The organism is Dehalococcoidia bacterium (assembly GCA_025054935.1).
Taxonomy (GTDB): Bacteria; Chloroflexota; Dehalococcoidia; order SpSt-223; family SpSt-223; genus JANWZD01.
Genome location: JANWZD010000015.1, coordinates 1 through 95,879, shown reverse-complemented (window position 1 = coordinate 95,879; position 95,879 = coordinate 1). Strand labels below are relative to the sequence as shown.

At 67.1% G+C, this 95,879-nt stretch carries 82 protein-coding genes and 4 tRNA genes; 55 read left to right on the top strand and 31 right to left on the bottom strand.

Features of this window, described 5'->3' with window-relative positions; translation table 11 throughout:
* Positions 1 to 182: 182 nt before the first annotated feature.
* Entirely contained in the window at positions 183 to 1,157 is a 975-nt protein-coding gene (locus tag NZ773_14395) for a hypothetical protein (GenBank protein MCS6803113.1), read from the bottom strand.
* Between the two features lie 234 nt (positions 1,158 to 1,391).
* Between NZ773_14395 and NZ773_14390 the strand changes: the two genes are divergently transcribed.
* Together NZ773_14390 and NZ773_14385 are read left to right on the top strand one after the other, a co-directional pair.
* A complete protein-coding gene (locus NZ773_14390; protein ID MCS6803112.1) occupies positions 1,392 to 1,835 on the top strand; it encodes a peptidylprolyl isomerase in 444 nt (147 codons plus the stop codon).
* A gap of 42 nt (positions 1,836 to 1,877) precedes the next feature.
* Complete coding sequence (locus NZ773_14385; GenBank protein MCS6803111.1) at positions 1,878 to 2,744, top strand: nuclear transport factor 2 family protein; 867 nt, start codon at positions 1,878 to 1,880, stop codon at positions 2,742 to 2,744.
* Positions 2,745 to 2,757: 13 nt separating this feature from the next.
* On the opposite strand, the gene NZ773_14380 is transcribed toward NZ773_14385, so the two are convergent.
* Positions 2,758 to 3,249, bottom strand: a complete 492-nt coding sequence (locus NZ773_14380; GenBank protein ID MCS6803110.1) for a universal stress protein — start codon at positions 3,247 to 3,249, stop codon at positions 2,758 to 2,760.
* A 282-nt stretch (positions 3,250 to 3,531) separates the two neighbouring features.
* Between NZ773_14380 and NZ773_14375 the strand changes: the two genes are divergently transcribed.
* From NZ773_14375 to NZ773_14355, 5 genes are all read left to right on the top strand, one after another.
* Positions 3,532 to 6,303, top strand: coding sequence for an HAD-IC family P-type ATPase (locus NZ773_14375; GenBank protein MCS6803109.1), 2,772 nt, complete (start codon positions 3,532 to 3,534; stop codon positions 6,301 to 6,303).
* A 144-nt stretch (positions 6,304 to 6,447) separates the two neighbouring features.
* Positions 6,448 to 8,016 (top strand): DUF1800 domain-containing protein, encoded by a 1,569-nt coding sequence (locus NZ773_14370; protein ID MCS6803108.1) that lies wholly within the window; start codon positions 6,448 to 6,450, stop codon positions 8,014 to 8,016.
* A gap of 11 nt (positions 8,017 to 8,027) precedes the next feature.
* A complete protein-coding gene (locus NZ773_14365; protein ID MCS6803107.1) occupies positions 8,028 to 9,350 on the top strand; it encodes a DUF1501 domain-containing protein in 1,323 nt (440 codons plus the stop codon).
* 187 nt (positions 9,351 to 9,537) lie between these two features.
* A complete protein-coding gene (locus tag NZ773_14360; protein ID MCS6803106.1) occupies positions 9,538 to 11,076 on the top strand; it encodes a DUF1800 domain-containing protein in 1,539 nt (512 codons plus the stop codon).
* Positions 11,073 to 12,419 (top strand): DUF1501 domain-containing protein, encoded by a 1,347-nt coding sequence (locus NZ773_14355; protein ID MCS6803105.1) that lies wholly within the window; start codon positions 11,073 to 11,075, stop codon positions 12,417 to 12,419. The genes NZ773_14360 and NZ773_14355 overlap by 4 nt, the downstream gene beginning before the upstream one ends.
* 156 nt (positions 12,420 to 12,575) lie before the next feature.
* Here NZ773_14355 and NZ773_14350 read toward each other — a convergent pair whose 3' ends face one another.
* From NZ773_14350 to NZ773_14300, 11 genes are all read right to left on the bottom strand, one after another.
* Complete coding sequence (locus NZ773_14350; GenBank protein ID MCS6803104.1) at positions 12,576 to 13,556, bottom strand: MBL fold metallo-hydrolase; 981 nt, start codon at positions 13,554 to 13,556, stop codon at positions 12,576 to 12,578.
* A gap of 42 nt (positions 13,557 to 13,598) precedes the next feature.
* Positions 13,599 to 15,083 (bottom strand): glutamate--tRNA ligase, encoded by a 1,485-nt coding sequence (gene gltX / locus NZ773_14345; protein ID MCS6803103.1) that lies wholly within the window; start codon positions 15,081 to 15,083, stop codon positions 13,599 to 13,601.
* 42 nt (positions 15,084 to 15,125) lie between these two features.
* Positions 15,126 to 15,665 (bottom strand): hypothetical protein, encoded by a 540-nt coding sequence (locus NZ773_14340; GenBank protein ID MCS6803102.1) that lies wholly within the window; start codon positions 15,663 to 15,665, stop codon positions 15,126 to 15,128.
* A gap of 319 nt (positions 15,666 to 15,984) precedes the next feature.
* Complete coding sequence (locus NZ773_14335; protein ID MCS6803101.1) at positions 15,985 to 17,121, bottom strand: acyl-CoA/acyl-ACP dehydrogenase; 1,137 nt, start codon at positions 17,119 to 17,121, stop codon at positions 15,985 to 15,987.
* Positions 17,122 to 17,130: 9 nt separating this feature from the next.
* The gene (locus NZ773_14330) at positions 17,131 to 18,303 is read right to left on the bottom strand and encodes an acyl-CoA dehydrogenase family protein (protein MCS6803100.1); all 1,173 of its coding nucleotides are present in this window, start codon (positions 18,301 to 18,303) and stop codon (positions 17,131 to 17,133) included.
* 2,892 nt (positions 18,304 to 21,195) lie between these two features.
* Complete coding sequence (locus NZ773_14325) at positions 21,196 to 22,482, bottom strand: lamin tail domain-containing protein (protein MCS6803099.1); 1,287 nt, start codon at positions 22,480 to 22,482, stop codon at positions 21,196 to 21,198.
* Positions 22,483 to 22,488: 6 nt separating this feature from the next.
* A complete protein-coding gene (locus NZ773_14320) occupies positions 22,489 to 22,977 on the bottom strand; it encodes an HIT domain-containing protein (GenBank protein MCS6803098.1) in 489 nt (162 codons plus the stop codon).
* On the bottom strand, positions 22,978 to 23,805 hold the full coding sequence (gene pgeF / locus NZ773_14315) for a peptidoglycan editing factor PgeF (protein ID MCS6803097.1): 828 nt from the start codon (positions 23,803 to 23,805) through the stop codon (positions 22,978 to 22,980).
* 104 nt (positions 23,806 to 23,909) lie between these two features.
* On the bottom strand, positions 23,910 to 25,409 hold the full coding sequence (locus NZ773_14310) for an ABC transporter substrate-binding protein (GenBank protein ID MCS6803096.1): 1,500 nt from the start codon (positions 25,407 to 25,409) through the stop codon (positions 23,910 to 23,912).
* 80 nt (positions 25,410 to 25,489) lie between these two features.
* Positions 25,490 to 26,305: an alpha/beta hydrolase gene (locus NZ773_14305; protein ID MCS6803095.1), complete on the bottom strand. Its 816-nt coding sequence runs from the start codon at positions 26,303 to 26,305 to the stop codon at positions 25,490 to 25,492.
* A 65-nt stretch (positions 26,306 to 26,370) separates the two neighbouring features.
* The gene (locus tag NZ773_14300) at positions 26,371 to 26,988 is read right to left on the bottom strand and encodes a superoxide dismutase (protein ID MCS6803094.1); all 618 of its coding nucleotides are present in this window, start codon (positions 26,986 to 26,988) and stop codon (positions 26,371 to 26,373) included.
* Positions 26,989 to 27,169: 181 nt separating this feature from the next.
* Between NZ773_14300 and NZ773_14295 the strand changes: the two genes are divergently transcribed.
* On the top strand, positions 27,170 to 27,610 hold the full coding sequence (locus NZ773_14295) for a hypothetical protein (GenBank protein MCS6803093.1): 441 nt from the start codon (positions 27,170 to 27,172) through the stop codon (positions 27,608 to 27,610).
* 5 nt (positions 27,611 to 27,615) lie between these two features.
* Here NZ773_14295 and NZ773_14290 read toward each other — a convergent pair whose 3' ends face one another.
* Positions 27,616 to 30,855 carry a hypothetical protein gene (locus NZ773_14290; GenBank protein ID MCS6803092.1) on the bottom strand — a complete coding sequence of 1,080 codons (3,240 nt, stop codon included), beginning with the start codon at positions 30,853 to 30,855 and terminating at the stop codon, positions 27,616 to 27,618.
* 378 nt (positions 30,856 to 31,233) lie between these two features.
* On the opposite strand from NZ773_14290, the gene NZ773_14285 reads away from it, so the two are divergent.
* The 7 genes from NZ773_14285 to NZ773_14255 all read left to right on the top strand — a co-directional run bounded on the left by NZ773_14285 (position 31,234) and on the right by NZ773_14255 (position 35,450).
* Positions 31,234 to 31,428 (top strand): hypothetical protein, encoded by a 195-nt coding sequence (locus NZ773_14285; GenBank protein MCS6803091.1) that lies wholly within the window; start codon positions 31,234 to 31,236, stop codon positions 31,426 to 31,428.
* Positions 31,429 to 31,625: 197 nt separating this feature from the next.
* Positions 31,626 to 32,345 (top strand): serine O-acetyltransferase, encoded by a 720-nt coding sequence (cysE, locus tag NZ773_14280; GenBank protein ID MCS6803090.1) that lies wholly within the window; start codon positions 31,626 to 31,628, stop codon positions 32,343 to 32,345.
* Positions 32,345 to 33,709, top strand: a complete 1,365-nt coding sequence (gene cysS / locus NZ773_14275) for a cysteine--tRNA ligase (protein MCS6803089.1) — start codon at positions 32,345 to 32,347, stop codon at positions 33,707 to 33,709. The genes cysE and cysS overlap by 1 nt, the downstream gene beginning before the upstream one ends.
* 3 nt (positions 33,710 to 33,712) lie before the next feature.
* On the top strand, positions 33,713 to 34,270 hold the full coding sequence (locus tag NZ773_14270) for a Uma2 family endonuclease (protein ID MCS6803088.1): 558 nt from the start codon (positions 33,713 to 33,715) through the stop codon (positions 34,268 to 34,270).
* On the top strand, positions 34,267 to 34,863 hold the full coding sequence (locus NZ773_14265; protein ID MCS6803087.1) for a Uma2 family endonuclease: 597 nt from the start codon (positions 34,267 to 34,269) through the stop codon (positions 34,861 to 34,863). Before NZ773_14270 ends, NZ773_14265 begins: the two co-directional genes overlap by 4 nt.
* A complete protein-coding gene (locus tag NZ773_14260; protein MCS6803086.1) occupies positions 34,860 to 35,027 on the top strand; it encodes a hypothetical protein in 168 nt (55 codons plus the stop codon). Before NZ773_14265 ends, NZ773_14260 begins: the two co-directional genes overlap by 4 nt.
* Entirely contained in the window at positions 35,028 to 35,450 is a 423-nt protein-coding gene (locus tag NZ773_14255) for a Uma2 family endonuclease (GenBank protein ID MCS6803085.1), read from the top strand.
* Between the two features lie 97 nt (positions 35,451 to 35,547).
* On the opposite strand, the gene NZ773_14250 is transcribed toward NZ773_14255, so the two are convergent.
* The gene (locus NZ773_14250) at positions 35,548 to 37,128 is read right to left on the bottom strand and encodes an ABC transporter substrate-binding protein (protein MCS6803084.1); all 1,581 of its coding nucleotides are present in this window, start codon (positions 37,126 to 37,128) and stop codon (positions 35,548 to 35,550) included.
* Between the two features lie 645 nt (positions 37,129 to 37,773).
* Between NZ773_14250 and NZ773_14245 the strand changes: the two genes are divergently transcribed.
* On the top strand, positions 37,774 to 38,214 hold the full coding sequence (locus NZ773_14245) for a hypothetical protein (GenBank protein ID MCS6803083.1): 441 nt from the start codon (positions 37,774 to 37,776) through the stop codon (positions 38,212 to 38,214).
* A gap of 11 nt (positions 38,215 to 38,225) precedes the next feature.
* Here the strand turns inward: NZ773_14245 and NZ773_14240 are convergent, their stop codons facing one another.
* The 4 genes from NZ773_14240 to NZ773_14225 all read right to left on the bottom strand — a co-directional run bounded on the left by NZ773_14240 (position 38,226) and on the right by NZ773_14225 (position 41,782).
* A complete protein-coding gene (locus NZ773_14240; protein ID MCS6803082.1) occupies positions 38,226 to 39,110 on the bottom strand; it encodes an LLM class flavin-dependent oxidoreductase in 885 nt (294 codons plus the stop codon).
* Positions 39,111 to 39,124: 14 nt separating this feature from the next.
* Positions 39,125 to 40,345, bottom strand: a complete 1,221-nt coding sequence (locus tag NZ773_14235; GenBank protein ID MCS6803081.1) for an FAD-dependent oxidoreductase — start codon at positions 40,343 to 40,345, stop codon at positions 39,125 to 39,127.
* A 3-nt stretch (positions 40,346 to 40,348) separates the two neighbouring features.
* Positions 40,349 to 40,891 carry a Rieske 2Fe-2S domain-containing protein gene (locus NZ773_14230; GenBank protein ID MCS6803080.1) on the bottom strand — a complete coding sequence of 181 codons (543 nt, stop codon included), beginning with the start codon at positions 40,889 to 40,891 and terminating at the stop codon, positions 40,349 to 40,351.
* A 75-nt stretch (positions 40,892 to 40,966) separates the two neighbouring features.
* A complete protein-coding gene (locus NZ773_14225) occupies positions 40,967 to 41,782 on the bottom strand; it encodes an MBL fold metallo-hydrolase (GenBank protein MCS6803079.1) in 816 nt (271 codons plus the stop codon).
* Positions 41,783 to 41,880: 98 nt separating this feature from the next.
* Here NZ773_14225 and selD point away from each other — a divergent pair, with 98 nt between their 5' ends.
* Positions 41,881 to 42,927 carry a selenide, water dikinase SelD gene (gene selD / locus NZ773_14220; GenBank protein ID MCS6803078.1) on the top strand — a complete coding sequence of 349 codons (1,047 nt, stop codon included), beginning with the start codon at positions 41,881 to 41,883 and terminating at the stop codon, positions 42,925 to 42,927.
* Positions 42,928 to 42,943: 16 nt separating this feature from the next.
* Here the strand turns inward: selD and NZ773_14215 are convergent, their stop codons facing one another.
* Complete coding sequence (locus NZ773_14215; GenBank protein MCS6803077.1) at positions 42,944 to 44,014, bottom strand: glycosyl hydrolase; 1,071 nt, start codon at positions 44,012 to 44,014, stop codon at positions 42,944 to 42,946.
* A 146-nt stretch (positions 44,015 to 44,160) separates the two neighbouring features.
* Here NZ773_14215 and pdhA point away from each other — a divergent pair, with 146 nt between their 5' ends.
* The 3 genes from pdhA to NZ773_14200 are packed head-to-tail and all read left to right on the top strand — an operon-like array spanning position 44,161 to position 47,515.
* Complete coding sequence (gene pdhA, locus NZ773_14210; protein ID MCS6803076.1) at positions 44,161 to 45,177, top strand: pyruvate dehydrogenase (acetyl-transferring) E1 component subunit alpha; 1,017 nt, start codon at positions 44,161 to 44,163, stop codon at positions 45,175 to 45,177.
* Positions 45,165 to 46,145: an alpha-ketoacid dehydrogenase subunit beta gene (locus NZ773_14205; protein MCS6803075.1), complete on the top strand. Its 981-nt coding sequence runs from the start codon at positions 45,165 to 45,167 to the stop codon at positions 46,143 to 46,145. Before pdhA ends, NZ773_14205 begins: the two co-directional genes overlap by 13 nt.
* A 23-nt stretch (positions 46,146 to 46,168) precedes the next feature.
* Positions 46,169 to 47,515 carry a 2-oxo acid dehydrogenase subunit E2 gene (locus tag NZ773_14200; protein MCS6803074.1) on the top strand — a complete coding sequence of 449 codons (1,347 nt, stop codon included), beginning with the start codon at positions 46,169 to 46,171 and terminating at the stop codon, positions 47,513 to 47,515.
* On the opposite strand, the gene NZ773_14195 is transcribed toward NZ773_14200, so the two are convergent.
* From NZ773_14195 to NZ773_14185, 3 genes are all read right to left on the bottom strand, one after another.
* Complete coding sequence (locus NZ773_14195) at positions 47,497 to 49,110, bottom strand: MFS transporter (GenBank protein MCS6803073.1); 1,614 nt, start codon at positions 49,108 to 49,110, stop codon at positions 47,497 to 47,499. The two genes, NZ773_14200 and NZ773_14195, sit on opposite strands and share 19 nt — an antisense overlap.
* A gap of 169 nt (positions 49,111 to 49,279) precedes the next feature.
* Positions 49,280 to 49,690: a hypothetical protein gene (locus tag NZ773_14190; GenBank protein MCS6803072.1), complete on the bottom strand. Its 411-nt coding sequence runs from the start codon at positions 49,688 to 49,690 to the stop codon at positions 49,280 to 49,282.
* A 43-nt stretch (positions 49,691 to 49,733) separates the two neighbouring features.
* Positions 49,734 to 50,804: a class I SAM-dependent methyltransferase gene (locus tag NZ773_14185; protein MCS6803071.1), complete on the bottom strand. Its 1,071-nt coding sequence runs from the start codon at positions 50,802 to 50,804 to the stop codon at positions 49,734 to 49,736.
* Between the two features lie 103 nt (positions 50,805 to 50,907).
* Here NZ773_14185 and NZ773_14180 point away from each other — a divergent pair.
* The 10 genes from NZ773_14180 (at position 50,908) to NZ773_14135 (ending at position 60,813) form a co-directional block, all read left to right on the top strand.
* Positions 50,908 to 50,979 (top strand) — tRNA-Gly (locus NZ773_14180).
* A 14-nt stretch (positions 50,980 to 50,993) separates the two neighbouring features.
* Positions 50,994 to 51,077, top strand: a tRNA-Leu gene (locus NZ773_14175).
* A 27-nt stretch (positions 51,078 to 51,104) separates the two neighbouring features.
* Positions 51,105 to 51,175 (top strand) — tRNA-Gln (locus NZ773_14170).
* Between the two features lie 12 nt (positions 51,176 to 51,187).
* Positions 51,188 to 51,262, top strand: a tRNA-Asn gene (locus NZ773_14165).
* 450 nt (positions 51,263 to 51,712) lie between these two features.
* Positions 51,713 to 52,033 carry a DUF4258 domain-containing protein gene (locus tag NZ773_14160; protein MCS6803070.1) on the top strand — a complete coding sequence of 107 codons (321 nt, stop codon included), beginning with the start codon at positions 51,713 to 51,715 and terminating at the stop codon, positions 52,031 to 52,033.
* Positions 52,034 to 52,187: 154 nt separating this feature from the next.
* Positions 52,188 to 53,150, top strand: a complete 963-nt coding sequence (locus NZ773_14155) for a hypothetical protein (protein MCS6803069.1) — start codon at positions 52,188 to 52,190, stop codon at positions 53,148 to 53,150.
* A 1,065-nt stretch (positions 53,151 to 54,215) separates the two neighbouring features.
* Positions 54,216 to 56,996, top strand: a complete 2,781-nt coding sequence (gene ppdK / locus NZ773_14150; protein MCS6803068.1) for a pyruvate, phosphate dikinase — start codon at positions 54,216 to 54,218, stop codon at positions 56,994 to 56,996.
* A gap of 34 nt (positions 56,997 to 57,030) precedes the next feature.
* Positions 57,031 to 58,788: a DNA primase gene (dnaG, locus tag NZ773_14145; GenBank protein ID MCS6803067.1), complete on the top strand. Its 1,758-nt coding sequence runs from the start codon at positions 57,031 to 57,033 to the stop codon at positions 58,786 to 58,788.
* Entirely contained in the window at positions 58,788 to 60,233 is a 1,446-nt protein-coding gene (rpoD, locus tag NZ773_14140; protein MCS6803066.1) for an RNA polymerase sigma factor RpoD, read from the top strand. The genes dnaG and rpoD overlap by 1 nt, the downstream gene beginning before the upstream one ends.
* A complete protein-coding gene (locus tag NZ773_14135; GenBank protein ID MCS6803065.1) occupies positions 60,217 to 60,813 on the top strand; it encodes a CoA pyrophosphatase in 597 nt (198 codons plus the stop codon). The genes rpoD and NZ773_14135 overlap by 17 nt, the downstream gene beginning before the upstream one ends.
* A 111-nt stretch (positions 60,814 to 60,924) precedes the next feature.
* On the opposite strand, the gene NZ773_14130 is transcribed toward NZ773_14135, so the two are convergent.
* Entirely contained in the window at positions 60,925 to 62,493 is a 1,569-nt protein-coding gene (locus NZ773_14130) for an ABC transporter substrate-binding protein (protein MCS6803064.1), read from the bottom strand.
* Between the two features lie 593 nt (positions 62,494 to 63,086).
* On the opposite strand from NZ773_14130, the gene NZ773_14125 reads away from it, so the two are divergent.
* The 10 genes from NZ773_14125 (at position 63,087) to NZ773_14080 (ending at position 72,333) form a co-directional block, all read left to right on the top strand.
* Positions 63,087 to 63,686 carry an SIS domain-containing protein gene (locus NZ773_14125; protein ID MCS6803063.1) on the top strand — a complete coding sequence of 200 codons (600 nt, stop codon included), beginning with the start codon at positions 63,087 to 63,089 and terminating at the stop codon, positions 63,684 to 63,686.
* A 79-nt stretch (positions 63,687 to 63,765) separates the two neighbouring features.
* The gene (locus NZ773_14120) at positions 63,766 to 64,857 is read left to right on the top strand and encodes an LLM class flavin-dependent oxidoreductase (protein ID MCS6803062.1); all 1,092 of its coding nucleotides are present in this window, start codon (positions 63,766 to 63,768) and stop codon (positions 64,855 to 64,857) included.
* Positions 64,858 to 65,063: 206 nt separating this feature from the next.
* Positions 65,064 to 66,218, top strand: coding sequence for an OpgC domain-containing protein (locus NZ773_14115; protein MCS6803061.1), 1,155 nt, complete (start codon positions 65,064 to 65,066; stop codon positions 66,216 to 66,218).
* A gap of 200 nt (positions 66,219 to 66,418) precedes the next feature.
* Entirely contained in the window at positions 66,419 to 66,712 is a 294-nt protein-coding gene (locus NZ773_14110; GenBank protein MCS6803060.1) for a hypothetical protein, read from the top strand.
* Positions 66,713 to 66,746: 34 nt separating this feature from the next.
* Positions 66,747 to 67,562 (top strand): CbbQ/NirQ/NorQ/GpvN family protein, encoded by an 816-nt coding sequence (locus NZ773_14105; GenBank protein MCS6803059.1) that lies wholly within the window; start codon positions 66,747 to 66,749, stop codon positions 67,560 to 67,562.
* 6 nt (positions 67,563 to 67,568) lie between these two features.
* On the top strand, positions 67,569 to 69,488 hold the full coding sequence (locus NZ773_14100) for a VWA domain-containing protein (protein ID MCS6803058.1): 1,920 nt from the start codon (positions 67,569 to 67,571) through the stop codon (positions 69,486 to 69,488).
* Positions 69,485 to 70,009, top strand: a complete 525-nt coding sequence (locus tag NZ773_14095; GenBank protein MCS6803057.1) for an NUDIX hydrolase — start codon at positions 69,485 to 69,487, stop codon at positions 70,007 to 70,009. The genes NZ773_14100 and NZ773_14095 overlap by 4 nt, the downstream gene beginning before the upstream one ends.
* A 406-nt stretch (positions 70,010 to 70,415) precedes the next feature.
* Complete coding sequence (locus tag NZ773_14090) at positions 70,416 to 71,297, top strand: VOC family protein (protein ID MCS6803056.1); 882 nt, start codon at positions 70,416 to 70,418, stop codon at positions 71,295 to 71,297.
* 131 nt (positions 71,298 to 71,428) lie between these two features.
* Positions 71,429 to 71,980 carry a hypothetical protein gene (locus NZ773_14085; GenBank protein ID MCS6803055.1) on the top strand — a complete coding sequence of 184 codons (552 nt, stop codon included), beginning with the start codon at positions 71,429 to 71,431 and terminating at the stop codon, positions 71,978 to 71,980.
* Entirely contained in the window at positions 71,977 to 72,333 is a 357-nt protein-coding gene (locus tag NZ773_14080) for an EthD domain-containing protein (GenBank protein MCS6803054.1), read from the top strand. The genes NZ773_14085 and NZ773_14080 overlap by 4 nt, the downstream gene beginning before the upstream one ends.
* 17 nt (positions 72,334 to 72,350) lie before the next feature.
* Here NZ773_14080 and NZ773_14075 read toward each other — a convergent pair whose 3' ends face one another.
* A complete protein-coding gene (locus NZ773_14075; protein ID MCS6803053.1) occupies positions 72,351 to 73,316 on the bottom strand; it encodes an NAD(P)-dependent oxidoreductase in 966 nt (321 codons plus the stop codon).
* Between the two features lie 69 nt (positions 73,317 to 73,385).
* Between NZ773_14075 and zwf the strand changes: the two genes are divergently transcribed.
* From zwf to NZ773_14030, 9 genes are all read left to right on the top strand, one after another.
* Positions 73,386 to 74,930, top strand: coding sequence for a glucose-6-phosphate dehydrogenase (zwf, locus tag NZ773_14070; GenBank protein MCS6803052.1), 1,545 nt, complete (start codon positions 73,386 to 73,388; stop codon positions 74,928 to 74,930).
* Positions 74,931 to 74,940: 10 nt separating this feature from the next.
* Positions 74,941 to 76,014: a glucose-6-phosphate dehydrogenase assembly protein OpcA gene (locus NZ773_14065; protein ID MCS6803051.1), complete on the top strand. Its 1,074-nt coding sequence runs from the start codon at positions 74,941 to 74,943 to the stop codon at positions 76,012 to 76,014.
* Positions 76,011 to 76,790 (top strand): 6-phosphogluconolactonase, encoded by a 780-nt coding sequence (pgl, locus tag NZ773_14060; protein ID MCS6803050.1) that lies wholly within the window; start codon positions 76,011 to 76,013, stop codon positions 76,788 to 76,790. The genes NZ773_14065 and pgl overlap by 4 nt, the downstream gene beginning before the upstream one ends.
* Positions 76,791 to 76,800: 10 nt before the next feature.
* A complete protein-coding gene (locus NZ773_14055; protein ID MCS6803049.1) occupies positions 76,801 to 77,541 on the top strand; it encodes a CPBP family intramembrane metalloprotease in 741 nt (246 codons plus the stop codon).
* Positions 77,542 to 77,624: 83 nt separating this feature from the next.
* Entirely contained in the window at positions 77,625 to 78,311 is a 687-nt protein-coding gene (locus NZ773_14050) for an isochorismatase family protein (GenBank protein ID MCS6803048.1), read from the top strand.
* A gap of 15 nt (positions 78,312 to 78,326) precedes the next feature.
* Positions 78,327 to 79,553: a CoA transferase gene (locus NZ773_14045; GenBank protein MCS6803047.1), complete on the top strand. Its 1,227-nt coding sequence runs from the start codon at positions 78,327 to 78,329 to the stop codon at positions 79,551 to 79,553.
* A complete protein-coding gene (locus NZ773_14040; protein ID MCS6803046.1) occupies positions 79,550 to 80,494 on the top strand; it encodes a hydroxymethylglutaryl-CoA lyase in 945 nt (314 codons plus the stop codon). Before NZ773_14045 ends, NZ773_14040 begins: the two co-directional genes overlap by 4 nt.
* Positions 80,491 to 81,168, top strand: a complete 678-nt coding sequence (locus tag NZ773_14035) for a 4-hydroxy-4-methyl-2-oxoglutarate aldolase (protein ID MCS6803045.1) — start codon at positions 80,491 to 80,493, stop codon at positions 81,166 to 81,168. Before NZ773_14040 ends, NZ773_14035 begins: the two co-directional genes overlap by 4 nt.
* A gap of 95 nt (positions 81,169 to 81,263) precedes the next feature.
* Complete coding sequence (locus tag NZ773_14030) at positions 81,264 to 83,258, top strand: glycosyltransferase family 39 protein (GenBank protein MCS6803044.1); 1,995 nt, start codon at positions 81,264 to 81,266, stop codon at positions 83,256 to 83,258.
* Between the two features lie 20 nt (positions 83,259 to 83,278).
* Here NZ773_14030 and NZ773_14025 read toward each other — a convergent pair whose 3' ends face one another.
* Positions 83,279 to 83,731, bottom strand: a complete 453-nt coding sequence (locus NZ773_14025; protein ID MCS6803043.1) for a hypothetical protein — start codon at positions 83,729 to 83,731, stop codon at positions 83,279 to 83,281.
* Between the two features lie 158 nt (positions 83,732 to 83,889).
* A complete protein-coding gene (gene corA / locus NZ773_14020; protein ID MCS6803042.1) occupies positions 83,890 to 84,843 on the bottom strand; it encodes a magnesium/cobalt transporter CorA in 954 nt (317 codons plus the stop codon).
* Between the two features lie 179 nt (positions 84,844 to 85,022).
* Between corA and NZ773_14015 the strand changes: the two genes are divergently transcribed.
* Entirely contained in the window at positions 85,023 to 85,970 is a 948-nt protein-coding gene (locus NZ773_14015) for a hypothetical protein (protein ID MCS6803041.1), read from the top strand.
* Positions 85,971 to 86,050: 80 nt separating this feature from the next.
* Here NZ773_14015 and NZ773_14010 read toward each other — a convergent pair whose 3' ends face one another.
* Complete coding sequence (locus NZ773_14010) at positions 86,051 to 86,278, bottom strand: hypothetical protein (GenBank protein MCS6803040.1); 228 nt, start codon at positions 86,276 to 86,278, stop codon at positions 86,051 to 86,053.
* Positions 86,279 to 86,472: 194 nt separating this feature from the next.
* Here NZ773_14010 and NZ773_14005 point away from each other — a divergent pair, with 194 nt between their 5' ends.
* Positions 86,473 to 86,964, top strand: coding sequence for a Gmad2 immunoglobulin-like domain-containing protein (locus NZ773_14005; protein ID MCS6803039.1), 492 nt, complete (start codon positions 86,473 to 86,475; stop codon positions 86,962 to 86,964).
* Between the two features lie 62 nt (positions 86,965 to 87,026).
* On the opposite strand, the gene NZ773_14000 is transcribed toward NZ773_14005, so the two are convergent.
* Positions 87,027 to 88,430, bottom strand: a complete 1,404-nt coding sequence (locus NZ773_14000) for an FAD-dependent oxidoreductase (protein ID MCS6803038.1) — start codon at positions 88,428 to 88,430, stop codon at positions 87,027 to 87,029.
* 64 nt (positions 88,431 to 88,494) lie between these two features.
* On the opposite strand from NZ773_14000, the gene NZ773_13995 reads away from it, so the two are divergent.
* Positions 88,495 to 89,667, top strand: coding sequence for an AI-2E family transporter (locus tag NZ773_13995; protein MCS6803037.1), 1,173 nt, complete (start codon positions 88,495 to 88,497; stop codon positions 89,665 to 89,667).
* On the opposite strand, the gene NZ773_13990 is transcribed toward NZ773_13995, so the two are convergent.
* Positions 89,652 to 91,856, bottom strand: a complete 2,205-nt coding sequence (locus NZ773_13990) for a PQQ-binding-like beta-propeller repeat protein (protein ID MCS6803036.1) — start codon at positions 91,854 to 91,856, stop codon at positions 89,652 to 89,654. The genes NZ773_13995 and NZ773_13990 overlap by 16 nt on opposite strands.
* A 159-nt stretch (positions 91,857 to 92,015) precedes the next feature.
* On the opposite strand from NZ773_13990, the gene NZ773_13985 reads away from it, so the two are divergent.
* A complete protein-coding gene (locus NZ773_13985) occupies positions 92,016 to 92,729 on the top strand; it encodes an SDR family oxidoreductase (protein ID MCS6803035.1) in 714 nt (237 codons plus the stop codon).
* Between the two features lie 85 nt (positions 92,730 to 92,814).
* On the opposite strand, the gene NZ773_13980 is transcribed toward NZ773_13985, so the two are convergent.
* On the bottom strand, positions 92,815 to 94,044 hold the full coding sequence (locus tag NZ773_13980; GenBank protein ID MCS6803034.1) for a hypothetical protein: 1,230 nt from the start codon (positions 94,042 to 94,044) through the stop codon (positions 92,815 to 92,817).
* Positions 94,045 to 94,759: 715 nt separating this feature from the next.
* Here NZ773_13980 and NZ773_13975 point away from each other — a divergent pair.
* On the top strand, positions 94,760 to 95,539 hold the full coding sequence (locus NZ773_13975; protein ID MCS6803033.1) for an enoyl-CoA hydratase-related protein: 780 nt from the start codon (positions 94,760 to 94,762) through the stop codon (positions 95,537 to 95,539).
* A 105-nt stretch (positions 95,540 to 95,644) separates the two neighbouring features.
* Positions 95,645 to 95,879, top strand: a 235-nt coding sequence (locus NZ773_13970; protein MCS6803032.1) for a hypothetical protein, incomplete at its 3' end; no start/stop codon positions are given.

The window sequence follows — 95,879 nt, the reverse complement described above, 5'->3', positions numbered from 1 at the left end:
CCGTATTGGCGGGGCCGCCGCGGGCGCCCGCGGCAATCCCGCCGAAATGCGGGACCACGCCTTCCTCGCCCTTCTCCCTCCGAAAACAGCTGTCTGGCGGCGGGATTGCCGCGGCGGCTTCGCCGCCTCGCAACGACGCCGGCCGTGAGCGTCTCTCTCGCGCTGAGAAGCACGGCACGGCGTTAGGCGAGGATCGTCCAGAACACGCCGTCCGGCGCAATGAAGCTGAAGCTCTCCTCGCCGAACTCGTTCCGCACAATGGGGGTGACGGCGGTGGCCGCGCTCGCCTGCACTCTGGCGTGATAGTCGGCGATGTCATCGACGCGGAAGGTCGAGAGCGTCAGCCCGCGCGAGCCGGGCCGCGAGCGAGCAGAGAGATCCGGGGTCTTCCAGCGAGGCATGTAGAACTGGAACATCCCGCAGGACGCTCCCGGCGCCATGTAGCCCTGAATGGTGAACGCTTGGTCGGGGTCGATCATCAGGGTCTCCGCATTGCCGGGATTGCGGCCCGTGCTCTCGTGGAGCGGGTTCGTGTTCACCATCCCAAGAACATCGACATAGAAGCGGCCGTGCGAGTCATCGCTGACGATGAACGATGAGTGCGTCGCTTCGCTTGTCTTCAGCGGCGCAGCCATGTTGATTGTGCCGTAGCCTTCGCGGACATAGCCGTAGCGCTGGAAGAACGCTTGCCGCACCTCTTCGCCTAGCACCATCAGCTCGCGCACGCCGATCCGGCGGTTGACGATCGAGGGCCGCGTGTTGGCTGGATCGGGAAAGCGCATCTGCGCGCGCGCAGGCGTCGTAACGGTGTACGGCTCGCCCCAGTGAGCGAGATCATCGAACGCATCCTTGATCAGCCAGATATCGGCGCAGTTTTGAATGAACCAGCGCCCTCCCACGGTCAGCGGCGGGACGCGCCCCAGCCCGTCATCCCGCAGTTCATCCCAGACAAACAGCCGCAGCAGCCCGTGGGTTGTCACGCCGCCGTTTTGGAGCCGCACGGAGCGCAGCCCGCTGGCATGGCCGTAGAGCGTTCCGGCCGCCTCGGCTGAGATCGCCCCTTCTGCGATTGGCTCGTAGCCGAACTCGTGCCAGTAGCGCAGCGCTTCTGCGAGGTTCGTCGTCGCGATGCAGTTCTCATAGATCCCGCTGATCATGGCGTCCCCCCGGGCATCGGTTGCTTCTCGCTTCGGGCGACACTCTACCATTCTGCGCACAGTCGCGGCGCCTCACTGCCGTGTCAGGAGATCTCTATGGCTGCGCCTCGTGTCGTCATTATCGCGGCAACCGCCCTCCTCGCCCTCGCGTGCCAGCCGGCAGCCACAACCGGCAGCGCCCCTGCCCCGTCCCAATCGACCAGCGGCCGGAAAACGTATACCGCGCCGCCGCCGATGACGATCGACCAGAACAAGATCTACCGCGCCACGCTCGAAACGACAAAGGGGCGGATCGTGCTCGAACTGTATCCGAAGGACGCGCCGAAGACGGTGAACAACTTTGTGACTCTCGCCCGCGACGGCTTTTACGACGGCCTCACCTTCCATCGCGTCGAGTCGTGGGTGATCCAAGGGGGCGACCCGCTCGGCAATGGGACCGGAGGACCCGGCTATCGCTTCGAGGATGAGCCAGTGAGAGGCGAATATCTCCGCGGCGTGGTGGCGATGGCAAACGCCGGCCCCAACACGAACGGCAGCCAGTTCTTCATCCTGAAGCGCGACACGCCGCTGCCGAAGCAGTACAACCTCTTTGGGAAGGTCGTCGAAGGAATGGACGTTGTCGACCGGATCGTACCGGGCGACCGGATGACAAAGGTGACGATCAGCGAGCGATCGTAGTCCCGCGTACAATGGGAGCACCTTCTCTCAGGAGCTAGGCCGATGCTCGCTGCGCCTACCGACAACCCGACCCTCGCCGCTGCCCGCGCTGCCTTTGCCACCTTCCAAGCGGGGCTCGCCGGCGACCGCGCCGCCCTCGACCGCTTTATCGCGGAGATGCATCCCGAGATGGTGCTCTACTTTCCGCAGGGACCAAATCTCAGCAAAGGGGCCTATCGCGGCGACGAGATTAGGGAGCTGTTCTCCTTCGTCCGGACGGTCTACAACACCGGCTTATTCATCACGCTCGATAACGAATTCGTTGCCGGCGACACGGTCGCCTTCCAGTTCCACGACGAAGCGGTGACCCGCGACGGGGCGCACTATCGCGGCTGCGTGGTCATCAGTTTCAAGATGCGTGACGGCAAGCTGTTCCGCTACCGCGAGCACTTTGGGCTGCGCTGGGACACGATCCCGCCCGCCGATGAGCCGCCGCCCTCCCAAGCACCGCCGACTACGCTGGACGATGTCCGCGCCGTCGCCGAACGCTATCTGGGCGCGCTCGGCGCCCAGCCAGGAGCGCTCGAGGCGTTTCTCGACCGGCTTGCGGATGACGCCGTGCTCTATTTCCCCGCTCGCGAGGAGATTGCCGGCGGCGCCTATACCGGCAAAGAGGCCATTCGCGACCTCATCCTTCGCCGCGCCGCGCGCACCGAAAACGGGATCGCGATCCAGCTCGATCGGGCAGCGGTCGGGGGCGACAGCGGCGGCTTTGCCTGCCACACCCGATCGGTCGCCGCAGGCAGTGTCGACCAAAGCACCCTCTTCCTCGTCATCAAGATGAAAGACGGACGCGCCTGGCGCATCCGCGAGTATTACGGGCCGAAATGGGGAGACGTTGTCCCTCCTCACGATGAGGACATCCCTTAACCCCGTTCAGCCGTTAGGGACGCTCGACAACTTGCGTTGCAAGATGCGCATACCGTGCCGGCAGGGGCTGACCAGGCCGAACCACCATCACTGGTACGGGCGACTCCCGCAGCAGCCGGTCGGCAACGCTGCCGAAGAAGGCGCGCTGGAGCCCGCTTCGACCGTGCGTCGTCATAACCACAAAGGCGACGCCGCGCTCCCGGATCACGTCGCTGATTGCCGATACTGGCTCGCCGACGCGGACGACCCCCTCCGCACCGACCCCGATCTCGGCCAGCTTGCGCTGCTGCTCGGCGAGATACGCGCGCGCTACCGCGCCGTCCTCTTCCGCGAGCCGCCGCATCGTGTAGGGGTCGAGGCCGCCGCCAATCTCCGGATTCACCCGCAGCAGCAGGAGCCGGCTCGGCAGCCGCTTTGCCAAGAGGGCAGCGTGCGGAAGCGCCAGTTCCGCAAGGGGAGAGCCGTCGAGCGGGACCAGCACTAGGAGCGGGGCGCGCGGCATCATCCACTCCTCTGCCAGCGCGCCGCAGCCCTGTCAGACAGGAGCCTGCGCGACGTTGCGCAGATGCTGCGGCGCCGGCATACTTTTCGCATGACCCAAAGAAACGGTGGAGGGGCCATGTGGACGAGGCGGAGGAAGCGAACGGCTCGTCTTGCGCGCGGTTGATGCGGCCGAATGGCCACTCGCGAACTGCCCAGATGGCCCTCCCACTGCTGCACCTTCTTCGGAGAATGAATTCTATGCCCTCGCGCTCGTCACTGCCCCTGCGCCACCTGCGAGCATGCCGTGGCTGAACGATCGGCCATTGCCCAGGACTATCCCGCGGCAGACTGGCACGCCCTCCCGTCCGAAGCAGTCGCCGAGCTCCTGAGCACCAGCGAGCATGGGCTCTCGCCCGAGAGCGTTGCGGCTCGCCTGGCGCGGTATGGGCCAAACCAGCTGCCAGAAGCGCCGCCGCCGAGCGATCTCGAACTCATCCTCCATCAGTTCCGCAGCCCGCTCGTTCTCATCCTGATGGCGGCCGGCGTCGCGACCATTGTGCTCGGCAAATACGTCGATACCGCCGTGATCGCGGCAGTCCTCGTCATTAACGCCACGGTCGGCTTCATCCAAGAGCGCCGTGCCGAGCGCGCCGCGCGGGCGCTGATGCGCCTGCTGACGCCTCACGCTCGGGTGGTCCGGAACGGTCAGGAACGCGATATCGAAAGCGTCGACCTCGTTCCCGGGGACGTCGTGCTGCTGGAGTCGGGCATGCGCGTTCCGGCCGATCTGCGCCTCACCTCGACAACCGCCCTCCAGATTGACGAATCGCTCCTGACCGGAGAGTCGATCCCGGTCGCCAAGCAGGCGGGGGTCTTGGCGGCGGAGGTGCCGGCGACCGACCGCACTAATCTTGCTTATCTGGGCACGATCGTTGTCTCGGGACGCGGGCGCGGCTATGTCGTCGCGACTGGCGAGCGGACCCAGCTCGGCGCGATTGCGGCGAGCCTGCGCGATACCGGCACAACAGCCAACCCGCTCGAGATCCGCCTGAAGCGGTTCAGTCGCGTCATCGGCATTGCGGTCGGCATTGCTGCAGCGATCGCGTTTGTCATCGGCGTTCTGCTTGGCGAGTCGCCGACCGACATGTTCCTCGTCGCCGTCGCGCTGGCGGTCGCTTCGATCCCCGAGGGGCTGCCGATCGCCTTTACCATCACCCTTGCTCTCGGGGTGCAGCGGATGGCGCGCCGGAACGCCATTATTCGTCGGCTGCCTGCGGTGGAGACCCTCGGCAGCACCACGGTCATCGGCTCCGACAAGACCGGCACTCTCACCGAGAACCGGATGACGGTCCAGCAGATTTGGGCGAACGGGCGGCACTTCCAAGTGGCCGCCGGCGAGAACCTGACGGGCGAACTGCTGGCAGACGGCATTCCAACTCCCCTCGTCGAGCAGCCGACGGTAGCGCAACTGCTGATAACCGCGATCCTGACCAACGAAGCAGAGGTCTATCGCACCCACGACGGCTTCGCGACCCAAGGGGACCCCACCGAAGCGGCGCTGCTCGTCGCCGCCGCTCGGCTCGGGCTCGAACCCGAGCAAGTGCGCGATCGCTATGACCTGCTGACCGACTTGCCGTTCGAGCCCGAGCGCCAGTATTCGGCGAGCGTGCGACTGCACGACGGCGCAGCATGGCTGTTTGTCAAAGGAGCGCCCGAGCGCATCCTCGCGATGTGCGACGCGCAAGCGCGCGACGACGGCCTTGCGCCGCTCGACCTTGGTGAAGTCCATGCCGCGCTCGATGCAATGGCCGCCGACGGGCTGCGCGTGCTCGGCTTCGCCTCGGTTCGGCTCCCTCACCCCCCGCCGACCGAGATGCCCCTGCCCGAGTTGCGCGGTCTGCACTTCCTCGGGCTCGCCGGGATGATGGACCCTCCACGCCCTGGCGTCCGCGAGGCGATCGCCAACTGCCGCGACGCCGGCATCCGCGTCATCATGATTACAGGCGACCACGCTGTCACTGCGCGCGCCATCGGCGCTCAGCTTGGGCTCGCTGGCCGCGACGCGCTGGTCGTCACCGGCACTCAGCTTGCGGCGATGAGCGACGCGGAGCTCGACGAAGTCGTCCGCCGCGCCTCCATCTTTGCGCGGGTCTCACCGGACCAGAAGCTGCGCATCGTGCAGGCGCTGCGCCGCCGCGGCGAGGTCGTGGCGGTCACCGGCGACGGCGTCAACGACGCCCCAGCCCTGCGCGCTGCCGACATCGGCATCGCGATGGGCAAAAGCGGCACCGATGTCGCCCGCGAGGCATCGAGCATGATCCTCGCCGACGACAACTTCGTCAGCATCGTCGCGGCCGTCGAAGAGGGCCGGATCACGTTCGACAACCTTCGCAATGTCACCTTCTTCCTCGTCTCCACCGGCGCCGCAACTGTCCTCGCCATTCTGACCGCGCTGACGCTGCGCTGGCCGATCCCCTTCCTGCCAACCCAACTGATCTGGCTGAACGTCGTCACAAACGGTCTGCAAGACGTGGCGCTCGCTTTCGAGCCGGGAGAGCGCGGAGTGCTCAGGCGGCGGCCGCGCCCGCGCACCGAAGGCCTGCTCTCGCGAACTCTTTGGGAGCGGACCATCGTGGCAGGGATCGTGATGGGCATCGGAACGCTGGCCATGTTTTGGTGGGAACTGAACCAGAGCGGCTCTCTCACCCAAGCCCAGACGGTCGCCTTGACAACGATGGTGATCTTCCAGATGTTCCAAGTCGGCAACTCGCGCTCGGAACGGCTCTCTGTCTTTCAGAAAAGCCCCTTCTCTAATCCGTTCCTGTTCATCGCCACAACCGCAGCGCTGCTCATCCACATCGCTGCGCTCTACTTCCCCCCTACCCAGTTCGTGCTGCGGGTTGAGCCGATCTCGCTCGACGCTTGGCTCCGCATCATCCCGGTGGCTGCGACGATCATTGTGGCGATGGAGATCCACAAGCTGATCCGGCGCCCCCGGCCGGACCGCCCCGGCTCGGGCGGACGCCGCTTCGTCCCCGCCGCCGTCGGGAGCCCCGGGCCAGCCCAAACGGGCTAACGACTGTCAGCGCTACATCTGCTACCGTAGGGGGGCGACGCGAGGCTCGCCCGCATCGCTTCCGCCGAGCGGAGCGCGCCGGCCGGGACGACGCGCTCCGCTCGGACGGAGCGGAATCTCTCCTTGGCGTTGATTGAGGTAAGCGTGTCACGCAGCAACAATCGCGCTCCGCTCCCCCTTCTGCCCGAAGACCGCCCTCCCCGCCGTGAGGGATATCAGAAACTCGGGCAGGCGCCCGCGCCGGCGAAGCCGCCCGTTGAGGTAATCGTCCTCAACCGCATCGCTTTCGGGCCGCGCCCCGGCGATGTCGAGCGCGTGCGAGCGATGGGAATTGCTGCCTACATCGAGGAGCAGCTGCATCCCGAGACAATCGACGAGAGCCTCTATCGGCAGAAAGCCGCCGCTTTCGATCTCAGCCTGCTGGACGCGCCGGTCGAAACGCTGTGGGCCCGCCGCTCACTGCAGAACTACACTGCCCAGCAAGCGGCCTTTCGGCAGGTGCGGCTGAACACCTTTCTGCGCGCGATCTACGCGCGGGCCCAGCTGCAGGAAGTACTCGTCGACCACTGGCACAACCATTTCAATGTCTACGGCCCGCACTATCCGGGACATTTTCTCTGGCCGGACCACGACCGTCGAATCCGGCGGAATGTTTTCGGCAATTTCCGCCAGTTTCTCGAAGAGATGGCGCTCAGCGGGCCGATGCTCTACTACCTCGACAACCAGTACAACCGCAAGAGCGGCACCAACGAGAACTACGCGCGCGAGTTGTTCGAACTGCACACGATGGGGGTCGCCGCCTATATCCCGGGCATCGCGCCCTCTGACCCCAAGATCGTCTATCCCGGCTACCGCGACGCCGACGTGTACGATGCCGCCCGCTGTTTCACCGGCTGGATGGTGGCCGACAACCCCTGGAACCCCCAGATTGGCGACACCGGTCGGTCGATCGTCTACGAAGGCGAGCATGACATCGGCCAGAAATACGTCCTGAACGCGTTCATTCAGCAGAACCAGAGCGCCCTCACCGACGGGCGAACCGTGCTCGACCGGCTGGCCGAGCATCCGGCGACGGCGCGGAATGTCGTCACTCGCCTCGCCCGCCGTCTCGTCTCCGACCGCCCCTCGAAGCGCCTGATCGAGGCCGGCGTAGCCGCCTTCACGGCCCACCGCAACGCCGACGACCAGCTCCGCCGCACCTATCGGGCCCTTCTCACCCACCCCGACTTCACCGAGATTTGGGGCGAGAAAGTGAAGCGGCCGTTCGAATCGATCGTCGCCGTGCTGCGCGCCACGGAGGCGGACTGGCGGTGGACCGACAGCTTCGATTGGAACTACGGCTTGACCGGCCAGCGCCTCTTCGAGTGGGGACCGCCCGACGGCTATCCCGACACCCGAGAGGCGTGGACGAGCAGCGCCCAGCTGATTCGCCGGTGGAACCTGATCAACGCCCTCTGCTGCGGGAGCATAGAGGGGACGACGATGGACCTCCTCGCCGTCACGCCGCGCGACACGCGGCCGACCGCGCTCGTCGCGTTCTGGACCAACCGCCTGCTCGGCTACACACCCCCCGCCGCCGAGCTGCAGCCGATCATTGATTTCCTCGCTCGCGGCCGGAACCCGAACTTCCCTCTTCCTGCCGAGGATGTTGCTGACCGAACGAGCGCCCTTGTCGCGCTCATTTTCCAGATGCCCGCAGCACAGCTGCGATGAAGGGAGCCCCGATGTCGTCGCTTTCCCGACGCACCTTCTTGGCCGGCTGCAGCGCGGCGATCGCGGCAATGAGCGGGGCGCGGCTGACCGACCTCGTCTTCGCCGCCCCAAGCAGCGCCTCTGCGGGGGCAGATGTGCTCGTTTCGATCTTTCTGCGCGGCGGGCTCGACGGTCTTAACCTGTGCATTCCCTATTTCGAAGACCGCTACTACCAGTATCGCCCCGACATTCGGGTGCGTCCGCCCGGCCGTCCGAACGGGGCGCTCGACCTCGATGGCCGCTTCGGTCTGCACCCTGCCGCCAACGAGCTGCACACCCTCTACCAAGCCGGCAAGCTCGCAATCGTCCACGCCACCGGGCTGACCGACCCGACCCGCTCGCATTTCGACGCCATGGCGATGATGGAGCGCGGCACCCCGGGCAACAAGACGCTCGGCACCGGCTGGCTCACGCGGCATCTCCGCTCCACCGCTGGGACCGCCGGCGAGATCCGTGCTCTGGCCGCCAGCAACCTCGTGCCGACGTCGCTGCTCGGCGCGCTCCATGTCGCCGCCGTCCCCCGAACGGGCGGCCTCGACTACTGGGGCGAGTGGAGTCAAGTCGAAGCGCAGCGGCTGGCCTTGCGCCGGATGTACGACGGCTCGACCTGGATCCAGCAGTCCGGAACGCAGGCGCTCGACATCATCGACCAGATCGCCTTCGCCGGCGCGAGCTACACCCCGCAGTTCGGGGCGGTCTATCCCGGCAACGGGTTCGGCGACGCCCTCCAAGCCGTCGCCCAGCTGATCAAACTGCAGATCGGCCTTCAGGTGGCCGCCGTCGACCTCGGCGGCTGGGACACCCACGAACATCAGGGCAACGACGGCCAAGGCCAATTTGCGGCGCTGGTCGACACCTTGTCTCAAGGACTGACCGCCTTCTACACCGACCTGACGAATTACGTCAACTCCTTGACGATCGTCGTGATGAGCGAGTTCGGCCGGCGCGTTCGCGAAAACGGCAGCGAAGGCACCGACCACGGCCACGGCAACGTCATGCTCGTCCTCGGCGGCGGGATTAATGGCGGCAAGGTCTATGGCACCTGGCCGGGGTTAGCAGAAGACCAGCTCGATGAGCGCCAAGATTTGCGGATCACCACCGACTATCGTCAAGTGCTGGGCGAGATCATCATGCGCCGGCTGAAGAACCCGCGCCTCGCCGACGTCTTCCCGGGCATGCCTCCCTATGCCCCGCTCGGTCTAGCGCAGGGCACGGACCTTCCCATTCCGCCCCCCTCGCTCAGCCTTCCGCCGACTGCGGCGGAGAGTGTGTTCATCCCTGTCGCCTCGCGATAGGAGCGCCCCTGCGCTTCTCGCTCCCTTCTGACGAAGTGAAGTCTGGACGGACTGTCACGGTCGGGGAACCCAGCAACGCCGCAGCCAGTATCCGGGCAGCGCCGACCGTCGCCGGTCCGCCGCCACTCGGTCCTGCTTTGCAAGGGAGCGTATGGCGTCACGCCAACAGTGGGCTTCATCCGCTCGAATGGCTGGCCGCGCCGCGGTCATCCCATTGCCGCCGGGCGAGGCCGAGCCGGCGGCGCTTGCCGCTCCAAGCGTCTTGGCGCGCCCGCCCGCTGAGGTAATCATCCTCCATCGCGCTGGGTTTGGCCCCCGGCCCGGCGATGTCGAGCGGGTGCGGGCAATGGGGGTCGCTGCCTACATCGAGGAGCAGCTCTATCCCGAGCGGATCGATGACTCTGCCTGCGAGGCGCGGATCGCGGAACTGGCGCCACAGTATCAGCACCTCTCGATCCCCGCGTTATGGGCGCGCCGCACGCTCCCTAACCCCGCCGACACGTGGAAACCGCGGGAGGAAGCGCGCACCCTCGCCTGGCTGCGCGCCATCTACTCGCGCCGCCAGTTGTATGAGCTGCTCGTCGACTACTGGCACAACCACTTCAATGTCTACAGCGCCGCCTACCCGATCTATCTCTTCTGGCCCGACCACGACCGCCGGATCCGGCGCAACGTTTTCGGCAACTTTCGCGCCTTTCTCGAGGAGATGGCCACCAGCCCCGCCATGCTCTACTACTTGGATAACGCGAGCAACCAGGCGGCGGGGCCGAACGAAAACTTTGCCCGCGAGCTGCTCGAACTGCACACCCTCGGCGCCGCCGCCTACCGTCCGGGAAGAGGCCCAAGCACGCCGGACGTCTTCACCGATGCCGACGTTCGGGAGGTCGCCCGCTGCTTCACCGGCTGGACGCTGCGCAATCGGAGTTGGGACCCCGCCTTCGGCGATACGGGCGAATTTTTCTACTATGCGCCGTGGCACGACACCGGCGCGAAGACAGTCCTCGGCACAACGCTCCCCGCCAACCAGCCGCCGCTGAAAGACGGGCGCGATGTGCTCGATCTCCTCGCGCGCCACCCCGCGACCGCGCGCAACATCGCGACACGGCTCGCGCGCCGGCTGATCGCCGACACCCCCTCCGCCAGCCTTGTCGACGCCGGCGCGCGCGCCTATCTCGACCACCTCATCGCGCCGGATCAGCTGCGCCATGTCGTCCGGGCGCTGCTCACCCATCCCGACGCGACGACCGTCTGGGGCGAGAAGATTCGCCGGCCGTTCGAGGCGATGGTCGCCTTCCTCCGCGCCATCGAGGCCGAATGGCGCTGGACTGGCGAATTTGGCTGGTATATCTCGCGCGTCGGGCAGCCCCTCTGGGAATGGCCCGCCCCGAACGGCTATCCCGACGAGCGAACCGCTTGGCTGGGGAGCACCCAGCTGACAGCCCGGTGGAGCGTTTTCAACGCGCTCGCCGAAAACTTCGTCGCGGGCACGACAACGACGTTGCCAGCGCGCCACCCTGCGCGCCTCACCACGCCGCGCGACGTGGCGCGCTATTGGGTCGAGCGCCTGCTCGGCTACCTCCCGCCCGAGGCGGAATGGTGGCCGCTTGTCAGGTTCGTCGCGCGCGGGCGTCATCCCGACGTCCCGCTCTCTCCAGAAACGGTGGAGGCGCGCGTCAACTCGCTGGCGGCGCTCGTCTTCCATCTTCCGGCGGCGCAGCTGCGATGACGCTCTCGCGACGACGCTTCCTCGCGGGCTGCAGCGGCGCGATCGCCGCCCTGAGCGGCGCCTGGGTGTCGCATCTTGCCTTCGCCGAGCCGGCGCCGGCCAACGCGGGCGATATTCTTGTGTCGATCTTCCTGCGGGGCGGCATCGATGGGCTGAACCTCGTTGTCCCGCACGGCGACCCGCACTACGCGGTCAATCGGCCAACCCTCCGCGTTGCCCCGCCGGGCCGAACGCGCGGCGCGCTTGACCTGAACGGCTTCTTCGGTCTCCACCCCGCTGCCGCACCGCTGCTGACCGTTTGGAACGCCAAGCACCTCGCTATCATCGTTGCCACCGGGCTGACCAACCCGACCCGCTCGCATTTCGACGCCATGGCGATGATGGAGCGCGGCACCCCCGGCCACAAATCGCTCGCCACCGGCTGGATCACGCGGCATCTCACCACGGCCGGCACGACCGCCTCGAACGGCGGGGCCCCACCCCTCACCGCGCTGACCACCAGCGCCACCCTTCCCGACGCGGTGCTCGGCCTTCACGAGACCGCAGCCGTGCCGAGCTTTCAGGCGCTCGACTACACAGGCCGCTGGGACCAGATCGATTTTCAGCGGATCGCCGTCCGCGAGCTGTATGGCGGCGATCACTGGATCCAGCGTGCGGGCATTCAGGCCCTCGACGTAGTCGACCGGGTAGTCGCGCGCCTGCCGGACCGCTACACCCCCGCGAACGGGGCGCGCTACCCGAGCGGCGCCTTCGGCCAGTCGCTGCAAGTGGTCGCCCAAGCGATCAAGCTGGACCTTGGACTGCGCGTCGCCTGCGTCGACTTTGGCGGCTGGGATACGCACGAAGAGCAGGGAGGAGACGGCGAAGGCCTGTTCGCCGCCCTAGTCGGAGCGCTCGCCGGCGGGCTGAGCGCGTTCCTCACCGACCTCGCCGACTGGTCAGAGCGGCTGACTGTCGTTGTGATGAGCGAGTTCGGCCGGCAGCTGCGCGAAAATCAAAGCAGAGGCACCGACCACGGGCACGGCAACGTCATGCTTGTCCTTGGCGGCGGCATCATCGGCGGGATCTACGGCCGTTGGCCCGGCCTCGAACGGGAGGCGCTCTTCGAGCAGCAAGACCTCGCCATCACGACAGATTATCGGCACGTGTTAGGCGAAATCGTGGTGCGCCGGCTGAAGAACCCGCGCCTCACCGACGTCTTCCCCGGCATGCCTCCCTATGCCCCGCTCGGCTTCGCTCGCGGCACCGACTCTCCCAATTCTCCTCCTGCGACCGCAGCCCCCTCTCCTGCCGCGCCGGCACTCAACGCACCCCGCGTCTACATTCCGATTGCCGGGCGCTAGCAGCAGGCGCGCCACGACGCTTGCCCAGCGCATGAGGCAACGCGAGGCCGCCTGCTGCGACGAGCTGCCTTCAGCGCCAGAAGCCCTTCTGTTCTTGCTGTCGACGGGGGACGAGCGCCCGCTCCCCCCGGGGAGAAGCAGCGGCGAGACCGCGCCCTACCGCTTCCGGTAGTGGAACACGCCGTCGATCAAGATCTTCTCGACCAAGCCTTGACGGCGCAGATATTCGAGATGCGCGAGCGTCTCCATCATCGCGGCGCGGCGAGTATGGGCGTCGAAGGTCGCGAAGTCGCCGACATTCCAACGCACGGCGGCGGCAACCGCGTAGCCGGTCTTCGGCTGGTCGGTGAGCGTCGCCAGCATCTGGCTCAGCCGCTCCTCATGATGCGCCTCGATCTCGCGGATGCGCCGCGCGAGGCCGGAAAAGGCGTGTTCGTGCGCCGGCAGCACTGTCGTCACCGGCAAGTCTTGGAGCTTGCGGAGCGAGGCGATATAGTCGCCGAGCGGGTTCTCACTTGACTCTGGATGGAGGCTGACGTTCGGCGTGATGCCCGGCAGGATGTGATCGCCGGAGATGAGGGTCTTCGTCGACCGGTTGTAGAGAACGATGTGGCCGCGCGTGTGGCCCGGGGTGTGGATCACTTCCCAGTCTTGCCCGCCCAGCTTCACGATCTCGCCGCCAAAGACCACTTCGTCAGGATCGACCTCGCTGACGAAGCGCCGCGCCGGGATGCTTGCCGTCTGCAGTTCGGGCATCTCCTCTTCCGGCACGCCGTACGAGAGGAGCCAGTCGGCAAGCGAGTCGAGCAGCTTGCTGTAGGAGCGATAGCGCGTCTCAACGAACGGCTTTTCAAGTTCGTGGAACACGATCCGGGCATCGGTTTGGCGCTTCACTTGGCCGGCAAGGCCGAAATGGTCAGGGTGCAGGTGCGTGATGACGACGGTCGAGATCCGATCGAGCGACGCGCCCGCCTGCTCGACCTGCTGTCTCAGTTCGTCGAAAGCGCCTGGGGTCGCCCAGCCGGCATCGACCAGGCCGCACTCTCCCGCCCCAACGACCAAATAGGCAAACACCCAGAACTTGGGATTGTTCGGCGCGTTGAAGCGAATTTGATGGACGCCGGGCGCTACTTCCATCGCATTGTCCTCTGTGGCGAGTGTCAGCGACACGGCGACGCTCTAGGCGACCGCCTCGCGCTGGAGCTGATCAGCAGCGGCACGCAGCCGTTCGAGCGTGACCTCACGTCCGAGTGCGGCGACGGTCTGGTGGAGCGGGGGGGAGTCTTTCTTCCCCGTCACCGCAACCCGGATGGCCCCGAACAGCTGGCCGACCTTCAGCCCAAGCGCAGCGGCAAGCGCTCGCAGTTCGGTTTCGATCGGCTCAGGCGCGAAGTCAGGCAGCGCGGCAAGCCGCTCCGCCGCCGCAAGAAGGCCCGCGCAGAGCAGGTCACGCTCGACCCCCTTGGCAGCAAGCGCATAGAGCGCCGGGTCGACAGCGGGACGCTCGACGAAGGCGAAATCGAGCAGCGCCGGGGCATCGCCGAGCGTCACCAGCCGCTCCTGAATGAGAGGAACGAACTGGCGTACGCGGGCGCGGTCGAGCGGCCGGGGGACATCTGGAGGCAAGTCCCGCTCGAGGAAGGGGATCAGCCGGTCGGTCAGGTCGTCGACACTAAGCGCGCGGATATAGACCCCATTGAACCAGTCGAGCTTTTCGCGGTTGAACACCGCCCCGTGCTTGCTCAGCTTGTCAAGCGTGAAATGCTCGATCAGAAAGGCGCGATCCATGATCTCGGTGCGGTCGTCGTACGCCCAGCCGAGGAGCGCCAGGTAGTTGACCATCGCCTCCGGCAAGTAGCCGGCATCGCGATACTCAAGGATCGCCGTTGCGCCATGCCGCTTTGACAGCTTCTTCTTGTCATGCCCGAGCACATCGGGCAGGTGCACGTAGACCGGGAGGTCCCAGCCGAGTGCCCAATAGAGCTGGACAAACTTCGGCGTGCTCGGCACAAACTCTTCCGCGCGCATCACGTGCGTGATCGCCATGTCGTGGTCGTCCACCACGTGGGCGAAGTTGTAGGTGGGATAGCCGTCCGACTTGATCATCACGAAGTCGTCGAGCGTGCTGTTGTCGACGGTGATCTCGCCGCGCAGCACGTCGTGCCAAGTGGTCTTCCCCTCGAGCGGCATCGCAAAGCGGATCACGGGACGCCGCCCGCCGAGCGCCGCCGCGCGCGCAGCGCGTTCTTCCGACGTGAGGGCACGGCAGCGGCGATCGTAGCCGGGGGGACGGCCTTCGGCCCGCTGGCGCTCTCGCATTGCCGCAAGCTCTTCGGTCGAGCAGAAGCAGGGATAGGCCTTGCCAGCCTCGACGAGCGCCTGAGCGACTTCGTGATAGCGGTCGAGCCGCTCCGACTGGACATACGGTCCGTAGGGCCCGCCGACGCCCGGCCCTTCGTCCGGGTCGAGCCCAAGCCAAGCGAGCGACTCGAGGATGTTGTCCACCGCGCCGGGCACTTCGCGCTCTTTATCGGTGTCCTCAATCCGAAGGACAAACGCGCCGCCGCAATGGCGGGCAAAGAGCCAGTTGAACAGCACCGTCCGCGCGGTGCCGATGTGAAGATAGCCGGTTGGGCTGGGGGCAAAACGCACTCTCACCGTCATAGCGGCAAGAGTATACAGGGCGGGCGCAGGCGCAGGAGCGCGCTAGCGGGCCGGCGGCTCCGCGACCGGCTGAGGCTGGGGCTGCAGAGGGGTGAGGCCGAGGGCGAGCGAGGCGTGGGCAGCAAGCCGCTGCGCCTCACGCGAGAGAGACGCTTTCGAGATGCCGAGACGGCGGGCGATCTCGCTGTCTGCCAGCCCGCTCAGGCGGCCGGCGACGATGGTGCGCCAGCGGCTGCGTCGCTCCTCGCCCGCCCCATCCTCAATCGTGCGCCACGTTTCGGAGGCCTCGGGCTCGCTGAGATCGTCCTCAAACGGCTCATCAAGCAGGGTCAAGTCGGTAACGTACGTTTCGTGCGACCGCGGACGCAGGAGGCGGCGCAGGGCATCGACCATGGCGTTGCGGGCCAAGCGCGAGGCAAAGGTGCGTTCGCTCGCAAGATCGGCACGATACGCCGCCTGCCCGCGCCAGATGCCGATCGCGCCCTCCTGAACGAGGTCGTCGCCATACAAGGGAGCGACCGTGGCGAAGCTTTTCGCATAGACCGCCCGACTAATCCGATAGCACTCTTCCGGGGTGAGCATCCCGATCCTCCGCGGCAGCCTCACTCTCTGTACGGTTGCGCGTCTCTTGCCGATGTATCGGCAAAATCTAAACCTATAGTAGAGCATAAGACTTTCGCGCGCAACTGCTTTTCCTCGCGCCGCCGCCCTCAGGTTCGCGAGCGCCGCTGCGGGAGGACGAAGCAGCGCTCCCTCTACCGGCCGCACGGATGCCGGCGCGCCCTGCCCGGTCGCAGCGGGAGAGGACAGCTGCCGTCGGAGCGGACCATGTCCCATCTCGGCGCTGCCTGCTCTTCGGACGGAGCAGAACAGCGAGGAAGCAGCCTCGCCGCGCTGACGCTTACGGCAGGCTGCCCGCTTCGATCGCTGCCGCGATTGTCTCGAGGTGATCGTCGGTCGTGCCGAGCAGCAGTTCGTCAACGAAGCGCCGACGCAGATAGAGCTGCAGGTCATATTCGACCGACCAGCCGATCCCGCCGTGCGTTTCGTGGCCCTCGACCGTGACCAGGCGATAGGCGCGGTTGCATTTCGCCTTCGCCATCGCCACATCGGTGTCGGCCGCACGGCCGTGCTGAAGCAGCCAGGCGGCGCGGTAGGTGAGGAAGCGGGCTCCGGCAGTCTCGATCGCCATCGCCACCGCCTTGTGCTGGATCGCTTGGAAGGCCCCAATCGGCCGCCCAAACTGGACCCGCTTCTTGGCATACTCGACGCTCATCTCGAGCACTGCCTGCATTCCCCCCACCATTTCCGCGCACAGCATCACTGTCGCCACGTCGTTCGCGCGCTTCAGTGCACTCCACCCCTGCTCGACGTCACCCACGAGGGCGCTTGCCGGGACCCGGACAGCGTCCAGCGCCACCTCGCCCGGCCAGTCGCGCGAGAAGGTAGTCATCGGCCGGACCGTCAGCCCGGGAGCGCCGGCCTCGACGAGAAAGAGCCCGATCCCTTCCTCGTCGCCGCTGACGCGAGCCGCCACGATCAGCAGGTCGGCAAGAGGGGCATCCGGAACAAACAGCTTCAGCCCGTTCAGCAGCCAGCGGTCGCCATCGCGCTGGGCGGTCGTCTGGATCCCGGCGGGAGTGCGGTCCTGCTCTGCTTCGAGCTGTGCGACCGTCAGCACCACCTCTCCCGCAGCCACCCGCGGCAAGATCGCCGCTTTTTGGTCGGGCCGCCCGGCGGCGAGGAGCGCTTGGCCGCCGAGCACCGAGGAACTGAGGATCGGCCCGGGTGCGAGGGCGCGGCCGATCTCCTCAAACAGGAGGGCGAGGTCCACGAGGCTGCCGTTCGCGCCGCCATACTCTGGGGGGAAGGTGAAGCCAAGCCAGCCGAGCGCGGCCATCTGGCGCCAGAGATCGCCGCGAGCGCTGCGCGGGTCGTCGAGCGCGTGGCGCACGACTGCCGGCGGGCATTCCCGCTGCAGGAACTCGCGGGCGCGACGCTGGATCGCCTCTTGGTCAGGGGTCAGGGTGACGTCCATGCTGCCCTCTCACGAGCGCGGGAGCCCCAGCCCGCGCGTCGCCAGAACGTTTTTCAGGATCTCGGGCGTGCCGCCGGGATGGGTCAGCACGCTGCGGACCACGACCCGATGCAATCGGCCGCGCATCGCCGCCCAGCGCGTCTCTTCGTGGGGGAGGCTGGAGTATCTGCCCATTACATCGATGACAAGCGCCCCCAGCTTCGGCAGCAACGTCTTGCCGATGATGCCGGTCATCGTGCCCTCGGCGGTCGGCACCACCCCGCTAGCTTGGAGCGCGACGACGCGCCAGCAGAGCAGCCGCCAGGCTTCAATCTCGGTGGCATACTCGGCAAACCGGTGACGGATGAGCGGGTCCTGCAGGATCGGCCGTCCGCCTCGGCGATGATGACGGGCATAGGCGATCAGATCTTCGAGGGTCCGCTTCGCGCCGGACGCCCCGCCGATACCCGAACGCTCAAAGTCGAGTGTTGTCACCATCGCGTACCATCCGCGGTTCTTCTCTCCGACCATCGCGTCCTTCGGCACAACAACATCATCGAAAAAGACTGCATTGACGAAATGGCCGTCGAGCGTCGGGATCGGACGCACCTCGATACCCGGCGTCTCGAGCGGTACAATGAAGAGGCTGATACCGCGATGACGCTCGAGGGTGGGGTCGGTGCGCGCCGCGAGGTAGATCCAATCGGCGATGTGCGCGTTGCCGATCCAGATCTTGTGACCATTGACGATGTAGTTGTCGCCGTCCTCGACCGCACGCGTTTTGAGGGAAGCGATATCCGAGCCGGCGTCAGGCTCCGTGAACCCTTGGGCGTAGACGTGCTCCATCCGAGCGATGCCGGGGAGATATTTCTGCTTCTGCTCCTCGGTGCCGTGCACCATCAGCGTCGGCCCGACGAGGTCGACGCCGACGATATGGGCCAAGGTCGGCGCGTGCCAGTAGCCTATCGCTTCGTTGATGATCGCCTGTTCGACATGGCTTCGGCCGCCGCCGCCGTACTCTTTGGGCCAGGCGTGGGTCAGCCAGCCTTTCTCGGCGAGCCGCTTGGAAAACGCCTTCAGCACCCCCTTCTCGTCATGCCGCACTTCGAGCTCAAGCTCGTAGTCCGGGGTCATCACCTCGGCGAACCACGCGTTGACTTCCTGCCGGAGCGCCTGCTGTTCCGGGGTAAAGGTGAAGTTCATACCGCCTCCGGCGACAGTATACCAATCTTCGCCCTGAGCGGACCGGCAGCATCGAGCCGATGGTTTAATCAGAACGCGGAGAAGGAGGCAGCGCCGATCCTGTTGACCACGCGTGCGGTGTCAGCTAGAACCGGAGAGCATGACTGCTTGTCCGCTTCCTCCGGCGCGCGGGTGAGCGTGTGAGCGCACCTCGCCTGGTCCGCGCTGTCTGGGCATGCTGGCTGGCCAGCATGGCGGTGCTCCTGGGATCGCTGTCGGTCGGCCCGGCACGCGCTCAGCAGCCGGCCGATTTTCCCGTTCCCTCAGGCTGGTTCTACACCCAAGCGCGCGGCGCCGCCCCGCCCGACTACGGCTTCATGATCTCCGACGACTCGAACTCGCAGTTCTGGACCTGGTTCCGGCGGTACGGCGGTGTTCCTGTCCTCGGCTATCCCATCTCGCACCGCTTTCTTTACAACGGCGTCTTCGCCCAAGCGATGCAGAAGGCGGTGTTCAAATGGAACGCCGCCGCTGGAACCGTCGAATTCGTCAACGTCTTCGACGACCTCGCCGCCGCCGGCAAAGACCCCTGGCTGCTGGAAGTGAAGCAAGTGCCTCCTTCCGCTGACTGGTCGAGCGACGCGGGCAAAAGCTGGCCCGAGATCGTTGCCAATCACCTCGCCCTCCTCGACCTCGACCCGGCGATCCGCGCCGCCTATTTCGCCCAAGAGCATGCTATTCAGCTCTACGGCTTGCCGATGGGCGCACGCGATTTCGGCACTGTCTTTGTCATCCGCGCGCAGCGCGCCGTCTTTCAGCGGTGGAAGGTCAACACGCCGTGGGCTGCTGCCGGCCAAGTGACGGTCGCCAACGGCGGCGACATCTTGAAGGAGGCGGGATTACTGCCCCAGGTGGCCGTCACGCCCGCCACCCTCGCCGGCCAGCTCTGGACGCCGCCGACCGCCACCCCGACCGTGACGGGAACCCCGACGCGGACGCCGACGATCACGCCGACCCCGACCATCACGCCGACGCCCACGCCGACCGCCACCCCCACCAACACGCCGACGCCTGCGCCGAGCGGAACCATCCGCTTCGACACCTTTGAGGCGATCGTGCAGCGTATCGACTACGTGACTATGCTGAGCGGCGCCGGCGGGCCGGTGTACGCCTTCGCGAAGTTTGCTGTCGTCCTGCTGCGGGTGCGGAACACCGGCTTCGAGCCGAATGCCGTCCTGCCGAGCGACCTCCTCTTTCGCGACCCGGCAGGCCGGACCGGCATCATCTCTTCCTCCACGGTTCAGCAAGCCGCCAAGGACCAATACAATCGGCCCGGGCTCTATCAAGTGATCGAGCCCTCCTTCTTCATGGACCTCGTCATTGTCTGGGATGTCGACATCGAGGTGACGAGCGGCGGGCTGGTTCCCGGCTTCCCCTATCGGATCCCTGACCCGCCGCCTTTCCTCCCCACCGTGCTGCCCGGGCAGAGCATTTCGTTCGCCCAGTGGGAGATGGTTGTCAGGGGCGCAGAGTATCGGCCCTCGTTTGGCGCGCCGCCCGCCTGTCTTGTCGCCACCGGAACCTATCTCGTCGTCTTTGTCTCGGCGACCAACCGCGCCCCTACCCCCAGCGCTATCGCCGTCGGCGACCTCCGCATCCAAGACGGGCTGGGCCGGCTGTACGACCTTGCTGTGCCCGCTGTCCAATCAGCGGCGCAAACCCTCTACCAGCGGGGCGGCGTCGGCACGCCTGTCCAGCCGAACCAGACGCTCGACCTCGTTCTCGTCTTCGACACCGCTGTCGAATCGGTCTCGCTGCTCGACGGCCGCACTCCGCGCTTCACGCCGATGCTTCAGCCGCGCAGCAACGCTGTCGACCTCGGCGTTGTTGCCCCGGCCGCGAACGTCCCCTTCTGCCCGCCGCCGCCCCCGCCCCCGACGCCGAGCGGCGGCACGCCGACCCCCACCCGAACCCCGACCGCCACGCCCGCCGCCCCCACGCCCACCGCTACCCCGGCAAGCGCCCAGTGGCGGCTCTATCAAACGATAGAGAGGACCCTCCGCGCCGTCTCGTTCTACGCCCCCAATGACGGCTGGGCAGTCGGCGATAACGGCGCCATCTGGCGCTGGAACGGCACCACCTGGAATGCCCAAGCCTCAGGCGTCACCGTCACGCTCCGCGCTGTCGAGGCGCGCTCTAGCAACTTCGCTCTCGCCGCCGGAGACAACGGCACGATCCTGCTCTGGAACGGTGCGACTTGGAACGACCAAATCCCGGGCACCTCGCCGAACTTCATTTCGATTTCGCTCGTGCCCGGCACGACCGCCAACGGCTGGGCCGGCGGAAGCAACGGCGCGGTCTACCAATGGAACGGAACCACCTTCAGCGACGCTCTCCTGATTGCCCCCACCACCGCGCGCATCCGGGGGATCGATCTGGTCTCAAGCAGCCTCGGCTGGGCAGTGACCGGTGACGGCGACAACCGCATCTATCGGTGGAGCGGCGGAACCGGGAGCAGCGCTTGGCAGGCAGTCGCGACTGCTCCTGCGCCGCTCCACGCCGTCGCCGCTTTCGGCGCGAGCGCGGCGTGGGCAGTGGGAGCGAATGGAGCGCTGATGCAGTACAACGGCACGACATGGAGCACAATCAGCCCGCCGAGCGCCCAGACGATGAACGCGGTCGCCCTCCTCGACAGCCAGACAGGCTGGGCGGTGGGCGACGGCGGCGAGATCTGGCGCCTGCAGGGCGGCAGTTGGACGCGGCTGAGCAGCACGCCGACGGACAGCAACCTGAACGGCGTCTCCATCATCTCTGCCACGGATGCCTGGGCCGTCGGCGACGGCGGCATCATCCTCCGCTACAGCCTTAGTCAGTCTCTCAGCCGTGACAGCTCTCCCTTGAGTGACAACGTCGCTACTCGCCAGCGAGGGGCGCCGCTCGCCCAACGGCTGGGAGATAGACTGGGTCGCGCAAGACGACGGCGAACCAGCCGGGCGAGGGGGAGCGGTTGGCGGCGTAGCGCGGCCGTTCCTGCGGCTCCAGGTCGAGCCGAGCGAGCGAGCGGCCGTTCCCAGGCGACGGCGGCGGCGGTGAGAGGGCCGTGGCATCGCTCCCCCACGAAACTTGGTCGACAACGGCCTCCCCGCAGCGCAGCACGACGCGATCGCCGGCATTAGCCAGCCCGTTGCCGATCCGCCCGATGATCCTGACTTCGCCGCGCGGGCGGTAGTCGTGCCGTACGCGGTCGGAGGCGGCGAGGACAATGAAACTGCCCGGGGAGATCGCTGCCTCAGCGGGAAGCACCGTCCGTCCGCCATTGTCCTCCAGCGCGCAGCCGGCGAGCGCGAACGCGACGGCGCTCGGGTTGTAGAGTTCGACCCACTCCCCTTCGCGCTCCGGCGCCTCGGCCGGGTCGGCGAGCACTTCGCTGATGAGCAGGTCGCCGAAATGCGCCGGCGACCGCCCGCTGAGGGTCGGCGTTGGGGTGACGGTCGGCGAGGGCGTCCGACTTGCGGCGGGAGGAGGACTTGGCGGCGGAACCGTGTCCGTCGCGGTCGGCGATGCATCGGCAGGCGGCATGACTGTCGGCGTGCGGGTCGCCGTCGGCGTGCGCGTTGCGGTCGGGGTGCGGGTTGCCGTGGGAGTGGCAGTCTCGGAGGGGGTGACTGTGGGTGTCGCCGTCGGACCGGGACGCGCCACGACCACGATCTCATCGAGCCACGCTTCGGCAGGCGCTTCTCCGGCAAGCCGGACCCGAAGCGTCGTGTTGAGCGCGTCTTCAGCGACGAAGACGTAGGGGATCTCAACGGTAACCCACGCGCCGACGATCGCGACGTTCAGCGGCACAATGTCTGGAGACGCGCCGGTGGAGCGCTGAATGACGACTTCGACGCGGAGCACACTCGACGACGGCGCGGTAGCGCTCAGCTGCGCCGTGGCGCGGATCGCGCTTCCCGCGACAGCAGGAAGCGATTGGAAGACTTGGCCGCTCGATCCCGTCGTGAACCTGCCGGCGAACCCGCCCTCCGGTCGAGCGACTTGCCGCAGCTGCCCGCCCTCGACGAGCCACGCAACGGGCCTTCCCGTCTCGTCGGCGATTTCGAAGCTGCCATTCGCGAGGAGGTTCGTCTCGGAGCGAGCCGCCGAGACGAGCGCCAGCGCGCTTGCGGCCAGCCCCAGTGCGACGGCGGCCCAGCGCACAGACGGCTAGCGGCGCGCCGCCTCGAAGGCAGGACGCAGCCGGTCGTAGGTCTGAGGCAAGGTCTCCGGAAGCACGCGCGTGTTGGCCAGCAGCGGCATGAAATTGGTATCGCCCTCCCAGCGAGGCACGACGTGGAGATGCAGATGGTCGGCGATCCCCGCGCCAGCGGAGCGGCCGAGATTCATGCCGAGATTGAACCCGTTCGGCTTCATGACCTGGCTGAGAACGTCGGTGGCGAGCGACGCCAGCTCGAACATCTCCGCCCGAGCGGCGGGGTCGAGCGCCGGCAGGCTGGCGATGTGAGCCACCGGCGCCACCATCAGATGCCCGGGGTTATAGGGGAAAAGGTTCAGGAGGATGAACGCGCGCTCCCCGCGCAGGAGAACCAGATTGTCGCGATCCTGGTCGCTGGCCCACTTCTCGCAGAGGACGCAGCTCTTCGGCGCCTCAGCCGTCACGTAGGCGAACCGCCACGGGGTCCATAATCGCTCCATTCAGACCGCCGGCAGCGCCGCAATCAGCCCGGTCCGCCCGGTCCGGCCGCGTTCGGCGCGGTGAGAATAGAAGAGATCGGTCCGGCAGGAGGTACAGAGCGGGCTCCGCTCGATCGCAGCAGGCGCCACGCCCGCGTCAGCAAGCTGCTGCAGGATCGCGCCCGGGATGTCGAAGGCAACCCCGGCGGCACGGCGAATGAGCAGCGCATCGGGCGACCGGAAGCGAGACCGCACGGCGTCGATCACCTCCTCTCCGACACCATAGCAGCACGGGCCAATACTCGGCGCGAGCGCGCCGACAAGGCGCCGCGGGTCCGCGCCGTAGCGCTGAGCAAGCGCGTCCACCATCTTCTCCGCCAAGCGGGCGACGGTCCCACGCCAGCCGAGATGCGCGACGCCAAGCGCTCGGACATCGGGAGCATAGAGCACGAGCGCCGCGCAGTCTGCAGTCAGCACCAGCAGCGCCACTTCGGGAGAGTCCGTTATCAGCGCATCTGTCGCCGGCAGGGCATCTCGTCCGCGAGCGCCCCGCCCCCGATCTGCGGGACCGACCGCCGCAATCCGATCGCCGTGCACCTGCTGACCAACGACCAGCGCGTCGAGCGTCACCCCCGCTGCCGCCGCTGCCGCTTCGCGGTTGGCGACCACGGCCTGCGGGTCGTCGGGAACGGCAAAGCCGAGGTTGCCGTAATGATAGGGCGGCCGGCTCGCTCCGCGCGTGCGCAAGGTCGCCGCATGGCGAACGCCATGCGCCTCCAGCACGGAAAACCGCAGTGCTGCCAGCGGCTGCGGAGAGGGCATCGCTGTCGCCGCGTCGCGTCCGCTCATCACGTCGTCCCGCCAGAATCTGCCACGCGTGCCCATGATATCGGAAATCGCGCGCCGCTTGACCGTCCCCCGTCCCTCGCCCCTGCCGCGCCGCCCTCGGCACGCTACCGGTACGGCGGAAGCACATAGCGAGCCGCATTCCAGTGCAGACTCGCGAGCGGCAAATAGGCAGGCCCCAGAAACCAGGGGTCGAGTTCGCGGTGAGCGATGATGTAGGTGTGTCCGCTGAGCGGAACCCACGCCGCTTCGGCAAGCATCTGACGATTGAGGGCGCGATACCGGCCCGGCTGCTCCCGCGCCGGCGCGCGGCGGATCTCGCGCAGTTCTGCCGAAAGCCGGGGACCGTGGAGAAGCCGGAACGGCATGTCGCGCGGCGGCGCGAAGTCGAGAGCGAGATCGTAGTGGGGGTCGGCGATGCCGTGGCTGCAGTCGTCACGCAGGAAGAGGTCGGGAAGCTCATCGCCGAACTCGTCGACAGCCCGATGCTCGACCTCCAGCCCGATTGCCGCCAGCGCCTCGCCGATCAGCGCGGCGATGCGTGCTGCTTCCGGCGAGCGGACCGTCGCCAAGGTGACCGTTGCTCCGCTCGCTCCCGCCTCCCGCACGAGCCGACGGCTTAGGTCGCGGTCGGGCGGATACGGCCAAGCGCCGTTCAGCTGCCCCGGCGTATTCGGCAGGTAGAGCCCAAGCTGGCGTTCAGCAAACCCGAGCGACCCTTCAGCGAGACATCGCTCATAGGGGATGGTGCGCAGCACCGCCTCGCGGGCGGCGCGGCGGTCAAAGGGCGGGCGTTCGCGGTTGAACTCGATTGCAGCGTGGTTGGTGCGAGCGAGCCGGAGCGTCACGCCCGGCAGCGCTGCGACCGCGACTGCTTCATCGGGAGTAAGCCCGACGAGGCAGTTCGCTTCCCCGCGCGCGAACAGTTCAAGACCGACTTGCCGTTCCGGCACCGCCCGATACTCGACGGCCTCGATCGGGGGCGGGCCCGCCCAGAACGCTCGACGCGGCACCAAGCGGAGCCGCTCTTCATCGTGAGCGGCAAGGTCGAAGGCGCCGAAGCCGCACGGGACCGCCGCAAGATACGCCGACGCCCACGGATCGTCGGCGGTCGCATGGCGCAGGGCTTCGGTTGAGTCGACGATGGCGCAGGTGCCGAAGCAGAGATAGCGCGGAAAGGAAGGATTCGCTCCCTCGATTCGGAATTCGACGGTGTAGCGGTCGAGCGCTCGAACGCCGTCGACCGGCGGTACGCCAGCAATCGTCGCGATGCGCCACCTGCCGATGGCGCGAAACGCGAAGGCCCGTGCGTAGCTCCAGAGCACATCATCGCTTGTCAGCTCGTTGCCGGCATGGCTCCGGACACCCCGACGGAGGACAACGCGCCAACGGCTGAAGTCATCGTTCGGCTCGAAACGCTCCGCCAGCCGGCCGGCAATGCGATCAAAGTCGGCGAAGAAGCGCCCATCAGGCAGGCGGCGGATTTCCGGGGCAGCGAGAGCGTCATAGAGATGATGCGTGACATGGTAGACGCCCGTCATCGGCCGGTCGCTTTCGAGCGAGACACGCGTCGAGCGCATTGGCAGAACGAGCGTTCGACCATCCATCGGGGGCATTGTAGCGAGGGAGCGCCGCAGCTGCGCTCACCCGACCGAGCCGATGGTCGGAGCGCGAGCGGTCGCTGCGCTCAGCGCGCCCAGCGCCCCTCTCCGAGAACGAAGTCGGCGACGACGTTTGCCCAGTTCTCGGGCTGCTCATCGACAATATCGTGCGTTCCGCCCTCGAGGGCAAAAAAGGCGAAGTCGGGCCGCAGGTCGCGAGCGCGGCACGAGTGGTGATAGAGATCTTCGCCAGTATTCGTCAGGATGAGAGTCGGGACCGTCAGCGCAAGAAAGCGGGGCAGCATGCGATATTCAAAGGCTGCCCGATGGCCGTACCAATCGTACTCGCCCGCGATCAGGGTCTGGACCACGCCCCGATGCATCGCTTCGAGGTCGGTCCAGCCCGGCGATGCCGCGATGCGGCGCTGCCACCGCTGGAGGAGATGGCTGCCATCGGGCTGCAGCGGCAGCGGTCCTGCTGGCGCGCGCGCTAAGCGTGCTTCGCGCTCTTCGTCGGTGTAGAGCGGCGGGCCGTTCAGGATGAGCGTTGTCACCCGCTCCGGGTGGCATACCGCGAACTCGCAGGCAATCGCCGCCCCGGTGTGATGCCCAAGGAGGGCGGAGCGGTCCAGCCCGAAGGCGTCCAATACCGCGGGGATGACGCTGGCGTAGGTCTCGATGCTGGGGCGCTCGTCCGGTACGTCGGAGTTGCCGTAGCCCGGCGTATCGATGGCGATCGCCCGCAGGCCGCGCGCCGCAAGGAACGGCATCGCCCGGCTGAACATGAGCGACGAGTTCGGAGACTGGTGGAGAAGGAGGAGTGGCACGCCCTCGCCGAGCATGCGGTAGTGCACTTGGCCGGTTGGGGCATCAACATACCCTTTGCGCGGTTTGGCGGTCATTTCTCCTCCTTCTCCCCGCGCAAGCGCTGCCTCTGCTCGCCGAGGAGCACCGCGCGAGCGGTCAGCTACCGCTGCTTCGCCTTCTTGTAGCGCTCGCTGACCGCTGCCCAGTTGACCGTATTCCACCAAGCATTGAGATAGTCGCCGCGGCGGTTCTGATAGAGCAGGTAGTACGCATGCTCCCAGACATCAACCCCGAGGATCGGGATGCGCCCTTCCATCAGCGGCACATCCTGGTTCGGCGTACTCTCAATCCGCAGCGCACCGCTTGGCTCCATGGTCAGCCATGCCCAGCCGCTGCCGAAGCGGGCGAGCCCCGCTTGGTTGACGAGGTTCTTGAACTCGGCGAAGCTGCCGAACGCATCGCGGATGGCGTAGGCGAGGTCCCCTTCCGGCTCGCCGCCGGCGCGCGGCCCCATGATCTCCCAGAACATCGTGTGGTTCCAGTGGCCACCGCCGTTATTGCGGACCGCCGTCCGAATGTCCTCTGGGATGGCGTCGAGGTTGGTGATCAGCTCCTCAAGGGTCCGGTTCGCCAGCTCGGGGTATTTCTCGATCGCGGCGTTGAGGTTGGTAACGTAGGCAGCATGGTGACGGTCGTGGTGGATTTCCATCGTCCGCGCATCGATGTACGGCTCGAGCGCGTTGAAGTCATAGGGGAGCGGCGGCAATTGAAATGCCATGCTGGTCCTCCGGGGAAGATGCTCGGCACGAGAGCCGGCGCGCCGATTATGCTACATCGCTCGTGCCTTGTGCCTCGTTCGCTCCGCTCTCGGAGCGCGCCCCAGCGCGTCTGCTCTTCACGCCAGGCGGGAAGCGCGGCCGTCCGCTCGCGTCCTGCTATGCTGCGAGCGCGGAGGCGGTATGTACGACTGGGTTGACTCGATTCGCGCCGAGTGTTTCATCCTCGCCGACGGGGCGCAGGAAGCGAACGGCAAGCTGTACATTCTCGGCGGCGGCTGGGACACCCTCTACAGCCGCTCGTTCCCCTTTGTTCATCCGCAGCTGGCGCTGGCGATCAAGTTGGTCATCCCGTGGGGCGCAACCGCTCATCCCCACGAGCTCCTTGTCGCGCTCGTCGATGAGGACGGCGCGAGCCTTCTTCCCGAGCCGCCGCGCCTCCAGTTCAACGTCGGCCGGCCGCCCCACGCCGAGCCCGGCGAGGAGGTGTCGATGCCGGTCACCATCACGCTCAACCAGCTGACGATCGCCCAGCCGGGACGCTACACCGTGCTGCTGCACGTCGATGGCCGCATTATTGCGCGCACCTCCTTTCGCGCCAGCCGGCTGACGCTCCAGGAGTAGCCCGCTCATTCGCCAATCCGCAAGGTGCGGCCGAGCGGAAGGCGGGAGACGACCGCGCCGGTCGCAGCGATCGCGCCGGCAAAAAAGAGCACGAGTAAGGCATAGGCCGGCACGACGGCTGCCCACTGGGTGGTGATAATGAAGGGGGGGAGCACCCGCGTTCCGCGCTCGGTCAACTCAAGGAAGGGGAGCATCTGGGCGCCGATCTGGAGACCGAGCACCGTGCCGGCGGCGATCCCTGCGAGAATGAGAAACACCTGCTCGAACGCGATCAGCGCGGCCACTTGCCGGTAGGAGAGCCCCATTGTCCGCAGGATAGCGAACTCGACGAGACGGCGCTGCAGCAGCAGAACGCTCTGAACGAGAAAGCCGACCAATGACAGCGTGAGCGCAGCGAGGAAGGCGAGCGTCAGGATCCCTGCCCAGCCGGCAGCAATGAGGGGGTCGCTGCTCGCTTCATCGAGAAGAGCGCGCTGCGAGAGCACGGCGCGAGCGGCGAGAGTGCGGAACCCCAACGTCTCAAGGTCAGCGCTCGGGGTGGGCAGGCGGAGGAACACCTCGTTTGGGTAGATCGGCCGGCCCGGAACGGCATTCACTCGCGTGAGCGTCGGCTCAAGCGCGGCGACGACAAAGCCGGGCCCGTCTGGCTCGAGCGTCGGGAAGAGGTCGACCGTCGCCTTGATCACCGCGGGCACAGTGCGGTCGCCGATGTTCAGGAGCAGCGTCTGCCCGACCTGGCGGCTTGCCGCCTGCAAGAAGCCCGGCGACGCGAGCACCGGAAGGGGTGTGTCGTCGTCGCGAATGGCAATCCCGCGCGTGCCAAAGGTGCGGCGCGGGGACCACGCGAAGCGAAGAGCGGGGGTGCCGGTGCGGGTGTCGGCACGAACCACCGTGAGCGTGTCTTGCTGTTCCCCCGCGCCATCGCGCAGGATCTCCCAGCCAGCCGTCGAGTCGAGGGGGTCGACAATGCGGCGGATGCCGCCGGGCTCGCGGATCGCAAGGTCGTCGAGCAAGATCGCGCCGCCGCCCGGTTCGGCAAACCCGCCAACCGGCTGAAGGTAGAGCGCGGCGAGGCGGAGCGGGGGACGATAGCGCCCGAGCGGCTCGAGCGGCGCTTCGAGGTAGCGCCAGTCGGCGAAATCGAGCCGCCCCAGCTCCACGTCGAGCAGCTGTCCCTCCGCGTCGCGCAGCCGGATGAGCAGGGCAAGCCGCTCCTGCCGTGGCGTCGGCCGCACCCAGAGGCCGAGCGTCTCGCCCCCTTCCGGCAGCGCTGGGCCGTCGGCAAACGTCCCCTCGTCGGCGATCTCGGCGAGCAGGTCGGGGAGCGGACGCGGCGCGAAGTCCTGCCGAAACCAGAGGACCTCTCCTGCCGTCGCGGTGTCGACCGCGAGAAAACGGTAGCGTTGGCTCTGCTGCGGGGGACCGACTTGGCCATCGGCGCGGTAGGCTGCCGTCGCCGCCCCGGCCCCGGCCGCGCTGACAGCATCGAGGATCTGCGCCTTCGGTCGGCCGGCGCCGCCGTTGATCCCTTCGATGCGCGCATCCGCCCCCACGCGATACGCTGTCCGGTCATGGTACGAGCGGTCGATTGTGCCGCTGAAAGTGGCGCTGAACAGACCGAGCGTCGTCGTCAGCGTCAGCAGCAGGATCAGGCGGGTGTAGGGCGCGGGCCGGCGGCTCATCTGGGTAAGCGCGATCGCGATGGGAGCAGGCGCGAGCCCGCCGGCGAGGCGCAGCAGGAGCCGAAACACCAGCGGGATCAGCCGGAGGAAGGCCGCAGAGAGGGCGAGAGCGAGGAGTGCAGGGGAGAGGAGGAGCAAGGGGTCGACCGCTTGTGCGCCGGCGAGCGCCGACTGCTGGCGGACCGCCCAGAAGCCAAAGAGCGCGAAAGCGAGCAGCGCGAGGTCGAGATAATAGCGCTGCCAGACCGGAGCGCCGCTGGCGCGGGCAGCCTGCCGGCGGTAGAGGAGGATGCTGACGCGCGCAGCGCGGCTCGCGGGGATGAGAAGGGCGAGCAGGGCAAGCGCCGCGCCCGCCAGCGCCAGCAGCCATGTCTCGAGCCCGAGCCGAACGGGGAGCGCGCCGCCCCCAGCGAGCGGCGAGCCCGGCAGATAGCCGAGCGACGCCGTTAGCAGCGCCGCAAGCGGCGGGCCGACCGCGACAGCGACGCCCCCCATCGCCGCCCCCTCGACCAGATAGAGCAGCAGGATCTGACCTGCTGTCGCTCCCCGGCTCTTCAGCAGCGCAATCTCTCCTGCCTCGCGGTCAACCAGCACGTTGCCGACTAGGACGAGATAGAACAGCACAAGCCCGACAATCTGAAGGATGAGGAGATAGAGCGGGATTTCGGTGAGCGCGAGCTTGGCGAGGTAGTCGCCGAGGATCGAGTCGAGGGCGGTCACAATCGTTGCGCCTTGGACGGCGCCGGGAAGACTAGCCCGCAGCCGGCCAATCGCGTCGCGCACCGCCGCCGCGTTGGCGGTCGTGATCCGCGCCGTGTCTGCCGGCCACAGCCAGGTGTAGTCGGACGAGGCGCGCTCAGCGGCCGCAAAGTACTGTTCCGGGGCAACAACGAGAGGAAGGATGACCCAATCGCGCGCTTGCTCGCTCATGCGCACTGCGCCGACAGTCCAGAACCGGTCGTTGCGGTCCGCGGCTTCGCCAAGAGCGACAATCCGGACCGGCATCGGCTCGCCGCCTGTCACGGGGGCGAGCAGCACGCTCTCGCCGACCTTGAGCCCCAGCTCCGCGGCAGCTTGGAACCCTGCAATCGCCGCCGTCTCGCTGCTGCTTGCGGCCGGCCATGTGCCCTCGATAATCCGCAGCTTTCCCTCGATGCCGTCAGCAAACTGGATATAGCCGCGCGGCTGAGCTGCGCTTGTCTGGCCGGGGGGCGGGATGACTTGGCCGGGACGGTAGACAAAGTAGCTGGCGCTTCTGCCATAGCGCACGGGCGAACCGAGATAGCGGCCGAGCGCAGCGTCAACCTGCTCCTCGATCGCGCTCCTCGCTGCGGCATAGTCGCCGGCTCGGGTCGGCCGGCCAGTCAGCTGAACGATAAGGTCGGAGCGGGCAGGCGGTTCGCGAAGCAGCGTGTAACGCAGGCCGAGATCATTCAGCACGCCCGAGTAGAGCGGCGCACTCGCGAGAAGAACGACCGAGGCGAGCACGCCGAGCATAACGGCGCTCAGCAGCTTCCAATTGGCCTGAATTCGTTCCAGCGCAAGCTGGACAATGGCGCCCAACAGTTGCCGCCTTCTCTCCGGGTGACTGCTTGCGTCGCTGGCCGAGCGGGCAGCGCCTCGCGATGAAGTCTATGTGGTCGCTCCCCGATTCGAACAGGCCGTTGACGCTCACAGGCGGCTGCCGCCCGACGATGAAGCCGCAGTGCGAAGCGAGGGAAGCACTCCGCTTCATGCTGGAGGACGGTCAGGGCAGCGGCTTAGGGGGAGGGGAGCGCGAGAAGCGGGCAACGGCCTGCCCCGAGAAGGATGCCGAGCGAGAGCAGCCGTTGCTCTCCCGCCAGAACGTGCCGAGGCGAGAGCAAGATTGCGCCAGTGGGGCAGGCTTGCATACAATCCGGACGCAACATTGCGAGAGGAAAGCCTTCGAGGAAAGCCTTCATGGAAGTCTCCCGCGAGAAGATCAAAGATCGCGTCGAGTCAGTCGTGATCCGTCAGGTCGGCCCTTGGAACGAAGTGTGTATCCTTGGCTGGGACGACCAGCCGCGCACGGTCTGGAAATTCCCTGACATGGAGCAGGCGCGGCAGAAGGCTGCTGAGGTGAAGCGCTGGCTCGAAGAAGGAAAGCTCTGGTAAGGCTGCATCTCCTGACCGCTCGGCAGCGTCGCCTTGTCGGCCGGCGAGAAGCGCGCTGCCGAACGCTGTGCCATACTCGAGTGATGCTTGCTCCGGGCCCTGGGCCGCTTCCGACGCGCTGCTCCTGTCGCTCGGGGCGCTGCTGAGGCGGCGCCCCGTCCCCGACGGCCGTCCTGACGCTGGCACCGGAGGTGAGTATGGCGCTCTGGCGCAGTATTCGGCGTGATATCCAGGCGGCGCTCGAGCGCGACCCCGCCGCCCGGAGCGCCCTCGAAGTAGTTCTGACCTACCCCGGCTTTCATGCCCGCACCATCCATCGGCTTGCTCACGCCCTTTGGAAACGGCGCGTTCCGCTCATCCCGCGGCTTATTTCCCACCTCGGCCGCGCCCTGACGGGGATCGAGATCCATCCCGGCGCCCAGATCGGCGAAGGGCTGTTCATCGACCACGGCATGGGCGTTGTGATCGGCGAGACCGCGGTGATCGGCGATGACTGCACGCTGTACCAAGGCGTCACTCTCGGCGGCGTCTCGACCCGCCGCACCAAGCGCCATCCGACGCTGGGCAACCGCGTCGTCGTGGGCGCCGGAGCGCAGCTGCTCGGCTCGATTGAGATCGGGGATGACGTCAAGGTCGGCGCCGGCTCGGTCGTCGTTCAATCAGTTCCTGCTCGCGCCACGGTCGTGGGCGTTCCCGGCCGGGTCGTGGCGATCCGCGACGCCGACTCCGGCACGATCGAACGCCTGCCGGACCCGGTTGCTGAGGCGATCCACGCGCTCCAGCAGCGGGTAGTCGAGCTTGAAGCCCGGGTTGCCGCGCTCGAGGGCCGGGCTCCCAACCCCAGCGCGCCGGCGATCGATTTCGACGAGATCGTGCATCGCTACGCCGCAACCGCCGGTCAGGAGGCGCGCGCATGATCCGTGTGACGAACACGTTGACCGGCGAGAAAGAGCTGTTCCAGCCCGCGCACGACCCGGTGCGGATGTATGTCTGCGGCGTGACGCCCTACGCGCCCTCCCATATCGGACACGCGATGAGCTACGTCCAGTTCGACGTTATTCGCCGCTATCTCGAATATCGCGGCTACCGTGTCCGCTATGTCCAGAACTTCACCGACATTGACGACAAGATCATCGCCCGAGCCGCTGAGGCCGGGATCGCAGCAAGTGAACTGGCCGAGCAGCAGATTGTCGAGTACTTCCGTGATATGGATGCGCTTGGCATCCGCCGAGCGGATATCTATCCGCGAGCAACCGGCGAAGTACCGGGCATCATCGCCGCCGTGCAGACGCTGATTGCCAAGGGCATGGCCTACGAGGCTGGCGGCGATGTCTACTTCCGTGTCCGCAAGTTCCCCAGCTATGGCGCGCTCTCCCACCGGACCCTCGAGGGCATGCGCGCTGGGGCGCGCATTGAGGTCGGGGAGCAGAAAGAGGATCCGCTGGATTTTGCGCTCTGGAAGGCTGCGAAGCCGGGCGAGCCGGCGTGGGAGAGCCCATGGGGTCCCGGCCGGCCAGGGTGGCATATCGAATGCTCGGTGATGAGCGCGCGCTACCTCGGCGAGCAGATCGACATTCATGGCGGCGGCGCCGACCTGATCTTTCCGCACCATGAGAACGAGCGCGCGCAGTCAGAGGCGATCTCGGAGCGCCCCCCGTTTGTCCGCTACTGGCTGCACAACGGCCTGCTGCAGCTGGGCGGCGAGAAGATGAGCAAGTCGCTCGGCAACCTGATCCCCATTCGCGAGATCCTCGATCGCTTCAGCGCCGACGCTCTCCGCCTCTTTTTCCTTGGCTCGAACTATCGCCGGCCGCTCACCTACACCGAGGACAGCTTGCCGGCAGCGGAGCGCGAGGCCGACTACATTCGCCGGGCGGTCGCGGCGGCCGACCCCGGCGGGCCAGACGACTTCGACCCGGACCCTTGGCGTGACCGCTTTATCGCTGCCATGGATGACGATTTCAATGTCGCTGCCGGCAAGGCGATCCTGTTCGACCTCGTCCGCGAACTGAATCGGCGGCGCGAAGCAAGACAGTCGATCGCGGGCGCGCGGGCGCTCCTTCTTGAGCTTGGGGGCGGAGTTTTTGGCCTCCAGTTCCTTCCGCCGCCGACGAAGACCGCCGGCGCAGCGCCGTTTGTGGAGCTCCTAATCGACGTCCGGCGCGACCTCCGCGCGGCCAAGCAGTTTGCCCTCGCCGACCGCATTCGTGATCGGCTGGCAGAACTGGGCATTGCGCTCGAGGACACGCCCCAAGGCACGCTCTGGAAGGCCAAGGTGTGAGCGATGGTCACCAACGGCAAGCGGCGCCAGTTCACGGTCCGGGGGTTCCAGCAGCAGTTCGATGCCGGCATCCTCGACGAGGACGAACGCAGCGAACTGCCGGAAGGGGAGAGCGTCGAAACGCCCCCGCTTACCCCGCCGCCCATGAGCTCCGTCAATCGCGGCACGCGCGACTTCGTTCAAGCGCTCGGCAACCGCGCTGTGGCACGCCCGCACAACGCGGACGTGCTTGGCCTGCGCAATGTGCCCCAGCCGGGTCTTGCTCTCCTCGCCGGGCGGGACGATCCCTGCGCCGGCATGGCCCCGGCCGCCGAGGGCAGGCGGCTTGTCATCGAGATCGCTGACACCTCCCTCCAGCGCGACCGCGTTCGCAAAGGCGTCCCCGAGTACGGGGCCTCGGCCCTGAACGGGGGCTGGAGCACGGTGTGCCGCGACCCGGCGCCGCGCGGCCACCGCACCGTCCAAGTCAACCAGTGCAGCGAGAGCATCGCGCCGCTCGCCCTCCCCGACCTTACTGTCCCCGTCGAGGCCGTCCTCGGCCCTAGAACGGAGGGACGATGACCCTCGCATCCCAACGCGCCGCAGCTGAACCGCGCCCCCGACGCTTCACGGTCGCCGAGTACCATCGGATGGGACGGGTGGGGATACTGCGACCTGACGAGCGGACCGAGCTCCTCGATGGGATCGTAGTTGCGATGACCCCGGTCAGCGATAGCCATGCGGCAGCAGTGAAACGGACCAATCACTTTTTCGGCCGCCGCGTCCCTGAAGATGTCATCGTCAGCGTCCAGGATCCTATCCGGCTGGATGACTTGAACGAACCGCAGCCGGATGTTGCGCTCCTCCGACCGCGCGCCGATTTCTATGCCCGCGCAACTCCCACCGCTGAAGATGTCTTGCTACTTGTCGAAGTCGCTGTCCATTCGCTCGAGTACGACCTCGGCCCCAAAGCCGCCGCCTATGCCAAGGCCGGCATCCGAGACTACTGGGTCGCCGACCTCGATGCGGGCCAACTGATCATCCTCCGTCTCCCCGCCCAGAGCGGCTACCAGTCAGTCACCCGACTTCAGCGCGGCGAGACCGTCGCCCCGCTCGCCCTCCCCGACCTTACTGTCCCCGTCGAGGCCATCCTCGGGCCAGCGGAGCAGCCATGAGCAGCCCCGCCAAGCCGCGCCTCCTCACTGCCGACGGGTTTCAGCGCATGGGCGAGCTGGGCTTCTTTCGCACCGAAGACCGGCGGAACTCCATGGAAATGGCAGCGCTCGGCAATCAGCAGATCCTGCGACTTGGCCGCTTCGCGACCCTCTTCCATGCGTAGGTGGACGGCCGAGCGTTCGTCCAAGTCCAAAGCGACATGCGCGTTAGCGCGACGCAGTATTTCGTTCCCAACCTTTTCCTCTACCACCCGGAGAGCGGCGTCTGTTTCCTAAAAGGCCGGATTTCGGGCGCAGGATGCCCTGCTTGTCATCGAGTTGCCGACATGACCTTCGCCCTCGACAGCGGCTACAAGGCGAGCGCTGACGCGGCGGCCGGCGTCCCCGACTACTGGGTCGCCGACCTCGATGCGGGCCGACCGATCATCCTCCGCCTCCCCGCCCAGAACGGCTACCAGTCAGTCACCCGACTTCAGCGCGGCGAGAGCATCGCACCGCTCGCCTGCCCCGACCACATGCTCAACGTCGAAGCGATCGCGGGACCGTCATCCGGCAGCACTGCGCCCCCGCTCGTGAAAAGCGGCTGAGGCCGTATCCCGGCCGCCCCTTTCACCCCGCGCTTGACAGGCACAGCGCCAGTCTCACTGCCGTCGGGCAGTCCGCAAGAGACGGCGTGGCTGCGTCCTATCTCACCCGGTAGACACTGTCGAAGTTGTAGATGAACGACAGTTCAATATTCATCCCGCGGATCTTCGGCGAGTAGGCGATGAAGCTTGGCGCATTCAGCATGAAGAGCAAGTAGCTGTCCTGCCGCTGGATAGCGTTGGCCTGCCGCGCATACTCGATCCGCTTCTGGAGATCCCGCTCGGCATAGGCAAGGTCCATCAGCCGGTCCCATTCCGGGTTGCAGTACCACGTCGTGCCGGGACCGCCCCCTGCCGGCTTCCCGCAGCCTTGGAACACCCGGCTCGGCCCAAAACCGAGGAAGTCTGCGGTGCCGCCGAACATCATGTCGCACTGCTGCTTCCGGCCATACGCTTTGTCGACGTACTCGGTCAGTTCCAGCTGATTGACCTCCACCTCGATGCCCACCTGACGCAGGTTGCTCTGCACCGCAACCACCAAGTCGGAGGGAGTCATCGACAGGGTGAAGTCGATCCCGCAAGGCAGCCTGAACCCATTCGGATACCCGGCTTCCGCGAGCAGCTGGCGAGCGCGCGCCGGGTCGAAGGGGAACGGCGGAACCGCTGGGTCGTGGTAAAGTGTCCCCGGAAACGCCAGCTGTCCCGTCGGTTGGCCGTAGTCGCGATAGATGGCGCGGGCGATCGAGGCGCGGTCAACGGCGTAATTGACCGCAAGGCGCACCCGCCGGTCACGGAGCGGCGTGTTCTCCGTTTCGGCGCGTCCTTGGAGCATGATGCCGGCGATGTTCGAGCCGGGGTTCGCCAAGACAACGAGGCCCGCCGCCTTGAGCGTGTCTGCCTGTTCGGCCGTGAGGTTGCGCGAGGAAGCGATATCGAGGTCGCCCGTTCGCAGCCCGGCAACCACCTGGGAGTTCTCGGGGATCTGGCGAATAATCAGCTCATCCGCGATCGCGCGGCGGAACGGATGCGGCGTGCTCTTTTTTCGCACGCGCAGGATGTCTGTTGCGCGAAACTCCACCAGTTCGTACGGTCCGGACCCCATCGGCCTGAGCACGAACTCGCGGTCGCCGACTTGTTCAAGATAGCGCTTGGGGACAATCCAGAGCTGTTGGCTCGCATTCGGGATCGACTGGTCGGTCTGCCGCGCGATGAAGTCGACCGTGTACTCATCGACGAGCCGCGCGCCCGTGATCGAGGCAAACGGCGCACGCTGGGGCCAATTCTTCTCGATCACTTGGTTCATCGTGAACTCAACGTCGGCAGCCGTCAGCTTCTCGCCGTTCGGCCACGTCATATCGCGCCGGATGAAAAAACGCCACGTCGTGTTGTCTGGAAGCAGCTCCCAGCGTTCGGCGATCGACGGCCGCGGCGTGTAGTCCTTCCCGAGCGAGATGAGGTTGTCATACAGGGTCCAGAGCATGTAGGCGTTGCCGCCGGTTGACCAGGGCGTCGGGTGCGCAATCAGGCCGGCAGCACCGATGCGGAGGACCTGCTGATCGTCGCGCTGCTCGTCGGCGGTCGCCGTTCCGCCCGGCGCCGGGGCAGCAGAGGGAGCAGGAGGAGCGCAAGCGGCAAGGATCAGCGCAGCACAGGCAGCGAGCGCGAGCCCATTCCGGCCCATGGACACAGCCTCCTTCGCGACAGGTTGTGGGCGTGATCTTGCCTGAATCCACGCAGAATGTATACCTTTTCCGCTCTCTTCCTCGGCGCCAAGCGCGACGAAGCTGGGCACGCTCGGCGCAAAGGAGCCCTATGGAACGGCCACGACCAGTTAGAGAGTAGCGTTCGACGGGCTGCCGCCAGGCGCAGGAGTACTCGCCTGCACGTCGATGGTGTCGGGAGCGCTTAGGTCGCTAGGAATGAGCGTGACACTCAGTTTCCTCCCGCCGAACCGCCGAAATAGCGGGCCTAGCGCGGCACTCCGTCAACTCATGACGAGATGCGCTCCTCCCGGCTCGACCGGCGCGCTTGGCGGCTGGAACCCGGCAATCTGCGGCGCAGGATTTTGGGAGCGCGGTCACCGTCGGTTGAACGATCGCGTTGCTGAACGCGGTCGACTGCTGACCGCCGGGGTTCTGGCGCGTGACCTGGACGCTCGAGGCGGTCATCCAGAGATCACCGCGGTTCAGTTGCATGACGAGCGTTGCGGGACCGACGTGCAGGCTTGTCCGGCTGGCGCCCCTCCACTCGGCAACTGACTGCGGCGTAGGGCATTCTCGGCAAGGAGGCGCCCCCGAACGGGCTGTTGCCGACGGCGGGCTGGCCGATGATGGCACCGGTCGCGCCGTTGATGACACTGACCATGGCGTCGACGATGGTCGCGACTGGGTCGACGGCGATGCCGTTGGGCCCGTCCCCGACCGCCATCGTCGCCTGCACCTGCGTGCGGCGGGCTGGCAGTCCTGATCGAGGGGAGGGCCGTCAGCATCGCCCAGCGGATCGTCCTGCGCCTTCCCTCGTCGTCACGGAGAGGCTGCGGCGGGTCGGCGCGACTGTCGCCGGCGCGGTGGGAGCGTGGTGCCCTGGGATGCTCGTCGGAACCGGGGCGGGCGACGCGATGGCAGCGGGGGTCGCCAGCCCGTTCCTTGCCGGCTTCGGCCTCACCGGTGCGGCGGCGTCGCCGGTTGGGATGGGCGTCGGCATCGCCGCGGACGGACTCGCAATGGACGGGGCTGCGGCCGCGATCAGCGGGAGCGCCGCAGCATGACTCCTGCGCGATCAGCCGCCGACCAGCTCGCGCACGCGGGGGAGCACCTCGCCGGCCAGACGCTCCATTCCGGTCCGCTGATCGCCGACGATCCAGAAGATGGGGAAGGTGAACCCTGCTCGGACGACCTCTGCAAGCCGGGCGGCAACCTCCGGCGGCTCGCCGGCGATCGTCTCGCCGCGCGGCGTGAAGCGCCCCACTCCAACCGTGATGTTGTAGGCGCAGGTGAGCGCGTCCGGGTCCCGCCCGGCGGCAGCAGCCGCCTCGCGCAGCTGCGCCCGTCTCTCGACTGCTTTGGCAAGCGGCAGATAGGGCATAGAAGGCACCCAGCCGTCGGCGCGCTCAGCCGCTAGACGCACCGCCTTCGGTCCATACGTCCCCAGCCAGATCGGGATCGCGCTTGTCGGCCGGGGCGTGATCGTCGCGCCATCGACCGCATAGTGGCGCCCGGCGAAACGGACGTTCGGCTCCCGCCAGAGCGCCTGAATGATGTCGAGCGCCTCCTCGAGGGCGGCGACCTTCTCGCCAGGCGAGCGCACCGGCAGCCCGAAGGCGGCGAATTCAGCATCGACCGCCCCAGCGCCAAGCCCCAAGATCATCCGGCCGCCCGACAGCCGGTGGAGCGACTCCGCCATCTTGGCGATTACCGCCGGCGGGCGATAGGGCAGGCCGAGCACGTTGGAGAGGATCATCACCCGGCGTGTCTGGGCAGCGACCCACGTTAGGAATGTCCACGTCTCGAAGTTCGGATACGCGGTGTGGAGATGGTCGGAGCAGGCGATGAGGTCGAAGCCGAGCTGTTCGGCAAGGACGGCGTCGCGCGCGGGGTCGGCACCAGCCGTCGCCGAGGTAGAGAGATTAACGCCAAAGCGAAGCTGCTGAGCGGGGTGGGACATCGATCCTCCGAACGTTAGAGCGAGCGGGCGAGAGCACGGAGGTCAGTGGCGGGATCGGCAAGCGCTGCCGGGTCGACAGCAACGCCCTTCCGGATAAGCTGACGGGCCGCGACCTGCTCGCGCACCATGTTGACCGTCAAGGCGGCGGCGAGCCGGCCGTCGCGAAGGAAGAAGACCGCCCACGGCTCGTGCGGCGGGCGGCCGCGCCAGACGAGCTGATCCTCCGGCTCAGGATGACCGACAAGCTGCAGGTTGCGGTCGTACTGGTCCGACCAGAAGGAGAGCAGCGGCGCGTAGGGCACGCCCTTGCCGAGCATCGATTGGGCGGCGTGCACCCCCTGCTGCTGGGCGTTCTCATAATGCTCGACGCGAAGGCGCCGCCGCAATCCTGGATGCCAGAAGTTCGCGACATCCCCCGCCGCCCAGACATCCGGCATGCTCGTCCGGCAGAACTCGTCGACGAGGATGCCGTTCTGGCGCGCGATCCCTGCGCCCTCGAGCCATCGGTCTTCCGGAACGACGCCGACCCCGACGACCGCAAGGTCGCAGTCGAGCGCCGCTCCAGCGTCGGTAAGTGCCTGCTCGACGCGGCCGTGCCCGCGAAACCCGACCACCTTCTCGCCAAACCGAAACTGGACGCCTGCAGCACGGTGGATCGCTGCTAGCTGCTCGCCGATAGCGCGGGGAAGCGCCGCCGCAAGCGGTGCCGACAGCGGCTCGACGACCGTCACCGCCGCACCGAGCTGTCGGCAAGTCGCCGCCGTCTCCATCCCGATGAACCCTGCTCCCACGACGACAACGCGGGCACCCGGCCGGAGCGCCAACCGGATCGCATCGGCATCAGCAATAGTTCGAAGAACGAAGATGTTCGGGAGGTCTGCGCCCGGCACGTTCAGTCGGCGCGGGGCCGCGCCGGTCGCGATCAGCAGCTTGTCGTAGGGAACGGCGCGGCCATCGGCGAGATATACCGTTTTCTCGCGGGCATCGAGCCGTTCGGCACGCACCCCTAGGATCAGTTCGATCCGCTCGTCTTGGTAGTAATGCGCGGGGCGAAGGAACAGCGCGCTCCGCTCCTTCGCCCCCGCGAGGTACTCCTTCGAGAGCGGCGGCCGCTCGTAGGGGCGATCGCGCTCGGCGCCGATGAGGACGACCCGTCCGTCGAAGCCTTCCCCGCGCAGCGTCTCGACCGCGCGTCCGCCCGCGAGGTTTGCGCCCACAACGACGATCGTCTCCACCCGCTACCTCGAGCGCGGCTGGATTGAGACGAGCACCTTCCCCCCCTCGACGCGCACCTCATACGTCGCGAGCGGTTCGGTCGGCGGCACCAGAACCGCCTGGCCGGTCCGCACGTTGAAGCCGCCCCCATGCAGCGGGCAGATCAGAAGCTGTCCGTCGAGGGTGCCGTCGCAGAGGTTGGCGTGCTGATGGGTGCAGATCGCCGAGACCGCGTAGAGATGACCGCCGACACGCGCCAGCGCGACCGGCTGGTCGTTCACCGTCACCTCGACGACGTCCCCTTCCTTGATTGCTGACTCGTCGGCGACGGCGACAAAGCCGTCGCCGCTCGGTCTTGACGGCTCCTCGGTCGCCTCCTCGGCAGTGAAGCCGACCTTGGCGTGCGTCCCGTCGCAAAACGGCTTGTTGCTCGACTGCCCACAGCGACAGAGAAACGCCGTTCCATCCTGCTTGATCACTTTGCCGCTCGGCATCGTGACCGTGAAGGTGCCGGAGACACGGTAGGGGCCGTTGTTCAGCGGGGTGATAGTCGCGGGCTCACTCACTGGGCTCTCTCCAACCTAAGGACTGCTGCGTCGCAGCGGAAGTATTGTGTCGCCAATGCGCTTGTGCTGTAAAGCTCAAGGGGCGCGCAACCGCTCAAGGTAACGGCGCGCCGACCGCTCAACGGCGTTGGCGGCGTCCTCCATCACCTGCCGGCCGGCAAACGCGCCCCAGATCCGGTCGTAGCGGAAGGGGCGGATCCGCTCGACCAGCCGGCGCACTTCTGCTTCAGACAGCGGGATGAGGTTCGGATAGCTGTACATGAAGCTGACCCAGCGGCGGTCCATCACCACCTGAATGATGTCGCCGCTGAGCACAACCCCGCGCCCGTCCGCACCCGCTGGCCAGTGGGCGACGATCCCGCCCTCGAAGTGACCGCCAAGCCGCACGAGTGTCAGTCCGCCGAAGAGCGGTTTCGTCTCCTCGGAGAAGAGCGAGAGCGCCGGCGAGCGGTGAACCACCCACTGCGCATCAGCCGCGTGGATGAAGATCGGAGCATTGTCGAACGCCTCGCTCCATTCGACAATCGCCGAATAGTAATGGGGGTGGGAGACAGCGATTGCGCGCACTCCGCCGAGCCGGCGCACGGTCTCGATCGTCTCGTCGTCGATAAAGGTGACGCAGTCCCAGAGCAAATTTCCTTCAGGCGTCTGGACGAGAAAGGCGCGCTGGCCGATGGCGAAAGCGGGGGCCGTCTGGATGCTCCAGAGGTTCGGCTCTTCCTGCCGGATCTGATTGCGATAGCCCTCCGCCCGCATCGCTTCGAGGGTCGTCCACTGCTGGCCATTCCAGCCGACATACTGGCGTTCCTCATCGCAGATCAAGCACCGCGTTGGAGGCGTCTCCGACTCGGGATACTGCACGCCGCACGTCATGCAGATCGAGCGCGCCATCGTCTCCCTCCTTGCGAGAAGCGCCAGTCCGCGAGCGTTGACTGAAGTCTAGTCGCCGGGGCAGGACACAACCTGAGATAATCGCGGTGGAGAGCCCGATGGACCCCCACGAGATCGTGCGGCTGACGAGCTTGAGCCACGGCGCTGGGTGAGCGTGCAAGCTCGGCGCGACCGAGCTGGCGCAGGTGCTGCGCCATTTGCCTCCTCTCGGCGACCCAAATGTGCTGGTCGGAACGGAGACTCGCGATGACGCGGCCGTCTACCGGCTGAGCGACGAGACGGCGCTTGTTGCGACCGTCGACTTCTTCACGCCTATCGTCGACGATCCCTACATCTTCGGGCAGATTGCCGCGGCGAATGCGCTCTCGGATGTGTACGCGATGGGCGGACGGCCGCTCTTCGCCTTGGCGATCGTCGCCTTTCCGCGTGACCTGCTGCCCACCGGGCTGCTCGCCGAGATCGTCCGCGGCGGGATCGACAAGGCGAGCGAAGCAGGCTGCCCGATCATCGGCGGCCACAGCATCGATGATGCTGAGCCGAAGTACGGCCTCGCCGTTACGGGGGTCATCCACCCGGCGCGGATCGTCCGCAACGTCGGCGCGCGCCCCGGCGATGTTCTCTTCCTTACCAAGCCACTCGGCACCGGGATCATCGCCACCGCGATCAAGCGCGGGATCGCCCCCGAGGAGGCGGTGCGCGCCGCGGTGACAGCGATGACGACGCTCAATCGTGGCGCGAGCGAGGCGATGCTCCGCGTAGGTCCAAGCGCCGCCACCGACATCACGGGCTATGGCCTGCTTGGCCATCTGCTGGAGATGACGACCGCTTCCGGGGTTGGGGCGCGCATCGACGCCGAGGCACTCCCTTGGCTGCCGGCAGCGCGCCTCCTCGCCGAAGCGGGCGCCATTCCGGGCGGCACCCGGCGCAACCTCGAGGCGGCCGCTCCGCTGGTGCGCTGGCACGGCGCGTTCGACGATGTCGAACGGCTGCTGCTCGCAGACGCCCAGACCTCCGGCGGCTTGCTGATCGCCATCCCGGCCGAGCGCGCCGAGGCGCTCGAAGCGGCGCTGCTTGCAGCAGAGACGCCAGCAGTCGCCCGCATCGGCGAGATTGTCAGCGGCAGCGGGATCGACGTCGTCCGGTGAGCGCCTCGTCTGCCGGCTACTCCTCATTCCACCGCCGCCAGCGGCGGATATTCGCGCCGTCGCTGAGAGCAAGCCCGATGGCGTGAAGCGACGAGGTATCTCCTTTGGAGGGGTCGCGCACTGCAACCTCATGCGCGCCGACGTAGTACATCCGGTAGCCGCCTTGCCCATCGGGGACGACGCAGGGCGTGCCAACCGCGCGCGAATCCCAGCGCCCGGAGCCTCTCGGCGCGTGGAGAAAGACGGCGCCGCCCGGCTCATCGCCCCGCTCTTTTGTCCATCGGATCCCGTCGGGCGAAGTCGCAAGGCCGATGCCGTAGTAGGAGTCTCGGTTGCTTCCCTCGTAGAACATGACGTACACGCCGTCGATCTTCAGGATGCAGCGGCTGCTGACACCGCGCTCGTCGAAATCGCCCTCTGCGCCGGGCCCCAAGATCTTGCCGACGCGCTCCCAGCGCAGCCCATCGCCGGAGACGGCGAGACCGATACGCGACCCCTGATTTCCCTCCAAGGCATGGTAGTACAGCTTCCAGGACCCGTCGGGCTCGCGCAGCACCTTCGCTTGGGAAACGAAAAGCGAGTCCCACGCGCCCGGCTCGCCAACATCGAAGAGCGCGCCGCGAAACGGTCCGTCCAGCTTGACGAAGTGCACGCCGTCGCGCGAAACGGCGGCGCCGACCCGCATCCGAAGGCCGCGGGCGCGGACCGGCCCGTATTCAACGATCGCTTGGTCACCCCCCTGATACCAGAGCCAATACAGCCCATCGACCTTCTGGACATCCGAGACGCCCGCGAACGCCGAGTCAAAACGCGTCGGGTCAGCGCTCGGCTCGAGCACCGAGCCGAGGCTTCGCGGCCCCCAGACCCATTCCCAGTGAATCCCGTCAGCGGAGGTCGCCACGCCGGTACGGCCAGAGAGCATCGGCACCAGCGGGTCGAACTCCGGGTCACGCCCATAGGCATAGAGCCGCCAGCTCCCATCGTCCTCACGAATGACATTCGGCCCCGAGACGTGCGCGCTGTTCCACCAGCCGGCAGGGCCAGGCGGAATGAGCAATCCCGGCTGACCGACGAGCGCCACCTCCATAGAATGCTCCTTTCAATCGGCGATGAAGCGAAGTACATCGCGAATGGCATAACGGCGTCAAGCGGCCAGCATGCTCGGTTGTGAGCGCCTCTCGGAGAAGCGGCGTGGTAGAATCGCCGCGATCGCGCCTGCGGAAGGGGTTTTCGATGCGAGCAGCCGAAGAGACATTGGTCGGATGGTCGGGAGAGAGTCGCGAGCAGTTGCAGCAGTTTCTCTTCCAGATGATCTTGATCCGCGAGTTCGAGGAAAAGGTCGGCGAGCAGTACACGCGGGCGAAGATCGGCGGCTACTGCCACCTCAACATCGGCGAAGAAGCGACGATCGTCGGCGCGTTCTCGGCAATCCGCCCAGACGACTACATCTTCACCAGCTACCGTGAGCACGGCCATGCCCTCGCGCGCGGGATCGACCCGGGCGCGATCATGGCCGAGCTGTACGGGAAAGCGACCGGGGTCTCGAAGGGACGCGGCGGCTCAATGCACCTGTTTGATCGCGAGACCCGCTTCATGGGCGGCTATGGGATCGTCGGCGGGCACCTGCCGCTTGCGGTCGGCGCTGGCCTCGCGATCGACTACCGCGGGGGAGACGAAATCGTGCTCTGCATTTTCGGCGAGGGGGCAACAAACATCGGCGCGTTCCACGAGTCGCTCAACCTCGCCAAGATCTGGCGGCTGCCCATCGTCTGGCTCTGCGTCAACAACCATTACGCGATGGGGTCGCCGGAGCATAAGGACTCGGCCGCCGAGTTTCTCTACCGCAAGGCGCTCGCCTACGATATGGTCGGGGAGCGGGTGAACGGCATGGACGTCCTAGCGGTGCGCCGCGCGATGCTCGAGGCGGTACGCCGGGCGCGCGAAGAGCGTGAGCCCGTCCTGCTTGAGGCCGACACCTACCGCTACAAAGGCCATTCCATGGCCGACCCCGGCCGCTACCGGAGCGAAGAGGAAGTGCGCGCCTGGCTTGCGCGCGACCCGATCCCCGCCTTTCGCAGCCAGCTGACGAACGCGGGTCTGCTGACCGACCAAGAATACGAAGCGATAGTCCAGCGCGTACGGACGATCGTTGAGGAGGCGGTCGAGTTTGCCGAAAACAGCCCCTTCCCCGATCCCAGCACGCTCTACGACTATCTCTATGCGAGCCCGGAACGACAATGGCAATCATGACGTACCGCGATGCGCTCAACCAAGCGCTTCGCGAAGAGATGCTGCGCGACGAGAATGTCTACCTGATGGGCGAAGACATCGGGGTCTTCGAAGGAGCATATAAAGTCACCCAGGGGCTGCTGGCAGAATTTGGCGAGAAACGGGTGCGCGACACGCCGATCGCCGAGGAAGGGTTCGTCGGCGCCGCAATCGGCTCAGCGATGCTGGGACTGCGGCCGGTCGTCGAGATCATGACTATCAATTTCTCGATCTTGGCGATGGACCAGATCGTCAACAACGCGGCGAAGATCTTTTACATGTTCGGCGGCCAGTGCCCCGTTCCGATGGTGATCCGGACGCCGGGCGGCGGCGGCCAGCAGCTCACCGCCCAGCACTCGCAGAGCCTCGAGGTGTGGTACGCCCATGTGCCCGGCCTCAAGGTGGTCGCGCCTGCCTTTCCTGCCGATGCGAAAGGGATGCTGAAATACGCTATCCGCCAGAACGACCCGGTGATGTTCATCGAACATCTCGCCCTCTACAACACCCGCGGCGAGGTGCCCGACGGCGAGTATCTCATCGAGTTCGGCAAAGCCCAGGTCGTCCGGCCGGGAAAGGACCTCAGCATCTTCGCACACAGCCGGATGACGCTCTACGCGCTCGAAGCGGCCAAAGCGCTCGAGGGGCTCGGGATCTCCGCGGAAGTTGTCGACCTGCGCAGCTTGCGGCCGTACGACCTCGAGACGCTCGTCGCCTCGGTGAAGCGGACAAACCGCGCTCTCTACGTTGAAGAAGGCTGGGGCACATACGGGATCGGCGCCGAGATCTGTGCGGCCGTGACCGAAGCAGCATTTGACTATCTCGACGCGCCGATCGGGCGGGTAGCCGGCGCGGAAGTGCCGATGCCCTACAGCAAGCCGCTCGAACGGGCTGCCATCCCATCCCCAGCGACGATCGTCGCCAAGGCGAAGCAGCTTCTGAACCGTCCCTAATCTTCCACTCCTTGGAGGTCTCGATGGCCCGAGAGATCGTCATGCCCCGCCTGAGCGACACCATGGAGGAGGGAAAGATCCTGAAATGGCACAAGCGGCCAGGCGATCCGGTCGCCAAGGGGGATGTCCTCGCCGAGATCGAGACCGACAAGGCGAACATGGAGCTCGAGTCGTATGAGACGGGCATCCTGACGAAGATCCTGATCGAGGAGGGCGGCCAAGCGCCGATCGGCCAGCCGATCGCCTATATCGGCAGCGCGGAGGAAGTTGAAGGAGGCGCGCCCGCTGCTTCCCCGGCGCCGGCCGCTGCTGCGCCGGCAGCTCCAGCCGCGGCCGCGCAAGAACCAGAGGGGGAGGCGCCGGCTCCCCGCACGCCCGCCGCGCCGCCACCGCCGCCCGCCGCGCCGCCGACCGTCACGCTTCCCCACGTCACCGCCCCCTCCCAGGACGCTATCGAGGCGGACGACGGCCGGATCAAGGCGTCTCCCTTAGCGCGCAAAATCGCCGCCGAACGCGGGATCGACCTCAGCCGCATCAAGGGAAGCGGTCCGGGCGGACGCATCCTTCGGGAGGATGTTGAGAAGGCCGCGGCGGCCCTGCCAGCTGAGGTGGTGGCGCCGGTGCGCGAAGCGCCTCCCGCGGCAGCGCCGGTGGCCGCCGCGGCCGCGCCGGCAGAAGGCGCGCCGCGCCCCGGGCGCCTCGAGCCGTTCACGCGCATGCAGCAGACGATCGCCCGCCGGATGACGGCCAGCAAGCAGCAGGTGCCGCATTTCTACGTCACGACCGAGGTGGACACCGGCGAACTGACCGAACTGCGGCAGCGCCTGAACGCCGCGGGCGAGGACGTCAAGATCACCTACAACGACCTGATCGTCAAAGCGGTCGCGCTCGCCTTGGCCGACATGCCGCTCCTGAATGCCAGCTACCGCGACGACGGGGTGTATTACAACGAGGAGATCAACATCGGCATCGCCGTCGCCTTGGAACGGGGGCTCGTCGTGCCGGTTATTCACCGCGCCGATACGAAAGGGGTCCGGCAGATCGCGCGCGAGAACGCAGCGATGTTCCAGCGCGTGCGCGAGAACAGGCCGCGGCCCGAAGATTTCCAAGGCGCAACGTTCACCATCTCGAACCTCGGGATGTACGACGTTGACGAATTCATCGCGATCGTCGACCCGCCCGCGACGGCAATCCTCGCCGTCGGCTCAATCCGCAAGAAGCCGGTCGTTCTGAACGACGAGATTGTTGTCCGCGAGCGGATGCGTCTGACGATCTCGGCCGACCACCGCGTCGTCTACGGAGCGGAAGCGGCGCAGTTTCTGCAGCTCGTCAAGCGCCGGCTCGAGCACCCCTACAGCCTGCTCGGCTGAGCAAGCGGCGGACGCGGCGGCGCCGGCCGGAGCGCGGCCTCGCGCAGGCGCTGATCGGGAACCCAGAAGACGACGATAGCGGATGCTGCCAGCGCAACAACGAGGGCGGCGAGGAAGCCGTCGTGGATGCCGACCGCCAGCGCTCGCTGGGCGGCGGCGGCCACCTCGGCAGCGACGGTCGGGTCGGCCGCCGGCGGGACAAGGCGGCTGGCTTCTCCGCCCAGGATCCGCTGCGGATTAGTCAGGGCAGCGAGCGTCCCTGCGTCGAGGGGCTGCGCGCTCGGCGGAAGCAGGGCGGGCAGGCTTGCAGCGTAGCGGCCAACGACGATTGAGCCGACGACGGCCGCGCCCACCGTTTGGCCGATCGAGCGCGCAAAGTTCGACAGCCCGGTCGCTGCCCCAAGCTGGCGGAACTCCACCGCGTTCTGAATGCCGATATTCGCGGGAGGAAGCAAGAACGACAAGCCGGCCCCGTAGACAATCAGCCCGCCGATCAGCACCATCCGGTCGTTCGGTCCGCCAAGTAGGAGCAGGGTCCCAAGACCGACTGCCGGCAGCGCCACCCCGGCAAGCATGATCGGCTTAATGCGCTTGAAGTGCGCCAGCAGCCGGCCGACGACGGTATTGCCGACCATCATCGTCAGCATGAACGCAATCAAGACGCCGCCGGCCTGCGTGGGCGTATCGCCGAGCACGGCTTGGGCGTAGAGCGGCGCGTAGAGGATGGCGGCGAGCATCAGGAAGCCGCAGCAGAAACAGAGCGCCGCGCCGCTTGCGACCGCGCGGCTGCGGAACAGCTCGAGCGGAATGATCGGTTCCAGCGCCCGCCGCTCAATGACGATAAACAGCATGCCCCCGCCAGCAGCGAGGGCAAAGAGCGCTCCAGTGGTCGGCGCCAGCCACGCCCGCGTTGTCCCCGCCTGCACGAGGCCGAAGAGGAGCGCGGTGGTCGCCAGCGTCAGCACGGCGGCACCGGCAACATCGAGCGCGCGCCAGTTCAGCGACCGTTCAGGCCGAAGGAAAGGAAAGCCGAAGGCGAGGAGCAGCAGCGCCGCCAGCCCCACCGGCAAATTGACGTAGAACACCCAGCGCCATGAGGTCGTTTCGGTGATCACCCCGCCGGCGAGCGGCCCGACGACGCTGGCGAGGCCGAACATCGCAAAAAAGAGCCCCATCCACTTGCCGCGCTCCGCAGGCGAAAAGATGTCGGCGATGGCGCTGAAGACAAGGGCAAGCACGCCGCCGCCGAAGACCCCCTGCACCGCTCGGAAGAGGATCAGCTGGTCCATCTCCTGCGCCGCGCCGCAGAGGGCGCTGCCGAGCACGAAGCCGACGACCACGCTCAGCAGCACCGGCTTGCGGCCGATAAGGTCGGACAGCTTTGCCCAGAGCGGGATCAAGACTGTCGACGTCAGGAGATAGGCCGTCGCCACCCAGGAGTACCGTTCAAAACCGTGGAGGTCGGCGACGATCCGCGGCATCGCCGTGCTGACGATCGTGCCGTCGAGGGCGGCGAGAAAGAGCGTGATCATCAGGCCGGGGAGAACGAGGACGAGCTGACGGTCGCGCGGCGCATCGGCTGTCGGCGAGGACACACGGCTCTCCAGAAAATGGTGGAACGGAGTATACCGCATGCGAGCGGCGGTGCCGTGCGGCCGAAGCGGTGCCCGCTTGGCGCCTGCGCTGGAGCCCCTGCCGCGACAGCCGCCCTCGGGAAGCAGCGGCGCCGACGAGGGCGAGAGAGGCGGCAGCATGCTCGGCACGCTATGCGGAGGCGAGCGGCTGCCCTTCGGCATGGGCGCGCTTGCGCGCCTCCCGCCGCGCTCCGTACATCGCCCCAGCGAACGCCGTCATGAGCATGTAGGCGGCAAAGCCGGCGGTCACCCAGCCGAGCACCGCGACTTCCGGCCGATTGAGCACGAACGGCCCGAACAGGACGACCGTGTTGTGCGCCAGCCACAGCCATGCCACGATGAGAGGCGCCGTATTAACAAGCGCGATGCAGAGCGCATACAGCAGCGCCTCGCGCGGCCCAGTCTTGGCGCGGCCGGCAGCAACCATGCCCCCGATGAACGGTCCGGTGAGGGCGACGAGCGGCCCTGTGCACACCATGAAAACCGGGTTATGGGTTAGGGAGAAGGCGGTGATGACCCCAACCAACGCGGCGAACAGCACAGCGCGCGGACCGCTCGGAAGCGGAGGAGGCGGGACAGGAGGATTATTTCTCTCCAACGCGGAGCGGGAGCCCGGCAAATCCCTCGCCAGTTGCGATCTCGCGAACGTTGCGGAGGCCTGCCTCACGCATCATGGCGAGGAAATCGAGCGTAATGAAGTCAGCGGCGTACGGCTCGCCGTTATAGCGCCGGCTGAAGTCGAAGAAGTAGGCAACGAGCGGAGGCAGCGCCGGGCCAAGCGTCTGAAAGTCGACGATCGCGACGATCCCGCCCGGCCGTGTCACCCGACGCATCTCGGCCAGCACCTGCGGCATCACCTCGCGCGGGAGCTCATGGAAGAGAATGTAGCTGAAGACGATGTCGAAATACTCATCGGGGAAGGGCAGCCGCTCTGCGAGCGCTTGCCGGAAGTGGACCGGCAGCCCCATCTCGACAGCGCGCTTATGCGCATACCGCACCATCGGCGCCGCCGCGTCGATCCCCCACACCTCGGCCTGAACGAAGCGCTGCTTGAGCGCGGTAGTGCTCTGGCCGATTGAGCAGGCGACATCGAGCACGCGGTTCACCACGCCATCCGCGGGGGCCGGGACGCGATTGACAAAGCGGGTCTGGATGTCGTCGCGGTCGTTCTGGCCGAGGAAGAAGATCTTCGTGCCGTAGTGGTAGATATACCCGGCAAGCGGGTCAGCGTAATAGCTGCCGGGCTGGATATGAAACTCGACCTTGGCAAAGTAGTCGGGATACTGAAAGTTCGGGTCCCACTCGACCGAGCCGATTGGCGAGCGCTCCGCCGCCTCCAGCTCGGCGAGCAGCTCGTCCTTCCGCTTGGCGTAGGTGTCGATGACGCCTCGCCACATCATCTCTTGCGTGGTGCGCATGATGCGGTTGCGCGACGCGATAATCGGCACGGGGTCGAGAGCCCGCTTGGCGTCGTCAACTGTCTGGGGCAGGCGGCCCGTCTGGCGCTGGTAGCGCGTGATCGCTGCGCCGGCCGCCTCGCGCAGCTGCGGGTCGAGGGCGCTGGCAAAAACGCGTGCGCCCTCGACAAAGGCGAGGTACGACTCGTCGTCGCGTTCGGTCGCTCGGGGCATCGTGCCGAGTTTGCCGCGGTTCATGGGACCCCCTCGTCATGTCGCTGCTGAGATGATAGGGGGAGGGCGCGCCCGCTGTCGAAGAGAGTTGACAGGAGCGCCGCCGCGATCGCATACTTGAGCGCACGCGGAAGTGGCGCAGCGGTAGCGCGTCTCCTTGCCAAGGAGAAGGTCGCGAGTTCGAATCTCGTCTTCCGCTCCGAGGTGTCAGGCGCCGAAGTGGCGGAATGGCAGACGCGCCTGTCTCAAAAACAGGTGAGGCTCACCCTCGTGTGGGTTCGACTCCCACCTTCGGCACCTCGGGGGGCCGGGAGTCCAAACCGCTGGGGAATCGTCTAGCGGTAGGACATCAGACTTTGGATCTGAGTGCCCAGGTTCGAATCCTGGTTCCCCAGCCCAAAACGTGATCCCCGATAGCTCAACGGTAGAGCGGGCGGCTGTTAACCGCTAGGTTGTAGGTTCGAATCCTGCTCGGGGAGCCACAACGCAGCGCTTCTCACGCCTCCTTGCAGGTCGCTCTGGAGCCTGCCGAGGAGGCGTCGATTTTCTCTGAATCATTCACTTCCACCCGCCGTCTCTTCCCTGCCTGCGCTGTTCGCCTCAGTGCGCGTCCGGCTTGGGTGCCGCCTGCATCTTCCGTCACCGTGGAACTGCTCAGCACCCTCCTCGCACGGCGCCTCTCATTTGCAGTCGCAGAACGCCAAGAGGCGCGGAAGAAATAAGGGGAGGAATGTCTCGACCGTGAACTGCGGCGACGGACTGGAGTCGCAGAACGCCAAGAAGCGCGGAAGAAATACCGAGAGGGCACAGCGTGAAGCGCCGAAGTGAGCAGGCAGTCGCGCCGCAGGCCAGCCCGTCGCGGCAGGGGGGCATCGCGACAGGCTGGCTGTGCCCGCACGCGCGAACTGTCGCAAAGAACGAGGAGGTGCTCTATGCAGACGCTCCCGCTCGAGCAGGTCGTGCTTACCAACCACGCCCTCCGCCGGCTGAACGGCCGCCGCATTCCGTTTGACGCCGTTAGAACGGTGATGACGTACGGTCGTGCGGTTTGGGTGCTTGGCGCGCGGGTCTTCGTCGTCGGGCAGCGCGAGGTGCGGCGCTGGCGCGACCGCGGCATCGATCTCCGGCCGTTCGAAGGGATCCACATCGTTGCGACCGCAGAGGGAACGGTCCTCACCGCCTACCGCAATCGCAACCTCCGCCGCTTGCGGCGAAATAGCCATCGGCGCCGCCGCAGACGGCCGTGGAGCTAGCCACCCAGCGACGGACTCGCAGAGACAGGCGTTCCTGCCGGCACCACCCAAGACGAATGAACACCTAGCGGTTCTTCGAATAGTCGAACTATAATAGTTCTCCAATACAATGGGAGACACAACGATGGAAGAACAAAAGCAACCTACTTCTCGCATGATCGAACTGCTCGCGGCGTGGCTGAACGGGCTCCAGTTCGGCACCCCGCTAGCGCACAAAGGGCTCACCCTTGTTCCTCTCTACTCACCCGAACCGGGAGAAACCGCGCGCTACCAGACGCTTGCAGAGGCGATTGCGGCTGGTCTGGTGACGGTGTCTGAGGCGAAAGCGGCGAGGGTGCCGACGCTCGCGCTGACGAATCGAGGGCCGCTGCCCGTGTTCATCCTCGACGGCGAGGAGTTGGTGGGCGGCCTGCAGAACCGGATCGTCAACACGACGCTGCTTGTCCCCGCTCGATCCACCTTCACGCTGCCGGTGAGCTGCGTCGAGCGCGGCCGCTGGCGTGAAACGCGGCCGGTCTTCGAGCCGGGAGAGACGGCGTACCCTCGCCTGCGCCGTGGGAAGTTCGATCACGTGACCGCATCGTACGCCTTGCGCGGACAGCCGATCGCCGACCAAGGCGAGGTCTGGGCCGACATCGCCGAGCGGCAGCACCGCCTCGGCGCGCGCTCCGCTACCAACGCGATGCGCGACTCCTATGTCGCCCGCGAGGCAGAGGTGCGGAATGCCCAAGAGCAGCTGCGCTGTCCCGAGGACGGCCCAGTCGGGGTGGCGGCGCTCGTGGGCGGGAAGGCTCTGTGCGCCGATATCTTCGATCACTCCGCCACGCTTAAGGCCTACTGGAACCGGCTGGTGCGCTCGTATGCGCTCGAAGCGCTGGAAGCGCAACCGGCCGAACCGTCACCGGACGCCGTCCGGCAGCTCCTCCAGCGCGCGCTCACCGCTGAGCACCTCGTCTTCGCCTCGCCGGGGCTCGGCCACGACGTGCGCCTGAACGGGAATGACCTCGTCGGCGCAGCGCTCATCTGGGACGACGTCGTCGTTCATACCGCCCTATTCGCGCGGGAGGGTGAGAGCTCCCTGCCTCAGCGCCTGCGCGGGCGCTGGCACGCACGCTAACCATTCCGCCGGGCAGCGCGCTCGCCGATCCAGCCCCGCTGCGGCGAGCGCGCGCCGACCGGCGCGTGCGCCGGAGGCGTGTCATCGCCGCCACGCGCCGGCGCCGATACCGCGGGAGCGGACTGGCAGCTCCGCACGCCGCTGGCCGGCAGCGCCGTGCCCAACCCCACGCTCATACCGCGACGCCTCGCCCTGCCGCGAGCAGAGCGATGTCCGCCTTCCTCTTGTCAGCATCTTGTCAGCATCACGCCCTTCCGACTCGGTTTGGGAGAGCGGCGCCGGCGCTCGAAGCGCATGGGGGAGCGCGCGGCGGCTGAGAAGTGCCGGTCCGCAACGCCGCCCCTGCTCATCGGCGCTCTCGCCGGGCGCGACAGCGGCGGGCCGATCGCGCGCTGCCGCCCAGCGGGTTCAGAGCGGACCCGCGACGCAAGCGGCTCGGCATCATCTCCGTCATTGCCGCTTCTGGCAGCGCCGCGGCCGCCTCCGCGCGCTGCCGGCAGCTGCGGTCCCCCGCGCCTCTTGTTCCTCGCTCTCGGGTGTTCTGCTGGTACGCGGGCTGCGACGGCAATGCGCGACGAGGATGCCGCCGCTCGGCGTGACGAGGCTGCGGGCCGACGCCGCAGCCGCCGCAGGGAGCGACGCTCCTTCGGCGCGATCGCGCGTGGGCGCCCCTCCTCATCGCCGCCGTTGTTTGGGCGCTGCGTCTCTCCTGCGCTTCCTGTCGAGAAGGACTGGCCGTCTGTACGAGGAGCTTGCCGCCGTGTCAGCGACCCCTGCTGCCCCGCCTCGTCGGTCTGCGCCGCCACGCAGCCGGAGGAAGCCCTGCAGTGGGAAGAAGACGGACACGGGTCGAGGCCGCGGAGCGACGCGGTCGCCGGCGCGCCTCCTCGGAGCGCGCCGCGCTCTCGTCGGGAGAACGACAGCCGCGCAAGACACGCGGCGGACCGGCCGTGAACGATAGGCACTATGGTATACTGGCGAAGCCGGCGGGCTTCTCGCCGGTGCCCTCGCTTGTGCCAAACCGTTCGACGCAGAGGTCGGACACGAACCAACGGAGGCTCTTCGATGGTCAGCGCTGCCACCGGAACGAAGTGGGTCTACCTCTTCCACGAAGGCAACGCTTCAATGCGCGACCTGCTCGGCGGCAAAGGCGCCGGTCTCGCCGAGATGACCAACGCCGGGCTTCCCGTCCCTCCCGGCTTTACGATCACCACGAGCGCCTGCGTCGCCTACACCAACGCCGGCGGCGTCTTCCCGCCCGGGATGTGGGAGCAGACCCTTGAAGCACTTCACGCGATTGAGCAGGCGACCGGCAAGCGCTTCGGCGACCCCGCCAATCCGCTGCTCCTCTCCGTCCGCTCGGGCGCGAAGTTCTCAATGCCCGGGATGATGGACACCGTCCTCAATCTCGGGCTGAACGAAGAGACCCTGCAGGGACTGATCGCTCTCACCGGCAACCCTCGCTTCGGCTACGACGCCTGGCGACGCTTCCTCCAGATGTTCGGCAAGGTCGTTCTCGACATCCCCGCCGAGCGGTTCGAAGCGATCCTCGAGGAAGTGAAGCGCGAGCGGGGAGCCGCGCTCGACACGGACTTGACGGCCGATGCTCTCCGCGACGTCGCTGAGCGCTATCTCGCCTGTGTCCGCGAGGTCACCGGCAAAGAGTTCCCCCGCGACCCATTCGAGCAGCTGCGGCTTGCGATCGAAGCGGTCTTCCACTCTTGGAACAACCCGCGAGCAGTCGCCTACCGCGAGTTCAACAAGATCCCCCACGACCTCGGCACCGCGGTCAACATCCAGACCATGGTGTTCGGCAACATGGGAGATGACAGCGGGAGCGGCGTCGCCTTCACGCGAAACCCTGCCACCGGCGAGCGCCGGCTGTACGGCGAGCTCCTCTTCAACGCCCAAGGGGAGGATGTCGTCGCCGGCATCCGGACCCCAAAGCGGATCGACGAACTGGAAGGAGAATTTCCCGCCCTCTACCGCCAGCTCGTCGACATTGCGGAGCGGCTCGAGCGGCACTATCGCGACGCGCAGGACTTGGAATTCACGATCGAGCGCGGCACGCTCTACATGCTGCAAACCCGCGCGGCCAAGCGCACCGCTGCCGCCGCCGTCAAGATGGCGGTCGATATGGTCGGCGAAGGGCTGATCACGAAGCAGGAGGCGGTGCAGCGCGTTGAGCCGGAGCAGGTTGTCCAGCTGCTGATGCCCCGCTTCGATGAGCAAGCCAAGGCAGCGGCGATCGCCGAAGGCCGCTTGCTCGCCACCGGCTTGAACGCCTCGCCAGGCGCAGCGACCGGCCTCGCTGTCCTTTCTGCCGACAAAGCGGTCGAGTGGGCGAACCGCGGCCGGCGCGTTGTGCTCGTCCGCCCCGAGACAAACCCTGACGACGTCCACGGCATGATCGTCGCAGAAGGAGTGCTCACCGCACGCGGCGGCGCCACCAGCCACGCCGCGGTGGTAGCGCGGGGGCTGGGGAAGCCGTGCGTTGCCGGCACCGAGGCGCTGCATGTCGATACCGAAGCGGGCACCTTCGGCGTCGACGGGCGCCTTTTCCGCGAAGGTGAGGAGATCTCAATCGACGGCACCACCGGCGAAGTGTTCATCGGCCGCATCCCGACGATCGACCAAACGTTCGCTGAACTGACGGACCTCCGCACCCTGCTCGAATGGGCCGATGAGATCCGCCGGCTTGGGGTGTGGGCCAATGCCGACTACCCCCGCGACGCTGACCGCGCCGTCCAGTTCGGCGCTGAGGGGATCGGCCTCTGCCGCACCGAGCACATGTTCTTCGAAGAGGAGCGGCTTCCCCTCGTCCGCCAGATGATCCTCCACGCCCGCGACGCGCAAGCCGAGCTCGACCGGATTGACGCGCTCCCCCCGAGCGAGCGGGCGGCTGCCCGGGCCAGGCTGCGCGAGCATGAGGCAGTTCGTCTCTATCTTGACGCTCTCCACGAACTTGAGCGGGTGCAGACCGACGACTTCCGCGGCATCTTCCGCGTTATGGCCGGCCGACCGACCGTCATCCGCCTGCTCGATCCGCCGCTCCATGAGTTTCTTCCCCGCTATGAAGACCTGCTGCGCCAGATTGAGCACCTCGAACGCGAGGGCGGGTCCGCCGACGAGTTGGCCGAACTGCGGAAAACGCTCGCGACGGTCGAAGAACTGCGCGAAGCAAACCCGATGCTCGGCCTGCGCGGCTGCCGCCTCGGCATCCTCTATCCGGACATCTACGCGATGCAGGTCCGGGCGATCTTGAACGCCGCAGCCGACCTGATCGCCGAGCACATCCCCGTCCGCGCCGAAATCATGATCCCCCTCGTCGGCCACGTCAACGAACTGAAAGTGGTGCGGGACCGGCTCGAAGCGGTTGCCCGTGAGGTGCAGGAGCAGCGTCGGCAGACCATCCCTTACAAGTTCGGCACCATGATCGAAGTGCCGCGCGCGGCGCTGACCGCGGATGAAATCGCGCCCTACGCCGAGTTCTTCTCCTTCGGGACAAACGACCTGACGCAGATGACCCTTGCGATCTCGCGCGACGATGCCGAGGGCAAGTTCTTGATGCACTATGTCAACCGCAAGATCTTGCCCGTCAATCCGTTCCAACAGCTCGATCAAGCGGGGGTCGGCAAGCTGATCACACTCGCTGTTAAAGAAGGACGCCGGGTCAATCCCAACCTGCAGCTCGGCGTCTGCGGCGAGCACGGCGGCGACCCGGCCAGCATCGCCTTTTTCCACGCCGCCGGATTGGACTATGTCTCCTGCTCGCCGTTCCGCGTTCCCGTGGCGCGACTAGCAGCGGCCCAAGCAGCATTGAGCGCTCACGAACGCGACCGGTGAGCTCTCCCAGTACGCGGGAGGGGCAGACGCGGCTGTGACGGCGATCGACGAGATCAAAGCCCGTCTCGATATCGTCGACCTCGTGTCGCCGTTTGTCAGCCTGCGCAAATCTGGACGGAGCTATCTCGGACGCTGCCCGTTTCACGAAGACCGCACGCCCTCCTTCGTCGTCTACCCCGACACGTGGAGCTTCCACTGCTTTGGCTGCGGCGCCAATGGCAGCGGCTTCGACTTCATCATGCGCCAGGAGGGGCTCAGCTTCAGCGAGGCGCTGCGCAAGCTCGCCGCCCGGGCCGGGGTGACGCTGCCCGAGCGGTCCGCTGACCCCGTCGCCAAGGAGCGCCGCAGCCGCCTCGAGTCGCTCGTTGAGGCGGCTGCCGCCTACTTTCGGGATCGGCTCGCCGCTCCAACCGGCGCCGCCGCGCGCGCCTACCTTGCCGAACGCGGCATTGAGCGAGAAACTATCGACGAGTTTGGGCTCGGCTACGCGCCGGGCGGCGGAGATTCGCTGCTGCGCTATCTCCGCGGGCTCGGCTATTCCTCCCAAGAGATTGTCACTGCCGGCTTAGCCGTCGAGCGCGACGATGGGCAGCGGCTCGCCGACCGGTTCCGCAACCGCCTTATCATTCCGATCCGCTCCCGAGAGGGCAAGACGATCGCCTTCGGCGCCCGCGCGATCGCCCCCCACGATCAGCCGAAGTACCTGAACTCGCCGGAAACTCCGCTCTTCAGCAAAGGGAGCACGCTGTTCGCCCTCGACCGCGCCGCCCAAGCGATCCGGCGCGCCGACCAAGCAGTCATCGTCGAGGGCTACTTCGACGCCATCAGTGCTCATCAGGCCGGCGAGCGCAACGTCGTTGCCCAGCTTGGCACCGCCCTCACCGAGCGGCAGGTGCGTCAGGTGCTGCAGCTGACCAAGCGGATTGTGCTGGCCCTCGACGCTGATGCCGCTGGCCGTGAGGCGACGTTGCGCGGGCTGACGGTAGTCCAGGCGGCGGCCGGCGAGGTGGTCACCCCGGTTGTCGACTGGCGCGGGGTTGTGCGCTTCTCGGCACTCAGCGATATCGACCTGCGCATCGCTGCGCTGCCGGCCGGCATGGACCCCGACGACCTGTTCCGCCACGAGCCCGCGCGGTGGCGCGCCCTCGTTGCCGAGGCGAAGCCGGTCCTCGAGCATCTTTTTGCCGCCGTGCTCGACGGCGCAGATCTCTCGACCCCCGAGGCGGCCGCGCGCGCCGCCCGCCTGCTGCTGCCGGCGATCCGCCAGGTGCCCGACGCCGTTGTCCGCGCACGCTATCTTCAGCGCCTCGCCCGCCATCTCGGCGTCGACCCGCGCGTTCTCCTCGCCCAGCAGGCTCCGCCGCCGCGGCCCACCCTGCGCAGCGCCTCCGCCCCTCCGCCCCTCAAGCTTGCGCCCGAGCGAACCCTAGAACACTATGCGCTGGCGCTTCTGATGCGTTTCCCCTCGCTTGACCCTGCTGCTGCCGGACTGACAGCCGAACTGTTCGAGGGCCTGCTCGAACGGCAGCTCTTCGTCAACCAAACTGCTGATGACGAAACTGTTGGCGAATTAAAGGTTCGGCTTGCTACCTTTCCACTGCACGGCATCACCGAAGCGAACGCCGACCAGGCGCTGCGGGAGGTCGCACGCCGGCTTCGCGACCGCTACCACCGCCGCACCATCCTCGGCGCCGCCGCTGCCGACAATCTCGACTACCTCGCGATGGCCGGTGACGAAACCGGCCGATTGCTCGCCGTGTGGAAAGCGCGGGAGCTCAAGGAGGAGCGCTGATGTCCGAAAGCCGCGACCAGGTCCACGAGTTCGTCACCCTGCACTTCCAAGACCTCGGCATCTCACCCGCTGACGGCCCGCTCTTCCCGAACTCGCTCGGCGGACTCAGCCTCTCTCCTGACCTCGTTCCCCAGCCGGGCGAGATCGATTTCGGCGACCTCGAGGCAGAGGGCGGCTCCGACCCTGTGCGGATGTATCTGCGGGAAATCGGGCGGGTTGCCCTGCTCACCGCCGACCAAGAGAAGCAGCTGGCCCGCCAGATCGAAGATGGACGCCGCCTGCGCCAGGTCGAGGCGAACTTGCCGGCAGTGCTCTCCAAGCCGGCCACGCCGACCGAGGTCTACCTCGCGATCTACGGCAATATCGCGGGTGCCACAACGCTCCGCCGCGCCTTGTGGGAGATGATCGGGCGCGAGGAGCCGCCCAGCATCCTTGAGGCCGTCTACGGGGAGCCGCTCCGCGACCTGCTCGCATCAAGCGGCCCGCCCGACCTGAGCTGGCTCGCTGCCCGGCTTCGCTGCCCGGAAGCCGCCGCTGAAGCAGCGTTTCTCCACTACTCGATCGACCTGCATCTCCTCGCCCCTGAGCTCGTCGGCTGGCTCAGCGAGCCGTCCCTCACCGATCAGGGACGCTGCTTTCCCTCGGAGGAGGTGATTCGAGCGCTCGTCCGCTCCCAAGAAGCGGCGATTGCCCGCCGCTTTGAGCGCATCCATCGCGATGCCGAAGCCGCCGAGCGCACCCTGATTGAAGCAAACCTCCGCCTCGTCGTTTCCGTGGCGAAACGGTATGCCGGGCGGGGCATGGCCATGCTCGACCTCATCCAAGAGGGCAACCTCGGCCTGCTGCGGGCCGTCGCGAAGTTCGACTATCGGCGCGGGTTCAAGTTTTCCACCTACGCCACTTGGTGGATCCGACAAGCGATCAGCCGCGCAATCGCCGACCAGTCGCGGACGATCCGTATCCCCGTCCACATGGTCGAAACCATCAACCGGCTGATCCGCACCGCTCGAATGCTGACCCAGCAATTCGGCCGAGAGCCGACCCCGGCGGAGATCGCAGAAGAATTGGAGCTCCCGGTCGAGCGCGTCCACGAGATTCTCAAAGCCGCTCAACTGCCAATCTCGCTCGAGACCCCGATCGGAGAAGACGACGACAGCCACCTCGGCGATTTCATCGAGGACCAAAGCGTCGTCGCGCCGCCCGAAGCGGTCACCGCTCAGCTGCTGAAGGAGCAGGTCGACGGCGCGCTCAAGACCTTGCCGCCGCGCGAGCGCAAAGTGCTGCGGCTGCGCTATGGCCTCGAAGACGGACGAGCGCGTACTCTTGAAGAAGTGGGGCGAGAGTTCGGTGTCACGCGCGAGCGCATTCGCCAAATCGAGGCGAAAGCGCTCCGCAAACTGCGCGCCCCCAGCCGGAGCAAGCGCCTGCGTGCCTATCTCGACTAGCGACCTTCCGGCGCGGCTCGCCGCCGCGCTTCACAGCCGAGAGCGGTTTATCCTTCCTGCCGCGGAGCGGCGCCAGCTGCGGGAAGGCGCCGTGCTCGCGCTGCTTGTGCCGCAGACCGACGATTTCGCGCTGGTCTTCACCCGCCGCACCGACCAGGTCGCGACCCACAAGGGGCAGATCGCATTTCCTGGCGGCGGCAGCGAGCCGAGCGACCGCACCCTCTGGGATACCGCGCTCCGCGAAACGTACGAAGAGCTCGGCATCCCGCCCGCCTTGATCGAATATGTCGGCGCGCTTGACGACCTCGCCACCACCAGCCGCTTCGCTCTCACTCCTTTCGTCGGCCTGATGCGTGCGCGGCCGCGCTATGTTCCTCAGGAAACCGAGGTCGCCGAGGTGTTCGAGGCGCCGCTCCAGCACTTGCTCCATCCGGCGAACCAGACAGTGTATCGCTACGAGCGCGACGGTCTCTTCGTTGTCTCCCCGGCCTTCCGGTTTGGCAACCACCTGATCTGGGGCGTGACCGCCCGTATCCTCGAGGGATTGGTCGGCATCCTCCGCGCCTTGCGCAACGAGTAGCACCGCCGCTGGACAGCAAAAGGGAGGCCCCGCCGAACGGGAGCCTCCCTGCGTCACGCGGCGACGCCCCGGCCGTCCTCCGAGCGCCGCGGCGTCGCCATGCTCTCGCGCTTATTCGGTGCGATAGACGCTGTCGAAGGTGTAGTAGGCCGGCACTTCGCGGGCGAACCCCTCGATCTTGGGAGCGCTCAAGACAAAGCTGGAGGTCGCGATAAGGAAGATCATCGGCACCTCATCGGCCCACGCCTTTCCCGCCGCTTGGAGCAGCTGCCGCCGCCGGTTCGGGTCGGCCTCCGCATAGGCCTCGCTGAGCAGGCGGTCCATCTCCGGCACGCACCAGATGACAAGGGCGGGCGGCCGGTCGCACTTCAGGAACTGCCAAGTGAAGGTGAAGATCCCATTCGGGTTGTTGCCGCCCGCCGAGATCATCTCCTTGCGCGGGCGCTGACCGAGCGCGATCTGGACGTACTGCGCGAACTCGTTCGGCGTGATGTCATACTCGATGCCGATGTCGCGGTGCGCACTCTGAACGGCTTGGAAGAGCGGCGCAAACTCAGCCGCGGAGATATCGATGCCTTGGAGCTTGAAGCCGTTCGGATAGCCCGCCTCGGCGAGCAGTCGCCGCGCGAGGGCCGGGTCGTAGGGATACGGCCGGATCTGGTCGTTGAAATTCAATGTCCCCGGAACCGACAGCTGGCCGATCGGGATCCCGTAGCCGCGGTAGAGCGTCCGCGCGATTGCGTCCTTATCCACGGCATAGTTCATCGCTTGGCGAACGCGCTTGTCGGCGAGCGGTGTGGTGGCAATCGTCTTCTGGTCGAAGATGATGTTAGTGTAGCTATCCGGCTTGGCGTCGACCTTGATGTTGTCGCGCTTGGCCTGCTCGACAAGCTCGACGTTCGAGATCCCGATCGCGATATCCAGTTCGCCCGTCCGCAGCCCGTTGATGCGCTGCCCCTGCTCTGGAATAACGCGCCACCGCACTTCCGTCGCGATCGGCTTGCGCCAAGGATGCGGATCACTGCGCAGCCGGTAGACGACCACGTCGCCCTGACGATACTCAACAAATTCGTAGGGCCCCGTTCCCGCTCCCTTCGGATTGACCGAGAGCTCGCGCAGCCCACCGACTTGCTCCATCACCTTCTTCGAGACGACGAAGATGTTCGCGCCGAGATAGGGCATCGAGAAGTCGCGCTGCCGGATCAGCACATCGAAGGTGTACTCATCGACAACCCGCGCCCCGCTGACAAAGACGAGCTGATTGCCCACCGTGTTCGCCGGGGACGGCTGGAGAAGCGTCTGAATCCAGTTGACAACGTCCTCGGCCGTCGCCTTGTCGCCGTTGCCGAAGACGAGGTCCTTGCGCAGCGTCCAGCGCCAAGCGCTGTTATCCGGCAAGATCTCCCACTTCTCGGCAGCAGACGGACGAATGTTGTAGTTCGCGTCCAGATTGATGAGGTTATCGAACTGAAGCGAATAGAGCGTGATACTGGTCGCTGCGCCTTCAGGGGTAAGGGTCGAGGGGTTGGCGCTTGTCCCCACGCGCAAAGTCTGGTCAGCAGCGCGGCGCGGCCCCGCCGGCTGCTGCGCTCCGCCCGTCTGCTGAGGCGTAGCTGCCGGCGCGCAGGCCGCGGTGAGCGCAACTACCCCGAGCAGTAATCGTCCGAGGAACGCCCGCATACCTCTTTCCTCCTCCTCGTGTGACCACGGTTAGGTCTCGACTGGTGCGTCCGACGTGATTATCGAGATCATGTCAAACTCTGTCGACAATTTCTCGGTTCACGGCCGCCAGCCCATCGAGTTCCGCCTCCGTCGCGCTGCCGCCGACGCTTTTCCCTGCGCGCTGCGGCAGAGCTTGCAGCGCCAACCTCCAATCCGATCCTGAAGCGGCCGCGGGGGTGGCTGCGCTCCCGCCGCCGGCAGCCTGCCGCACCCTCGCCGAGCAGGCAGCGCCGCAGCATCCTTCGTCAACCCAGTGTATCCCGTCAGCGGGGACAGGGATGCCAACAGGCGCCACGGGAGCGGGGCTCCTGCCGCTCAGCGGCGATGGGCTGGCGCTCACCGACAATGACCCGCCTGCGGCGCTTTTCGAGGGCACCGCCAATCAGGCGGCTCCTCGCCGAGCCGCCTCTCGGGAGCGAGGAGCGGCGCGCTGTCGTCTCCCACCGGAGAACGGCCACAGAGCGCGGTGCGCCAACAGCCCTGTCCTCCTGCGAGGTGCCCTGCTACACTCCGGCAGCGCGCCTGACACCACGATGAGGAGAGGAAACGGAGTGGGACACGCCGCTAGCTATCTGCGTGAGGCGATCCAGATCCTCGAGCAGCTCGACCCGACGCCGATTGAAGCGATCGCCGACCTCCTTGTTCAGACCCGCGCGCGCGGCGGTCGGCTCTTCGTGCTCGGGGTCGGCGGCGGCGCCGGCCACGCGTCGCATGCAGTCTCCGATTTCCGCAAGATCGCTGGGATAGAGGCGTACGCGCCGAGCGATAACGTCACCGAACTGACCGCTCGGATCAACGATGACGGCTGGGAAACAGTGTACGCGCACTGGCTCGCCGGAAGCCGCTTGCGCCGGGAGGATATGATCCTCGTCTTCTCGGTCGGCGGCGGCGACCTTGAGCGGAATATCAGCCCGAACCTCGTGCGCGCACTCGACTATGCTCGCGCCGTCGGCGCCACGATCGCCGGCGTCGTCGGCCGAGACGGCGGCTACACTGCCCGCGTCGCCGACGCCTGCGTCATCATTCCGACTGTCAACCCTGCCACCGTCACTCCCCATACGGAAGCTTTCCAAGCAGTGATCTGGCACCTGCTCGTCTGCCATCCAGCGGTGCAAGCGGCTCCGATGAAGTGGGAGTCTGCAGCACGATGATCCCTGCGGGCGCCGCTCGCGCGCGCCCTCCCGTGAACCGACGAGAACATCCCGGGCACGTTGCGCGGAGGTGAGAGAGATGGCCCAAATCGCGCCGCGGGTGCGCTTCGTGGTGATGGCAACCCCCATGCCGACGCCGCGCCAGCCGACCGACATTGACGCAGTCTTGCACCGCGCCGCGGAAGCCGAGCGCGCAGGCTTTGATGTCGTCTCGGTCGCCGACTGGGCAGTGTCGGACCCCTTTCCGCTCCTCACGCTGCTCGCCCAGCGCACCGAGCGGGTCGACCTGATCACGCGCGTTGTCGCGAACGCGACGCGCAGTCCGCTCCTGCTCGCCTCTGCCGCCGTCTGGATCGACACCGTGTCGAACGGCCGCTTCATTCTCGGCCTTGGGGCGAGTATTCCCAACATTGTTCAAGGACGGCACGGCTTTCCCTTCGATCGTCCCGCGACGCGGATGATCGACAGCCTAACCATCATCCGCGCGCTGATGGGCGACGACCTGCCGGGCGTAACACGGAATGCTGACGGGACGGTCCGCTACAGCGGCAAGGCGATCCAGGTTGAGCGAGCGGCGATCGATCTTCCGCCTCGGCGGACGCCGATCGTGATCGCGGCGGCGGGACCGCGGATGCTCGAAATCGCCGGCATGCTCGCCGATGGCATCATCCTCGAGATGACCACGCCGGGCTTCGTTCGCTGGGCGCTCGAGCAGGTCCGGAGGGGAGCAGCGCGCGTCGGCCGACCGCTTGAACGCTTCGAGGTAGTCTCTCAGCCCTCGATCCTGTTCGAGCCCACCACCCCCGAACGGCAGCGGCGATGGGAGGGGGCGATGAATTTCTACATCAATCATTGCGTCTACCCCGAGTTCGACCGGCTGTGGGACGTGTCGGGCCTCGGCGATGAAGCGCGGGCCGTCCGTGAGGCGGCCCTTGCCGGCGACCGCGCCCGCGCTGAGCAGTTGATGGTAGAGACGATTTATCCTCATCTCGTGGTGACCGGCGGCCAGCCGGACACCCTCGCCGCATTTTGGCAGTGGCTGGACAGCCATCTCGATGCCGGCGTGACGATGGTCGGCTTGCCGCTTGAGCTTGAGGAGACAATCGGCGTGCCGCTCGACACTGTGAAAGCGCGCGTGGCGGGCCGCTCGACCGCGCCGGCAGCTTCGTGACGGTGCGGGATCCAACGACCTGACACTTCCGGCCTGAAACTCGGCGGTTCACCTGACAGTAGTCCAAGGGAGATGTGCCGGCGCCGCTCGACTCGGCGCTGCGCATGGTCTACGACGCCGCCATCTTCTCGGCTGTTCCTCGTCCTGCCAAAGCGTAGCGATCGAGGCCGAGGCGGGCGATAATCGTTGGGGGCACCGAGGACAGCATGCTGCGTTGGCTGCGCTATCAGACGACGGGAAAACGCGACCTGCGGCTCGATTTTATCCGCGGGTATTGCGTATTCATGATGGTCGTCGACCATCTCAGCGGACCATCGTTGCTCTACTTTATCACTGGCAACAACCGCTACATTGTCTCGGCGGCCGAAGGGTTTGTCTTCATCTCGGGGATCGTGATGGGCCTAGTTTATCGGCCGCTCGCCGAGCGGCGGGGGTTCGAGGAAGTGTGCATCCGCGCCCTCGGCCGCGCAGCGCAGCTCTATCTGCTCTTTGTCGGGCTCACCCTTGCGATGGTAGGCCTGTCGCTCGCGATCGGCGCGCCGATCGCGTTCCCCATCAACGACCCCCTTGCTTGGGCCGTCGGCATTCTCACGCTCCATCAGTCTGCCTATTTGACCGACGTGCTGCTGTTCTATACCCTCGCCGTTGCCTTCGCGCCGCTGCCGATGCTCTTCTTCCGGCGAAAGCAAACCGCTGCTGTTCTCGCTGCGAGCTCCTTGCTCTGGGCGGCCTATCAATTGTGGCCAGACCTCGTTCAGCTCCCCTGGCCGATTGAGCGACAGGATGCCTTTCCGTTCGCGGCCTGGCAGCTGCTTTTCGTGATGGGCTTGGCTCTCGGCTGGCACGAGCAGCGAGTGCGCCAAGCGCTGCAGCGAATCCCGGTGCCCGCGATCGCCCTCGGGCTGCTCGCCGCCCTCGGCGGTCTCCTCGCCGCTTTTCACCTCAGCGTGCCCCTTGGGCAAGCGGTGGGCGGACCGCTCGGCTTCTATCTCGCCGACCTGTTCTATAAGTTTGACCTCCGCCCCGGACGGGTGCTGGCGCTGCTTGTCGTCTTCGGTCTGTTCTACCTCGTGCTGACCCTCTTTTGGCGACCGATCAACGCGGGCGTCGGCTGGCTCCTTCTCCCCCTCGGCCAGCATGCGCTCGATGCGTACAGCGTGCATATCTTCTTTGTGGTCATCCTCGGAGCGACCCGGGTCCGTCTTGGGCCGGAGGATGCCCTCTCCACCCTTCCCAACACCATCCTTCAGCTCGCTTGTGTGCTGATTATCTGGGCTCTCGTGCGCTACGGCGTGATCGACTGGATGCTGGGGCGAACCCGCACCTCGGAGCGCCAGCCCGCTGTCGCCGGCGCGGTCTAGCCGGCGGACGCGGCAGAGCGCGCCTTGACCCGCGCCGCGCCCGATTCGCCGCGTCACGACCGTGCCGCACAGGCGCGCCGGCGCTGCGAGGAGGGCGAACGGCCGTTCTTGACGCCTCCCGGGGGCTGTGATAGTTTCCAAAAGTTCTCTCCCCGCCGCCTGTCGGCGCGCGGAGGTCCCACCTAGGTGCGAGGAAATCGATGGCGCAGAGAGGTCCGCTCGCGCTCGAGCCGCGAACGATCCTTGGCAAGAAAGTGAAACAGTTGCGGCGCGCCGGCAAAACGCCGGCAAACATCTACGGCCCGGGCATCGAGTCGACGCCCGTCCAAGTGGAGACGCACGCCCTCACGCTGCTGCTGCGCGAGGTTGCGGCAGGAGACCCGATTGACGTCACGCTCGGCGCCAAGCGCCAACGCCTGATCCTCCAGAGCGTACAATGGAATCCGCTGACCGGCATTCCTGAGCACGTTGATTTCTATCAGGGCACGAAGTAGCCCGGGCGCGCCAGCAGGCAGGGGGCAGAGCGTGATTTCCGAACTGAGTCAAGCGCGGATTGAACGGTATACGTTTACCGAGGAGCCCTACTACCTGCCGGTCGGCAACGAAATCGCGGTGTTCACCGCCGCCTACCAGAACCGCCTCCCCGTGATGCTGAAAGGGCCGACCGGCTGCGGCAAGACACGCTTTGTCCGCCACATGGCGTGGCGGCTCGGGCGTCCGCTGATCACCGTCGCCTGCCACGACGACCTGACCGCTTCTGACCTCGTCGGCCGCTATCTGATCAAAGGCGGCGAGACCGTCTGGGTTGATGGTCCGCTCACCGAAGCCGTCCGCCACGGCGCGATCTGCTACCTTGACGAGATTGTCGAAGCGCGTAAAGACACGACCGTCGTCATCCACCCCTTGACCGATGACCGCCGGATGCTGTCGATCGAAAAGCTGGGCGAGGTGATCGAAGCGCCGCCCGAGTTTATGCTGGTCATCTCCTATAATCCGGGCTACCAGAGCTTGCTGAAAAACCTGAAGCATTCGACGCGCCAGCGCTTTCTCGCCATTGAATTCAACTTTCTCCCGCGCGAGCTCGAAATTGAAGTGATTTGTCACGAGACGGGGATCGACCGCCAGCTCGCGGGAGACCTCGTGACGATCGCGGAAAAGATCCGCAATTTGCGTGACAAGGGACTGGAGGAGCCCGCGAGCACCCGCCTGCTTGTCTATGCAGGGCATCTGATCGCCTCCGGCGTTGACCCCCGTGCTGCGAGCGATGTCGCGCTGGTCGGGCCGATTGCCGACGATGCCGACATGCAACGGGCAATCCGTGAACTGATCTCGACGGTGCTTTAGGAGACGATGGTTCGTCGCGCCCGCCGCGCCTCTTCCGGAACTGGCCGGCTCGCCGCGCTGCTGCCGTTTCTGCGCCCGAAACCTTCGGCGGCGCCGGCATTTCCTGCGCTCCCCTTCACCGCCGTCGAAAAGGTGCTCACCCTCTTCGCCATCGGCCTTGCCGGCGCGCCGGTCCCGCTCAAAGCGGCGCGGCCGAACGACCCCAGCCCCTTCACCGACAGCGCCACGATCTACCTGCCTCCAGCGCTTGCTGAATTCCCCGACCTAGAGAGCGACTTCCGGCTCTATAAGCTGATGGTCGCGCACCAGTGGGCGCAGATCAGCGGCGGCACCTTCGAAGCGCCCAACAGCTTCGTCACCCTCGCCGACCCCGTGCTCGCCATCGAGCTATATCACCTTGTGGAAAGCGTTCGGATCGAGACGTCGCTGTGCCGACAGTTTCGCGGCATGGCCGCCGATTTTGCTCTCGCCAAGGCCGATGCGGCCGCCAAGCGGCCGCCGCTGAACGGTCTCCCCCCGCGCGCCTTGGCGACGGAGGGGCTCATCCGCTGGTCATTGGCAGGAGCGTGGCCGGCAGACCTCCCGCGCAAGATCGGCGACGTGCTCACCGACGCTGCGCTTGTCCTCGAGGAGATGCTCGCCGGCAACGCCACCGCTACCGACTCGGTGCGCGTCGCTACCTACCTCTTCCATCGCATCGAGCGGCTGGGCGGCCGCTTTCACCCCCTGCCCCCCGTTCATTTTCGGGGCGTGCTGCGCCTCGAACTGGCCGCCTCGGTGCTCGAGGAGCGCCGGCGGCGCGAAGCCCCCATCGTCCGCCCGCCCGACGTGGTTGTCGAGTATGTCAGCCAGAACGGTCAGGTCCTCAAGACACGCATGACCGATGAACTCGATGCCGCTCCTTCGAAAGTCGTGATCCGCGACCAGCCTGCGAACGACACGGTGGTCGGGCAGGAGGGAGAAGAGGCGACGATTTGGCTCGACCTTGCGCCGAAGCGGTTCGCGACCGAGGTCGCGCTCAGCGAGGCCGAACGCGAGGGAGCGGCCGTCTACGACGAGTGGGACTATCAGCGCAGCGCGTACAAGCCGCGGTGGTGCGCGCTCCGCGAGCGCGTTGTCGCGCCGGGGCCGCCCGAGTATGTCGACGGCGTTCTCCACAAACATCGCCAGCTGATCGCGACAATCAAGCGGCAGTTCGACGCCCTGCGCCCAGAATACCGCCGGCTGCCCAGACAGCCAGACGGCGAAGAGATCGACCTCGACAGCGTCGTCGAGGCCTACGCCGACCTCTCTGCCGGCGTCACCCCTTCCGAGGCGCTGTATATCGCACGCCATGCCAACCGTCGCGATATTGCCGTCGCCTTCCTCGTCGACCTCTCCGGATCAGCGGGGGGCTGGGTGAACCAGCAGCGCATCGTCGATATCGAGCGCGAGTCGCTCGTCCTGATCTGCGAGGCGCTGCAGCTGCTGAACGACCGCTACGCCATCTACGGCTTCTCCAGCTCGACCCGCAAACAGTGCGACTTCTTCATCATCAAAGACTTTCACGAGCCCTATACCAACGACGTTCGGCTGCGGATCGGGGGAATGAACCCCTACAGCTACACGCGGATGGGGCCGCCGATCCGTCATCTTGCGCGCAAGCTCGACCAGCTCGATGCCCGCGTGAAGCTGCTTATCCTGCTCTCGGATGGCAAGCCGAACGACTTCGACGGCTACACCGGACGCTACGCGATCGAAGACACGCGGCAAGCGCTCGTCGAGGCGCGCCTGCGCGGCATCCGGACGTTCTGCTTGACGATCGACTCCCGTGCCCGCGAGTATTTGCCCCAGATGTTCGGCGAGACGGGCTATACCATCCTCGACCATGTCGAGCGGCTGCCCCACCGCTTGCCCGAACTCTACCGCCGTCTCACCGCCCGATGACCGCGCGATTTTGTCCTGATTGCGGCGGCAAGCTGCGGGAGCGAGTGCCTCCCGGCGACACGCGCCCCCGCTTGGTGTGCGACGACTGCGGCGCGATCCACTACCAGAACCCGAAGATTGTCGTCGGCGCGGTGGTCGTCCACGATGGCCGCGTCGTCCTCGTCCGGCGCGGGGTTGAGCCGCAGAAAGGGAAATGGGGCCTGCCGGCAGGGTTCCTCGAGCTTGGCGAAACGCTCGAGGCCGGCGCTGCCCGCGAAACGCTCGAGGAGACCGGCCTCGAAATTGCCGTGTCGCGGCTGCTGAATGTCTACACCCGCGTCGAGGCAGGCGTGATTAACGTGCTCTACCTCGCCGAAGTGACGGGAGGCACGCCCGCCGCCACGAGCCACGAGACCCTCGAAGTCGGGCAGTTTCTGCCTGAAGAAATCCCCTGGGACGAGCTCGCGTTTCCTAGCCACCGCTGGGCTCTCGAAGAGTGGCTGGGCCGTCGGGACCCCTCGACCGCCCCCTCAACCTCGTAAGGCGAGGCGTACTCTCCCTTGCGCCGCTGCTCTGCGCGGTGAGACGAGCCGCAGCGCGACGGTACATTCCCGGCTCCATGCCCCTGCTCTCCGAAACGCCGCCGAGGAAGAGGGGAGCTTTTGCGCGATACGACTGCCGCGCCCAAGGAGCGCCAGCCCTCGGCCTGAGCGCGTCAGCGGTCGTCCAGCCGCTGCAGGGGGGCGGAAGCTGGTCGGCGTTGACTGCGGCCAGCCTCGCCGCCGCTCAGTCTGACCAGCGCGCTCTTGCTGCACAGCTCCCCGTCCGGGCGCGGCCGGCATCGGCTGACCATCGGCAGAGACCGAGATCGGCGCCCCTATCGCCGCGCGCGCAGAGCGCGTATCATGCCGAACCATCACAGTTACACCGCGCTACAGTAGGGAAGAGATGATCACCCGCGTCGACCACACGATGCTGATCGTCGCTGACGTGCCGGCGGCGATCGCCGACTACCGCGAGCGGCTTGGGCTGAACTGCCGCTACGGCGGACGGCATCCGCGCGGCACCCACAACGGCCTCGTTCATTTCCCGGGCTCGCTCAACTACCTTGAGCTGTTCGGCGCTTATGACGAGGCGAAAGTGCGGGCGGAGGGCAATCCGGCATTCTTCGACTGGCTGGCGCAGGGCGGAGGGATCTGGCGGTTTGCGGTCGGCACGGATGACCTCGACGGCGACCACCGGCGGCTGACGGAGCGTCAAGTGCCGCACAGCCCGCCCGCCGAGCATCAGCGCCTGCGCGACGACGGCGTGACCGTACGCTGGCGGATGTTCGCGATGCTCCCCCACGAGCAGCGCGTGTATCCCTTCCTCATCCAGTGGCCGCCTGAGGCGGAGCGCCTCCCCGACCTCGAACGGGCGGGGTTCTTCGCGCCGCCCCAGCTGCCCGTCCGCCGCGTTGCGCGCATCACGCTCGCCGTGCCGGATGTCGACGCCGTCGCCGCCGAATATCAGCGCCGCTACGAGCTGACCGCCGGGCCGGCGTTCGCCGCGCCGCGGCTCGGCGGGCGGGCGCGGCTGATCACGACGGGCGATGGAGAAATCGCGCTCGTTGAGCCGACCGGAAACGGGACGGCGCGCGAGATGCTCGAGAGGCGCGGGCCGGGACCGTTTCTTCTGACGCTCGAGGCGAGCGACCTGGACGCCGCGCGCCGCTTCCTTGCCGAGCGCGGGGTGCGGGTCTCCCCGATTGTGCCGCGCGACGATGGCCGCCCGTGCTTCACCATCGACCCTGCCGATGCTCACGGCGCCGCCTTCGACGTGGTCGGGTAGGGGAGGGGCGCGCCCTCCCTGCCCGGACGGAGCGCCGTCGTGGCACCTTGCGCTGCTCTTCTGCTTGCGCTGGCAGCTGCCCGCTTCGGGCAGCTCGCTATGCCACTGCCCATTTCTGAGGAGGGGAAGCGATGCAGTTTCAACCGAACGAGCGTGCTGGCGGCGCCGCGCCGCCGCCCCTCGAAGAGATCCAGCGGCGGGTGATGCGGTTCCTGCGTGAGGAAGCCGGCTTCGCGCAGGTGTTCACGATCAATCGCGCCGGCTTTCCAGTCGGGCGAACGATGGTGGCGCCGATCAACGACGACTGGTCCGTCGATCTCATCCAGCGGAAGGTGCATAAACGGCTCGCCCATTGGCGGCGCCGGCCCCAGACCGAGATTGTTTGGGTTGGGCCGCCGCACCGGAGCAACCGCAACCTTCGGCCGCATGTCTACGACTGGCAGGTGCAGGTGCCGCGGGTCGTCTTCCTGCGCGGGATTGCTCACTTTTTGAGCGATGAGGAACTGGTCGAGCGGTTTGAGCGACAGACGGCGATCAATCTGGCGGAGGGCCGCACGCTCGCCCCAGTGCGTGACCGCGCGAATATCGTCGCCGAGCTCATCGGCGTGCACATCCAGCCGCTGCAGGTGCGGGCAGAAGGATTCGCGGGCGGGCCAGAAAGCTACACCTGGGAGGTCCGATGACGGTGAAAGCGCTCGTCGGGTACGACTTAATGCCTGGCGTCACCCCCGAGGAGTACGACCGCTGGCTGTGGGAGGTGCATGTTCCCGACATCCTCGCCAACCCGTATATCGAGAAGATCGTCTTCAATACTGTTCTGGCGCCGGTGACGACGACGAGCGGCGGCGCGGCGGAGGTTGAGCAGACGGTGAAGCTGTACCGCGTCGCGGAGATGCACTACCGCGACCTCGACCACTATCGGAAGTACCGCGAGTGGTTCGAGCAGCACCCCATCCCGGAGGAGCGCGGGCCGAAAGGGCGAAGCGACTTCAAGTTCTACGTTCTGTGCGCAGTTGAAGAGGTGACGCGGAACTGACGCCTTTCTGGCTTACGTCACGGCCGGCCGCGCTCGCGCCAGACGGCCACCGTCTGCTGCAGCCCGTCCTCGTAGCTCGGGAAGCGCGGCGCCCAGCCGAGCAGGGCGCGCGCGAGGTCGTTGCGGACCGTCGTCGTCGTGTCGAGCAGCACCTGCTGCGGCCGCCAGATGAAAAATTGATAGACCCGGCGCAGCGCTAGCGGCAGGTGGCCGGGCCGACGAAAGCCCATCAGCGCAGCGAAGCGGTCGATCACCGTCCCGAAGTTCACGGGGTGGCCATCAACGACATTGAGGATCGGCGCTGCCGGCCGCCGTTCGACGATCCGCAGCAGCGCATCAGCGGCATCCTCAAAATGCACCCAGTTGCCCAGCGTGTCCTCCGGGCCCGCATAGTAGGGCCGGAACAGCTGGAATGAGGTGACATAGCGCGACAGGTCCTTCGACTGCGGTCCGTAGAGGAAGCCAAGCCGGACAAGGCACGACGGCACGCCGCCGGCTTGAACGATGCGCTCTGCTTCGGCAGCAGCGGCAAAGACGGGGTCGTCCGGCGGGGCGATGGGCGTCTCTTCCGTCGCATCGCGTGCCTCGCCGTAGAGCGCAGCGTAACTGCCGACAACCAGATACGGCACGCCGGCGGCGCGCGCGGCGTCGACCACCGCACTCGCCTCGAGCGGCAGCCGTCGCCTCCAGCCCCGCCAAGCGCGGCCGTCGTGAAGCAGGGTGTTGGTCACTTGCGGGGAGAGGTGGAGGACAACCGCCGCGCCGCGGAACGCCGCTGCCAGCGCTCCCGCTCGCGTGGTGTCTGCTTCAACAGGCCGTCCGCCCGCGCGCTTGACCCGATTGAGATGCCACCCGTGGCGCACGATCGCGCTCACCTCAATCCCGGCGCGAGCAAGCTTCTCGGTCACGACAAGGCCGAGCTCGGTGGCACCCCCCGTCAGCGCCACCCGAAGCGGCCCAGCGGCGCGGTCAGTCGGCTGCATAGGGCGATCTCCTCCCCAGAAATAGTACCCCGCCCTGTCACGCCGGCTCACCGCCCCCCTACAATCTCGATGCTGCTGCAGATGCGGAAGGATGGGATGGCCAACACCCCCTTGCGGTCAGGTGATCACGCTGAGCGCCTGCCGCCCCCCGCCGCGCTTGTTATCTTCGGAGCGACAGGCGACCTCGCTCACCGCAAGCTGCTGCCCGCGCTCTACAACCTCGCCCTCGACGGTCTCTTGCCCCCTGCCTTCGCGATCGTCGGCGTAGGACGGCGGCAGCAGAGCGACGACGCCTTTCGGGCCCAGACACGCGAGTCGATCGCGGCCTATTCGCGCCGGCCGCTTGACGACTCGCGCTGGCCACGCTTCGCCGAGCTGATCCGCTACTGCCCGATGTCGTTTGACGACGCGGACAGCTACAGCACCCTCGCCCGCTTCCTCGCAGAGACAGACCGCGAGCGAGGGACCCAAGGCAATCGGGTGTACTACCTGGCAGTGCCGCCGAGCCTCTTCCCCGTGATCGTCGAGCGGCTGGGCGAGGCAGGACTAGCGCGCGAGAACGGCCGGTTCGCCCGGATCATCGTCGAAAAGCCGTTCGGCCACGACCTCGCGAGCGCGAGCGCCCTCAACCAAACGATCCTGCGGTTCTTCCGCGAACATCAGGTCTATCGGATCGACCATTACCTCGGCAAAGAGACCGTCCAGAACATCCTCGTGCTGCGCTTCGGCAACGGCATCCTCGAGCCGATCTGGAACCGGCGGTATATCGACCATTGCCAGATCACGGTGGCGGAAACGGTCGGGATCGGTTCGCGCGCTTCCTACTACGAGGAGGCGGGCGCGCTGCGCGACATGGTCGCTACTCATATGATGCAGCTGGTGGCGCTGGTCGGGATGGAGCCCCCCGTTGACCTCGACGCAGACTCGGTTCGGGACGAAAAGGTGAAGCTGCTGCGAGCGATCGAGCCGATCGGGCCAGCGCAGTTTCGGGCCGTCGTGCGCGGGCAGTACACTGCCGGCTGGCCCGGCGGCCAGGCAGTGCCCGGCTATCGCGAGGAGCCCGGCGTCGCGCCCGACTCCGCCACGGAGACGTATGTCGCCCTCCGCTTGACAATCGACAACTGGCGCTGGGCAGGCGTGCCGTTCTACCTCCGCCACGGAAAGCGGCTGCCGAAGCGGGTGACCGAAATCGCCATCCAGTTCAAGCGCCCGCCGCGCCAGTTCTTTCGGACGCCGGGCGAAGAGCCCGCGCCGAATGTGCTCGCCCTGCGCATCCAGCCGAACGAAGGGATGTCGCTCCGCTTCGTTGCCAAGCAGCCCGGCCCCGCGCTGCGCCTTCAGAACGTCGCGATGGACTTTCTCTACCGCGCCTCGTTCGACATCGATCCCCCGGAGGCCTACGAGCGGCTGATCTACGACTGTCTGCTCGGCGATTCGACCCTGTTCGCGCGGCGCGACGAGATCGAGATGATGTGGCGTATTTACGATGCCGTCCTCGCCCGCCAGCACGATGATCCGGCGCTGGCGGTCCATCCCTACCCAGCCGGCAAGTGGGGACCGGCGGCAGCAGACGCTTTGATCGCCGCCGACGGCCGTGCGTGGCGGCGACTGTAGGAGAGCGCCGATGCCCGACCAGAACTCCTGCGCAGCGAGCTGGGCACAGCCATTCGCCTCGACCCTCGGCGTCGAAGAGGCGCTCGCAGAGCTGACGCGCCAGACCACCCGAACGCTGGGAGTAGGCGCGGCAGCGCGGGCGCGCATGCTCAACCTTGTCGCTATCTCGAGCGACCCCCGCTCGGCTGCAACTGCCGACCGCCTGCTCGGCACGCTCGGCCGGGTCCATCCGTCGCGGTTGGCGCGCGTGCGGCTCGACCCCGCTGCTGCTGATGAGGTGCGTGCCCAGATCGCTGTGCGCTGCCGCCTCGAGGAAGGGAGCGAATGCCCCGTCGTCTACGAGACGGTGGAGGTCGAGGCAGGGGGAAACGCTGCGCGTCACCTTGTCGAACTAATCGCGCCGGTCCTTGAGGCCGACCTCCCGGTCATCATCTGGTGGGCTGGGCTTCCCCCCTTTGGCGAGTCGACGTTCATCGAGCTGCTCGCCTTCGCCGACCAGTTCGTAGTGGATTCAGCCGCGCTCGGCGAGGAAGGAGTAGGTCCTCTCGCAGACCTGCTCGCCACCGGCCCGCCCATCACGGACCTCGCCTGGGGACGGCTTCGCCCGTGGCGCGATCTTGTCGCCGCCCTCTTCGACCTGCCGCCGCTCGCGACCGCCATCGGGGAGATCCGCGCCCTCACCGTCAGCGATGCCGGGGCGCCTGTCGAGGCGCTCCTGCTCGTCGGCTGGCTCGCTGCCGCCCTCGGCTGGCACGCGGCGCTGCCATCAAGCGGCGGCGACCGGAGTCGCCGCTCCCTCGTGCGGCCGGGCGGGGAAGTGGCGCTCACCTTCGTTTCGGAGAACGGCCCGCCCGGCCTGCGGCAGCTCGCCGTCGAGGCGGGAGACGCGCACCTCGTCATCACCGCGGGCGACACGAACGCCGACGCGCGCATTGCGCGTGCGGGCGCGCCGAGTATCGCGCGTCACGAGCGGCTGGTCATTCCCGATGACGGGGCGCTGCTCGCCTCCGCCTTGCTGCGCCGCGGCCGAGACCCGGACTGGGAGGCAGCGCTGCGTGTTGCCGCGCTGCTCGCGCGCCGATGAGCCTCGCCCGCCGCGGCACCATCGTGGTCGTGAAAACGCCGGCAGAGCTCGCCTCTGCCGCGGCGCAGCGGATTGCCCACCTCGCCCACGCCGCGGTCGACGCGATGGGGGTTTTCCGGATTGCCCTCGCCGGCGGCAGCACGCCGCGCGCTACCTACGAAGGGCTCGTTTGCGAGCCCTTCCGCTCTCAGATCGACTGGTCGAAGGTCGAGGTGTTCTGGAGCGACGAGCGCGCAGTGCCGCCCGACCACCCGGCGAGTAATTACCGAATGGCTGTCGAAACGCTCCTCGCCCACGTGCCGATCCCGCCGCATTCGGTCTACCGCATGCCTGCCGACCAGACCGACCTCGCCGCGGCCGCCGCTGCCTATGAAGCGACGCTCCGACACGTCTTCGGCACGCCGGCAGGCATTCCCGTCTTTGACGTCATCCTGCTCGGGCTTGGCGAAGACGGGCATACCGCCTCGCTCTTTCCTCGCTCCCGGCAGCTCCGTTCCGGCGACCGGCTCGTCGTCGACGGCGACCCGCCCTCGCCCGGCACGGCTGGGTCGTCGCCCGACGTGCGGCGGCTGACTTTCACGCCCCGCCTGATCAACGCCGCGCGCGAGCGGATCTTCCTCGTGGCCGGGAAGAGCAAAGCTGCGGCGGTGCGGAATGTCCTCTGCGGCCCTTGGCAGCCTGACCTCTGGCCGGCGCAGCTGATCTACGGCGGAGCGACGCTGCCGCTCTGGCTGCTCGACGAGGAGGCGGCGGCGCTCCTCCCTCAGGATCGATAAGCGCTCCGCTATGGCGACGGCAGCAGCGGAAGGACCGCCCGAGCGAGCGCCGAGAGAAGCGGCGCCTCCCGGCGTGCCGCTCGCGGGGGCGGCGATCCTCCTGCTCGTCCACCTTGCCCTCGCGCCGCTTGCCGCCTTTGTGCTGGTCGCGCCGCTCCTCAGCCTCATGGTGGAAGCGGGCACTGCCGCACCGCGTCACGGCGCGACCGTCGGCGCGATCAGCATCGTCGGAGGCGCGCTGACGCTCGCGGCGCTCGGGGTCTTCGCGCGCAGCTGGCCTGAACCGCGACGGGCGCTCGGATTGGTGCCGAGTCGGCTGCCGCTCTGGCGCGCAGCCGCAGCGGCGCTTGCCCTCGCGCTCGCGATCGATCTCGCGCTGCTCAGTGCGGGGCAGCCGATCGTTCCGCCGCAGCTTGTCTCCCTCGTCAGCAGCAGCCTCGACACCCTCCTGATGGCAGTCGCGGTTGTGATCGTCGCGCCGCCGGTCGAAGAGCTGGTTTACCGCGGCGCACTCTATGGCGCTCTTGCCCCCCGCTGGGGAACGAGGACGGCTTGGGCGCTGACGACCGGCATCTTTGCCCTCGTCCATGCTGGAACGTACGGCAACGACCTCCTCGCGCTCGGTCAAGTGCTGCTGCTGGGCGGCCTCCTAACATGGCTGCGCGCCGCTTCTGGCTCGCTGCTTCCGCCGCTGGTCGGGCATGCTGTCGCCAATGCCTACGCCACTGCCCTGCTCCTGCTGGCACGCTAGAGCGGCAGGCAAAACTGATACAATCGGATGCTGGCGCGTTGCGAACAGCTGCGGCGCGTTATACCGGCCAGCGGAGGGCGAGGATGAGCGACGAAGCGACTGCCGCCGAATATAAACGGAAGGGGTTCAGCAATCTCGTCGGGTTCGGCGAACGGCCGGCGCTGGTGCTGATCGACTGGGTGATCGGGTTTACCGATCCGGAATGTCCGCTCGGGTCGAACTACGATCGCGAAGTCGAGGCGGCCCGCCAACTGCTCGCAGCAGCGCGCGAGAAGCGGATCCCGATCGCCTATACCACCGTCATCTACGACGAGGGGTTCCGCGATGCCGGCTGGTTTATCAAGAAAGTGCCGGCGCTTGCGCACCTCGGCGCCGGCTCGCGCTGGACGGAGATCGACCCGCGCCTCGCGCCGCAGCCCGGCGAGCATGTCATCGTCAAGAAGTTTGCCAGCGGCTTCTTCGGCACAAACCTCGCCTCCCTGCTGACCGGCCAGCGGTGCGACACCGTGATCATCTCGGGAGTGACCACAAGCGGCTGCGTGCGGGCGACGGCGGTCGATGGCGTCCAGAACGGCTTCCGGACGATCGTCGTCCGCGAGGCGGTGGGCGACCGCGCCCCGGGCCCGCATGAGGCCAACCTTTTTGATATTCACGCGAAATACGGCGATGTGGTGTCGCTGCAAGAGGCGCTCGATTATTTGGCCGGCCTGCCCGAATTCCGGCCGCCGGATGCGCTTGAGCGACCCTCCATGGTCGCCGCACAACGATAAGGGGAACGAAAAGCGATGAACTCCAACGGGTCTTCCGCCGAGTACAAGATGCCCCTCGACGGCATCCGCGTCATCGAGTTCGGCAGCCTGCTGGCTGGTCCGTTCAGCACTCGCTTCTTTGCGGACTTTGGCGCCGAAGTGATCAAGGTCGAAGCGCCCGATTCGCCGGACCCGATGCGCGATTGGGGGCCCGCCAAATACAAGGGGCGCGCGCTCGTCTGGCCGATTCAGTCGCGCAACAAGAAGGTGGTGACGATCAACATGCGCGTGCCGGAAGGCCAAGAACTGGCCCGCCGCCTGATCGACAAGGCCGACATGGTGGTGGAGAACTTCCGGCCGGGCACCCTTGAGCGCTGGGGCTGCGGCTACGATGTGCTGAGCAAGCGCAACCCCGGCCTCATCATGATCCATGTCTCCGGCTACGGGCAGACCGGCCGCTACCGCAATCGCGCCGGCTTCGGGTCGGCCGCCGGCGCAATGGGCGGCCTGCGCTTCCTCACCGGCTATCCCGACCGGCCGCCGACGCGGGTCGGGCTCTCTCTCGAAGACTCGCTCGGCTCGCTCCAAGCCGTAATCGGCGGCTTGCTCGCTCTGCGCGCCCGCGACCTGAACGGCGGCAAGGGGCAAGAAGTCGACGTCTCAATCACCGAAGCGGTCTTCGCGATGACCGAGGGCGCGATCCCGGAGTATGCCCTGACCGGCTACATCCGCCAGCGCCAAGGCTCGATCCTGCCGGGAGTTGCGCCATCGAATATCTACCAAGCGAAAGACGGCATCTGGATGGTGATCGCCGCCAATGCCGACAACCCGTTCAAGCGGCTGTTCGAACTGATGGGCATGCCGGAGGTCGCCAACAACCCGAAATACATGAGCCACGAAGGGCGCTGGGAAGATCGCGACCAGCTCGATGAGTGGATCGCTGCCTGGGCGAAGCAGTACACCTCAGACGAGATCACCAAGATGCTGGAGGAGGCCGGCGTTCCCTCGGCGCCGATCTACAGCGCGAAGGAGATCTACGAAGACCCCTACTTCTGGGAGCGGGAGTCGATCATCGAAGTTGAGGACCCCGAGCTGGGCAAGATCCCGATGCCGGGCGTGATGCCGAAGCTGTGCGGCACTCCCGGGAAGGTGAAGTGGACGGGGCCCGCCAAGCCCGGCATGCACAACGACGAAGTGTTCCGCACCATCGTCGGGCTGACCGAGCAGGAGCTGGAAGACTACAAGGCCCGAGGCATCATATGAACATCCCTCCCTCTGTGACCCTCATCGATGTCAGCGCCCGCGACGGGCTGCAGAACGAGCCGGAGATCCTGAGCCCCGCCCAACGCGCCGAGCTGGTTGAGCGCGTCAGCGCCAGCGGCGTGCCCGAGATCGAGTTCGGCTCGTTCGTTTCGCCGAAAGCGGTTCCCCAGATGGCCGGCGCGGATGAAGTGTTCAAGACCGCCGTGCGCAGTCCGGCGGTGCGCTATCACGGGCTTGTCCCGAACATGAAGGGCTACGAGAACGCGGTCGCTGCCGGTGTCACGCACGTCCGGCTCGTCGTCGCCGCCTCCGCTCCCCTGCATGAGGCGAACTTCCGGCGCACCATTGACGAATCGCTCGCCGATCACGCCCAAATCGTCGCTCGCGCCCGCCAAGACGGCGTGCAGATCGAAGCGGTCATCGGCGGCTCCTTCGGCGACCCCTTCGTCGGCCCGACCCCGGTCAGCGCGGTGATGCACTGCGTCGACCACTACTACGCGATCGGCGTCCGCAATATCAGCGTCGCCGACACTGTCGGCATGGGCACGCCCAAGCAAGTCGCCGAGGTGATCAAGACGATCCAGCGCACGTACCCCGACGTGACGCTCGGCACCCACTTCCACGACACCCGCAATACCGGCTTCGCCAACGTTCTCACCGCCCTCGATCTTGGGGTCGTGCGCCACGACGCGTCGCTCGGCGGGACCGGCGGCTGCCCCTTTGCGCCTAAGGCGGGCGGCAACATCTGCCTGGAAGACTTGGTCCATATGCTCACCGGCATGGGGGTCGAAACGGGCATCGACCTCGATGCGCTGATCGAAAGCGCGCGCTGGCTGCAGGAAGTGCTGGGGAAACCGCTGCCAAGCCGGATGCTGAAAGCAGGGCCGGTCTATCCGGTCTTCAAGCCGGTCACCGCCGCCCCGGCCGCCGCGAGCTCGTGAACCGGATCGTCCGCGCTTTCCCCCGCCCAGCGCCGGACGTGATTGCGACGCTGGCGACTGTCCCTACCCAAGCGCTCGCCTCCAGCCACGCGCTCGGCACGGGCTGCCTCATCGACCCGGCGATCCGCCCGCTCCGCAGCGGGGCGCGGGTCTGCGGGCCGGCGCTGACGGTCCGTCCCAATGTTCCATCGATCCTCATCCCGCTGTACGCAGTCCGCTTCGCCCAGCCCGGCGATGTGATTGTGGTCGATGCTGGAGGCCGGCTCGACGTCGCCGTCTGGGGCGCGGGGATGACGCGCGCCGCGCAGGCTGCCGGCATTGCGGGAGTGATCGTTGACGGCGCCGTCGTCGACGGTGAGGCGCTGGCGAGTGCCGAGATCGCGGTCTATGCTCGCGGCGTCTCGCCGGCGATCAATTTCGACCCTCGTCCTGGTTCGATCAACGTTGCGGTGCAGTGCGGCGGACGGCGGGTTGAGCCGGGCGACCTCATCCACGCCGACGGCGACGGCGCTGTCGTCATCCCGCGCGCCCGGTTCGACGAGGCGATCGAGGCGGCACGCTGGTGGCGGGAGCAGGTGGCAGCTTGGGGAGAGCAGGTGCGCGCCGGACGCACGCTGTTTGAAGCGCTCGGCTTCGACCGCGAGATCGAGCGGCTCGGCATCCCAGAAGAGTAAGCCGCGGCCGGTTATGATCCCGGCGCGGGAGCGCGGAAGCAGGTTCTCCCCTCTCGGGTGCCGCCCGCCATCGCGCCGCTCCTAGGTTGCCAGCCGTGCGAACGCCCGATATCCCGGCCTCTTCTCTGCTCTCGGCGCTGCCTACCTCGGTCCGTTGTCGGCTGCCCGCGCTGGAAGCGGCCGCTGTCCTCCTCCTCACCGGCCTTGCGCTCATTGCGCGCCTGATCTGGCTCGATGAGATCCCGCCAGGGCTGTTCTACGACGAGGCGTATAAGGGGCTGGATGCGCTGGCGATGCTGCGCGACCGGACCCTGCCCGTCTTCTTTCCTGGCAATTTCGGACGCGAACCGCTCTTCATCTGGATCGAAGCTGGCACCCAAGCGCTTTTCGGTGCCGAGCCGATCGTGCTGCGCTCGACGATTGCCCTCCTTGCCGCCCTCTCGGTCCCGGCGCTCTACCTCGCGGCGCGCGAACTGGTCGGCCGGCTTCCCGCGCTCTTCGCAGCAGCGGTGTTCCCCTTCACCCTCTGGCATCTCGTCGTCTCGCGGGTTGCCCTCCGCTTCGCCATGCTGCCGCTTGTGGAATGTCTCGCGGTCTGGCTGCTCGCCCGGGGGATGCGGACCGGCCGCCGCTTCGACTTCGCGCTTGCCGGCCTCCTCTTCGCCGCCTGTCTCTACACCTACACCGCGGCACGGATGCTGCCGCTCCTGCTCATCGTCGCCGCAATCGGGGCTGTCGCGCTCCGGCCGGCACTCATGCGGCAGCGCTGGCGAGCAGCACTGCTCCTGCCGCTGACTGCCGCGTTCGCGCTGCTTCCCTTGGGGCATTACTTTCTCCAAAATCCACTCGCTTTCAGCGGCCGCGTCAGCCAGGTGGTGGCCACCGACCAGCCTGTCGTCGACCCGAGTTTCGGGCCGGGCGACCCGGGAACGCTGCGCGACAATCCCGTGCGAACGCTTCTGATGTTCTGGGCAGCCGGCGATCAGAACCTGCGGACGAACCTGCCCGGCCGGCCGGTGTTCGATCCTCTGATGGGCAGCGTCTTTGCCCTTGGCATCCTCGCCGCGCTCGTCAGTCGCCAGCCGGCCGGGCTGTTCACGCTGGCGTGGCTGGGCATCATGCTCCTGCCTTCCGCACTCAGCACCTATGCGCCGCACTATGCGCGAGCGATCGGGGCGCTCCCCCCTGCCGCGACACTGGCCGGGCTCGGGCTCGCGACCGTTGTCCGCGCCGGGGAGCGGTTCGGGCGCACTGGGGCGCTGGCCGGGATCACGATCGCCGTCGCCATCACCGCCTTTTCGGCTCGCCTCACCCTCCACGACTATTTCGATCGGTGGGCGAATGAGCTGGGAACCTACCAAGCGTTCGACACCGGGATCTGGGAGCTCGGCCGCGCCATGCGCGACCTGCCGGCGACGACGACGCTGTACGTCTCGCCGCTCCCTGGCGATCATCCAACGCTCGTCTACGCCAGCCGGCGCGACGATATCCGCGGCTACGACGGCCGCGCCGGGATCGTCCTCTCGCCCGGCGGCGCGGCGGCCTACGGCGTCATCGTCGGCGCGGACCGGACGACCGAGCCGACGCTTGGCGACGCCTACGGAGCGCGCCCTGCCTTCATCGCGCTCGACCCGGGAGCCCAGCCGTGGGCAGTGCTGACGCTGGTTGACGGCCCGCCGCGTCTCGCTCCCAGCCGCCTGCTCGATGCCCAGTTCGCTGAGGCGGGACGGCTGTTCGGGGTCATGCTGCCGGAACGGCTTGAGGGGAGAGAGAGCGAGGTTACCCTCTTTTGGCAAGCAGACGGCCCGACAACGCGCCCGCTCACCGTTTTCGTGCAGCTCCTTGACGAGGGCACCCGCCTCGTCGCCCAGCACGACTCGCAGCCGCTCGCCGCCAGCTTCCCGACAACGCGCTGGAAGAAGGGCGAGATCATCGTTGAGCGACGGCGGCTGCGCCTCCCCGCCGACCTCCCGCGTGGGCAGTACCGGCTCATTGCCGGGCTGTACGACCTCGCGACGGGCGAGCGCGTGCCTGTCAGCGGCAGCGACTCGCTCGGCGATGCGGCGCTCCTAGGGTTGCTCGAGCGTTGAAGCGACGACCGACGCTTCTCCTACGGACGATACCAATACGGCTGCCAGAAGAAGGGCTGAACCGGCAGAGCAAAGAACGGCTGCGGCACGGGGACAAAGAGCGGCGGCACGGTGCCCGGCTTAATCGGCACGACGCCGAACGGGCAGCTCCACGGCACGCCAGTGTACACCCCGTCTGCCCAGAGCGAGACAAACCAGAGGCAGCCTTCCCGACCGCGCTCTTGATAGGAACGGACGACCGGCACTGGCGCGTCATTGCGCAGCGGCACGACCGGGAAAGGACAGACCCACGGCACGATGGTGTACGAGCCGTCGGACCACTGGGCGACATAGGTGAGGCATCCATTCCGAGAGATCTCGGAGTAGACGCGCGTGACGACGATCAGCGCTTGGGCTTCTGACCGCCCGGGGGTGATGGCGAGCGCCGACACGGCCATCACCGCAGCGAGAAGCGCCACTCCGAAACGCCGCATAGGTCACCTCCCTCAGCGGACACAGCTCTCGACCAGTACGCGCTCTCGCGCCCGGGCCGGCAGCGTAGCAGGCGATACTGAAGAGCAGCCCGGTCGCGAGCCGAGACTACTGTACCAGCCGACCTCCCATACTGGCAAGCTGGCTTCGCGCGCCGGAACTACAGCCAGTCAACGCGCCGGAACCAGAAGAACACTCCCGTCGCGACAGTCGCCATCACGCCAAGAATGAGAAAGAAGCCCCACGGCTCGTGGAGCAAGGGAATATAGTCAAAATTCATCCCATACACGCCGGTGATCAAGGTGACAAGCATCAGGATTGTGGCGTAGGCTGTCAGGCGCTTCATTACGTCGCTCAAGCTGTTTGAGACGACGGCGAGCGAGACATCTGCGATTGAAACGATCAGATCACGCTGTGCATCGATCGAGTCGACAACTCGCTGCATATGATCATAGACATCTTGGAAATAAATCGACATCTGATATCCGAAGAGCGGCGCTTCATGCCGGATCAGCTGCAGAATCACATCCCGACAGGGACCAGCCACGCGACGCAGCCGCTGCAGATCCGTGCGAACGGCTAAAGAGGCACGGACATCTCGGCTCAACCTCCCGCGAAACACCTCCGCCTCAATCCGCTCTACCTGGTCTGCGATCTGGTCGAGCACGGGGAAGTAGCCATCGACGATCGTATCAAGAAGGGAGTAGAGCATTACCCCGATGCCGCTTGAACCAACAATCGCCTCGTTCTTCTTCCACCGTTCGATCGCCTCGTCGATTTCGGGCATTTCGTGGCGGTGAAACGTCACCACGTAGTTTGGACCGGACAAGAGATGAAGCTCACGAAGAAAAACGCGCCCGCCGACAAATGTAGCGGCATAGAAGACAATGAACAGCGTTCCTGCATACTCATACAGCTTTGGGCGCTGAAGGGGATGATGCACATCCTCGAGGAGAAGCGGATGACAGGAGAAAATGCGCTGGATCGTTTCGACATCGTCAGGCGTCGGGTTTTGGAGATCGAGCCAAGTCAACTCGTCGAACGGAGCGATGCCATCGACGAGGTGATCTTCTTCTTGAACGATCTCGCCTCCGCGATAGACAAACCGGCGCACGCGATGCGGAGCGATCAGCGCGGGGGGACGTGCGGTTCGCTCTCCATTCCTCAGAGCCGGCGGGCGGCTACGGGGAAGGTGGTGTTTTCGATTCATTCCCGTCTCTTCCGCGAGCGAGAGCAGCTGAGCAGGCCCTCCTGCTACCATGATAGGTGAAGTGGCGCTCCGTGGAGTAGGCTGTGCGAGTCGCCGTGATCGATATCGGAAGCAACACGGTCCACCTCCTCATTGCCGAGACGGATGGGGAACGGCTGATCCCAATTGCCGACCCGAGCCGAGCGATCTTTCTTGGCCAAGATGTCGCGCGGCTCGGCCGGATCTCGCCGGGACGGCTCAGCAAAACGATCGCGGCGGTGAGCGAGTTCGCTGAGCGCGGGCGACGGGCCGGCGCGGAACAGATCATCGCCCTCGCGACCGAAGCGATCCGCGCCGCCGCAAACGGTGACGACGTGCTGCATCTGCTGCAGGCGACCGGCGTTCGCGTCGAGCGGATCTCCTCCCGGCGGGAAGGAGAACTGGCCGTGATTGGCGCCGCGCTCGATTCCCCGACCCGCGCCCCGGCGATCCTCGCCGACATCGGCGGGGCGAGCACGCAGATCGTCTGGCTGAACGGGGGACAGCCGCGCGCGATCGAGTCAGTCCCTCTTGGGTCCGGCACGCTCGCCGCCGGCGTGCCGGGCGATCCGCCTGGCCCCGTTGCCATTGCAGCGCTCGGGGGGCTGATCGCGCCCGAGCTCCAAGCAACCCTCGCCAATTTCGGGCCGCTGCCGCCGATCCATCGGGTCGTCGGCGTCGGCGGAACGATCCGGCGCCTTGGCCGGCTTGCTGCCAAAGCTGCGCCGCCCGTTGAACTGAGCCGGTCGACGCTTGTTGAGGTCGTCGAGTCGCTCTTCCGCGCCCCCTCGGAGACCGTCAGCCGCCGCCTCGGACTGGATGCGCGCCGGATTGGCACCTTGCGTGTCGGCGGGCTGATCCTGCTCGCACTGCTCCAGCAGCTTGGCAATCCCCGGCTGCGCGTGAGCGCAGCCGGCATCCGCGAGGGCGCGGCGCTCCTCCTCGCTCGCGGCGTGGACCCCACCATCGAAGGACAATTCGCGCCAGCAGCTGTGACGACCGGCGCCGCCTAAGGGCGCTCTCTACCTAAGAAGGGGCGACCGCCGCGAGCGCATGCCCGCCCTGTGCGCTCCCCGGGAAGAGGAGAGGCGGCCTACTCGTAGCGCGTCAGCAGGTCGGCGATCGTCGTTCCTGTCGTTTCGAGGCGGCCGCCCAGAAACTCCTCGCGCAGAAGGATGGCGCGCCGCACTCGCCGTCGGTGATCAATCAGGCGAGCAAGGAGCTCCCACCGTTTCCGCCGACGGGCCGCAACCATGCGCTCTGCTAACTCGCGCTCGAGGGCGACCAACCGAGCATGTTCCGACTTGCTCGCCAAAAACATCGTGTCTCTCCTTTGAGGGGGCGTCTTCCGTGCCGGCGGGCTGGCCCCGTTATGCCGGCGCGTGACGAGAGCAGCGCGACGCTGCGCCGGGCTTTTGTCGTCAGTATGCAATCGAGCGAGCACAGCGTCAAGGGCGGGCTCGAACTCGGACCAATCCGATTGACCGGCGCGAGCGCGCTGCCTAGTCTTGGGATATGCGCAGGCGGAGTGTGCTCCTTTGGGCTGCCCTTCTTGGGCTCGTGTCAGGCTGCGCTCTCAGCAGCAGCACGACCCTCTCGCCGCCGCCTACTCCGGCCCCGCCCCCTTCCCTCGCGACGCCAACCGCTCGGCCGCCGACGCCTCAGCCGACGTCCTCACCGCTCGTCCCCGGGCCTGGGACGGTTGACGGGCTTCCTGGCATCGTCGTGACCTATCCCCCTGCCGGGGCGACGGTGTCCAGCCCGGTTCGGATCATGGGGAATGCCTCGGTGTTTGAGGGCACGGTGCACATCCGTATTAAAGACGCAAACGGCCGCACCATCGGCCAAGGGCTCACGACTGCGAGTCAAGGCGCGCCAGGACGGGGAACGTTCAGCGCCGAGGTCCCCTACGCCGGCACTGGCGCCGCCACGATCGAGGTGTTCAGCCCCAGCCCGCGCGATGGCGCAGAGCTGTACCTCGTCCGCATTCCCGTTCTGCTCCGCTAGCGAGGCCGGGGGAACAGCCCCGCAGCTCGCGCTTCCTTGCGTGCGCGAGCAGAGAACGCCGCTCACGCGGAGCGGCGTGTCGGCCACGGTGCGGCGACATGCTGACCTGCGGCGAGCGCTTCGGCCGCCTTGCGCGCAGCGATGAGCGGCGTATCCCAGGTCGGAGAGAACGGCGGAGCATAGCTCAGGTCGAGATACTGGAATTCGTCGACGGTCATCCCGGCAAACAGCGCGGTGACAAAGACGTCGATCCGTTTGGCGGCATTTTCGGTGCCGAGGATCTGCGCCCCGAGGAGCCGACCCGTGGCGCGTTCGGCGAGGACCTTGAGCGTGATCGTCCCGGCCTCGGGGTAGTAGCCCGCGCGCGAGGTGCCCTCAACGCGCCCGACAACATAGTCGATGCCCAAGGCGCGGCACTCGCGCTCGCTGAGGCCGGTGCGCGCGATTTCGAGGGCGCAAAACTTGGTGATAGCAGTGCCGGCAACCCCGGGAAAGCGCGCGTAGCCGCCCCCAATGTTGATGCCAGCAATCCGCCCTTGTTTGTTGGCAACCGTCCCGAGAGCGATATGGACCGGACGGTTGGAGACAATGTGGCGCGACTCGACGCAGTCTCCCGCTGCCCACACCCCGGGATGACTAGTCTGGAGCCGGTCGGTGACAGCAATCGCCCCTGAGGGGCCAATGTCCACGCCGGCAGCGCGAGCGAGCTCGACATTCGGGCGGACCCCGATGCCGAGCACTACGAGATCGGCGGGGAGAGTCCGCGCGGGGGTCACGACTGCGCGCACGCGCCCATCCGACGTCTCGAAGGCGACTGCCGGTTCATTCAGGTACAGTTCGACCCCGGCGGCGCGCAATGCATCGGCCACGCCGGCTGCCATTTCGGGGTCAAGCGTGCTCATCACTTGATCCGCCGCTTCGACCAACGCGACCGGGATCCCGCGCAGCACCAGCGCCTCCGCCATTTCTAGACCGATGTAACCGCCGCCAACGACGACTGCCCGCGCCGGCTGCTCGCGGTCCACCGCCTCGCGGAGGCGGATACCATCCATCAGGATGGAGAGGCCATACACTCCTCTCGCGTTGATGCCGGGAAGGTCCGGCGCGATCGGGCGCGCGCCGGTCGCGATGACGAGATGATCGAACGACTCCTCATACTCCCCGCCTTCCTCGAGCCGGCGAACCGTGACCCGGCGCGCCGCGAGGTCAAGCGCAATGACTTCGTGCCGCAGCCGCGCTTCGATCCCCTGCTTGGCAAACTGGTCGGGGGTGCGCGCGATGAGAGAATCCGCGCGCTCAACCAGCCCGCCGACCAAGTAGGGCATGCCGCAGGCAGAGTAAGAGGTGTGCCATCCCCGCTCGAAGGCGATCACCTCGAGGTCAGGACGTTGACGCTTTGCTTGGGAAGCTGCGCTCATCCCAGCAGCATCGCCGCCGATGATGAGCAGCCGCTCGCGAGTAGCCATGCCGCTCCTTATCGAGAGAAGTGAAGCGATTAAACACCACGCCCCGCCCTATACTCGCCCGGACATGGAGCCGCGTCCGCGCCTTGACGGGCGCTTCGTCGCCGATATCCTCCTGCCGCTCGGCGTGCTCGGAGCCATCGCGGCGCTTTTCTGGGTGGCGCGCGACGCCTTGGCGCCGTTTGCGCTCGGCCTGGTCATCGCCTACGCAATCGCGCCGGCGGTGCGCGCCATCGAACGTCGGACAATCGCCGGCCGACGAGCGCCGCGCGCCGCTGCGATCGCGCTGATCTATCTGCTGATCGGAGCGGTCATCGTTGGGCTCATCTGGCTTCTCCTGCCGCCGCTGCTCGCCCAGGTCCGCCAGCTGATCGCCAGCGCGCCGGGCTACATTGCGCGGGTGCAGTCACTCTACAGCGGCATCGAGGCGTGGTATCTCGCACTCGACTTAAACCCGGAACTGCGCGAGGAAATCAACAGCTGGCTGGCAGGCCTGGCGGCGACGGCGCTTTCGCTTGCTCAAGGCGTCGGCATGAACCTCCTCGCCACCACCACCCGCACGATCGGGTTCATTTTCGGCTTGATCCTCGTGCCGTTCTGGGTGTTCTACCTCCTGCGCGACCAGCAGGAGCTCGGCCGGCAGACGCTCGGCGTGTTCCCCGAGGCATGGCAGCCGACGGTGCGAGACGTGATGGTCATCGCCGACCGCGTGCTCGGCGGCTACCTGCGCGGCCAGCTGTTCCTGATGGTCTCGGTCGGCGTCGCGGTGCTCGTCGCTGCCGTCATCCTCGGCATGACCGTTTCGCCCACCGTCGGGCGCTACGCGCTGCTGCTGGGGGTAGTCGCCGGGCTGACAGAAGTGATCCCAGTCATTGGACCGATCCTCGGCGGGGCGGTCGGCGTCGCGATCAGCGTCGTCGACGGGCCATCGGCGATCCTGTGGACGGTACTCGCCTATGTCCTCATCCAGCAGCTCGAAAACACGCTGCTTGTGCCCAAGATCATGGGCGACGCCCTCGAACTGAACCCGGCAATTTTGATCCTCGCCCTCGCAGTCGGGAGCCAGATCGCTGGGCTGGCGGGCGCGATCCTCGCCGGACCGGCGGTCGCGCTGGCGACCGTGCTCGTGCGCTATGCGCAGGCACGGCTGCGCGGCGAGATCGCGGCCGGCACGGTGACGCCGCACACCATTCCCCTGCTTCGTCAGCGCTGCGCCGCAGCTGGTCAGCGCAGCGCGTAAAGCGTTCCGTCCGTTGAGGCGACAAAGAGGCTGCCCGCCGCAAAGATCGGATTGGCAAGAATGGCGCCCTGGGTCGCGAACCGCCACAGTTCTTCTCCGCTCGCCGGGTCGAGCGCCACGAGCTGGCCGTCATCGAGCCCGAGGTAGAGAGCGTCGGCCGTGACAATCGGGCTGCTGGTGACCGCTGCCGGCAGCGCCCGCTCCCAAAGCTTGGCCCCCGTCGCCTGGTCGAGAGCGAGCGCGCGGTCGCCGGAGCCGACAAACAGCCGCCCCTCAGCAAGCGCCGGCGACGTCGTCCGGAAATGGGGAAGCGGCGCTGACCAACGCGAGCCGCGCGGCGGCGGCGGCGGCGGCAGAATGCCCCACAGCCAGAGGACGCCCTGCACAAAATACAGTTCGCGCTCGAACGGCCAGGCGCGCTGGCGGATGTCCACCGCTGCGAGCCGGGCGGTGCGCCGGGCGAACCCGCCAATCGCGACATACGCCGTGTCGTCGGAGGCGACCGGCGTCGAACTGGCGCTGCCGACGAGGAGAAAGTCGAACCGCCGCGCGCCGGTCGCGCGGTCGAGGACCTGCACCCAGCCATCATCGTTGAGAATGACGACGAGGTCATCCAGCACTGCCGGCGTGCCGACGATCGGCGCGCCAGCATGCGCGGTCCAGAGCGTCGCGCCGGTGGCGGCGTCGAGCGCAAAGAGCACCTCGTCTGTTGCGGCTTGGTAGAGAACGCCGTCGGCGACTGCGCCCGGGTAAGAGACGGGGTTGCCGGTCATGATCTCCCACCGGACCTGGCCGGTCGCCGCATCGAGCGCAAGCAGCCGCTTGTCGCGCAGCCCAACGTAGACCCTATCGCCGGCGATGAGCGGGGTGTAGTCGACTGGTCCCGTCGTCGGGACCTGCCAGCGGAGCTGGCCGGTTTCGGCATCGAGCGCGACCACCCGATTGTCGCCGGTCGCAGCATAGACGGTTGTCCCATCGCTCGCCGGCGCCGCCCGAAACTCTCCCGCCGTCGGGAAGGTCCAGCGAACGTTCGGACCGATCGTCCGCGTCGGCGCGGGAACGAAGGCGCGGTTCTGGAGGTCGTATCGCGGGAGCTCCCACCGGCCCGGCACCGCCGCTGCAGCAAGGGCGCTGGTGGGAGGCGGAGGGATTGGCGGCTGCTGGAAATAGATCCCAAGGCCAATGGCGAGCGCGATGAGCGCAGCGAGGAGGCCGAGGCGGAGCAGCCAGCCGCGCCAGGTGATCCGCCAGCGCCGGCCGGTAAACCAGCGCTCGCGGTCGACCGTGCTGCTCCAATAGAGCGCCGCCGTGTCGACGGCGGGGAGATCGTCTCGACTGAGCCGTTCGCCCTCGGCCGATGGTCCAAGCGGCGCGCGCTCTGCCTCGCGCAGCGCCGCCGCAAACGCCGCCGGGTCCGGCGGGCGGAGCGTGGGAACAGGCTCAAGCGCGCGTCCGACGAGCTGAACAACGGCGGGCGGGATGGCGAGCGAGCGGTCGGGATGGAGCCGCTTGCGGTTGGCGAGCACAAGCGCGCGCGTTGCTGCCGGCGAGGAAGCGACAAACGGCGGCGCGCCAGTCCGCAGCCACCACGCGAGCGCCGCGAGGCTGAAGGTGTCGCTCGCCGGACTCGGCGGCGCCCCCTCGAGGCATTCGGGTGCCGTGTAGGCCGGATGCGGGGTGAGCAGGGTGGCGCGGGAAACGGGATCGGCGCCCTGCCCGAGAATGCCGAGACCAAAATCTCCGACCTCCAGCTGGCCGCTGGCAGGGTCGTAGAAGACGTTCGTCGGCTTCAGATTGCCGTGCGCGATCCCGGCAGCGTGCGCGTGGGCGAGGGCAGCCGCAACGCCATCGACCAGCAGCAGCACGAGGTCGGGCGGCAGCGGCGGCGCAAGGCGCTCGAGGCTGTGCCCGGCGGCTCGCGGCGCGGCGATCCACACGCCTTCGGGGCTCTCGCCCCACTCGAGCGGCGGCAGCAGGTGAGGATGCGGCGGCAAGGCGCGCACAGCTTCGAGCACGGAGAACAGGCGCCGGATCAGCGCCGGGTCGCGGGCGAAATAGCGGTGCAGCACTTTGACCACAACGGGGCGGCCGGTTGTCTCATCCGTCGCCGCATAGAGCACGCCGAGGCCAGTGCTGGCAATACTCTCTCCAAGCTGGTAGGGCCCCCGCCGGGTGCCGGGAACTGGCATGGACCTTCCTCTGCCAAAACGCCGCTGCAGGCGTCTTGCCCTTTGCTTTTCTCAGGGTACCCCGGCGCGACCGTCTCGTCCACCGCGCTCCCCGCTGACGAGGCGGCACGATGCCGTATCATGTCGCCGATCACTACCGTCACGAGCAGGAGCGAGGAGATGAGCGAAGAGCTGGGACTTGTGGCCGTCGCCGGCGCGACGGGACGAACGGGCAAGCTGTGCGTCGAGAAGCTCGCGGCGATGGGCACGCCGGTGCGAGCGATCGTGCGCTCGCGGGAAAAGGCCGCCAGTCTGCCGAGCGGGGTCGAGGTCGCCGTTGCGGATATCTGCGACCGCCAAGCGGTGCGTCAGGCTCTTGAGGGCGTGACGGCCCTGATCATCGCGACCAGCGCCCAGCCCCGGATGAGAGAAGGAGGGCGAGGGCCGATGGATATGTACTATCCCGAGGACGGCACCCCGGAGAAGGTCGATTACCATGGGCAGGTGAACCTGATCGACGCAGCGAAGGAAGCAGGGGTGAAGAAGGTCGTCCTTATCTCCTCCCTCGGCATAACCAAGCCCGACAACATGCTCAATATGATCGGCAACGGCCGGATCCTCGAATGGAAGCTGAAGAGCGAAGATTACCTGCGCGCGAGCGGGCTCGATTACACCATTGTCCGGCCGGGCCACCTTGAAGTGCCCCCTCACCCGCCGCGGACCCTCGTTGTCGGCACTGGCGATACGCTCCAGGGCGCGGTTTCCCGCGAGCAGCTCGCCGATGTCTGCATCGCTGCGCTGCGCTCGCCGGCGGCGCGCAATAAGACCTTTGAACTGATTTCGGTTGAGGGTCCGCCGACAACCGACTACGACGCGCTCTTTGCCCAAGTGTAAGCAGCGGCGCTCCCAGAGGAAGCGGAAAAAGCAGCTGCCCAGCTCCGCGCGGGGCTGGGCAGCCGTTTCTTGACAGCGCAAACGCTTAGGTGGACGGCGTTGCCGTGGGCGTCGGAGGAGCGGTCGGGGTTGCCGTGGGCGGCACCGACGTGGGGGTCGCCGTTGGGGGCGGGGAAGTCGGCGTCGGGGTGGGAGGCGCCTGCGTCGGCGTCGCCGTGGGCGGGGGAGACGTCGGGGTCGCGGTCGCCGGCGGCTGGGTTGGGGTGGCGGTGCTTTGCGCCGGCTGCCGCTGCTGCGCCGCCGAGGCGGAGGTCGGCGTTGGCGTCGGCGGCGGGGTCGCGGGGATGCTGAAGTCGCCCGTCACGCAGCCGGTCCCGTCGTTGATCGTGAAGGTATATTGGAAGAAGCCGGGGCTGAGCGGCGTCACCGACCATGTCCACACCCAGTTCAGCCCGCCCGGGCTGAGCCCTTCGTAGCGGGGGTTCCACGGACCGGTGAGCCCGACGTACTCCCAGCCATAGGCCGAGGTGACCCGGATCAAGGTGCGCTGCCCAACCGCAGGCCGCGGCGGGTCGAAATAGATCTCCGTGTTTTCGGCGCTGCACGCCGGCGGTCCGGGCACCGGCGTGGGGGTCGGCGGCGGAGGCGGCGGCGTGAACGGCAGAGGCGGACAGCCCAAGGGAAACAGCGCCGGGTCGCAAACCGGCACGCCGGGCGCATAGGGGGCATAGAACGGGAACCAGAACCAGAACGGATACCACCACGAGGGCGGGGTCGGCGCATCGCCAAACGGCTGTCCAATCGGCAGCCCAAAGGGCAGCGCTTGGAGCGGCGGCTGGCCAGCTGCGGGCGGCTGGGCGAAGCCGGGGAGGAAGCTCGGCGTCTGCCCGAACGGACCGGGCTGGAGACCGCGCCACGGCGCGGGAACGAGCGCCTCCGAGGGGATCAGGTGCAGGTTTGGCCCGGTCTGCAGCACGCTTGCTTGACCCGCCGCCGGATCCCAAACGAGGATCACGCGCTGGAACGCCTGCGCGGGCCGCCCGCCGATGAGGAAACGCTGCGAGATCGGGTAGCCTGCCGCCGCAGGGCCTCCAAGCTGGCGAAGGGTGGTGAAGAACTGTATTCCGTCATCGACGACGGCAAAGCCATAGCCCGGCGGGTAGGCGCCGCGCGTCTGGGTATAGAAGTGGCCGCCAGGGATCGGAAAGTCTTCCGCCATCTGCTGCGCGTAGGCGGGGCTGCCGGCCGTTGTGCCAAAGGCAACCGCCGCTACCGCAACAAGCAACGCTGCGACTGCACCAAGACGAAGGACCATCGTTGCCTCCTCGCTTGGACATCCTATCACACCAGACAAGCTGGCACGAGATCACTCATCCCCGACTTGCGGAGCGCGGGACCGATCATGGCGCCGCCCGCGCCGGGGACTTCCTGTCCTTTCGGCCCAGCATCGCCGGCGTTTGAGCAGAGAGCCGTTTTTTGAGACGAACGAGCTGCGGCGAGGTTGCGCTCCCGCTCGCCTCGGGCCGCCAGCCGGGCGTGCAGCGAGGGCGGGGCCGCGCCGCCTGACCACGCTCCGCTGGCAGCGCGCGCCGGAACACGCCGTTCGGCGCAGGCGTGCAGCGTGCCGGCGAACGAGACAGCGCCGACCGGCCAGCGCGACAAGAGCGCGCACGAGCGCTCTTCGCCGCTCAGCAGGGCCGCCGCCCGCGGACGTCGGCAAGACCCCTTTGCGCCTGCCGGCGTCGGGTGACTCGCGAGGGGAAGCGGCATGACGCTCCGCCCCGCAATCGGCCGTCACGGATGGCGACGCGCTCCCCAGCTCTCGGGTCAGGCACAGCGCGCGGGGCTCCCGACCGCGCTGCTGCCGCTCGGCGAGCAGGCGGAGGGGGCACCCTCCTTTTTAAAGCGCGCTCCGCCGAGGACCGCCTCGGCAGGCGGGGTACCCTGCGATGGCAAGCGCGAACGGAGCAGCGCGGCACCCGCCTGCCGCCAAGACAGTACAATGCCGGCCGACACTGACCGGAGGAGCAATGAGCGACCTCGTTCTGACCAGCCGTGAAGGACCTCTCGCAATCGTGACGATTAACCGTCCTCAGGCGCTGAACGCCCTCAACGAAGCGGCGCTCGAGGCGATGGCAGCCACATTTGCCGAACTTGCCGCCGACGACGGCTGCCGCGTGATTATCGTGACGGGCGCGGGCGACCGCGCGTTTATTGCGGGCGCAGATATTGCGGCGATGGCCGCGATGACCGCCGATGACGCGCGGCGGTTCATGCAGCTGGGACAGCGCGTCTGCAACCGCATTGAGAGCGCACCGCAGGTGGTGATCGGCGCGATCAACGGCTATGCGCTCGGCGGCGGCTGCGAAGTGGCGCTGGCGTGCGACCTGCGGATTGCTGCCGACCGCGCCAAGCTCGGCCTGCCCGAAGTCACCCTCGGCATTATCCCGGCGTGGGGCGGCACGCAGCGCCTGCCCCGGATTGTGGGCATCGGCCTCGCCAAGCAGCTGATCTACACCGGCCAGCAGATTGACGCTGCCGAGGCCTACCGGATTGGGCTGGTCAACCAAGTTGTCTCGGCCGCCGAACTCATGCCGGCCGCCCGCGCTGCGGCCGACGCCATTCTCCGCAACGGCCCCCTCGCCGTCCGCGCGGCCAAGGACGTGCTCGAGACCACTCAGGACGCCGACCTCCCCCGGGGCCTGATGGCCGAACTGGAGGCCGAAGTGCGCCTCTTCGCCACCGCCGACCGCCTCGAGGGCATGACCGCCTTCCTCGAGCGCCGCCCGCCCCGCTATCAGGGCGCCTAGCACCCCACCGCTCCCTTGACACTGCCCGCCGCCAGTCAGTATCCTGTTCCCTCAGCAAACCACCATAAACCACCACTCCCTCACCGCCCAACAGGAGAAGAGCAGATGCCGACCCGAACGCGCTCTGCCGCCGCGCTCCTGCTGCTCCTCATCGCCGGTCTCGTCCTCGCCCTCTTCCCGCCCTCGACGGCCGCCCGCTCCCCGCTCTCTCCCCCCCCTTCCGACGCCCCCCTCACCACGTTGGTGACCGACGGCATCGTAAATGCCGTTGCCCGCGCCGGCAATGCGATCTATCTCGGGGGCAACTTCACCTCCGTCGGGCCGCCCACCGGCTCGTTCG

Coding starts and splice junctions, on each gene's coding strand:
- NZ773_14395 (MCS6803113.1), bottom strand. CDS start 1,157: ATGATCAGCGGGATCTATGAGAACTGCATCGCGACGACGAACCTCGCA.
- NZ773_14390 (MCS6803112.1), top strand. CDS start 1,392: ATGACGATCGACCAGAACAAGATCTACCGCGCCACGCTCGAAACGACA.
- NZ773_14385 (MCS6803111.1), top strand. CDS start 1,878: ATGCTCGCTGCGCCTACCGACAACCCGACCCTCGCCGCTGCCCGCGCT.
- NZ773_14380 (MCS6803110.1), bottom strand. CDS start 3,249: ATGATGCCGCGCGCCCCGCTCCTAGTGCTGGTCCCGCTCGACGGCTCT.
- NZ773_14365 (MCS6803107.1), top strand. CDS start 8,028: ATGTCGTCGCTTTCCCGACGCACCTTCTTGGCCGGCTGCAGCGCGGCG.
- NZ773_14360 (MCS6803106.1), top strand. CDS start 9,538: ATGGCTGGCCGCGCCGCGGTCATCCCATTGCCGCCGGGCGAGGCCGAG.
- NZ773_14355 (MCS6803105.1), top strand. CDS start 11,073: ATGACGCTCTCGCGACGACGCTTCCTCGCGGGCTGCAGCGGCGCGATC.
- NZ773_14350 (MCS6803104.1), bottom strand. CDS start 13,556: ATGGAAGTAGCGCCCGGCGTCCATCAAATTCGCTTCAACGCGCCGAAC.
- gltX (MCS6803103.1), bottom strand. CDS start 15,083: ATGACGGTGAGAGTGCGTTTTGCCCCCAGCCCAACCGGCTATCTTCAC.
- NZ773_14340 (MCS6803102.1), bottom strand. CDS start 15,665: ATGCTCACCCCGGAAGAGTGCTATCGGATTAGTCGGGCGGTCTATGCG.
- NZ773_14335 (MCS6803101.1), bottom strand. CDS start 17,121: ATGGACGTCACCCTGACCCCTGACCAAGAGGCGATCCAGCGTCGCGCC.
- NZ773_14330 (MCS6803100.1), bottom strand. CDS start 18,303: ATGAACTTCACCTTTACCCCGGAACAGCAGGCGCTCCGGCAGGAAGTC.
- NZ773_14320 (MCS6803098.1), bottom strand. CDS start 22,977: ATGGAGCGATTATGGACCCCGTGGCGGTTCGCCTACGTGACGGCTGAG.
- pgeF (MCS6803097.1), bottom strand. CDS start 23,805: ATGAGCGGACGCGACGCGGCGACAGCGATGCCCTCTCCGCAGCCGCTG.
- NZ773_14310 (MCS6803096.1), bottom strand. CDS start 25,409: ATGGATGGTCGAACGCTCGTTCTGCCAATGCGCTCGACGCGTGTCTCG.
- NZ773_14305 (MCS6803095.1), bottom strand. CDS start 26,305: ATGACCGCCAAACCGCGCAAAGGGTATGTTGATGCCCCAACCGGCCAA.
- NZ773_14300 (MCS6803094.1), bottom strand. CDS start 26,988: ATGGCATTTCAATTGCCGCCGCTCCCCTATGACTTCAACGCGCTCGAG.
- NZ773_14295 (MCS6803093.1), top strand. CDS start 27,170: ATGTACGACTGGGTTGACTCGATTCGCGCCGAGTGTTTCATCCTCGCC.
- NZ773_14285 (MCS6803091.1), top strand. CDS start 31,234: ATGGAAGTCTCCCGCGAGAAGATCAAAGATCGCGTCGAGTCAGTCGTG.
- cysE (MCS6803090.1), top strand. CDS start 31,626: ATGGCGCTCTGGCGCAGTATTCGGCGTGATATCCAGGCGGCGCTCGAG.
- NZ773_14270 (MCS6803088.1), top strand. CDS start 33,713: ATGGTCACCAACGGCAAGCGGCGCCAGTTCACGGTCCGGGGGTTCCAG.
- NZ773_14265 (MCS6803087.1), top strand. CDS start 34,267: ATGACCCTCGCATCCCAACGCGCCGCAGCTGAACCGCGCCCCCGACGC.
- NZ773_14260 (MCS6803086.1), top strand. CDS start 34,860: ATGAGCAGCCCCGCCAAGCCGCGCCTCCTCACTGCCGACGGGTTTCAG.
- NZ773_14250 (MCS6803084.1), bottom strand. CDS start 37,128: ATGGGCCGGAATGGGCTCGCGCTCGCTGCCTGTGCTGCGCTGATCCTT.
- NZ773_14245 (MCS6803083.1), top strand. CDS start 37,774: ATGATGGCACCGGTCGCGCCGTTGATGACACTGACCATGGCGTCGACG.
- NZ773_14240 (MCS6803082.1), bottom strand. CDS start 39,110: ATGTCCCACCCCGCTCAGCAGCTTCGCTTTGGCGTTAATCTCTCTACC.
- NZ773_14225 (MCS6803079.1), bottom strand. CDS start 41,782: ATGGCGCGCTCGATCTGCATGACGTGCGGCGTGCAGTATCCCGAGTCG.
- NZ773_14215 (MCS6803077.1), bottom strand. CDS start 44,014: ATGGAGGTGGCGCTCGTCGGTCAGCCGGGATTGCTCATTCCGCCTGGC.
- pdhA (MCS6803076.1), top strand. CDS start 44,161: ATGCGAGCAGCCGAAGAGACATTGGTCGGATGGTCGGGAGAGAGTCGC.
- NZ773_14205 (MCS6803075.1), top strand. CDS start 45,165: ATGGCAATCATGACGTACCGCGATGCGCTCAACCAAGCGCTTCGCGAA.
- NZ773_14200 (MCS6803074.1), top strand. CDS start 46,169: ATGGCCCGAGAGATCGTCATGCCCCGCCTGAGCGACACCATGGAGGAG.
- NZ773_14185 (MCS6803071.1), bottom strand. CDS start 50,804: ATGAACCGCGGCAAACTCGGCACGATGCCCCGAGCGACCGAACGCGAC.
- NZ773_14160 (MCS6803070.1), top strand. CDS start 51,713: ATGCAGACGCTCCCGCTCGAGCAGGTCGTGCTTACCAACCACGCCCTC.
- NZ773_14155 (MCS6803069.1), top strand. CDS start 52,188: ATGATCGAACTGCTCGCGGCGTGGCTGAACGGGCTCCAGTTCGGCACC.
- ppdK (MCS6803068.1), top strand. CDS start 54,216: ATGGTCAGCGCTGCCACCGGAACGAAGTGGGTCTACCTCTTCCACGAA.
- rpoD (MCS6803066.1), top strand. CDS start 58,788: ATGTCCGAAAGCCGCGACCAGGTCCACGAGTTCGTCACCCTGCACTTC.
- NZ773_14130 (MCS6803064.1), bottom strand. CDS start 62,493: ATGCGGGCGTTCCTCGGACGATTACTGCTCGGGGTAGTTGCGCTCACC.
- NZ773_14120 (MCS6803062.1), top strand. CDS start 63,766: ATGGCCCAAATCGCGCCGCGGGTGCGCTTCGTGGTGATGGCAACCCCC.
- NZ773_14115 (MCS6803061.1), top strand. CDS start 65,064: ATGCTGCGTTGGCTGCGCTATCAGACGACGGGAAAACGCGACCTGCGG.
- NZ773_14110 (MCS6803060.1), top strand. CDS start 66,419: ATGGCGCAGAGAGGTCCGCTCGCGCTCGAGCCGCGAACGATCCTTGGC.
- NZ773_14100 (MCS6803058.1), top strand. CDS start 67,569: ATGGTTCGTCGCGCCCGCCGCGCCTCTTCCGGAACTGGCCGGCTCGCC.
- NZ773_14095 (MCS6803057.1), top strand. CDS start 69,485: ATGACCGCGCGATTTTGTCCTGATTGCGGCGGCAAGCTGCGGGAGCGA.
- NZ773_14090 (MCS6803056.1), top strand. CDS start 70,416: ATGATCACCCGCGTCGACCACACGATGCTGATCGTCGCTGACGTGCCG.
- NZ773_14085 (MCS6803055.1), top strand. CDS start 71,429: ATGCAGTTTCAACCGAACGAGCGTGCTGGCGGCGCCGCGCCGCCGCCC.
- NZ773_14080 (MCS6803054.1), top strand. CDS start 71,977: ATGACGGTGAAAGCGCTCGTCGGGTACGACTTAATGCCTGGCGTCACC.
- NZ773_14075 (MCS6803053.1), bottom strand. CDS start 73,316: ATGCAGCCGACTGACCGCGCCGCTGGGCCGCTTCGGGTGGCGCTGACG.
- zwf (MCS6803052.1), top strand. CDS start 73,386: ATGCTGCTGCAGATGCGGAAGGATGGGATGGCCAACACCCCCTTGCGG.
- NZ773_14065 (MCS6803051.1), top strand. CDS start 74,941: ATGCCCGACCAGAACTCCTGCGCAGCGAGCTGGGCACAGCCATTCGCC.
- pgl (MCS6803050.1), top strand. CDS start 76,011: ATGAGCCTCGCCCGCCGCGGCACCATCGTGGTCGTGAAAACGCCGGCA.
- NZ773_14055 (MCS6803049.1), top strand. CDS start 76,801: ATGGCGACGGCAGCAGCGGAAGGACCGCCCGAGCGAGCGCCGAGAGAA.
- NZ773_14050 (MCS6803048.1), top strand. CDS start 77,625: ATGAGCGACGAAGCGACTGCCGCCGAATATAAACGGAAGGGGTTCAGC.
- NZ773_14045 (MCS6803047.1), top strand. CDS start 78,327: ATGAACTCCAACGGGTCTTCCGCCGAGTACAAGATGCCCCTCGACGGC.
- NZ773_14040 (MCS6803046.1), top strand. CDS start 79,550: ATGAACATCCCTCCCTCTGTGACCCTCATCGATGTCAGCGCCCGCGAC.
- NZ773_14025 (MCS6803043.1), bottom strand. CDS start 83,731: ATGCGGCGTTTCGGAGTGGCGCTTCTCGCTGCGGTGATGGCCGTGTCG.
- NZ773_14010 (MCS6803040.1), bottom strand. CDS start 86,278: ATGTTTTTGGCGAGCAAGTCGGAACATGCTCGGTTGGTCGCCCTCGAG.
- NZ773_14005 (MCS6803039.1), top strand. CDS start 86,473: ATGCGCAGGCGGAGTGTGCTCCTTTGGGCTGCCCTTCTTGGGCTCGTG.
- NZ773_14000 (MCS6803038.1), bottom strand. CDS start 88,430: ATGGCTACTCGCGAGCGGCTGCTCATCATCGGCGGCGATGCTGCTGGG.
- NZ773_13995 (MCS6803037.1), top strand. CDS start 88,495: ATGGAGCCGCGTCCGCGCCTTGACGGGCGCTTCGTCGCCGATATCCTC.
- NZ773_13990 (MCS6803036.1), bottom strand. CDS start 91,856: ATGCCAGTTCCCGGCACCCGGCGGGGGCCCTACCAGCTTGGAGAGAGT.
- NZ773_13985 (MCS6803035.1), top strand. CDS start 92,016: ATGAGCGAAGAGCTGGGACTTGTGGCCGTCGCCGGCGCGACGGGACGA.
- NZ773_13980 (MCS6803034.1), bottom strand. CDS start 94,044: ATGGTCCTTCGTCTTGGTGCAGTCGCAGCGTTGCTTGTTGCGGTAGCG.
- NZ773_13975 (MCS6803033.1), top strand. CDS start 94,760: ATGAGCGACCTCGTTCTGACCAGCCGTGAAGGACCTCTCGCAATCGTG.